The organism is Paraburkholderia sediminicola, assembly GCF_046026675.1.
Taxonomy (GTDB): domain Bacteria; phylum Pseudomonadota; class Gammaproteobacteria; order Burkholderiales; family Burkholderiaceae; genus Paraburkholderia; species Paraburkholderia sediminicola_F.
This window is the reverse complement of the sequence record NZ_JAQQEY010000001.1, coordinates 4,354,799-4,470,141: the sequence shown is the minus strand read 5'-3', so window position 1 is coordinate 4,470,141 and position 115,343 is coordinate 4,354,799. Positions and strand designations below refer to the sequence as shown.

General features: G+C 61.7%; 98 protein-coding genes (2 of these 98 running past the window's edge). 64 read left to right on the top strand and 34 right to left on the bottom strand.

All coding sequences use genetic code 11. From position 1 onward, the window contains the following. From PQQ86_RS19700 to PQQ86_RS19675, 6 genes are all read left to right on the top strand, one after another. Positions 1-116, top strand: partial view of a chemotaxis protein CheW gene (locus PQQ86_RS19700; RefSeq protein ID WP_408269960.1) — the 3' portion only. The gene continues 349 nt to the left of window position 1, outside the view; only the last 116 of its 465 coding nucleotides appear in the window; its start codon lies beyond the left edge, outside the window; the stop codon is at positions 114-116. After that, positions 113-1,504 carry a CheR family methyltransferase gene (locus tag PQQ86_RS19695; RefSeq protein WP_408269957.1) on the top strand — a complete coding sequence of 464 codons (1,392 nt, stop codon included), beginning with the start codon at positions 113-115 and terminating at the stop codon, positions 1,502-1,504. Before PQQ86_RS19700 ends, PQQ86_RS19695 begins: the two co-directional genes overlap by 4 nt. Before the next feature lie 10 nt (positions 1,505-1,514). Beyond that, on the top strand, positions 1,515-2,180 hold the full coding sequence (locus tag PQQ86_RS19690) for a chemotaxis protein CheW (protein ID WP_408269953.1): 666 nt from the start codon (positions 1,515-1,517) through the stop codon (positions 2,178-2,180). Further along, a complete protein-coding gene (locus PQQ86_RS19685; protein ID WP_408269948.1) occupies positions 2,177-4,723 on the top strand; it encodes a hybrid sensor histidine kinase/response regulator in 2,547 nt (848 codons plus the stop codon). The genes PQQ86_RS19690 and PQQ86_RS19685 overlap by 4 nt, the downstream gene beginning before the upstream one ends. Positions 4,724-4,740: 17 nt before the next feature. Continuing rightward, positions 4,741-5,757, top strand: a complete 1,017-nt coding sequence (locus tag PQQ86_RS19680; RefSeq protein ID WP_408269945.1) for a chemotaxis response regulator protein-glutamate methylesterase — start codon at positions 4,741-4,743, stop codon at positions 5,755-5,757. A gap of 71 nt (positions 5,758-5,828) precedes the next feature. Then, positions 5,829-6,938, top strand: coding sequence for a diguanylate cyclase (locus PQQ86_RS19675; RefSeq protein WP_408269942.1), 1,110 nt, complete (start codon positions 5,829-5,831; stop codon positions 6,936-6,938). Here the strand turns inward: PQQ86_RS19675 and mdeB are convergent, their stop codons facing one another. Next, on the bottom strand, positions 6,939-9,689 hold the full coding sequence (gene mdeB, locus PQQ86_RS19670; protein WP_408269939.1) for an alpha-ketoglutarate dehydrogenase: 2,751 nt from the start codon (positions 9,687-9,689) through the stop codon (positions 6,939-6,941). It lies immediately after the preceding gene. Positions 9,690-9,841: 152 nt separating this feature from the next. Here mdeB and PQQ86_RS19665 point away from each other — a divergent pair, with 152 nt between their 5' ends. Then, positions 9,842-10,369, top strand: a complete 528-nt coding sequence (locus PQQ86_RS19665) for an Lrp/AsnC family transcriptional regulator (RefSeq protein ID WP_097390812.1) — start codon at positions 9,842-9,844, stop codon at positions 10,367-10,369. Positions 10,370-10,399: 30 nt separating this feature from the next. On the opposite strand, the gene PQQ86_RS19660 is transcribed toward PQQ86_RS19665, so the two are convergent. Continuing rightward, positions 10,400-11,200 (bottom strand): SDR family NAD(P)-dependent oxidoreductase, encoded by an 801-nt coding sequence (locus tag PQQ86_RS19660; RefSeq protein WP_408269936.1) that lies wholly within the window; start codon positions 11,198-11,200, stop codon positions 10,400-10,402. A gap of 175 nt (positions 11,201-11,375) precedes the next feature. Here PQQ86_RS19660 and PQQ86_RS19655 point away from each other — a divergent pair, with 175 nt between their 5' ends. Together PQQ86_RS19655 and PQQ86_RS19650 are read left to right on the top strand one after the other, a co-directional pair. Further along, the gene (locus PQQ86_RS19655) at positions 11,376-12,311 is read left to right on the top strand and encodes a GlxA family transcriptional regulator (protein ID WP_408269934.1); all 936 of its coding nucleotides are present in this window, start codon (positions 11,376-11,378) and stop codon (positions 12,309-12,311) included. 80 nt (positions 12,312-12,391) lie between these two features. Next, on the top strand, positions 12,392-12,862 hold the full coding sequence (locus PQQ86_RS19650; protein WP_408269932.1) for an HIT family protein: 471 nt from the start codon (positions 12,392-12,394) through the stop codon (positions 12,860-12,862). 214 nt (positions 12,863-13,076) lie between these two features. On the opposite strand, the gene PQQ86_RS19645 is transcribed toward PQQ86_RS19650, so the two are convergent. Then, on the bottom strand, positions 13,077-13,256 hold the full coding sequence (locus PQQ86_RS19645) for a hypothetical protein (RefSeq protein ID WP_408269929.1): 180 nt from the start codon (positions 13,254-13,256) through the stop codon (positions 13,077-13,079). Positions 13,257-13,533: 277 nt separating this feature from the next. Here PQQ86_RS19645 and speG point away from each other — a divergent pair, with 277 nt between their 5' ends. Further along, positions 13,534-14,073 carry a spermidine N1-acetyltransferase gene (gene speG / locus PQQ86_RS19640; RefSeq protein ID WP_093634539.1) on the top strand — a complete coding sequence of 180 codons (540 nt, stop codon included), beginning with the start codon at positions 13,534-13,536 and terminating at the stop codon, positions 14,071-14,073. A gap of 449 nt (positions 14,074-14,522) precedes the next feature. Continuing rightward, entirely contained in the window at positions 14,523-14,861 is a 339-nt protein-coding gene (sap1, locus tag PQQ86_RS19635) for a surface attachment protein Sap1 (protein ID WP_408269926.1), read from the top strand. Positions 14,862-15,132: 271 nt separating this feature from the next. On the opposite strand, the gene PQQ86_RS19630 is transcribed toward sap1, so the two are convergent. From PQQ86_RS19630 to PQQ86_RS19610, 5 genes are all read right to left on the bottom strand, one after another. Continuing rightward, positions 15,133-16,866 (bottom strand): IlvD/Edd family dehydratase, encoded by a 1,734-nt coding sequence (locus PQQ86_RS19630; protein WP_408269923.1) that lies wholly within the window; start codon positions 16,864-16,866, stop codon positions 15,133-15,135. A gap of 59 nt (positions 16,867-16,925) precedes the next feature. Beyond that, positions 16,926-17,930, bottom strand: a complete 1,005-nt coding sequence (gene araH / locus PQQ86_RS19625) for an L-arabinose ABC transporter permease AraH (protein ID WP_408269920.1) — start codon at positions 17,928-17,930, stop codon at positions 16,926-16,928. A gap of 85 nt (positions 17,931-18,015) precedes the next feature. Beyond that, positions 18,016-19,575 carry an L-arabinose ABC transporter ATP-binding protein AraG gene (araG, locus tag PQQ86_RS19620; RefSeq protein ID WP_408269918.1) on the bottom strand — a complete coding sequence of 520 codons (1,560 nt, stop codon included), beginning with the start codon at positions 19,573-19,575 and terminating at the stop codon, positions 18,016-18,018. Between the two features lie 99 nt (positions 19,576-19,674). Continuing rightward, complete coding sequence (locus PQQ86_RS19615; protein ID WP_408269915.1) at positions 19,675-20,679, bottom strand: arabinose ABC transporter substrate-binding protein; 1,005 nt, start codon at positions 20,677-20,679, stop codon at positions 19,675-19,677. Between the two features lie 257 nt (positions 20,680-20,936). Further along, a complete protein-coding gene (locus PQQ86_RS19610) occupies positions 20,937-22,385 on the bottom strand; it encodes an aldehyde dehydrogenase family protein (RefSeq protein WP_408269913.1) in 1,449 nt (482 codons plus the stop codon). A gap of 177 nt (positions 22,386-22,562) precedes the next feature. On the opposite strand from PQQ86_RS19610, the gene PQQ86_RS19605 reads away from it, so the two are divergent. Together PQQ86_RS19605 and PQQ86_RS19600 are read left to right on the top strand one after the other, a co-directional pair. Then, the gene (locus tag PQQ86_RS19605; protein WP_408269911.1) at positions 22,563-23,540 is read left to right on the top strand and encodes a LysR family transcriptional regulator; all 978 of its coding nucleotides are present in this window, start codon (positions 22,563-22,565) and stop codon (positions 23,538-23,540) included. A gap of 149 nt (positions 23,541-23,689) precedes the next feature. After that, the gene (locus PQQ86_RS19600) at positions 23,690-24,247 is read left to right on the top strand and encodes a YaeQ family protein (protein ID WP_097393475.1); all 558 of its coding nucleotides are present in this window, start codon (positions 23,690-23,692) and stop codon (positions 24,245-24,247) included. Positions 24,248-24,281: 34 nt separating this feature from the next. Here the strand turns inward: PQQ86_RS19600 and PQQ86_RS19595 are convergent, their stop codons facing one another. Then, positions 24,282-24,707, bottom strand: coding sequence for a VOC family protein (locus PQQ86_RS19595; RefSeq protein ID WP_408269909.1), 426 nt, complete (start codon positions 24,705-24,707; stop codon positions 24,282-24,284). Between the two features lie 397 nt (positions 24,708-25,104). Here PQQ86_RS19595 and ada point away from each other — a divergent pair, with 397 nt between their 5' ends. The 4 genes from ada to PQQ86_RS19575 all read left to right on the top strand — a co-directional run bounded on the left by ada (position 25,105) and on the right by PQQ86_RS19575 (position 29,924). After that, positions 25,105-26,280, top strand: coding sequence for a bifunctional DNA-binding transcriptional regulator/O6-methylguanine-DNA methyltransferase Ada (gene ada, locus PQQ86_RS19590; RefSeq protein WP_408269906.1), 1,176 nt, complete (start codon positions 25,105-25,107; stop codon positions 26,278-26,280). After that, on the top strand, positions 26,277-27,194 hold the full coding sequence (locus tag PQQ86_RS19585; protein ID WP_408269903.1) for a DNA-3-methyladenine glycosylase family protein: 918 nt from the start codon (positions 26,277-26,279) through the stop codon (positions 27,192-27,194). Before ada ends, PQQ86_RS19585 begins: the two co-directional genes overlap by 4 nt. A gap of 334 nt (positions 27,195-27,528) precedes the next feature. Further along, entirely contained in the window at positions 27,529-29,145 is a 1,617-nt protein-coding gene (gene gshA, locus PQQ86_RS19580) for a glutamate--cysteine ligase (protein WP_408269900.1), read from the top strand. Positions 29,146-29,423: 278 nt separating this feature from the next. Continuing rightward, on the top strand, positions 29,424-29,924 hold the full coding sequence (locus PQQ86_RS19575; protein ID WP_408269898.1) for a hypothetical protein: 501 nt from the start codon (positions 29,424-29,426) through the stop codon (positions 29,922-29,924). Positions 29,925-30,402: 478 nt separating this feature from the next. Here PQQ86_RS19575 and PQQ86_RS19570 read toward each other — a convergent pair whose 3' ends face one another. Further along, positions 30,403-31,965: a DHA2 family efflux MFS transporter permease subunit gene (locus PQQ86_RS19570; RefSeq protein ID WP_408269895.1), complete on the bottom strand. Its 1,563-nt coding sequence runs from the start codon at positions 31,963-31,965 to the stop codon at positions 30,403-30,405. A gap of 135 nt (positions 31,966-32,100) precedes the next feature. Next, positions 32,101-32,643 carry a MarR family winged helix-turn-helix transcriptional regulator gene (locus tag PQQ86_RS19565; RefSeq protein ID WP_408269892.1) on the bottom strand — a complete coding sequence of 181 codons (543 nt, stop codon included), beginning with the start codon at positions 32,641-32,643 and terminating at the stop codon, positions 32,101-32,103. Between the two features lie 251 nt (positions 32,644-32,894). Here PQQ86_RS19565 and PQQ86_RS19560 point away from each other — a divergent pair, with 251 nt between their 5' ends. Both PQQ86_RS19560 and PQQ86_RS19555 read left to right on the top strand, forming a co-directional pair. After that, entirely contained in the window at positions 32,895-33,257 is a 363-nt protein-coding gene (locus PQQ86_RS19560; protein ID WP_408269890.1) for a hypothetical protein, read from the top strand. A gap of 245 nt (positions 33,258-33,502) precedes the next feature. Continuing rightward, positions 33,503-35,071 (top strand): efflux transporter outer membrane subunit, encoded by a 1,569-nt coding sequence (locus tag PQQ86_RS19555; protein ID WP_408269887.1) that lies wholly within the window; start codon positions 33,503-33,505, stop codon positions 35,069-35,071. 83 nt (positions 35,072-35,154) lie between these two features. On the opposite strand, the gene PQQ86_RS19550 is transcribed toward PQQ86_RS19555, so the two are convergent. From PQQ86_RS19550 to gspG, 8 genes are all read right to left on the bottom strand, one after another. Further along, on the bottom strand, positions 35,155-35,934 hold the full coding sequence (locus tag PQQ86_RS19550) for a type II secretion system protein N (RefSeq protein ID WP_408269884.1): 780 nt from the start codon (positions 35,932-35,934) through the stop codon (positions 35,155-35,157). A 22-nt stretch (positions 35,935-35,956) separates the two neighbouring features. Beyond that, on the bottom strand, positions 35,957-36,460 hold the full coding sequence (locus PQQ86_RS19545) for a type II secretion system protein M (protein WP_408269881.1): 504 nt from the start codon (positions 36,458-36,460) through the stop codon (positions 35,957-35,959). Further along, positions 36,457-37,878, bottom strand: a complete 1,422-nt coding sequence (gene gspL / locus PQQ86_RS19540; protein WP_408269878.1) for a type II secretion system protein GspL — start codon at positions 37,876-37,878, stop codon at positions 36,457-36,459. The genes PQQ86_RS19545 and gspL overlap by 4 nt, the downstream gene beginning before the upstream one ends. Before the next feature lie 28 nt (positions 37,879-37,906). After that, positions 37,907-39,265: a type II secretion system minor pseudopilin GspK gene (gspK, locus tag PQQ86_RS19535; RefSeq protein WP_408270370.1), complete on the bottom strand. Its 1,359-nt coding sequence runs from the start codon at positions 39,263-39,265 to the stop codon at positions 37,907-37,909. 578 nt (positions 39,266-39,843) lie between these two features. Then, positions 39,844-40,521, bottom strand: coding sequence for a PulJ/GspJ family protein (locus tag PQQ86_RS19530; protein WP_408269875.1), 678 nt, complete (start codon positions 40,519-40,521; stop codon positions 39,844-39,846). Continuing rightward, on the bottom strand, positions 40,499-40,915 hold the full coding sequence (gspI, locus tag PQQ86_RS19525; protein ID WP_171925283.1) for a type II secretion system minor pseudopilin GspI: 417 nt from the start codon (positions 40,913-40,915) through the stop codon (positions 40,499-40,501). The genes PQQ86_RS19530 and gspI overlap by 23 nt, the downstream gene beginning before the upstream one ends. 1 nt (position 40,916) lies before the next feature. Next, positions 40,917-41,486, bottom strand: coding sequence for a GspH/FimT family pseudopilin (locus tag PQQ86_RS19520; RefSeq protein ID WP_408269872.1), 570 nt, complete (start codon positions 41,484-41,486; stop codon positions 40,917-40,919). Positions 41,487-41,516: 30 nt separating this feature from the next. Further along, complete coding sequence (gspG, locus tag PQQ86_RS19515) at positions 41,517-41,981, bottom strand: type II secretion system major pseudopilin GspG (protein WP_408269870.1); 465 nt, start codon at positions 41,979-41,981, stop codon at positions 41,517-41,519. A 173-nt stretch (positions 41,982-42,154) separates the two neighbouring features. Here gspG and PQQ86_RS19510 point away from each other — a divergent pair, with 173 nt between their 5' ends. Then, positions 42,155-42,568: a type II secretion system protein N gene (locus tag PQQ86_RS19510; protein ID WP_200565611.1), complete on the top strand. Its 414-nt coding sequence runs from the start codon at positions 42,155-42,157 to the stop codon at positions 42,566-42,568. A 26-nt stretch (positions 42,569-42,594) separates the two neighbouring features. On the opposite strand, the gene gspF is transcribed toward PQQ86_RS19510, so the two are convergent. The 3 genes from gspF to gspD are packed head-to-tail and all read right to left on the bottom strand — an operon-like array spanning position 42,595 to position 47,700. After that, positions 42,595-43,812 (bottom strand): type II secretion system inner membrane protein GspF, encoded by a 1,218-nt coding sequence (gene gspF / locus PQQ86_RS19505; RefSeq protein ID WP_093634517.1) that lies wholly within the window; start codon positions 43,810-43,812, stop codon positions 42,595-42,597. Positions 43,813-43,816: 4 nt separating this feature from the next. Beyond that, positions 43,817-45,385 (bottom strand): type II secretion system ATPase GspE, encoded by a 1,569-nt coding sequence (gene gspE, locus PQQ86_RS19500; protein WP_408269867.1) that lies wholly within the window; start codon positions 45,383-45,385, stop codon positions 43,817-43,819. Next, positions 45,382-47,700, bottom strand: a complete 2,319-nt coding sequence (gene gspD, locus PQQ86_RS19495; protein ID WP_408269864.1) for a type II secretion system secretin GspD — start codon at positions 47,698-47,700, stop codon at positions 45,382-45,384. Before gspD ends, gspE begins: the two co-directional genes overlap by 4 nt. On the opposite strand from gspD, the gene PQQ86_RS19490 reads away from it, so the two are divergent. The 3 genes from PQQ86_RS19490 (at position 47,694) to PQQ86_RS19480 (ending at position 50,152) form a co-directional block, all read left to right on the top strand. After that, positions 47,694-47,870 (top strand): hypothetical protein, encoded by a 177-nt coding sequence (locus tag PQQ86_RS19490; RefSeq protein ID WP_408269861.1) that lies wholly within the window; start codon positions 47,694-47,696, stop codon positions 47,868-47,870. The genes gspD and PQQ86_RS19490 overlap by 7 nt on opposite strands. A 346-nt stretch (positions 47,871-48,216) precedes the next feature. Continuing rightward, on the top strand, positions 48,217-48,666 hold the full coding sequence (locus PQQ86_RS19485; RefSeq protein ID WP_408269858.1) for a lytic transglycosylase domain-containing protein: 450 nt from the start codon (positions 48,217-48,219) through the stop codon (positions 48,664-48,666). 157 nt (positions 48,667-48,823) lie between these two features. Beyond that, complete coding sequence (locus PQQ86_RS19480; protein WP_408269855.1) at positions 48,824-50,152, top strand: GTP-binding protein; 1,329 nt, start codon at positions 48,824-48,826, stop codon at positions 50,150-50,152. Positions 50,153-50,275: 123 nt separating this feature from the next. On the opposite strand, the gene PQQ86_RS19475 is transcribed toward PQQ86_RS19480, so the two are convergent. Further along, on the bottom strand, positions 50,276-50,554 hold the full coding sequence (locus PQQ86_RS19475) for an HU family DNA-binding protein (protein WP_006050811.1): 279 nt from the start codon (positions 50,552-50,554) through the stop codon (positions 50,276-50,278). A gap of 414 nt (positions 50,555-50,968) precedes the next feature. On the opposite strand from PQQ86_RS19475, the gene mnmC reads away from it, so the two are divergent. From mnmC to PQQ86_RS19440, 7 genes are all read left to right on the top strand, one after another. Then, a complete protein-coding gene (gene mnmC / locus PQQ86_RS19470) occupies positions 50,969-52,936 on the top strand; it encodes a bifunctional tRNA (5-methylaminomethyl-2-thiouridine)(34)-methyltransferase MnmC2/FAD-dependent 5-carboxymethylaminomethyl-2-thiouridine(34) oxidoreductase MnmC1 (protein ID WP_408269852.1) in 1,968 nt (655 codons plus the stop codon). Positions 52,937-53,788: 852 nt separating this feature from the next. Continuing rightward, complete coding sequence (locus PQQ86_RS19465; protein WP_408200400.1) at positions 53,789-54,994, top strand: cation:proton antiporter; 1,206 nt, start codon at positions 53,789-53,791, stop codon at positions 54,992-54,994. Positions 54,995-55,145: 151 nt separating this feature from the next. Next, on the top strand, positions 55,146-56,261 hold the full coding sequence (locus tag PQQ86_RS19460; protein ID WP_200651938.1) for a YbdK family carboxylate-amine ligase: 1,116 nt from the start codon (positions 55,146-55,148) through the stop codon (positions 56,259-56,261). Between the two features lie 535 nt (positions 56,262-56,796). Continuing rightward, on the top strand, positions 56,797-57,435 hold the full coding sequence (locus tag PQQ86_RS19455) for a MarR family winged helix-turn-helix transcriptional regulator (RefSeq protein WP_408269847.1): 639 nt from the start codon (positions 56,797-56,799) through the stop codon (positions 57,433-57,435). A 128-nt stretch (positions 57,436-57,563) separates the two neighbouring features. Further along, entirely contained in the window at positions 57,564-58,277 is a 714-nt protein-coding gene (locus PQQ86_RS19450) for a glutamine amidotransferase (RefSeq protein ID WP_408269844.1), read from the top strand. A 73-nt stretch (positions 58,278-58,350) separates the two neighbouring features. Next, positions 58,351-59,463, top strand: a complete 1,113-nt coding sequence (locus PQQ86_RS19445; protein WP_408269842.1) for an NADH:flavin oxidoreductase/NADH oxidase — start codon at positions 58,351-58,353, stop codon at positions 59,461-59,463. 220 nt (positions 59,464-59,683) lie between these two features. Further along, a complete protein-coding gene (locus PQQ86_RS19440) occupies positions 59,684-60,199 on the top strand; it encodes an SET domain-containing protein (RefSeq protein WP_408269839.1) in 516 nt (171 codons plus the stop codon). Between the two features lie 72 nt (positions 60,200-60,271). On the opposite strand, the gene PQQ86_RS19435 is transcribed toward PQQ86_RS19440, so the two are convergent. Both PQQ86_RS19435 and PQQ86_RS19430 read right to left on the bottom strand, forming a co-directional pair. Next, the gene (locus tag PQQ86_RS19435) at positions 60,272-61,774 is read right to left on the bottom strand and encodes a sensor histidine kinase (RefSeq protein WP_408269834.1); all 1,503 of its coding nucleotides are present in this window, start codon (positions 61,772-61,774) and stop codon (positions 60,272-60,274) included. Between the two features lie 143 nt (positions 61,775-61,917). Then, on the bottom strand, positions 61,918-62,604 hold the full coding sequence (locus PQQ86_RS19430; protein WP_028197606.1) for a response regulator transcription factor: 687 nt from the start codon (positions 62,602-62,604) through the stop codon (positions 61,918-61,920). A gap of 173 nt (positions 62,605-62,777) precedes the next feature. Here PQQ86_RS19430 and PQQ86_RS19425 point away from each other — a divergent pair, with 173 nt between their 5' ends. Continuing rightward, the gene (locus PQQ86_RS19425) at positions 62,778-63,002 is read left to right on the top strand and encodes a DUF3717 domain-containing protein (protein WP_054042765.1); all 225 of its coding nucleotides are present in this window, start codon (positions 62,778-62,780) and stop codon (positions 63,000-63,002) included. 95 nt (positions 63,003-63,097) lie between these two features. On the opposite strand, the gene PQQ86_RS19420 is transcribed toward PQQ86_RS19425, so the two are convergent. Further along, positions 63,098-63,442 carry a 4a-hydroxytetrahydrobiopterin dehydratase gene (locus tag PQQ86_RS19420; RefSeq protein WP_408270368.1) on the bottom strand — a complete coding sequence of 115 codons (345 nt, stop codon included), beginning with the start codon at positions 63,440-63,442 and terminating at the stop codon, positions 63,098-63,100. A gap of 51 nt (positions 63,443-63,493) precedes the next feature. After that, positions 63,494-64,384 (bottom strand): phenylalanine 4-monooxygenase, encoded by an 891-nt coding sequence (phhA, locus tag PQQ86_RS19415; protein ID WP_408269830.1) that lies wholly within the window; start codon positions 64,382-64,384, stop codon positions 63,494-63,496. Between the two features lie 148 nt (positions 64,385-64,532). Between phhA and PQQ86_RS19410 the strand changes: the two genes are divergently transcribed. Then, the gene (locus PQQ86_RS19410; protein WP_054042727.1) at positions 64,533-65,024 is read left to right on the top strand and encodes an Lrp/AsnC family transcriptional regulator; all 492 of its coding nucleotides are present in this window, start codon (positions 64,533-64,535) and stop codon (positions 65,022-65,024) included. A 92-nt stretch (positions 65,025-65,116) separates the two neighbouring features. Here the strand turns inward: PQQ86_RS19410 and PQQ86_RS19405 are convergent, their stop codons facing one another. Further along, entirely contained in the window at positions 65,117-65,653 is a 537-nt protein-coding gene (locus PQQ86_RS19405) for a class IV adenylate cyclase (protein WP_408269827.1), read from the bottom strand. 373 nt (positions 65,654-66,026) lie between these two features. Beyond that, positions 66,027-66,926, bottom strand: a complete 900-nt coding sequence (locus tag PQQ86_RS19400; RefSeq protein ID WP_054042721.1) for a LysR family transcriptional regulator — start codon at positions 66,924-66,926, stop codon at positions 66,027-66,029. A 133-nt stretch (positions 66,927-67,059) separates the two neighbouring features. Here PQQ86_RS19400 and PQQ86_RS19395 point away from each other — a divergent pair, with 133 nt between their 5' ends. From PQQ86_RS19395 to PQQ86_RS19270, 26 genes are all read left to right on the top strand, one after another. Then, on the top strand, positions 67,060-68,598 hold the full coding sequence (locus tag PQQ86_RS19395) for a CoA-acylating methylmalonate-semialdehyde dehydrogenase (protein ID WP_408269823.1): 1,539 nt from the start codon (positions 67,060-67,062) through the stop codon (positions 68,596-68,598). A 744-nt stretch (positions 68,599-69,342) separates the two neighbouring features. Beyond that, positions 69,343-71,058, top strand: a complete 1,716-nt coding sequence (locus PQQ86_RS19390) for a GMC family oxidoreductase (protein WP_408270365.1) — start codon at positions 69,343-69,345, stop codon at positions 71,056-71,058. 320 nt (positions 71,059-71,378) lie between these two features. Next, a complete protein-coding gene (locus PQQ86_RS19385; protein WP_054038612.1) occupies positions 71,379-72,158 on the top strand; it encodes an ABC transporter ATP-binding protein in 780 nt (259 codons plus the stop codon). Further along, positions 72,155-72,913 (top strand): ABC transporter ATP-binding protein, encoded by a 759-nt coding sequence (locus tag PQQ86_RS19380; protein ID WP_408269817.1) that lies wholly within the window; start codon positions 72,155-72,157, stop codon positions 72,911-72,913. Before PQQ86_RS19385 ends, PQQ86_RS19380 begins: the two co-directional genes overlap by 4 nt. A gap of 66 nt (positions 72,914-72,979) precedes the next feature. After that, positions 72,980-74,194 carry an ABC transporter substrate-binding protein gene (locus tag PQQ86_RS19375; RefSeq protein ID WP_408269813.1) on the top strand — a complete coding sequence of 405 codons (1,215 nt, stop codon included), beginning with the start codon at positions 72,980-72,982 and terminating at the stop codon, positions 74,192-74,194. A gap of 196 nt (positions 74,195-74,390) precedes the next feature. After that, on the top strand, positions 74,391-75,275 hold the full coding sequence (locus PQQ86_RS19370; RefSeq protein ID WP_408269810.1) for a branched-chain amino acid ABC transporter permease: 885 nt from the start codon (positions 74,391-74,393) through the stop codon (positions 75,273-75,275). Next, positions 75,275-76,246, top strand: a complete 972-nt coding sequence (locus PQQ86_RS19365) for a branched-chain amino acid ABC transporter permease (protein ID WP_408269807.1) — start codon at positions 75,275-75,277, stop codon at positions 76,244-76,246. The genes PQQ86_RS19370 and PQQ86_RS19365 overlap by 1 nt, the downstream gene beginning before the upstream one ends. Positions 76,247-76,764: 518 nt before the next feature. After that, positions 76,765-77,931, top strand: coding sequence for an ABC transporter substrate-binding protein (locus PQQ86_RS19360; protein WP_408269804.1), 1,167 nt, complete (start codon positions 76,765-76,767; stop codon positions 77,929-77,931). Between the two features lie 417 nt (positions 77,932-78,348). Then, complete coding sequence (locus tag PQQ86_RS19355) at positions 78,349-79,509, top strand: ABC transporter substrate-binding protein (RefSeq protein WP_408269800.1); 1,161 nt, start codon at positions 78,349-78,351, stop codon at positions 79,507-79,509. A 204-nt stretch (positions 79,510-79,713) separates the two neighbouring features. Beyond that, the gene (locus tag PQQ86_RS19350; RefSeq protein WP_408269797.1) at positions 79,714-80,769 is read left to right on the top strand and encodes a branched-chain amino acid ABC transporter permease; all 1,056 of its coding nucleotides are present in this window, start codon (positions 79,714-79,716) and stop codon (positions 80,767-80,769) included. Between the two features lie 4 nt (positions 80,770-80,773). Continuing rightward, positions 80,774-82,558 (top strand): branched-chain amino acid ABC transporter ATP-binding protein/permease, encoded by a 1,785-nt coding sequence (locus tag PQQ86_RS19345; RefSeq protein ID WP_408269794.1) that lies wholly within the window; start codon positions 80,774-80,776, stop codon positions 82,556-82,558. An 11-nt stretch (positions 82,559-82,569) separates the two neighbouring features. Continuing rightward, positions 82,570-83,322, top strand: a complete 753-nt coding sequence (locus PQQ86_RS19340; RefSeq protein WP_408269791.1) for an ABC transporter ATP-binding protein — start codon at positions 82,570-82,572, stop codon at positions 83,320-83,322. A 175-nt stretch (positions 83,323-83,497) separates the two neighbouring features. Further along, on the top strand, positions 83,498-85,456 hold the full coding sequence (mnmG, locus tag PQQ86_RS19335) for a tRNA uridine-5-carboxymethylaminomethyl(34) synthesis enzyme MnmG (RefSeq protein WP_408269788.1): 1,959 nt from the start codon (positions 83,498-83,500) through the stop codon (positions 85,454-85,456). Then, complete coding sequence (rsmG, locus tag PQQ86_RS19330) at positions 85,453-86,136, top strand: 16S rRNA (guanine(527)-N(7))-methyltransferase RsmG (RefSeq protein ID WP_408269785.1); 684 nt, start codon at positions 85,453-85,455, stop codon at positions 86,134-86,136. The genes mnmG and rsmG overlap by 4 nt, the downstream gene beginning before the upstream one ends. Positions 86,137-86,222: 86 nt before the next feature. Beyond that, a complete protein-coding gene (locus PQQ86_RS19325; protein WP_408269783.1) occupies positions 86,223-87,014 on the top strand; it encodes a ParA family protein in 792 nt (263 codons plus the stop codon). 18 nt (positions 87,015-87,032) lie between these two features. After that, the gene (locus PQQ86_RS19320) at positions 87,033-87,920 is read left to right on the top strand and encodes a ParB/RepB/Spo0J family partition protein (RefSeq protein ID WP_093634488.1); all 888 of its coding nucleotides are present in this window, start codon (positions 87,033-87,035) and stop codon (positions 87,918-87,920) included. 905 nt (positions 87,921-88,825) lie between these two features. Continuing rightward, positions 88,826-89,371 (top strand): ATP synthase subunit I, encoded by a 546-nt coding sequence (locus PQQ86_RS19315; protein ID WP_054038579.1) that lies wholly within the window; start codon positions 88,826-88,828, stop codon positions 89,369-89,371. A gap of 161 nt (positions 89,372-89,532) precedes the next feature. Beyond that, on the top strand, positions 89,533-90,384 hold the full coding sequence (atpB, locus tag PQQ86_RS19310; protein ID WP_054038577.1) for a F0F1 ATP synthase subunit A: 852 nt from the start codon (positions 89,533-89,535) through the stop codon (positions 90,382-90,384). A 92-nt stretch (positions 90,385-90,476) separates the two neighbouring features. Beyond that, on the top strand, positions 90,477-90,746 hold the full coding sequence (gene atpE / locus PQQ86_RS19305) for a F0F1 ATP synthase subunit C (RefSeq protein ID WP_007180033.1): 270 nt from the start codon (positions 90,477-90,479) through the stop codon (positions 90,744-90,746). 138 nt (positions 90,747-90,884) lie between these two features. Then, a complete protein-coding gene (locus PQQ86_RS19300; protein WP_054038575.1) occupies positions 90,885-91,355 on the top strand; it encodes a F0F1 ATP synthase subunit B in 471 nt (156 codons plus the stop codon). A gap of 2 nt (positions 91,356-91,357) precedes the next feature. After that, positions 91,358-91,897: a F0F1 ATP synthase subunit delta gene (locus PQQ86_RS19295; protein ID WP_408269778.1), complete on the top strand. Its 540-nt coding sequence runs from the start codon at positions 91,358-91,360 to the stop codon at positions 91,895-91,897. 58 nt (positions 91,898-91,955) lie between these two features. Beyond that, positions 91,956-93,497 (top strand): F0F1 ATP synthase subunit alpha, encoded by a 1,542-nt coding sequence (gene atpA, locus PQQ86_RS19290; RefSeq protein ID WP_097390757.1) that lies wholly within the window; start codon positions 91,956-91,958, stop codon positions 93,495-93,497. Positions 93,498-93,636: 139 nt separating this feature from the next. Then, positions 93,637-94,521 carry a F0F1 ATP synthase subunit gamma gene (gene atpG / locus PQQ86_RS19285; protein WP_054038570.1) on the top strand — a complete coding sequence of 295 codons (885 nt, stop codon included), beginning with the start codon at positions 93,637-93,639 and terminating at the stop codon, positions 94,519-94,521. Positions 94,522-94,622: 101 nt separating this feature from the next. Then, a complete protein-coding gene (gene atpD, locus PQQ86_RS19280) occupies positions 94,623-96,017 on the top strand; it encodes a F0F1 ATP synthase subunit beta (protein ID WP_054038568.1) in 1,395 nt (464 codons plus the stop codon). A 155-nt stretch (positions 96,018-96,172) separates the two neighbouring features. Continuing rightward, a complete protein-coding gene (locus PQQ86_RS19275; protein WP_012434800.1) occupies positions 96,173-96,598 on the top strand; it encodes a F0F1 ATP synthase subunit epsilon in 426 nt (141 codons plus the stop codon). Between the two features lie 231 nt (positions 96,599-96,829). Beyond that, on the top strand, positions 96,830-98,560 hold the full coding sequence (locus PQQ86_RS19270) for an AMP-binding protein (protein WP_408269773.1): 1,731 nt from the start codon (positions 96,830-96,832) through the stop codon (positions 98,558-98,560). 870 nt (positions 98,561-99,430) lie between these two features. On the opposite strand, the gene PQQ86_RS19265 is transcribed toward PQQ86_RS19270, so the two are convergent. Further along, positions 99,431-100,234 carry a transporter substrate-binding domain-containing protein gene (locus PQQ86_RS19265; protein WP_408269770.1) on the bottom strand — a complete coding sequence of 268 codons (804 nt, stop codon included), beginning with the start codon at positions 100,232-100,234 and terminating at the stop codon, positions 99,431-99,433. A 217-nt stretch (positions 100,235-100,451) separates the two neighbouring features. Here PQQ86_RS19265 and hemE point away from each other — a divergent pair, with 217 nt between their 5' ends. From hemE to PQQ86_RS19245, 4 genes are all read left to right on the top strand, one after another. Next, a complete protein-coding gene (gene hemE / locus PQQ86_RS19260; RefSeq protein WP_408269768.1) occupies positions 100,452-101,552 on the top strand; it encodes a uroporphyrinogen decarboxylase in 1,101 nt (366 codons plus the stop codon). A 464-nt stretch (positions 101,553-102,016) separates the two neighbouring features. Further along, positions 102,017-104,263 (top strand): primosomal protein N', encoded by a 2,247-nt coding sequence (locus PQQ86_RS19255; protein WP_408269765.1) that lies wholly within the window; start codon positions 102,017-102,019, stop codon positions 104,261-104,263. 181 nt (positions 104,264-104,444) lie between these two features. Further along, positions 104,445-105,875, top strand: a complete 1,431-nt coding sequence (locus PQQ86_RS19250; protein ID WP_408269761.1) for a YeiH family protein — start codon at positions 104,445-104,447, stop codon at positions 105,873-105,875. Then, complete coding sequence (locus PQQ86_RS19245) at positions 105,875-106,120, top strand: hypothetical protein (RefSeq protein ID WP_408269758.1); 246 nt, start codon at positions 105,875-105,877, stop codon at positions 106,118-106,120. Before PQQ86_RS19250 ends, PQQ86_RS19245 begins: the two co-directional genes overlap by 1 nt. A gap of 112 nt (positions 106,121-106,232) precedes the next feature. Here the strand turns inward: PQQ86_RS19245 and PQQ86_RS19240 are convergent, their stop codons facing one another. Next, entirely contained in the window at positions 106,233-106,403 is a 171-nt protein-coding gene (locus PQQ86_RS19240) for a hypothetical protein (protein WP_408269755.1), read from the bottom strand. Positions 106,404-106,716: 313 nt separating this feature from the next. Between PQQ86_RS19240 and putA the strand changes: the two genes are divergently transcribed. Continuing rightward, positions 106,717-110,646, top strand: coding sequence for a trifunctional transcriptional regulator/proline dehydrogenase/L-glutamate gamma-semialdehyde dehydrogenase (putA, locus tag PQQ86_RS19235; RefSeq protein ID WP_408269752.1), 3,930 nt, complete (start codon positions 106,717-106,719; stop codon positions 110,644-110,646). A 90-nt stretch (positions 110,647-110,736) separates the two neighbouring features. Then, positions 110,737-111,885: a branched-chain amino acid ABC transporter substrate-binding protein gene (locus tag PQQ86_RS19230; RefSeq protein WP_408199768.1), complete on the top strand. Its 1,149-nt coding sequence runs from the start codon at positions 110,737-110,739 to the stop codon at positions 111,883-111,885. Between the two features lie 84 nt (positions 111,886-111,969). Here PQQ86_RS19230 and PQQ86_RS19225 read toward each other — a convergent pair whose 3' ends face one another. From PQQ86_RS19225 to PQQ86_RS19215, 3 genes are all read right to left on the bottom strand, one after another. Further along, positions 111,970-112,236, bottom strand: coding sequence for a PepSY domain-containing protein (locus PQQ86_RS19225; RefSeq protein WP_408269748.1), 267 nt, complete (start codon positions 112,234-112,236; stop codon positions 111,970-111,972). Positions 112,237-112,386: 150 nt separating this feature from the next. Next, on the bottom strand, positions 112,387-114,102 hold the full coding sequence (locus PQQ86_RS19220) for a thiamine pyrophosphate-binding protein (RefSeq protein ID WP_408269745.1): 1,716 nt from the start codon (positions 114,100-114,102) through the stop codon (positions 112,387-112,389). Between the two features lie 60 nt (positions 114,103-114,162). Continuing rightward, positions 114,163-115,343 carry the 3' portion of an L-serine ammonia-lyase gene (locus PQQ86_RS19215; RefSeq protein WP_408269742.1) on the bottom strand. It continues 208 nt past the right edge of the window, so the window shows 1,181 of its 1,389 coding nt (coding positions 209-1,389); the start codon falls outside the window, past its right edge — the gene reads right to left on this strand; the stop codon is at positions 114,163-114,165.

Below are 115,343 nucleotides of genomic sequence, written 5' to 3'. Positions count from 1 at the left end.
CACGCTATCTGGGCCCGGTCGCGAGCGAAGCAGGCGGTCTGGTGCAATGGATTCGCGTCGAGCATCTGCTGCCCGACGACGTCAAAGCCCTGCTGTTTCCCGAGGCGCACGTATGAACGCGCATCACGACAACGCACCGCTCTATCGACGCTTCGCCGATCTGCTGCATCGAACCATCGGGCTCGATGCAGCGTCGCTTGGTCATCAGTCGATCGAGCGCGCGGTCGATCAGCGCGTCGCAGCCTGGTGCGCGGACGGTCACGCCGACGCCACGCTCGCCGACTACTGGGAAGCGACGTATGCGTCGCCTTCGATGGTGCAGGCGCTGGTCGAAACGGTGGTGGTACCGGAGACCTGGTTCTATCGCGACGCCGACGCGTTCAGGGCGCTCGCGCGTCTCGCGCACGAACGCCTCGACGAGCGCGGCACCGCGCTGCCGCTGCGGATTCTGAGCCTGCCATGCTCGACCGGCGAAGAGCCGTACACGATCGCGATGACGCTGCTCGACGCCGGCATCGACGCCGCGGACATGCGCATCGACGCAATGGATATCAGCGAGCGTTCACTGGCCCTCGCACAGCGCGCCGTGTACAGCCGCAACTCGTTTCGCGGCAATGCGTTCCCATTCCGCGACGCCCACTTCACGCGCACCGAAGACGGCTGGCGTCTCGCGCCGCGCATCGTCGACGCGGTCCGGTTTTCGCGCGCGAACCTGATGCAACTCGATGCGACCGCGCTCGGCGTCTACGACTTCGTGTTCTGCCGCAACGTGCTGATTTACTTCGACCGCGACGCACAGCAGACGGCTTTGCATTCGCTCAACGGCGTGCTGGCTGAAAATGGCACGCTGTTCGTCGGTCCGGCGGAGACTGGGCTGTTGATGCGTTACGGCATGCAGTCGGCGAAGATTCCTCTGGCGTTCGCGTTCTACCGCGCCACGCCCGCTGAAGCGCAGTTGAACAGCTGGCACACCGCGCCGCTCGCCACCGCCGCGGCACTCGCGATGACGCATTCGCCGGTGCCCGCGCTCGCGCCGCTGCAGGTGTTTTCAGCGGAGCCTTTCGCGTGGGCCGATCCGGTTGCACGCGAACCTTTAGGCGGTATTCCGCAACACACGCCGAAGCCGTCCAGCGCTGTGTCGCAGTCGCACGAGTTCATGTCACCGCACATCATCTCGCCGACCAACGCCGCACGCGACACGCTGCAAGCGGCGCACGCGCTGGCCGACGCGGGCCGTCTGACGGAAGCCGCGAACGCGATCAACGTCTATCTGGAGCAGCACGCCCCGCACGCCGATGCGTTCTACCTGCTCGGCGTACTGGCCGACGCCAGCGGCGATACGAACCTCGCCCGCGGCCAGTATCGCAAGGCGCTCTACCTCGACCCACAGCACGCCGAAGCGCTCGCGCATCTGGCAACGCTGCTCGAACTCGAGGGCGATCGCAATGGCGCCCGTCTGTTGATGGACCGCGCGTCGCGCGCACAGGGAGCGCAACGTGGTTGAGGAGCGCACGGTGACCTTCGACGATTGCTGGAACCGCATCGGCGTGCGCGGCGATTCGTCGTGCGAGCGACTGGTCGAATACGTGCGCTGTCTGAATTGCCCCGTGTTCGAAGCGGCCGCGGCCAAATTGCTGGAGCGTCCGATTCCGCTTGTGGATCTCTCGCAGCATGAGTCCCGCGTGCCGGCGCGTCCGCAACGACATGATCAGCAAGGCGCAACTGAATCGTTCCTAATCTTCCGTATCGGTGGCGAATGGCTCGCGCTGCCCACGCCGATCTTCAAGCGCATCGTGCAGACGCGGCCGATTCATACGTTGCCGCATCGGCAGCATCGCGCGGTGCTGGGCGTAGTGAACGTGCAGGGCGACTTGCTGGTGTGCCTGTCGCTCGCGCATCTGCTGGGTTTCGAAGCCGACACCACTTCAGGCGACGACAAAGCGCGTCACGATCTGCCGCGTTTGCTAGTGGTCTCGCGCGCCGAAGAGCAAGCGGTATTGCCCGTCGATCAGGTCGACGGTGTGCATCGGATCGCCGTCTCCACCTTTTGTCCGCCGCCCGCGACGCTCTCGCAAGCCGCCGCTGCGCATACGCGCGCCGTGGCCCCGTGGCGCGGCATGACGGTCGGCCTGCTCGACGCCGATGCATTGTTCGACACTTTGAACCGGAGTCTCGGATGACGGACGACCCGCGCCGCCCGTCGCTGATCGATCTCTTCCGCGAAGAAGCGCGGACCCAGGCACGGGTGCTCAACGACGGCCTGCTCACCCTCGACCGCGCTCCGCGCGATGCCGCGGCGCTCGAAGCCTGCATGCGTGCGGCGCATTCGCTGAAAGGTGCAGCGCGTATCGTCGGCGTGCAGGTGGGTGTCGAGCTCGCGCACGCGATGGAAGATTGTTTCGTCGCCGCGCAGGAAGGGCGCGCGTTGCTCGACGCTGCCTGGATTGACGAGTTGCTGCGCGGAGTCGATATCGTTGCGCGCATCGGCAATGATGAGGACGAGTCGGCGCGTGACGCGGTTAGCGTGTGTGTCGCGTCGCTGCAAGCGCGGATGGCGGGTGTGGTGCCGCATGGAGCGGCAATGCGGCGGGAAGCTGTGCCGCCTGCTGCCGCCACGCCTGCTGCGAATCCTGCTCGCGTCGACGGTTCTGCATCTGCACCCAGCGTAGCCACCAAACCGCAAACCGCATCAGCCGACGCTGACGCCGCATTCAATCTGCTAGCTAGCGCGCTGCGCGCCGAAGCGCCGCCCGCCTCTGCCATATCGGCCAACGCGACTGCAAATGCGTCCGCGCCTGCTTCAGGAACCCAGTCTGCTCCTGCAAGCGCCTCACCATCCGCCTCTGCGACCCCGTTCGCTTCTTCAAACGCCCCAGCTTCCGCCGCCGCAACCCCGGCCGCTCCTTCAGGCACCTCTGAGTCGTCGACCGCAAACGCGTCCACGACGAACGAAACTAGCGCCCCAGCAACAGACCCCAGCCGCATGCTGCGCGTACGCGCCGACAACCTCGACCGGCTGCTCGCCCTATCCGGCGAATCACTGGTCGAATCACGCTGGCTCAAACCCTTCGCGCAATCGATGCTGCGCGTCAAACGCGTCCAACGTGACGGCACACGCGCGCTGGACCAGCTACACGAAACGCTCGCCGACCTGAAGCTCGACCCGCGCGCGCACGCCGCGCTCGAAGAACTGCGCCGCCTCACAGCAGAGTCGCAGCATCTGCTCGCCGAGCGCCTGGCCGATCTGGAAAGCTTCGACCGCCGCTCGACCCATCTGTCGCAGCAGTTATACGACGCCGCACTGCAATGCCGCATGCGCCCTTTCGGCGACGGCACCAGCGGTCTCGCGCGCATGGTGCGCGACGTCGCGCGTTCGCTCGGCAAGAAGGTGCGCTGGCAACTGGTCGGTGAATCGACTCAAGTCGACCGCGACATTCTCGATCTGCTCGAAGCGCCGCTTGGTCATATGCTGCGCAACGCGATCGACCACGGCATTGAAGCGCCTGCGGACCGTCTCGCGCGCGGCAAGTCCGAAGAAGGCACGCTCACGCTCGACGCACGCCACACGGCCGGCGCCCTGCTCATCACTGTCTCCGACGACGGCGCCGGCATCGATCTCGACGCATTGCGCACGTCGATCGTTGGCAAGAAACTGGCGAGTGCGGAAACGGCCGCGCGTCTGTCCGAAACCGAGCTGCTTGAATTCCTCCTCCTGCCCGGCTTCTCGCTGCGCGATCAGGTCACCGAGGTGTCCGGTCGTGGCGTCGGACTCGACGCGGTGCACGACGTCGTCAAGCGCGTGCGTGGCGCGGTGCGCATCACACAGGAACCCGGCGTCGGCACACGCGTGCAGCTGCAGTTGCCGCTCACGCTCTCGGTGATTCGCAGCCTGCTTGTTGAAGTCGCCGGCGAGCCGTACGCCGTACCGCTCGCGCATGTGAACCGCACGCTGCACGTGAGCCGCGCGGATATCGAATTGCTCGAAGGCCATCAACACATTGCCTTCGACGGCCGCCGCATCGGCGTCGTCACCGCGCATCAGATTCTCGACACCGCGCCGCCCGCCAACGAAGGCGATACCGTCAGCCTGATCGTGATCGGCGACGGTGGCGAAACCTACGGCGTGGTGGTCGATCGCTTTCTCGGCGAGCGGATGCTGGTCGTGCAGCCGCTCGACCGACGCCTCGGCAAGATCAGGAACATCACCGCCGGCGCGTTGATGGAAAACGGCGACCCGGTGCTGATCGCCGATGTCGACGACTGGCTGCGCTCGGTCGAAAGGCTCGTCGCAGGCGGCGATCTGAAACACACACAGCACGGCGCTGCCCTCGCTGCCCGGCGCGTCACGCGACGCGTGCTGGTGGTTGACGATTCGCTCACCGTGCGCGAGCTCGAACGCAAGCTGCTGGCTACACGCGGCTACGACGTGACGATCGCCGTCGACGGCATGGACGGCTGGAACGCGGTACGTGGTGAGCACTTCGACCTCGTGATTACCGACATCGACATGCCGCGTATGGACGGCATCGAACTCGTCACGCTCATCAAGCGCGATCCGCAACTACAGTCGCTGCCGGTGATGATCGTCTCGTACAAGGATCGTGAAGAGGATCGCCGCGCCGGCCTGAACGCAGGCGCGGATTACTATCTGGCGAAAGGCAGTTTCCACGACGAAGCGCTGCTCGATGCAGTGCGTGATCTGATCGGCGAAGCTTACGGTTAAACCCACGGGTAAAACGGATGAAAATCGGAATCGTCAATGACCTGCCGCTCGCTGTCGAGGCACTGCGCCGCGCGCTTGCCGCGCGCCATGACTACGAGGTGCTATGGGTCGCGCAGGACGGCCAGCAGGCGGTCGACTTCTGCACCGCGCAGCGGCCCGACATCGTGCTGATGGATCTCGTGATGCCGAACGTCGACGGCATCGAAGCCACGCGCCGCATCATGGCGAAGGCGCCGTGCGCGATCCTGATCGTGACCGTCGACGTGGGCGCGAACGCGTGGCGCGTCTACGAAGCGATGGGCGCTGGCGCGCTCGATGCGGTGGATACACCCTCGTTGAGCGGTCCCGACGCGAACAAAAGCATCGCCACCCTGATCGCCAAGATCGATCGCATCGCCGCGCTGGTCACGGAACGCAATGCGCCTGGCGCAGCAGCTGCGGCGGCGCCCAGAACCGCGACGAACCGCGACACGCCGCTGGTTGCAATCGGCGCCTCGGCAGGCGGCCCGGCGGCACTCGCCACCCTGCTCGCCGGCTTGCCGAAGGACTTCCCGGCGGCAATCGTCATCGTCCAGCACGTCGACGCGGCCTTCGCCGCCGGCATGGCCGACTGGCTGAACCAGCAGTCGGCGCTGCCGGTGCGGATCGCCAATGAAGGCGACCGGCCGCAAGCAGGCGTCGTGCTGCTCGCCGCCACCGACGATCATTTGCACCTAAAGCTGCCCGACGTACTCGGTTACACGAACGTGCCGGCGGAAACACCCTACCGGCCTTCCGTCGACGTGTTTTTTCATAGTGTCGTCGCACGCTGGCCGGCGCGGGCGATCGGCGTGTTGCTGACCGGCATGGGCCGCGACGGCGCGATCGGACTCAAGGCGATGCGCACCAAGGGGTTTCACACGATCGCGCAGGACGAAGCGACCTGCGCCGTGTACGGCATGCCGAAGGCGGCCGCAGCGCTCGACGCCGCCGCCGCGATCCTGCCTTTGCCCCGTATTGCCGCTGCGCTCGCTGCCGCCGTCGGCACACGTTAAGGCCCGGTAGGCGCACACTGGCCGCACATTAGCCCGCTACGACTCATTGACATTCATTCTGGCTGACCAATATGGACACTCCTAAACCGCATCAGACCGCCACCGCGCCCGAGCTCGCAGAACAGGACGCGAACGCGCAGGCATACGCGGAGGACGCACCCAATAGCGCCATCGATGACGCGTTAGCGCGCATCCTCGGCAATCCGCCCGCGGCCGAGTGCCCGATCATGGTGTTGCTGGTCGACGATCAGGCGATCATCGCCGAGGCGGTCCGCCAGGCGCTGGCCGACGAACCAAGCGTCGACTTCCACTACTGCGCGTCGCCTGAAGAGGCGGTGCGCTGCGCCGAGGAAACCCGCGCGACGGTGATCCTGCAGGACCTCGTGATGCCCGGCACCGATGGCCTCACCCTCGTGCGGCAATACCGGCAGAAGCCGGCGACGCGCGATATTCCGATCATCGTGCTGTCGACCAAGGAAGAGCCGCTCGTGAAAAGCGCGGCCTTCGCTGCCGGCGCCAACGACTACCTCGTGAAGCTGCCGGATCGCATCGAGTTGATCGCACGGATTCGCTATCACTCGCGCTCGTATCTGAACCTGTTGCAGCGCGACGAGGCGTATCAGGCATTGCGCCAGTCACAACAGCAGTTGCTCGCGACCAATCTGGAATTGCAGCGGCTCACGCATTCGGATGGATTGACGGGTTTGTCGAATCGTCGTTACCTCGATCAATACCTGGCCGCCGAATGGCGCCGCGGTACGCGCGACAAGACGGCTCTCGGCTTTCTGATGATCGATGTGGATAACTTCAAGGCCTATAACGACACCTATGGGCACGTTGCCGGTGACGAAGTGCTCAAGCGCGTCGCGCACACCGTCGAGTCGTGTCTGGGACGCTCGCCCGATCTCGCGGCCCGGTTTGGCGGCGAAGAATTCGCGGTGGTGTTGCCGGGAACATCCTCGGGTGGCTTGCGCTTGCTTGCCGAGAAAATCCGCCTTGCGATCGAAGGACTCGCGATTCCGCACGCAGGATCGGCGGCGGGCGTCGTGACGATCAGCATCGGTGCGGCGAATATCGTGCCGTCTGCAACCGACCCGGTGACGACATTGATCGAAGCCGCCGACGTCGGGCTGTATCGGGCGAAACGCGATGGGAAGAATCAGGTATCGGTCAGCGGCTGATCAGCATTGCCACGAAGCAGTACCTACAGGCGCATCGCCGCGGTACTTGCTGCGCGCTTCGGCAGGCACGCTCGCATCGATAGCGCCTTCGTCCACCAGCGCCTTCAATGCCGCGACCACGATCGACTTGCGGTCCACTTCGAAGAACTCGCGCAACGCCTGGCGCGTGTCGCTGCGACCGAAGCCGTCCGTGCCGAGCGTCACATAGCGGCGCGGCACGTAGGCGCGGATCAATTCGGGCACCGCGCGGACATAGTCGGTCGCGGCAATGATCGGGCCGTGCGATGCTTCGAGCGCTTTCGTGACGTGCGGTGCCTCTGTCGGTTCACCAAGACGCGCGTTTCTCTCCGACGTCATCCCTTCACGCTGCAACTCGGTGAAGCTGGTCACGCTCCACACCGCGGCTTCAATTTGCCAGTCGTCCTTGAGCAGCTGCTGCGCCGCGATGACCTCACCGAGAATCGCGCCAGCGCCGAGCAACTGCACCTGCGCTGAAACTGCTGACGTTGCCGCCTGCGCATCCGCGCCAAGTGGATAGATGCCCTTAAGAATGCCCTCGCGCAGCGAATTCAGATCACCGCCCGGCACCGAAGGCTGCGCGTAGTTTTCGTTCGTCACCGTCACGTAATAGAACACGTCGCGCTGTTCTTCGACCATCTCGCGCATGCCTTCGTCGACGATCGCGGCAACCTCGTAAGCGAACGCCGGATCGAACGCGCGGCAATTCGGAATCGTCGATGCCGCCAGATGGCTCGTGCCGTCCTGATGCTGCAACCCCTCTCCACCGAGTGTCGTCTTGCCCGACGTCGCGCCGATCAGAAAACCTCTTGCGCGTTGATCCGCCGCCGCCCAGATCAGATCGCCGATGCGTTGAAAGCCGAACATCGAGTAGTAGATGTAGAACGGCAGCATTGGCAGGTTATGCACGCTGTACGACGTCGCCGCCGCAATCCACGACGACACCGCGCCCGCTTCCGAAATCCCCTCTTCGAGAATCTGCCCTTTGGTGTCCTCGCGGTAGTACAGCATCGAGCCGAGGTCTTCCGGCTCGTACAACTGCCCAAGCGGCGAATAGATGCCGACCTGACGGAACATGTTCGCCATGCCGAAGGTGCGTGCCTCATCGGCGACGATCGGCACCACGCGCGGGCCGACTTCGTTGTCCTTGAGCAGCGCGGTCAGCATGCGGACCAGCGCCATCGTCGTGGACATCTCGCGGCCGTTCGAGTCCAGCGCGAATTGCCCCCAGGAGGACATCGGCGGGACGATCAGCCCCTTCGATGCCACTCTCCGCCTTCTGGGCAGATAGCCTCCCAGGGCAGCCCGGCGAGCATGCAGGTATTGCATCTCCGGGCTGTCGTCCGCTGGCTTGTAAAACTTCACCTGTTCGACATCCTCATCGGTGAGCGGCAGACGAAAACGATCGCGAAACGCCTTGAGGTCGTCGAAGCCGAGTTTCTTCTGTTGATGCGTGGTCATGCGGCCCTGGCCCGAGGTGCCCATGCCGAAGCCCTTCATCGTCTTCGCGAGAATCACCGTCGGCTGGCCGCGATGCGCGAGCGCCTTCGCATACGCCGCGTGCAGCTTGCGCACGTCGTGGCCGCCGCGGCGCAGACGGTCGATGTCGTCGTCGCTCAACTGCGCGGCGAGTGCGGCAAGCTCCGGATTCTGGCCGAAGAAACGCTCGCGGTTGTACGCGCCGTCGTTGGCTGAGAAGGTCTGGAACTGGCCGTCGACGGTGTGTGCGAACGCCCGCAGCAACGCGCCGGTGCGGTCGCGTGAAAACAGCGCGTCCCAGTCCGAGCCCCACACCACCTTGATCACGTTCCAACCGGCGCCAATGAAGTGCGCTTCGAGCTCGTCGATGATGCGGCCGTTACTGCGCACCGGCCCGTCCAGGCGCTGCAGATTGCAGTTGATGACGAACACGAGGTTATCGAGCCCTTCGCGCGCCGCAATCGAGAGCGCGCCGGTCGATTCCGGCTCGTCCATTTCGCCATCGCCGAAAAAGCCCCACACCTTGCGGCCTTCCGTTTGCACGAGACCGCGATTGGCGAGATAGCGCATGAAGCGCGCCTGGTAAATCGCGTTGATCGGACCGATGCCCATCGAGCCGGTCGGGAACTGCCAGAAGTCCGGCATCAACCACGGATGCGGATACGAGCACAGGCCCGGCCCGCCGATCTCGCGACGGTAATGCTGCAGGTGTCCCTCAGAGAGAAAGCCTTCGAGATAAGCCCGCGCATACACACCCGGTGACGAATGCGGCTGGAAGTACACGAGGTCGTCCGTGCCCTCCTCTCCGCCCGGCGCCGCGGCACGAAAGAAGTGGTTGAAGCCCACCTCGAACAGATCCGCCGCCGACGCATAGCTCGCGATATGGCCGCCGAGTTCGCCGTACGCCTGATTCGCACGCACCACCATCGCCAGCGCATTCCAACGCAGCGCCCCGGCCAGACGTTCTTCGAGTTCGAGATTGCCCGGATAGCGCGGCTGCTGATCGAACGGAATCGTGTTCTGGTACGGCGTGACGTTGGTCCGCGCCGATTCCACACCGAGCGACAGCGCATGGCCCGCGAGCTTGTCGAACAGAAACTGCGCACGATCACGGCCGACATGAGCGACGACGGCATCGAGCGCTTCCAGCCATTCGGCGGTTTCCTGCGGATCAGCATCTTCCGGCTCCGCACGCTCCGCGCGCTGGAGATCCAAAGACCGCAACTGCTTGCTACCGCTGGACAAATCCGTCATGGCACCACTCCCGCATCAACGCGTTCGGCTCAAGATCAGGTGAGTCAATGGTAACCACGTGCTCACAAAATGAGCGTCTCATTTGCTTGTGATCCCGCACTGAGATAGGCTATTTATTCCGGATTTGGCCAACACTACAGAATATTTACTCTATGACCACGCCGCCCAGACGACTCGACCGCATCGACATCGGCATCCTGAGCCAGTTGCAGCAGAACGCGCGCATCACCAATGCGGATCTGGCCCGCGCGGTGAATCTGTCGCCCACGCCCTGCTTCAACCGCGTGCGCGCGCTCGAAAAACTCGGCCTGTTCAAGCAGCAGGTCACGCTGCTGAATCCGGAGCCGCTCGGGCTGCGCATCAACGTGTTCATTCAGGTGAGTCTGGAAAAGCAGGTGGAAGACGCGCTGACTCGCTTCGAGCAGGCGATTTCGGAGCGCCCCGAGGTGATGGAGTGCTATCTGATGACCGGTGACGCGGACTATCTGCTGCGCGTGGTGATGCCGGATATGCAGACGCTGGAGCGGTTCATCGTCGATCATCTGACGAAGATTCCAGGCATCTCCAACATTCGTTCGAGCTTTGCGCTCAAGCAGGTGCGTTACAAGACGGCCCTGCCGCTGCCGTCGTCGGGACTGACGCTGGTCGATCCCGACGACGTTTCAACCGACTGGCGCTAGAGGCTCGCGCGACGCGCACTAAGCCAGCGATTACCCGCGTGTGTAACGCGCAGCCGGCAGGCTGTGCGACAGGTTCGGCCCGAGATGCTGGCGTGCGGTGTTGAAGCGTTCCCAATCGGCCGCGTCTGGCAAGGACGGAATCGTCACGAGTTCATGCTGATCGAGACCCACGAGCGCAGCGTCCACCATGTCCTCGGCGGTCATCACGATCTGCGACGGCAGATGTTCGACCGCGAGACCGGCGCGGTCCCAGAACGCGGTGCTGGTGGCACCCGGCAGCACGGCCTGCAACTGCACGCCCTTGCCGCCCACTTCGTGATGCAGCGACTGCGTCAGGTTCAGCACATAGGCCTTAGTGCCGCTGTAGGTGCCGTTCAGCAACTCCGGCGAGAGTGCGACGACCGACGAAATATTGATCACGACGCCATTGCCCCGCTCCACGAAACCTGGCACGACCGCCGCGGTTAGGCGCGTCAGAGCGGTCACGTTCAACTCGATCATGCTGTCGAGGTCGTCGATATTCGAGTCGATCAGCGAAGCCGTCGCGCCGACGCCCGCGTTGTTGACCAGCATGGTGATGCCGCGGTCGGCGCGCAGACGCTCCTCGATACGCCGCTGGTCGCCCTTGACGGTCAGATCGGCGGCAATGGTCTCGATATGGCGGCCAGTTTCCGCGCTCAGACGCTCGGCTACGCCCGTCAGACGTTTGACGTCACGCGCCACCAGAATCAGGTCATAACCGCGCCGTGCGAGGCGGTCCGCATAAACCGCACCGATGCCCGACGATGCGCCCGTAATCAATGCCGTGCCCTTGTTTGCTTGCGTTGCCATGGTGAATCTCCTTGCGGGCTTAGCGCGTCATGCCTGAACCCTGATCGATGAATGGGGGAAACTGAAACCTCCGCCGCTGTGCCTTTTTTGTGGGCATCGCGGTGTTGACGAGTGAAGTCTAGGCGCGTAGCCTTTTGTCTCAAATATCGTATTTACCTCGTTTTAGGACATCGCAATGAGACGCGTCGGCGTGGTGGTTTTTCCCGGCTTCCAGATCCTCGATATGGTGGCGATCTCCGTGTTCGAGCTGGCCAATCTCGAGGCCGGTCAGCCGGAATATCAGGTGGAAGTCATCTCCGAATCGGGCGGGATGGTGCGCAGCTCGGCGGGCGTCGAAATTGCGACAAAGGCGTTCGGCGACCCGGCGTATGACACCGTGGTCGTCACGGGCGCGATGCAGATCGAGCCGTCATCGGCGGGATTGTTGGGGTTTTTGAACGACGCCCTCGCCGCCTCGCGCCGCACCACCAGCATCTGCACCGGTGCCTTCGTGCTGGCCGAAGCGGGCATCCTCGATGGCCGGCATGCCACCACCCACTGGTTCCACGCCCGCGACTTGCAGCAGCGCTTTCCCGATACGCGTATCGACGAAGACCGCATCTTTATCGTCGACGGCACCGTGTGGACCTCGGCCGGCATGACGGCCTGCATCGATCTGTGTCTGGCGCTGATCGAAAGCGATCTCGGCGTCGAGGTATCGCGCGCCATCGCCAAGAAGCTGGTGGTCTACCATCGGCGCACCGGCGGCCAGTCGCAGTTCTCGGCCATGCTCGACCTGGAACCGAAGTCCGACCGCATTCAGGACGCGCTGTCATACGCCAAGAACCATCTGCGCGAGCCGTTGACGGTCGAACAGTTGGCCGACGTCGCGCATCTGAGTCCGCGCCAGTTCAGCCGCGCCTTTCGCGGCGAAACGCGCCAATCGCCGGCCAAGGCCATCGAGGCGTTGCGTGTGGAAGCCGCCCGCGCCATGCTCGAAGCGGGCCGTCACTCGATGGAAGCTGTCGCAGCCGAAACCGGCTTTATCGATACCGAACGGATGCGACGCGCCTTTCTGCGCGCGTTCGGCCAGCCGCCGCAAGCGATCAAACGCGCAGCGCGCGCGGTATAGCAGCGTGTTGTAACAGAGGTGGTGGACAATATCGCCGGCAGGATCTCCACCTTGAACCGACGGCATTTAGAGGACGCGTGATGAACTACGACGACAGCAATCCCTTCGCGAAGATTCTGCGCGGCGAACTACCCTGCATCAAAGTGGCGGAAAGCGATGCCGCGCTGGCCTTCATGGACCTGATGCCGCAAGCCGATGGCCACATGCTGGTCGTGCCGAAGGAAGCGGCGGTTGAGATTTTCGAGTTGTCGGATGCCTCGACGGTGGCCTGCATGCGTATGACGCAGAAACTCGCCATCGCCGTGCGCGCGGCTTTGCGCCCCGACGGCGTTTTCATCGGACAGTTCAATGGCGCGGCGGCGGGACAAACGGTGCCGCACGTGCATTTTCACGTGATCCCGCGCTGGGAAGGACAGCCGCTGCGCATGCACGCACGCGACGTTGCCGATGCGGCCACGCTCGAAGCGCTCGCCACGCGCATTCGCAACCATTGGCGCGCCCCCGCTGACGGCGCGAACGCCGAGGACGACGCAACTGGTCACGCCCCGTAATATGTGTAATGGCCGGTGAAACCAGCCGCACGCGCTAGACGGCTAGACTGGCGTCTGCCTTGTACCCACAAGGCATTGAGTGTGGATCTCTTTTCAGCCTGCCCGAAACGGCAGGCTTTTTTATTTGCGGGTCTGATTCGCGGATCTCATTCGCGAACCGCCCTCGCCTCGCAGCGACGCTTGCGGCGCGATGATCCATGCATTCACTGAAAGGTCAAACCCGATGCCGCGAGCGGCGCAGTGGATGCCGCCAGTCGATACGACGCGGCTTCGTGGGTTCAAGGTGCAGGTCGTGCAGATGCCGATGCTCCTGCCACAATTCGTCGGAGAAAAGAAACGCGACGATGAGCAGCGGGATGACCAGAAAGGCGCCTAACATCAAGTGCTCGATCACGGTAGCCTCCATCGCAAGAGCATGATTTCATTGTAGAGCACCGCATGTTCCCGCACGGTGCCGAGCCCCTCACAAATTTGCGATAAGCGGCCTGCGACAACGCGACGCCCCTCCCTCGCCGAACCCGCGCGACGCCTCGCGCTTCGTAAGAACGCGCTGCGCGGGCGCGAGGCGTTGTAAGAACTCCCCGCGCTGAGGCCGGACTAACAGGAAACGCAAGCTTGAGTTTTCACGCTGAGCCTGCGGAATCAAACCAATAATTCTCAAGGGGAATCCAATGACTATCGAACGCAGCAGCGAACTGACCCTGCGCCCGCTCGAGCGCACCGACCTGCGCTTCGTCCACGAAGTGAACAACAACGCAAAGATCATGCGCTACTGGTTCGAAGAGCCTTATGAAACGTTCTCTGAACTGACCCAGCTCTACGACCAGCACGTACACGACCTGCGCGAGCGCCGCTTCGTGGCGATCGACAACGACGGCCAGACCGTCGGCGTCGTCGAGTTGATCGAGCTGGACTATATCCACCGTCGCGGCGAGTTTCAGATCATCATCGCGCCGCATGCGCAGGGCCGCGGCTACGCCACCGTCGCCACGCAGCTCGCGATCGACTACGCGTTTTCGGTGCTGAACCTGCGCAAGGTCTACCTGATCGTCGACAAGTCGAATACCGCTGCCATCCACGTCTACGAGAAGTGCGGTTTCCGGCACGAAGCCGAGTTGATCGAGGAGTTTTTCGGCAACGGCCGCTATCACAATGCATTGCGCATGTGCATGTTCCAGTCCGAGTTCTTCAAGACCAATCAGCACGGCTGAGTGACCTCAACCTGCGTCACCCAGGGACGCCATGCTGCGTCGCCTGGGGCACCTGGCATCGTTTATCTTCTGTATACACACCGTTATTTCGTGATTTTTGATTAGTCGGGCGAATGACTTTGTGTGCAACGCACCAAATGCCTGCATTAATTGTAGTAATTCACTTAATTGGTGCCTCTCGTTTACGCCAATACGCACCGCAAAGCTTTACTGGTTAAAGCGGCGCACCCTGTCCGTCTTTTAGTTATCCGTTTCAATCCGCCCTGTTTAAGCGACTGCTCAAGGCTTAAGCAGGTCCAACAGGTGGTGCGACAATTCGCCGCTGTTGCGACCGCACACAAGATGTGCTTGTCGTTCTTGCGCGTTCTCCTAAAGTGCAAGGTGCGGGTTCGACGTTAAAGTTAAATACATAGCTAACCTGAGTAATTCAACCCGCACCGGAGGAAAATATGAAAACGCGAATCGCCCTTGTTTTCGCCATTGCGGGATTGGCTGCCGCTTCTGTTCAGGCTCAAGACGCCATGGTCAAGCCGCAGCAAACAATCCAGTTCAAGGCCAACGCGTATGGCTGTCTGTCGAAGGATAAACTCGACGCCGCCGATGGCCACGCGCAAGCCGGCGAACAGCAAAAGATGCAGGAATTCTTCTCGGGATATCAGTGCGTTTCGACGCCGGAAAACTCGAGTTTCCGCGTTGTTCGCGTAGTCGGCCATGACGTCGAATTCGTGAATGCCGGCAATAGCGATACGCAAGGCCTCTGGGCAAACGATCGATTCATCAAACAATAAGCTAAACGCCAACACCCCGGGTAAACGCCGGGTTTGACGGGTTTTAATTTACGCTATGAACCCTCTGATAAAAAACTGAGGGGCTGCGAACCTGCGAGTTAAAAATCGGCTGGGCATTAAGTGCCGGCCGTTTTTTATTTCCGCGCGCGCTTTCCATGCGCGTTTTCCATAACGTGACGCCAATAAAAAAGCCGATGCGGGCTTTCGATCCGCATCGGCAATACGCCTTCTCGCAAAGCGCAGGGAGAAACGGCTAACCGTTAAAAGACAATCAATGCGAGTCGCGCGGCACGGGCGCGCCGCTCGAGCCGACCAGGAAGTCGAGATCCGCACCCTGGTCCGCTTGCAGCACGTGGTCGACGTAGAGCTTGTAGTAGCCCCGCGTAGGCGGCGCAGGCGGCTGCCAGGCAGCGCGGCGACGCGCGAGTTCTTCGTCGGTGACATCCAGATGCAGACGGCGGGCGTCGACGTCGAGTTCGATCATGTCACCGGTTTGCACGAACGCGAGCGGCCCGCCCGCGGCCGCTTCCGGCGATACGTGCAGAACCACCGAGCCGTATGCCGTGCCGCTCATGCGGCCGTCCGAAATGCGCACCATGTCCGTGATGCCTTTCTGCAGCACCTTCTTTGGCAGCGGCATGTTGCCGACTTCCGCGAAACCCGGGTATCCCTTCGGCCCCGCGCCCTTGAGCACCATGACGCAGTGCTCGTCGATATCGAGCGATTCGTCGTCGATCTTCGCGTGCAGCTCCTCGATGTTCTCGAACACCACCGCACGGCCGCGATGCTTCAGCAGATGCGGCGTTGCCGCCGACGGCTTGATCACCGCGCCGTTCGGCGCCAGGTTGCCCTTGAGCACCGCAATGCCGGCCTTCGGCTTGAATGGCTCGGCGAACGTCGTGATGACCTTCTCGTCGTGATTCGGCGCGTTGCGCACGTTGTCCCAGATCGTCTTGCCGTTCACCGTCAGCGCTTCGCGATGCAGCAGGCCTTGCTCGCCGAGCTGCTTGAGCACCGCGGGCAAACCACCCGCGTAGTAAAAGTCTTCCATCAGGTACTCGCCTGACGGTTGCAGATTCACGAGACACGGCACGTTCGAGCCGAGCTCCCAGTCCTCCAGCGAAAGCTCCACGCCGATGCGCTTGGCCAGCGCGATCAGATGCACGACCGCATTGGTCGACCCACCGATAGCCGCGTTGGTGCGGATCGCGTTTTCGAACGCCTCACGCGTGAGGATCTTGTCCATCGTCAGATCCTCGCGGACCATATCGACGATGCGCCGGCCGGCCAGATGCGCGAGCACTTGCCGGCGTGCATCGACCGCGGGAATCGCCGCGTTATGCGGCAAGCCCATGCCGAGCGATTCGACCATCGAAGCCATCGTCGACGCCGTGCCCATCGTCATGCAGTGGCCGCGCGACCGGTTCATGCACGACTCGGCTTCGGTGAATTCTTCCTGTGTCATCGTGCCGGCGCGCACTTCCTCGGACATCTGCCAGACGCCCGTTCCGGAGCCGATGTTCTTGCCGCGGAACCGTCCGTTGAGCATCGGTCCGCCCGACACGGCCAGTGCCGGCAGATTGCACGACGCTGCGCCCATTAGCAGCGCCGGCGTGGTCTTGTCACAACCCACCAGCAGAATCACACCGTCCATCGGATTGCCGCGAATCGACTCCTCGACATCCATCGAAGCCAGATTGCGAAACAGCATCGCGGTAGGCCGCAGATTGGTCTCGCCGAGCGACATCACCGGAAACTCGAGCGGCAAGCCGCCCGCTTCGTGCACACCTTTTTTCACGTACTCGGCGAGCTCGCGAAAATGCGCATTACAGGGCGTCAGCTCAGACCACGTATTGCAGATGCCGATCACCGGACGTCCGTCGAATTCGTCGTGTGGAATGCCCTGGTTTTTCATCCACGAGCGATGCAGAAAGCCGTCGCGATCTTTGAGGCCAAACCACGCCTGGCTGCGCAGCGGCTTTTTAGTCTGGTTGGAATCAGCCATGAAATCTCCTGTTGGCAAGCATATAGTGCGGGGCGCCTGGCCCGGGGCGTATGTCAGCGTCAGTGCACGCGCTTGCTGCGGCGGTACTGATCGAACAACACCGCGAGCAGCAGAATCCCGCCGCGAATCAGGTATTGGTAGAAGGTCGGCACATTCATCAAGCTCATTGCGTCCTGCACGGAACCCATGATCAGCACGCCAACCAGCACACCGGAAATCGTTGCGACGCCGCCCGTCAGCGAGACGCCGCCTAGCACGCATGCGGAGATCACGCCGAGTTCAAGACCGACCGACGTTTTCGGGTCGCCAAGGCTCATGCGTGACGCCAGCATCACGCCTGCAAAACCCGTTACGAGGCCCTGCAATACGAACACTGTGATCTTGATTCGGGTGACCGGCAAGCCCGCGAGCAAAGCGGCCTCGCTATTGCCGCCCACGGCCAGCACGTTTTTGCCGAACACGGTTTTCTTCAGCAGAAAACCGAACAACACAAAGCCGACGATGTTGCTCCAGATCGGATAGGAAATACCTAGGAACGCGCCACCGCCGAGGTCGAAGAAACGCTCTTCGGAAATCATCACCGCGTCACCGTTCGACGTAATGAAGGCGAGGCCGCGCACGACCTCCATCATCGCGAGCGTGACGATCAGCGAGTTGATCTTGTAGCGCGCGACGAGCACGCCGTTAACCAGTCCGACCGCGCCACCCGCAAGCACGCCGGCAGCGATGCCGAGCGTCACGCTATGCGTCGCGGTAATCAAGGTGGACGCAACCACGCCCGCGAACGCAACGATCGACGCCACCGACAAATCCACTTCGCCCAGCGCGAGCACGAACATCATCGTTACGGATATCGAACCAATTAGCGTGACGGAGAGCAGCAAGCCCTGGATGTTTCGCGAGCTCAAGAAATCCGGCACCGTGAACGACAAAGCCGCGAACAGGATGACGAACACCATCACGATGCCGGACTTGTTGATCAGATCCCAGGTGCGCGTGGCGCGCGCGCTCAGGCCCGAGGAAGCGATGACTGGCGTGGAGGAGTCGGTTGAGGGTGTTTGCATGATGTTTGTTCCGTTTTCGATGGCGCGACGCAGTTGCCGTCGGTTGCATTCAGTGGCCTTTGGTTGACTGGCGGGCGCGGCGTCCTCAGCGTGGCAGCGCAAGTTTGATCAGCGCATCCGGCGTGGCCTGCGCCTTTGGCAGATTGCCGACGATGCAGCCTTCCTTCATCACGATCACGCGATCCGCCACGCCGATCACTTCGGCCAGATCGCTCGACACGACGATGACCGTGCGGCCCGCTTCAGCGAGCCCATACAGCAAGCCGTAAATCTCGCTGCGCGCGCCGACGTCGATGCCACGCGTGGGTTCGTCCATGAGGAACACGTCGATGTCTTCAGCAAGCCAGCGCGACAGAATCACTTTCTGCTGATTGCCGCCGGAGAGGGTGCCGATCGGTGTCTCGCCATTACGCGTTTTGATCGAGAGCTTGCCGATGAACTCTTTGGCGGTCTGCGCCTCCTTGCGACCGTTGAGTACATTGAAGCGGCTGAAGTGACGGCGGCAACTGATATTGAGGTTGTCCGACACCGAAGCAATCGAGACAATGCCTTCCTGTTTGCGATCTTCGGGACACAGTGCGACGCCCGCACGCACGGCATCGCGCGGCGTGGCGAAACGCACGCGTTTTCCCTTGAGTGTGATCTCACCGGCGCTCGGTTTGACCGCGCCGTAAATCAGTTTCATCAGCTCCGAACGGCCTGCACCCACCAGACCGAAGAAGCCGACGATTTCACCTTTACGTGCGGTAAACGAGGCCGGTTCGCGCAAGCCACGTCCCATCAGGTCCTTGACTTCGAGTTGCAGGCCACCCAGTCCACGTGAGCGGTAGCCGTACACGTCGGCGATCGAGCGGCCCACCATGCAACTGATCAGGCGATCGCGATCGAGTCCGTCGCCGGCTTCGAACGTATCGATGCGGCGACCGTCGCGAAACACCGTCACGCGGTCGCACAGTTCGTAGACTTCGTCCATCCGATGCGTGACGTAGATGATCGCGCGGCCCTCGGCCTTCAACGCGCGAATGATCCTGAACAGCTGCGCGGTTTCGCGCGACGACAACGAACTCGTCGGTTCGTCGAACGCAATCACACGCGCATCGCGCATCAGCGCCTTGCCGATTTCGATCATCTGCCGCTGACCGATCGACAGATTCTTCACCTGCTGCGACGGGTCGATTTTTTCGCCGAGTCTTTCCAGCTCGCGCACCGCACGTGCAACCAGCGCCTTCTCATCGAGCACGCCGAAGCGGTTGGGCAGGGCGCCGAGCATCAGGTTTTCGGCAACGGTCAGTTCAGGCACCAGATGCAGTTCCTGATAGATGATCGCGACGCCCGCCGCGATGGCCGCCTTGGTGGTGACGAACTGTTGCTCGACACCGTCGAGCAACAAGGTGCCCGTAGCCGGCTGGTTCACGCCGGACAGCACTTTGAGCAGCGTCGATTTGCCGGCGCCGTTTTCGCCCATCAATCCGTGTACTTCGCCGCGCCGCACGTCGAGCGACACCTGGTCGAGCGCGAGCACGCCGGGAAAGCGCACGGTGATGCCGTCGAGTTGCAGATACGGATCAGTCGACGTAAGCGTAAGCGAGGGCGCTTGCGCGGGCCGCGCCGCTTGGCCCGTTTCGCCAGTGTGAGAAACCGTCATCGAAAGCCTCTAGCGGGTGGACAAGCTGTGCGGGCCGATCTCGCGTTGACGTCAGCGTGAACGTAAAAAAGGCCCGCAATGTGCAGACTCGAAGACCGCTTAAATGCCGAGCTCTTTACGCACGTCCTGCCAGTTGCCACGCACCATCAGCTTGCCGGTGGTTTGCGTGTCGGCCGGCGGCTGCTTGCCGTCCTTGATCCACTCGACGAGGTTCTCCGTGCTCTCCTTGCCGTGCATCGTCGAGCTCACGGCGATCGTGCCGTAGAAGCCCGTCGGTTCCTTCTTCTGGAACTCGGCAAACGCTTCGCCCGCACCGTTGATGCCGACGCCGATCACATCCGCCGACGGAATGTGAAGTTGCTCTGTCGCGCGAACGCCGCCCAGCACGCTTTCCTCGTTGAGCGCGAAGATCACCCACTTCTTGATGTTCGGATGCTGCGCGAGCACAGGCGACGATGCGTTGAAGCCGCCTTCGTCATCGGTGGTCTTTTGCGGCGCGTCGAAGATGTTTTCCTTCTTGAAGCCGCCGGCCAACAGCGATTCTGTTGCGCCGTCGGTGCGCAGTTTGGCGGTCGGCAGTTCGTAATTCGTGATGCGCAGCGCGCCGACTTCTTCCGGCTTCCAGCCGCGGCGCTTCATCTCGTCGGAGATCGCCGTGCCGACCTGATTGCCGATCTTGAACGCGGACATGCCCAGATGCGGCACGTTCGGCAGCGGCTTGCCGGTGGAGTCGACGAGTTGATCGTCGACGGTGACGAACTTCATGTTGTAGCGCTTCGCACGCGCCTGGATCGCCGGTCCGAGCCGCACGTCGGGCGCACAGATCACGAAACCTTTGGCACCTTGCGCGCCGAGGTTATCGATCGCGGCCAGCACTTTTTCACCGTCGGGCGTGCCGATGTTGACCACCGCGAAGCCGTCCTTCTGGCCTAGCGCGGTAGCGGCTTTCTGTTCGTTGATGAACCACGCCTGTTCCGGCATTTTCACGAGGAAGCCGACTTTCAGCGGCTGATCGGCATGCGCGGAGAACTGTGCGGCAAAGGGCGCGGCGAGGGCCGCGGCGGCGATCGCGGATAGCGTCAAACGGCGAAGCTTGCTGGTCATACTTGTCTCCTGAGGTTGAAAAGCTGCATTGGTTTCGTTTATTTGCAGCGGGGATGCACGGCGGCGTCAGCCGGGACGTGGATGGGCAATGGGGTGAGCCGTTTGAATCTCGGCAGCGTGCGTCGTGCAATGCGCTGCATGCTGGGCGGCGAAATTCGCGGCCGGGTGAACTGCGAGATATATGGAAGCTACGGCGCTGCAATGGGCAGCGGACTGAGCGGGGGGAGAAGTGGCGAAGTCAGCGAGTCTCATCGCCATCAATCCGCGACGTAGGCCGTTTTCACGGCCGTCCAGAACGCTGCATCGGTTGCGCCGTAGGCCGACGCCTTGCGACCGCCACCAGGCGCGTGATGCTCGACGGTGGTCGTCGGCAGGTTGATCGTGACGAGGCCGCATTGCGCATGGCGGCGGAAATGCCGCGCGCGGCTCAACGAGCGCGTGCAGATGCCGGCGCATAGACCGTAAGCGGTGTCGTTCGCGAGCTGCAGCGCGTGGTCGTAGTCGTCGGCTTGCAGCACGACAGCGAGCGGACCGAAGATCTCTTCTCGTGCGATACGGTGTTCGGGTTCGCCGATAAACAAAGCCGGTTCGAGAAAGTAGCCACGTGTCGCGCGTTCCATCTGCCGGCCGCCGTGCAGCAGTTGCGCGCCTTCCTCCTGACCAACACGTACGTAATCGAGATTGCGCTCCAACTGCGCGGCGTTGGCGACCGGGCCAATATCCGTGCCGTGCTTCAGCGCGTGGTCGACGCTGAGCCGGGCGAGCTTTGTCCGCAATGCGTCGACGAACGGCTCGAACACTGCACGTTCGACGATCAACCTCGACGCAGCCGTGCTGCATTGGCCGGTGGAACCATAGGCGCCGTTGAGGGCTGCATCGACGGCGCCGTCGAGGTCGGCATCGGCCAGCACCACGAAGGGATTCTTGCCGCCCATTTCCAGTTGCACGCGTGCTTGCCTTGCAGCGGCAACCTGCAGGACACGTGTGCCGGTTTCTGCCGACCCTGTGAAACTGATCGCCGCCACCAACGGATGTGCAGCGATACGCGCGCCGACCTGCCGGCCGCTGCCCATCACCAGATTGAATACGCCAGCCGGCAAACCGGCGCGGCTGACAACCGATGCCAGCGCCGCCGCGCAACCCGCTGCCGATTCGGCCGGTTTGAAGACCACACAATTACCGTGGGCGAGGGCGGCGCCGATCTTGGCGGCGGCAATCGCCAGCGGCGAACTCCAAGGCGCGATGATGCCGACGACGCCGAGCGGTTCACGCGTCACATCGATCTCGACGCCGGCGCGCGCGGACGCCACGGGCTCGGCAAACGCACGGAGCGCCTCGGCGGCGAAGAATTTGAAAAGCTGGCCGGCGCGCATGGCTTCGCTCAAGGCTTCCGGCAATGGCTTGCCGATCTCGCGCGCAAGCAACCGGCCGAGTTCGTCACGCCGCGCCAGCAGCTCGCTGCCGATTGCATCGAGCGCATCCGCGCGGCGCTGCGCCGAACCAAGGGACCATTCGCGGAACGCCGCACTGGCCGCTTCGATGGCCGTATCGGTTTGCCTTGCATCGGCACGCACGTAATCGCCGACCGGTTCATCGAGATCCGACGGATTGAGCGACACGCCGGTGGTCGCGCCCGTCTCCCATCCGCCATTGATGTAATGACGGAACGGACTGGCAACGAGCGGGACGAGCGGATCGCGATTCATCGACGGGAGGGCGCCACATGGGGAAGCTCAGAAAGTCCACGAATGGTATGAGCCGCCCCAATAACTTTCCAATCCCTTTTTAGGCCATCCCGATATCAATTTCGATATGGCATGATGGAGACTCAACGACGGCAAATCGTCCGATAGACGGCTTCAAGCCGCATAAGGAGACAGGCCATGACGCGTAGCTACTCGAACTGGTTCGTACGGGCGAGGCTTAAAACACGGCAGTTGCTGCTGCTCGCAGCGATGGAAGAGGAGGGCAACGTACGGCGTGCCGCCGACGTGCTCGGCATGACCCAGCCCGCCGCGTCGCGGCTTCTGAAAGAGCTGGAGGACATGCTGGAGGTGAGTCTGTTCGACCGGACGCCGCACGGCATGCACGCCACCCTGTACGGCGAAGTAATGATCCGTCACGCGCGCATGGTGCTCTCGAATCTCAGCCACGCGCACGATGAAATCTCGGCACTGCGCGCCGGTCTGGCCGGCCAGGTGCGAATCGGCGTGATCGCCGCGGCCGCCGCGACGATGGTGCCGCGCGCCATCGCCAGCGTGAAGGAACGCTATCCGCAGTTGCAAATCTGGGTGGAGGTGGAAACGTCGGACGTGATGCTGCCGAAGCTTGCCGAAGGCGAACTGGACATCATGATCGGCCGGGTACTGGAGCGGCAGAACCAGTTCAAGGCGGAAGTCCGCTACGAACCGCTCGCCGACGAGCCGCTGTGCGTGGTGGCGCGTCCCGGACATCCTCTCGAAAATGAAACAGGTTTGACACTACGCGGAATCGTCAACGCGAGTTGGGTTTTGCACCCGCCGGGCAGCGTTTTGCGCCATCGCTTTGATCTGATGTTTTCGCAGATCGGACTGAATCCGCCCCAAAACGTCGTCAATACCAATAATTTTTTGGCAATTTCGAGCTTATTACTTCAAAGCGACATGTTGGCGGTTTTACCTGACGAAGTGGCGCGTCAGTACCAACAGTACGGTGTTCTCAAACAGGTACCGATCGATTTACCGTGCAGAATGGATACATTCGGTATCATCACGCGCCAGTCGCATCTGCTTTCGCCAGCGGCCTCCGTCGTGCTCGAAGCCTTACGGGCAGCCGCTGCCGAGGTGTATGGCACCGCTTTCGAGTCGACAGTGGCGCGATAAATGCTTCTCCCGTTGCAATAGCGCAATTGCAGCCGACGTTAGGCTCGGGAGGAATAGCGATGTACAACAAACACGGAAAACGGCAACGCGCCGTCGACGATTCTTTTTCTGTTCGCTCCGGTGGAGCGAGCGCCTGGTTTAGTAACGGCATGGCTCTCAAATCGACGATTTACAAGGCGGAACTGCAGATCGCCAACATGGACCGGCACTATTACGCCGACCATTCCCTGACGATCGCCCGCCATCCCTCGGAAACCGACGAACGGATGATGGTCCGCGTCGCCGCATTCGCGTTGTTCGCGCAGGAACGCCTTGAATTCTGCAAAGGTTTGTCGGACGTCGACGAACCTGACCTGTGGCAGAAGGACCTCACCGGCGCGATCGAAACCTGGATCGAAGTCGGCCAGCCTGACGAACGGCGCATTGCCAAGGCGAGCGGCCGCTCGAACGAGGTGATCGTGATCGCTTATGGCGGCCGCACGTCGGACATCTGGTGGCAAGGCGTTCGCGGCAAGGTCGAACGCATGCGCAATGTGACGGTGTGGACGCTTGGTGAAGACATCGCCGCCGCGCTCGGCTCGCTGGCCGAACGGACCATGCGTCTGCAATGCACCGTGCAGGACGGCGAAGCATGGCTCGGCAGCGCCGATGCCGATGCGGTGAAGATCGAGTGGACGGTGTTGAAGGCGCCCGCCAACGCGTGGTAGCGTGATAACCTGGTAAAAGCCTTGGCAGCGCCCGTTACAGCGACGTCACACGCGCCGCTTCGGGTGGTCCTTTGAGTTCGACCATATTGTCTTCCGGGTCGAACAGATACAGCGACTGCCCAAACCCGTCCGCACCATAGCGCAAAGCCGCCTCGCCAGGCCGCGCGCCGTGTTCGGCCAGATGTGCCTTGAGCGCCTCGGCGTCGAACGGCTCAACCCGCAAACACAGGTGGTCCATATTCCGCCCCGCGCCCGGCACGCCGTTTTCCGGGTGATCGAGCTTGGCGCCGACCTTTAACAGGTCAATCAGCGAGCGCCCCGCGCGCAACTGCGTCAGCCCCAGATCGGGTTGCTCCTTCTCGACGCTGCAACCGAGCACCTCGCAGTAAAAGCGCGTCATCTCCGGAACGTTCGACGCCCGAATAACAATGTGATCGATCTCGCGAATGTGGATTTTCATATCGAACGCCCCTTGCGTGGCTCGCAGAACAGATGAACAGCCACCAGTGTAGGAGAAAGGACGGCGCTGCGAGAGCGGGCGATGAACGCGCCACGAGGGGCAGATCAGAGATGTTCAGACGAAAAAAAGCCCGCTCTATGTGGAGCGGGCTGAATCCATATCAGGAGGAGACATGGAGGAGACAAGTACTAATATACACATGGGGTTGATGCGACGCAATAACTTTTTAAGGGAAAACCCGATATCGGGCCAAATTGTCGCAGTTTGAGGCGAAACGGGCGCCCGGCGGGGCTTCCGGCCCTACGAGGAAGCGCAATGACAGAGCAAGAACCGGGGCGTAGTGTTTCGGCATGCGGCCTACATTGGTGAGCATCGACACCGATTTTCCGGGACCATCATGAACCGCATCGACACTACCGAGACCAGCAACGAAGACGCCGTCAGCACGCCGCGCTGGGCCACCGACGCCGAGCGTTGGGAGGCCGTCACCCGCCGCGAGCCGCAGGCCGACGGCGCGTTCTTCTACGCCGTCAAAACGACGGGCGTGTTCTGCCGCCCATCGTGCGCGTCGCGCCAACCGCGTCGCGAAAATGTCGCTTTCTTCACCGACGCAAACGCCGCGCGCGCCGCGGGCTATCGCGATTGCAAGCGTTGCCAGCCCGGCGGACTGCCGCGCGAGTTGGAGATCGTCAATCGCGCCTGCGCCGCGTTGGATGCCGATCCGCAGCAACGTCTCACGCTCGCGCAGTTGAGCGACGCGGTACACGTCAGCCCGTTCCACTTGCAGCGCCTGTTCAAGCGCGTGGTGGGTGTCTCGCCGCGTCAGTATCAGGCCGCGCAGCGCGGCGCCGCGTTGCGCGATGCGCTGCAGAGCGGGTCGGACGTGACGCGCGCTACGCTCGACGCCGGCTTCGGCTCGCCATCGCGGATGTACGACAGCGCGTCAGCCGAATTGGGCATGGCGCCATCCGCGTTTCGCCGCAAAGGCGCCGGGCTCACCGTGCGCTACGCCAGCGCGTCGACCTCGCTCGGCTTCGTGCTGATCGCGGCCACCGACAAAGGCATCTGCAAAATCGGTTTCGGCGACGATGCCGCGATACTCGTCGACGATCTGCGCGGCGAGTTCGCCAACGCCGAACTGGTCGAAGACGCAACGCGGCTCGCACCGTTCATCGCCCAGATCGACGCGTATCTGCGCGGCACCCGCCAGGACTTCGATCTTCCGTTGGATATCGCCGCCACCGCATTCCGGCAACGTGTATGGGACGCGCTGCGGCGTATTCCCTACGGCGAGACGCGCAGCTATTCGCAGATCGCGGAAGCGGTCGGCTCACCCCGGGCCGTGCGCGCGGTGGCAAGCGCATGCGCGACGAATCCGGTCGCGCTGGCGATTCCGTGTCACCGGGTCGTGCAGAAGGGCGGGGCGCTGGCGGGATACCGTTGGGGCCTGCCACGCAAGGCTGCACTGCTCGAGAACGAAGCCCAGCACGCAGGCGACGTTTCGCGTGACGAACCCAATCGCCGCGAGCACGCGGCCATCGCAACCACCATCAACCTGGACCATGCCGCGTGAGCACGCTTGACGACGTCGCAACACTCGAACTGCCCTTCAAACCACCCTTCGACTGGCCGCGCCTGCTGCGCTTTTTCGGCGGGCGCGCGACGCCCGGCGTCGAAGCCGTCGAAGACAGCGCCTATCGCCGCGCTATTGATTGGGCCGGCGACAGCGGCACGCTGACCGTACGCTTGCATCCGCGCAAGCGCTGCATCGTCGCGAACATCGACGGCCCCGCGAGCCGTCACGCCGAGGCGCTCGCCGCGCCGATCGCGAGGATGTTTGACCTGCACGCCGATCCGAAGAAGATCGGCAATGAACTGGCCGCCGACCCATGGCTCGCGCCGTTGATCGAAGCCGTGCCGGGCCTGCGCGTGCCGGGCGCGTGGTCGGGCTTCGAGCTGGTGGTGCGCGCGATCGTCGGGCAGCAGGTCAGCGTGAAGGCGGCGACCACGATCATCGGACGATTGGTGCAGCGTGCCGGCGAGCGCATCGAAGGTCATCTGCATGAGAACACCGCGTGGCGCTTTCCGACGCCCGCCGCGCTCGCGGCTGTGGATCTGGAAAAGATCGGCATGCCGGGTAAACGCGTAGCGGCGTTGCAAGGCTTCGCGCAGGCGGTCGCTTCAGGCGACGTGCCGCTCGACAGCAACGTCGCCGATGCCGACAGCCTACGCGCAGCGTTGCTCGCACTGCCTGGCATCGGGCCATGGACAGTCGAGTACGTGGCGATGCGTGCATGGCGTGATGCCGACGCCTGGCCCGCATGGGACCTCGTGCTGATGCAGTCGATCTGCGCGCGCGATCCGGCGCTCGTGCGGCCCACGCAGCAACGCACCCGCACCGACGCGTGGCGGCCGTGGCGGGCGTACGCGGCAATGCATCTGTGGAACGAGGTGGCGGATCGGGCCGGCGCCGCGCGCGGCGGCTGAGGTGGTGTGGCAGTCGGGGAGGAGAGCCACATGGAACTGGCGGACGGTGGGCAGGCGGCTAGCGCGTCGGCTGCACTCGGACGCTACGCGAATCGCGCGTCGGGCACGTGAAGGGTAGCGTAAGGCGCAGGGCAGCCCCTTTCGTGCTGAATCGCGCTGAAATCAGGCCTGGTTGTATTGTCGGAAGGCCGTCCGAAGCGGCCTCAAGCAGGTGTCGTGGCGAGATGTTAAAGTGCCCGCTACCCGAAAATTCCGCCGAACGTTGTCAACCGCGCAGTGCTGCACCTAAGCAGTGAAGCGGCACATGGCGGCCGACAACGCCCGACTCGCATCAATGCCAAACACGACACCTTCCCGCACGAACAACGCGTTTTCGCACCGCCTGTCCGTGCTCACCACAGGCCCGCAGCGCGACGCGCTGATACGCGGCCTGCGCGGCATCGAAAAGGAAAGCTTGCGCGTGACGCACGACGGCAAGCTCGCCATGACGCCGCATTCGCGCGCGCTCGGCTCGGCGCTCACGCATCCGTCGCTCACCACTGACTATTCCGAAGCGCTGCTCGAACTGATCACGCCGGCTGAACACGACGTCGCGATCACGCTCGAGAAGCTCGATACGCTGCATCGTTTCGTCTACGCTGAGCTCGGCGACGAGATCCTGTGGAACAATTCGATGCCGGGCCTGCTGCCCGAAACGGACGAAGGCATTCCGATCGCGCATTACGGCACATCGAATATCGGCAAACTGAAGTACGTGTACCGCATTGGCCTCGCGCTCCGTTACGGCCGCACGATGCAGTGCATTGCGGGCATCCACTACAACTATTCGCTGAACGAAGAAGTGTGGCGGGTGTTGCATGCCGACCAGCAATCCACGGCAAACGCCGTCGATTTCCAGTCCGACCGTTACCTCGCGCTGATCCGCAATTTCCGCCGCACCAACTGGCTGCTGATGTACCTGTTCGGCGCATCGCCGGCACTGGATCGCCGCTTCCTGCGCGATCGCCAACACACGCTCGAAACCTTCGACGCCGACACGCTGTATCGCCCGTATGCGACCAGTTTGCGCATGAGCGATCTCGGCTACTCGAACACCACGGCGCAAGCCGCGCTGCACGCCGACTACGACACACTGCCAGGCTACCTCGACGCGCTCGCGAAGGCCGTGAGCCAGCCGTACCCCGCGTATGAAGCGATCGGCACGCAGCGCGACGGCGAGTGGGTGCAGATCAACACGAACGTACTGCAAATCGAAAACGAGTTCTATTCGACGATCCGTCCCAAGCGCGTCACGCATCCCGGCGAGCGTCCGCTGCACGCGCTGGCTGCGCGCGGCGTGCAATACGTCGAAGTGCGCTGCATGGACATTGACCCATTTCAGCCGACCGGCATTTCACTGGAGACGTCGCGTTTTCTGGACGCCTACCTGCTGGTCTGCGCGCTCGACGACAGCGCAACGCTGCCGCCGGACGCGTACGCGGAGGCCAATCAGAACTTCGGCCGCGTAACGATGGAAGGCCGCAAACCGGGCCTCGAACTGACGCGAGACGGCAACCCCATCGCGATGACGGACTGGGCGAACGAACTGCTGGTCAAGATCGACGCAGCCGCGGCAACGCTCGACGCGCTGCATGGCGGCGACTCACACGCCCGCGCCGTGGCGGTTCAACGCGCGAAACTGGCGGATGCATCGTTGACACCGTCTGCACGCGTATTACAGACGATGCGCGACAAGCAGCAGAGCTTCCTCGCCTTTGGCCTCGAGCAAAGCGAAGCGCACGCCGCCTATTTCCGCGCGCGCCCGCTGGATGCCGCGCAGACGAAAGAATTCGCCGACCTCGCTAAGCAATCACTCGCAGAGCAGGCCAAACTTGAACGGGAAGAGGTCGGTTCATTCGATGCATTCGTCGCGGCCTACAGGGCGTACACGCTGAACCGGTTTAGCGTCTAAACGACGACGAACGTAGGCAACGCGCCGGAAAAAGCAGCCCGAGAACTAATGCCGTTCAGTCATCGCTGAACGGCATTTTCATTTGCGAAGCAGGAAGCGGCCTCGGCAGGCCGCTTCTTTATTGCGCATAGGTAACGTCTACGCAAAGCGATGCCGGCGGCCCAACCATATCGGCAAAATCTCCGTTCGTTTAGTCATTCGCAAATGCGTATGAAACACCGTGCCGGGGATGCGGTCCAACTTAGACGACACGCTCCAGAGAGGGAGGCTTCACCGCGATGAAAAAAGGTCTGTTAGCCGTAGTGTGCGTAGTGGCGGCGGGGTGTTCGACGCAGGGGCAGGTGAACCCTGACGTGATGCAGATCGCGACGACGCCGTTGACGTGTTCGAGCAAGGCCGAGTGTGATATCTGGTGGCAGCGAGCGCAGACATGGGTAGCGGGCCATTCGACGTACAAGATCGAGTCTGCGACTGACACGTTGATCCAGACATCCGGCCCGGACGGCGGCAAGCGTGCGCTGGCGTACCAGATCACGCGCACCCCGAACCCGGACGGCACAGCAACGATCGGTTTCGCGGCACATTGCGACGGCTCAATGGGTTGCAAACCAAACCCATGGGAGGCGGGCGCCGACTTCAAGCAATACGTACGAGGCAACACGGCGAGCGCGCCGCAGAGCGACGCAAAACCATCGCAACCTGCACCAACGGCGATGCACCCCGATGCCTCGCAGGGGCAATCAATCCCGGGAACAAGCGGAGAAGCGATAACGCAGTAGGAGAAAAAAAGCGGCAGCGCAATCAACGAAGAACGAGTTCGCGATCCTCTCGAGGATCGCTTCACCAGACACCGCGTGTAGAACGATCTGACCGGCCACAAAAAATCAGACCCTGCGACCCAACAACGCAAAAGCACGACGAGTGGTTTTAGGAAGTACTCTTCGGCGCGCGCAGCGCCGCCGGAAGAATGACACCCTTGTCACTAACGCCGAATGTGAGAGAACACAGATTCCAGATGTGCCACTACCCGCGGCAGACCACGGTGCCCACTTAGCATGAGCGGTTTGAGCTGCTTTCTTTTGCCTACTTTTCTTTGCAGCCGGCAAAGAAAAGTAGGTGCCGCCCCGCACAGGGGCAACGCTAATAGACCACTACCAAAACAAGGAAAGGCACCAAACCCAGAACCACAAACACAGAGCCCAACCACACCCAAAAAACCCAACAAAAAAACCACCACCGCCGAAGGCAAAAAAACAGTCAGTGCCCCATAGAAGCCCCAACCCCCTTCCTGGGCTTAGTAACCCAAACAAGCACAGCCAGCACAAGAAACGCCGCACAAGAAATACGGAAAAAATCATTAGTGGCCATCATATAAGCCTGCGCGGTAACGACCTGATTCAACTGAGCGGTAAGACTATCTCCAGAAAGCCCAAGACTCCCCAACGCGTTGGTATAGGCATTCGTATTAGCCGCATAAACGTTAACAGAATCAGTCAACATCGCATGATGATAGATGGTGTCATTCTCCCAGTACGTCGTACTAATAGCCGTCCCAATCGCCCCAGACAAAGTCCGAAAAAAGTTCGACAACCCGGAAGCACTAGCAAGCCGCTCATCCGACACGCTGGACAGCGTAATAGTAGTCATCGGCACAAAGAAACAGGCGACGCCAATACCCTGCACCAACCGCGGCCAGATCACATGATTGAACGGCACATCGAGCGTAAAAGTCGAGTTCCAGAACGACACGAACGCAAACACGATGAACGCAAAACTCGCCACCACACGCAGGTTCAACCGATGCATATTCTTGCCGATCATCGGCGACAAAAACAGCGCGAGAATGCCGACCGGCGCCGTCGCCAAACCGGCAAGCCCAGCGGTATACCCCATCACGGTCTGCAGCCAGAGCGGGAAAATCACCACTGACCCGAAGAACGCCATAAACCCGAATGAAATGATCACCACGCCGAGCGCGAAGTTACGATCCTTGAACAGCGAAAGATCGACGACGGGTTCCTTGTCCGTCATCTCCCACACCAGCAGGAACGCAATCGACACCACTGCAATAATCGCCAACGTGATGATGAACGTCGAGTTGAACCAGTCGCGATCCTTGCCGAGATCGAGCACCATCTGCAGGCACGACACGCCGATCACGAGCAACGCGAGGCCGACCGCATCAATACGCTGTTTGGTGACCTTGGTTTCGCGGCCACGCAACAGCAGGAACGCGCACACCGCCGAGAACAATCCGATCGGCACATTGATATAGAAGATCCAGGGCCACGTGTAGTTGTCGGTGATATAGCCGCCCATTACAGGCCCGAAAATCGGCGCGCAAATCACGGTCATGGCCCAAAGGCCGAGTGCGAGCCCCCGCTTTTCCGGTGGGTACGAGCGCATCAGAATCGTCTGCGAAAGCGGGACCATCGGCCCGGAGACCAGCCCTTGCAGGAGCCGGAATGCGATCAGCGACTCGAAGTTGTGCGCGAAGCCGCACAGGGCCGAGGCGATCGTGAAAAGCAGAACGGACAGCGTGAACAGCCGCACTTCGCCGACGCGCCGCGCCAGCCACCCGGTCAACGGCACTGCGATCGCCGAAGCCACGGAATACGACGAGATAACCCAGGTGCCCTGACTGGTCGCCACACCAAGGCTGCCGGAGATAGTCGGCACGGCGACGTTCGCGATCGATGTGTCGAGCACTTCCATGAACGTGCCGAGCGCGAGACCGACGGTGAGCAACGCCAGCGCCCCGCCTTTGAGCGGAGCGAGTTCAGCGGCGGGTAGGGCGTCGGCGGGAGCCGTGGCAGCCATGTGTGTTTCTCCTCAGCCGGGAAAGCTTGTCGCGGCAGCTTTATCGCACCCTTTAAGCGGCGTGCTTATATGCCGGATCACCCTCTGCCCAGACAGACATTTTCAAACGATGGCGCTTTCAAAAGCGCCTCTTGGTTACTGTCCGCCGAGACCTGGCGGAGATTCTTCGGGTGAGTCTTCCAGCGAGTCCGGCGATGGTCCGAGGCCGCAGCACGCGCTTGTTCCATCGTCGATCCCGTTTGCAATAAAACGGCCGAGCAGGTCGAGCAAGGTGGCGTGGTCCGCGGCGGAAAATCCGCGCAACTGCTCGTTCAGCACGGCGGCTCCCAGACTGGGCAATTGCCGCGCCGCTTCGTGGCCCTGCGGTGTCAATTCCAGCTTGACCATCCGGCGGTCGGCCTCGCTGCGCGTTCGCGCGATAAAGCCTTTCTTTTCAAGGCGATCGAGCAGACGCGTCATGGATCCGCTGTCGTATGACATGACGCGCGACAACTCGAACGGCGTGCTCGCGCGCTGCGCGGACAACACCAGAATCACGCCGATTTGCTGGGCGGTGAGTCCTAACGGTTTGACCGCACGGTCCATCCGCTCGACAAGCACGTTTCGCGCTTTCGTCAGGTAATAGCCGAGACTCGATTCGAGGTGAATCTCGTCCGCGTTGTAAGGGCCGTCGGGCATCGTGTATCCGGGAACATCATCAGCAGAACGGATTCTAGCTGCCTAAGCAGACAAGTCAAATTTCATTTCGCGTCGTGCGAACGGCGCAAAAAACAACACCACGGCTGCGCGCGAGCAAAGTATCTTGAAATTTAATTGCATAGTCAATATTATTATAGGCAACGAGTTACGCGCGACCCGCGCCGCCCGAGACCATGTTCTGACCGATTGTCTGCACGCCGCAATGGCGCCGTGCGAAAAGGATTTCCCCGATGCTGTACCTAAAAAACACCCTTGGCGGTTTGAGCCGCTCCCTGACCGATTCCGCGCTGAGCAGCTTTCAAGGTCCGCATCGCTGGTGGAAGCTCGCGTTGTTCGCCGTGCTGTTCGTGCTGCCCGGTGGATCGGTGGGAGTCGCGGTGTTGGCATGGGTGGAGCATCGGCGAGGGCAGAAGGGGACGAAGGCCGTCCCGGTGGAATCGATGGGGTCCGTCATTGTGGCGGGGAGTGTCGTCGCGACCGCCGCTGCGGCTGCAAGCCCGGTTGGCCCTTGCCAGGCACGCTCAGGCGCGCCGTGCCGGGCTGCTGCTGGCAAGCAGGCCCGGCAGCCCACGTCATCCGATTCGCGAGTTTGATTCTCTAGTCGTGGAATCGGCCTTAGTTGCCTGTGCGGCGTTCCTCCGCCGCCAAAGGCAACCAGGCCGGTAACAGCACGTAACCATCCCGACACGCTAAGTAACACACCTCCGCCTCCCCCCGCATTACCCTTTCAGTTTCCCGCGTCCAAGCGGTCCCATACGCTAACATTCCGGCAGAGCCATGATCTCGGCCGGCAGTGCCGCCATCGGCCGCACTGCGGCGTCCAGAAGGAATCCATTGCATGCAGTTTGAACGAATCTCGCGCGCGCGGACGCTTGCGCCCCGCGCCCTGACTATCGCAGTCGCCGCGGCCCTCGCCACCGTGCTGGCCGGCTGCGTGGTCGGCCCCGACTACAAGCGGCCCGCGGCCGAGATCCCCGCGTCCTACAAGGAAGCCGCGCCCGGCTGGAAAGTCGCCCAGCCGGCCGATCAGCACGACCGCGGCGACTGGTGGACCATCTATCAGGACCCGCAACTCAACGCGCTCGAAGAGCAGTTGAACGCGTCGAACCAGACCATCGCCCAATTTGCCGCCGCCTATCGCCAGGCACGTGCGCTGGTCGGCGAAGCGCGCGCGGCGTATTTCCCGACCATCGGTGCATCGGCAGGCGCCACGCGCTCCGGCAACGGTTCGTCGTCCAGTGGCAACTCGACCACTGCCTCAAGCCGCTCCGGCGTCAGCAACAGCTTCAACGTACAACTCGACGCAAGCTGGGAGCCGGACCTGTGGGGCTCGGTCACGCGTTCGGTCAATTCGCAGAAAGCCGGGCAGCAGGGCGCCGCCGCCGATCTGGCGAATGCGCGGCTGTCCGCCCAGGCCACGCTCGCGCAAACCTATTTCTCGCTGCGCGCGCTCGACTCCACCCAGAAGCTGCTCGACGACACCGTCGCGGCCTACCAGCGCTCGCTGCAACTCACGCAGAATCAGTACGCTGCCGGCGTCGCCGCACGCTCAGACGTGATCCAGGCGCAAACGCAGTTGCAATCGGCACAAGCGGCCGCGATCGACAACGGTGTGCAGCGTGCGCAGGACGAGCATGCGATCGCCGTACTCGTCGGCGAACCGGCCTCGACCTTCTCGATTCCGCCCATGCCGCTCACCGCGACGCCGCCCGCCGTGCCCGAGCAGATGCCGTCGGCGCTGCTCGAGCGGCGTCCGGACATCGCATCGGCTGAGCGCAAGGCCGCGGCCGCGAACGAACAGATCGGCGTCGCGATCGCGGCGTTCTTCCCGTCGCTGACGCTGTCGGCCACGGGTGGCTTCGAAAATTCGGTGTTCTCGCAATTGCTGACCGCGCCGTCGCGTTTCTGGACGCTCGGCCCGCAACTCGCCGCCACAATCTTCGACGCCGGCCTGCGTGAGGCAAAGACCGAAGCCGCGCGTGCTGCCTACGACCAGAACGTCGCGGCGTACCGTCAAACGATTCTGGCCGCGTTCCAGGACGTCGAGGACAATCTCGCCTCGCAGCGCATCCTCGAGCAGGAAATCGTCGTGCAGCAGCAAGCGGTGGATTCAGCGCGTCAGGCACTGGCTATCGTCACGAACGAATACAAGGCGGGTACGGTCGGCTACGTCAACGTGCTGACCGCGCAGACCACGGCCTTCCTGGCTGAGCAAAAGCTGGAGAGCATCGCCGGGCAGCGGATGGTGTCGTCGGTGGGTCTGGTGAAGGCGCTCGGCGGCGGCTGGGACGCGTCGCAAATGAACCGCGAAACGGGCGATATGGCGGCGCCCGCACCGCAGCCGGCAGCGTCGGCGACGCCCGTGGCGCAAAGCGGGGCCGCGCCGCAACGAGCGCAGAGCAACTAGGCAAGGGACTCGCCCGGGCAAAGCAAAGCAAAAGAGGCATGGCCGCGAAATGCGGCCATGCCTCTTTTTTTACGGCCCGCGCCTCAGTGCACGAACGTCAACGCGACCGTATCCGGTCCGCTTGGCCGGCCCAGCAGATTCAGCAGTCCCGCGAGGTTTTCGCGCGCTTCCGGGGCGGCGCTGGCCGTCCCACGAAACGATGTCGAGGCGGCGGACACCGTGCCATTGCCGGTCAGCATCAGTGGCCCCTTGAGGGTCGTCAGATCCAGCGTGGACGACGCACCCTGCGCCTGGAACAGCAACCGGTAAGAACCCAGCGGCTTGACCAGCGAAACGCGCGAACTGACGTCGTTCAGGGTCACAGTCAACTGGCCGAACGCTTCCTGATTGAAGCTGCGCCAATCGGACCATGCGAGGCGCACGTCACCTTGCAGATCGAGCGTATTGAAAGGCGCGCCGAGGCCGCTCAGCAATGAAGCCGGCACCGCCATCGCACCCGGCGTGATGGTCGCGCTGCGCGGGGTCGCATCGACGGTGATCGGGTCGGGCATCGCTTCGCTGTGCCGCATGGTCATCCGCACACGGCCGGTGAAGAGCGGCCAGAACGCCGTGCGCCATTCGATCCGCCCCGGCAGCAGAGTCGCCGCGCTCATGTCGGAACCGGCGGCGAGCATCAGCGTGGCCGAGCCGTGCCACAACGAACCGGACGGATTGACGAGATTGACGTGGCCACGGGTTTGTCTGGCGAACTGCGGCGTGATCCAGGCGGCCGGCAACAACGTGAGCATCACGACTGCGTTCGCCAGCAGCGCGACCGCCAGCCAGGGTAGCGCGACGCGCAGGCGCCGCATCCAGTAAGTCATGCGAAATCCTGTAACGGCGCGGTCATTTCGCGGTGGACGGCTGCATCGATGCCGTCAGATCGACCTGGCCGTCTTCCTTGAGCGCGGTCACGTGCGCCTCGGCGACCTGCACCTTGAACTGCTTGCGCGCATCGTCGACCCAGCTCGTCCACGCGGGGAAAGCCACGTTCTTCATCTGGATCTGCACCATGTTGCCGATCACCTGCACCTGGGTCGCGGCAAGGCCGTGATCGCCGAGCGAGGCGGTGAGCGCGTCCTTCAGCGCCGCGCCGGTCGGCGCGACACCTTGAGCCGCGGCAGAGAGCTGGCGCGCTTCGTTCGCCTGCGCAGTCATCTGCGCCAGCTGACGCTGCAAGGTGGGCAGCGATTCACGCAGATGCGCGCGGCCATCCTGCGCCGGCGCCCACAGCACCGACCACGCGATCACCACCGCCAGCACACCACCGCCCCACGCCAGCAGCGTTTTTTCGCGCTCGGAGCGTTGGTCCCAGAATCCAGCCCAGCTTTGAGCAAGTTCAGCTTTCATTGTCCGTTCCTGATGGTCCACTTGCCGGTATTGCTGTCGATCGCGCCGGTCAGGCCATTGCGCGCGAGACGTTTGGCGAAATCGGGATCGAGTTTCACCTCGGGCTTGAAGGTCACATCGAGCCGCCGGTCGTGATAGTCGAGCGCGGCGATACCGTTGACCGGCACTGGCGCCAACGAACGCGCCAGGCCATCGGCAAGTGACAGAAAATCGTCCGGTGACAACTCACCCGCAGCCACCCGCAACTGTTGCAACTGGCGCGACATCTGATCGGGCGCATCGAGCACGACCGTCGTCTTGGGGAAGGCATTGAGTAGCAGCTCGGTCATCTGCGTGTTGATCGCGTCGCGCTGACGCGCGAGCATCAACCACTGCACGTTCGCACCGATAATCGCGATCACCAGCGCGCCGACCGCCAGCGCGACCGGCAGCCGCAGACGCCGCAAGGTCGCGCGGTCGAGCCGCCACGGCTGCGAGGCGAACTCGAACTGACACAGGTCGAAGCGGCACTCCAGCGCACGGCGGGCGAGTTGCTCGAACGGCAGCGGGCTGGCCCCGTGGATATGGGCAGCAAGCTTCGCCGGGCTGGTCGCCGCGAGGCTCGGCTCGTTGCCCGGCACTTCCGTCAGCATGTACAGCGAAATCGGTGCCGCGCCGGCAAGCGCGCTAAGCGTCGCGTTCACAGAATTAGCCGGCACCGCCAGCCCTTCGCCTTGCACGCCGCGCGCGATAGCCAGTTCGACGCGCGGCGTACCACTGACCGGCGCGCTTTCGACCGCACTCCCAAGCAGCAATGCGGGCGCGGTCTGGACGACGGCGCCGAGCACGGCCGCCACCATCGGCACCACCGATGCGACGCCCGGCGCCATCACCGGCGCCACACCCGGCAGCGACGTTGCCACGCTAGCCGAGCCCGCCATGACCGGCTCGCCCGCGTTAACCATTTCCGCGACTTCGGCGGGCGTGTCGAGCGCGACCGCCTGCGGCAGACAGCGCGTAACCGGCACGGCGCGCACGCTGCGATGGCCAGCGGCGGCAAAGGCCTCGCAGATGAAGCGGAACCAGCCGCGGTCGATGATCGCGAGCAACTGCCGGCCGCCCGCGACCGGTTGCGGATCGACGGCGATGTGACAGGTTTGCGGGTCCTGGATCAGTTGATCCTCGACGACATTCGGCAACGCCTGACGCAACCTCGGGCCGCGCAAGGGCGGCAGCTTGGCGGGCATCATCAGCAGGTCGCGGGCGGCGACCATCAGCACCGTCGACGTAGCGCGCGGCAGCAGCGCGAGCGCCGAGCGGCCCGCGCGTTGGGTGCGGCCCGACTTGTCGAGCAGCACGAACGGCAACTCCGGCAGTTGCCATTCCTGCGATGGCACCGCCGGATCACGCGGCGGCAGTAGGACGATCAGTGTGCTCAAAGGCCACTCTCTCTGGGAAAGGCGTTATTCATAGTTGGTCTTGTACCCGCACGATACGCGTAGTGTGAGTCAATGCGTCGCGATAGACGAGAGTCGTGCGGTCCACTTCCGCGCGTTCGTGCTGCACGCGGCCGTGAATCAGAAAGTAGTTTGTGTTGACATCCATTTCATTCGGATCGATCGCAACCGACTGTACGCCAGCGCCGCGCAAGGCGAGTTGCACGTCGCTGACGTTATGGAAAAACACTGTCTGCCGGCGCGCGACGAAGGCTTGCGCGGAGGACAGGTTCATTCCTGGCACGATCGCCGCGATCACTTCGGCGGAGGCCGTATTCATGTTGACCGCCGACACCGTCGGCAGCACGGTGACGAAGGGCCGCAAGCGCGCGACCATTTCCGGCGTATAGCCCGGAATATCCAGCAGCGAATCGACACTGGTCATTTGTAGCGGCGCGACGGCCGCGTTGTCGTCGCCGTCTTCCATACCGGGTTTGTCGGTGAAGCTGCCGCTCGTGGCGCCACCACCCGTGGTAATCGGAGCCGCCGGTGCGCCGGTAGTGGACGTAACGGTCTGGAACCGTGTCGCCGATTGACCGAGACTCGCGCGCATCTGCACCGCGGTGTTCTTTGCCAGTTGGCTATTCACGCCGAGTGAAACCAGCAGGCGCTGATAGGCGCCGATCTGCTCCGTGTTGATCTGCATGACGCCCGGCGCGGGGCTCGAGACCAGATTACGGAGGTTGAATTTCGCCTGGGCGTCTTCGATCGAACCTGAGAGATAGGTTGCCTGGCCTTGTTCGGCTCTGACTTCGCCGATTTGCCCGAGGAAATCCGACAGGCGTGTTTTGGCGATGGGGACGCCCCAGAGGCCACCCAGGTAGGTGATCCCTGCTGAGGTGTCGCCCTCCGAGCGGAGGATCAGGCGCGTCCAGTCCAGCGCGCCGCGGGCGACCCATTGCGCCTGGGAGAGGAGACGTTGGTTTTCTATCCTTCGGATTTGGACTTGCTGGCGCCAGAGCATGCCCGATACTAATATCGCTGATAGCGCGACTACTAGTAGGGCGCTGATGATGGCTGCGCCGCGTTGGGTTGCCTGCGCGGCGTTTGGGTGTTTGCCTATGGCGTTGGGATTTGATTGGCTTTTTTGCCTGGTCGGCGCTTTTGTCTGTGCTTCTAGCTTTGGTGCCTTTCCTTGATTTGCTAGTGGTCTATTAGCGTTCCCCCTGTGCGGGGGGGCACCTACTTTTCTTTGCCGGCTGCAAAGAAAAGTAGGCAAAAGAAAGCAGCTCAAACCGCTAATGCTAAGCGGGAACCGTAGCTCAGAACGGCCAGTGGCTCCGTGGAATCCGTGTTCTCTCACATTCGGCGCTAGTGACAAGGGTGTCATTCTTCCGGCGGCGCTGCGCGCGCCGAAGAGTAGTTCTGAAAACCAGGGGGCTGGCTCCCGCAGCGCGGGAGCCGTCAGCTTCGCCTCGGCGATACGCCTGATTGGTTGGTCGCGCGTTGCACGCGCAACCGGAGTGAAAGGCAGCAATTGCGCGTGGGGCAGAACCAAGTGGACTACTGGTTTATTGAAGTGCTCTTCCGGCGAGCACACCGTGCGAGACGGGAAGTATGACGCCCTTGTCACTAGCGTATGCCTGTGCACGAACACAGATTCCAGATGCACCACTACCCGTTGCAGGCCACGGTGCCCGCTTAGCATTAGCGGTTTGAGCCGCTTTCTTTTGCCTACTTTTCTTTGCGGCGGCAAAGAAAAGTAGGTGCCCCCCCGCACAGGGGGAACGCTAATAAACGAATAGCAAATCAAGGAAAGGCCAACACCGTAAGCGTGCAGACAAAACCGCCAAGCAGGCAAAGACCAAAACGAAAGGCACCCCCACAAACGCCCAAACACAGAGCGTCGCGAAGACACAAAAAGCAAAACCCCAGAGCGTCGCGGAGACAATAAAGAGAACTTCATATTCATTCTCCGACGAGAAAAACCCGCGTCACAGGCCGCGCCAACGACTTACCCCCAACACTCACTTCCAGCCCAGTCACCGACCGCGGCAGCGGCGCATTCCCCAACTGGGGCACCTTCAAATTATTATCGTTCTCCGTAATCGCACTCTGCACGTCCTTCATCTGCGTGGTCCAGCCAACCTTCGGCACATACAGCCGAGCAGAAATAGCCCCGACGCCCCCCATCAAAGGCACCGCCGTCCAGCCATTCCCCTCGCCACCGCGCAGCGCGCTCCTTAACTCGCCCACGTTCCCCAGCGGCGGCGACGCATACCGCACCACGCGTCCCTCCGACACGCGATACCTCACCACCTGCAACCGCGGCGCCGTCCCCGGCAATACCATCTCCCGTACGATCTGCAGCACGCTGCCGCTGACCGATACGGCCGCCTGTCCGGACTCATCATCCGACGCGGCCTGCCGCACGTCGATTCGCATCTGGTCGAACAGCTGTGCAAAGACGCGCTCGTCTTCCATCGCATTAGTGATCGTCTGCCTGCCGCGAATGATCTGGTCCAGCCCGCGCCACGACAGCACGGCAATCACCGCCATGATCGCGATCGCGACCAGCAACTCGATCAGCGTGAAACCACGCGCGCCCGATCGGCCGCGGCGCTCAGAGCGAACGGTTGTTTTCATTCGCGACCACCGTGACCATCTGGGCGAGATTGCCGGAACGCCCCGGCGTCGTCACCGTCACTTCCACCCGACGAAACACCGGATTCGGCGTCGCCGTCACATGCTCGGTACAGATCAACTCCAGATTGCCCTGCGAGCAGTCAAAACTGGTCGAGCCGACGTTCGGCCAGCCATGCGTCAAATGCAGTTGCGCCAACGTATTGTCGGCGCTCCATCCCGCCAGCAGCCGCCGATGCAGATCGGCTTCGCCGCTCGCCAGACTCCCCACCGCGCGCAACGACGCCGCCAACGCAATCGCGATGATCGCCAGCGCCACCAGCACTTCGATCATCGTAAAACCGCGCTGCGCGCCGTGGACCATCTCGCGAGCGCCCCTGTCCCTGCAACGACGCATCTCAGTGCACCTCATAGCGGCCATTGCCGGTGCCGATGATCGTCGCGCGCCCCGCCGCAGAAAACAGCGTGATCTGCACGGGCACGTCGATCGCTTCCGTACCGAACACGACACGGCTCGGGTGCGAGTCCGACCCGGGGTAATCGATCGTGACGCCGGTCACACCACCTTCCCAGTTGCGCGGCCCAAGCAGATCGTCACGCAACGGCCGCCAGCCGTCTTCGGTACGCAGATCGAAACGGAAGCCGCCATCGAGCGGCTGCCAGGCGATCGGCCGTGCGCGCACCTGGGCCTCGTCGCCGGCCGATTCGAACAGCAGCGCGAGACGCTGCGCTTCTTCGTTCAGATCGGTGCGCGGGTTGCGCGTCATGGTCAGCGCGGTCAGCGATACCAGAATGCCCGCGATGACCAGCACCACCATCATTTCCAGCAGCGTGAAACCCGCCGCACGCTTCGGGCCGCCTGCGCTGAAATCACGTGCGCCGCGCCCGCGCGCGCCGGCGCACGCCGTACCCGGCAGCGACGCCGTACACGGAGTGTCCACACGGGACTTGCAAGCGGACAGTCGCATAGTGCCGGCCACGAACGATCAACTACTCGACTACTGCCACGACCCTACGTCGGCGTCGTTGCCTTCGCCGCCCGCTTTACCGTCGGCGCCATAGCTGAACACGTCGATCTCGCCATGCACGCCGGGATTCAAATACTGGTAGCTATTGCCCCACGGATCGTTCGGCAGACGTTCGAGGTAGCCGCCGTCCTTCCAGTTGTTCGGCGCCGGCTCCGTGCTCGGCTTTTCGATCAGCGCGCGCAGGCCTTGTTCCTGAGTCGGATAACGGCCGTTGTCGAGACGGTAAAGTTTCAGTGCCTGCATCACGGTGCCGATGTCCTGCTTGGCGGCGACACGCCGCGCTTCATCCGGACGGCTCATGATCTTCGGCACGATCAAGGCGGCCAGAATACCCAGAATCGCGATCACCACCATGATTTCAATCAGCGTGAAACCGCGTTGACGACGGCTGCGCGGACCCGCGATTTCATGACGGCGAAGGGTCGACAGTTGCATAACTTGCTACCTCTTTTCAGGTGAAATTTCGATCGGGCGGGATTCGCGCATCAGGCAATCAAGGTGCCATTGAACACGCCCGGCCGGTCATTTTAATGTCATGTTCTTGAAGGGTTGCGGGAAACCTCCGGGCGCCCCAACGCAATTTTCACAATAGTCCGTACAATATGCGCATGAACGCTATCCAAATCCGCCTTCTGTCGCTCGCACTGTTCGCCGTGTTCTGCGCGACGCTGACCTACTGGGTCATCACGATCTCCACGACGTCCGGCGCGCCGTTGCCCGCTGCCGCCGCGCATACGCAGGTCTCGACCGATCAGGCTGCCACGCTGTTCGGCGGCCAGCTCACCCGCAGCGCCAACCAGGACGTGCATCTGTTCGGCATCCTCGCTTTGCGGGAAGGCGCCGCGGCCATCGTCAGCGTCGGCGGTGAACCACCGCATGCGGTATCGCTCGGCAGCGCGCTCATGCAAGGCGCCAAACTCTCCGAAGTCCGCGCCCGCTCGATCATCATCGATCGCAATGGCGCGCATTCCGAAGTGTTCCTGCCGGCCAATCCGGCAGGTCCTACGATCTACGTGCGCTGACCCAGGCGTTCTGCCTGGCTTCAGCCTTACTGCACCAGGTTGTTCAACTCGATGATCGGCAGCATCACCGCCAGCACGATCACCAGCACCACACCCCCCATCGCCAGAATCAGCAACGGCTCGAGCAGGCTCGTCAGGAACATCGTGCGACGCTCCAGCTCACGTGCTTCGCCGTCGGCCGCACGATCGAGCATGGTCGTCACGTCGCCGGTCGCTTCACCCGAACGGATCAGGTGAACCAGCACCGGCGGAAATGTCTTGGTATTGCCGAGCGCGCGCGATAAGGACGTGCCTTCGCGCACGCGCACGATCGCATCGTCGATGTTCTCCCGCATCGCGACGTTGCTGAGCGTTTCGGCTGCGGCTTGCAGCGCGCGCAGGATCGGCACACCCGCCGCCGTCAGAATGCCAAGCGTGCTGGCAAAGCGCACGGTGTTGTAGCCGCGCACGAGTTTGCCGAGCAGCGGGGCGGTCAACAGCCACCGGTCGAAAGCGAGGCGCGGGCCGGGCTGCTTCAGGATTGAGCGCACCAGATACACCAGCACGACCACGCCGATCAGCATCGCCCACCACCAGTGCCGCACGAAACCGGATAGCGCCATCATCATGATGGTGAGGATCGGCAGTTGCTGTTTGGTGCTGGCGAACACGTTCACCACTTGCGGCACCACGTAGCTCAACAGAAACGTGACGATGCCGAAGGCGATGAGGGTCACGATCGCCGGGTACGTGAACGCGAGCACGATCTTCTGCTTGAGCGCGTTGCGTTGCTCGATGTAGTCGGCCAGACGCGAGAGGACGAGACCGAGCTTGCCGGTATGTTCACCGGCGGCCACCAACGCCCGATAGATCTCGGGGAAGTCTTTGGGATGCTGCGTCAGCGCGTTCGCGAGCGAATGGCCGCCGAGCACTTCGGCACGAATCGACGCCATCAGCTCGCGGATGTAGTCGCGCTCTGATTGCTCGGTCAGCACCGACAACGCTTCATCGAGCGGCAAACCGGCAATCAGCAGGCTGGCCAGTTGCCGCGTGAGAATCGCCTGCTCGCGCTGCGATAAACGCCGTCCCAGCGACAAACGTTGATTGCGCTCACCACGCGTGCGCGTCGCAGCCGGTTCGACGACGAGTGGCGTCAGTCCCTGCGATCGCAGATTGGTCCGCGCGCCGCGCGCGCTGTCCGCGTCGAGCACGCCTTTTTGCGCTTTGCCCGCTGCATCGATCGCTTCGAAACGAAATGCCGGCATGCGCTTACGCTCCGCCCGTCACGCGGATCACTTCTTCGAGCGACGTCAGCCCGGAGGCGAGCCAGCGGTCGGCGTCTTCGCGCAATGTGCGCATACCTTGTGCGCGGCCCGAAGCAAGAATTTCCGCATCGGACGCATTGCGGTGAACCAGCGCGCGGATTTCGTCGTCGATCAGCAGCAGTTCGTAGACGCCGCGCCGGCCCGCATAGCCGGACTGGCCGCACCTGTCGCAACCGACCGGATGCCAGCGCACGCTGCCATCCTCTTCGATACGCTCTTCGCGGCATACCGGGCACAGGCGCCGCACCAGCCGCTGCGCCAGCACGCCGAGCAGCGACGACGCCAGCAGATACGGCTCGACGCCCATGTCGGTCAAACGGGTCACTGCGGATGCCGCATCGTTCGTGTGCAACGTCGCTAGAACCAGGTGACCCGTCAGCGAGGCCTGTACCGCGATCTGCGCGGTTTCCAGATCGCGAATTTCACCGATCATGATGACGTCCGGGTCCTGCCGCAGAATCGAGCGCAGCGCCCGCGCGAAGGTCATGCCGATCCGCTCGTTGACCTGCGTCTGGCCGATGCCGGAGAGGTCGTATTCGATCGGGTCTTCGACCGTCATGATGTTGGTCGTCGCGGTCTCAAGCCGCGACATTGACGCGTACAGCGTGGTCGTCTTGCCCGAACCGGTCGGGCCGGTCACCAGCACGATGCCGTGCGGTTTGCCGATCAGCTTGTCGAACTTGACGAGCGTGTCGGGCGCCATGCCGAGCGCTTCGAGATTCAGGCGCGACGCGTCCTTTTCCAGCAGACGCAGCACCGCGCGTTCGCCGTGGCCGGTAGGCAGCGTCGAGACACGCACGTCGACCGGACGTCCGCCGACACGCAGCGTGATCCGGCCGTCCTGCGGCAGACGCTTCTCGGCAATGTCGAGCTGCGCCATGATCTTGATCCGCGAGATCAGCGCGCCATGCAGCGCTTTTTTCGGCCGCACGACATCGCGCAATGTGCCGTCGACACGGAAGCGCACCACAGACGAAGTCTCGAACGGTTCGATGTGAATATCCGAGGCCTGTTCGCGTGCGGCCTGCGTGAGCAGCGCGTTGATCATGCGGATGATCGGCGCGTCGTCTTCCGACTCCAGCAGATCCTCGATCTCGGGAATGTCCTGCATCAAACGCGACAGATCGACTTCGCCTTCCACTTCGCCGACCACCTGCGCCGCGCTACCGTCCTGGCGTGCGTAAGCCTGGTTGATCGCCTGGGCCAGTTCGTCGGCCGGCACGCGCACCACGGACAACGCGCCGAAGTTGCGCGCGACTTCTGCAAGCGCCGCATCGCTGGTGCGTTCGCTGATCCAGACTTCGAGACTATCGGCGTGCTGATGCGCGACCAGAATCTGGCCACTGCGGGCGAAGCCGTAGGGCACGAGGCGCGCAGCGACCGCCGACGGTGCGATACGTTCGGCATGCTCCGCCACGACTGCGGGCGAAATCGCCGCGGCTTGCGTCGACGCTGCGACGCGCGCCGCTGCGGGCGATCCCGAAGCTGACGGCGGCGTGGACGGCGTGCTCACGGCTGCACTCCAGGCGACGCCGTGGACGGCGCCGAGGGTACCGGATTCGTCTGTACAGCGCCGCCATTCGTGACCGGCGCCGGAGCGGAAACTGGCGGCGGCGCCATCTGCTGACGACGCATCTGGTCGAGATTAAACAGGTTCATCGCGGGCGAGCCACCCTGGCTCGGGCCGATCGGCATCGGCGGAACCACCGGATCGTCCTTGTCCTTGATCAGGTTGTTGTCCGACTTGTACGCGCCCGTCACGCCCTGGACGTAGTCGTAGCGGTTCGCCGTCACGGCCTGTGCGGTATCGCGATCAGTGATGATCACGGGCCGTAGGAACACCATCAGGTTGGTCTTCTGGCGAGTCTTCTGTTCCGAGCGGAACAACTGCCCGAGCCACGGGATATCGCCTAGCAGCGGCACCTTGCTGTTGCTGACCTGGTAGTTGTCCTGCATCAGCCCGCCCAGTACGATAATCTCGCCGTTATCGGCGAGGACCGTCGACTGGATCGAACGCTTGGTGAACTCCGGGCCCGCCGGGTTGGTCGCCGCGTTGGTCGTGCCGTTCACGATCGCCGAGTCTTCGGTGTAGAGCTGCAGCTTGAGAATCCCGCCGTCGGTGATCTGCGGCTTGATGTGCAGCGTCAGACCGACATCGACGCGATCGAACGTATTGAATGCATTGCTGGTGGTGCCGCTCGTGAGGTTCGAATACGAACCCGTCTGGATCGGCACGTTCGTGCCGACGACGATCTTGGCTTCCTCATTGTCGAGCGTAATGAGGTTAGGCGTCGACAGCACGTTCGCGTCGGCAGTCTGCGACAGCGCCTGCAGCAGCGCGCCGAGTCCCTGCACACCGAAAATATTGTGAATCCAGCCGACGTTGAGCCCCTGCTGGATACCCCCGCCGCTCGCGAGCGCCCCGGCGAGCCCGCCGGTAGCGCCCGTCGCCGCGGCCGCCGCCGTCAGATTGACGATGCTGTTGCCGGTGCCGGTCGCCAGGTTGGTGCCGGCAAAGATCGAATTGTTCGCGACCTGCCACTGAATGCCGAGATTGGCGTTCGTGTTCGAGTTCAGCTCGACGATCAGCGCCTCGATATAGACCTGCGCACGCCGCGCGTCGAGTTGGTCGATCACCGCTCGCAGATTGCGGTACACCGGCTCAGCCGCCGTGATGATCAGCGAGTTGGTAGCCGAGTCCGCCTGGATCATGCCGCCCGGCTGATTGTCGTCGCTCTTGTCCTTGTCGCCGCCGAGCAGGCCGGCTGAACCCGAACCACCGCTCGACCCATATCCGCCACCGCTACCGCCCAATGGTGACGCCCCCGAGCTGCCGTTGAGTCCGCCCGACGGCAGCGGCGGCGTACCCGACGTGCCCGTCGAATTGCCGCCCAGGCCACCTCCACCGCCACCGTTCTGGTTGAACGAATTCGCTTCGTTCGAGCCACCTGATGAGCCGGTGTCGCCGCCCTTACCGAGCATCCCGCGCAAGGTCTTCGCGAGCTTGGTTGCGTCAGCGTTACGCAGCGCCACGACGTGCATGTTGCCGGGCATGGTGGTCGGCGAGTCGAGTTCCTTCGCCAGTTGCTTGGCAGCCGCGAGCCGGCCGCCGTTCGACGCGCGAATCAGCAGCGAGTTGGTGCGCGGGTCCGCGGTGATCGACACCTTCAGCGTTGCGTCGGTGCTGCCGATCGCGCCGGGGTCGAGCATCTTGGTCAACTGCGTGGCGATGTCGATCGCGTTGGCGTTCCTCAATTGCACCACCGCTACCGACTGGCCCGCCGCCGTATCGACACCCGCGATGATCTGCGCGATACGCCGTACGTTGTCGGCGTAATCGGTCACGACAATCGAGTTGTTGGCCGGATAGGCCGCCACGGTGTTGTTCGGCGAGATCAGCGGACGCAACACCGGCAACAGGTTATTGGCCGATTCGTTCTTCAGCACGAACACCTGCGTGACCACCTGGTCGCCTCGCGCCACCGGCGTATTGCCGACGTAGGTCGGCACGCCTTGCAGCTTGGCATCGGCCTCGGGTACGACCTTCAGCACGCCGTGGTCCTGAACCAGCGCGAAGCCCTGCATCCGCAAAGCGGATTGCAAGGTCTTGAGCGCCTGATCTTCAGGCACTGCATTCTCCGACACAAGGTTCAGCTGACCCTTCACGCGTGGGTCGACGATGATCGTTTTGCCGGTCGCCGCGCCGATCGCCTTGGCCACCTGGTCGATATCGGCGTTCACGAAGTTGAGTGTCACCTGTGCCTGTGCTGTCTGCGCGGTGATCAATCCAGCCACCAGCAGCGCCGTTGCGACGCGACGCAATGCCATACGATTTCTTCTCATGGAATGTGGGATCGATGCCGACGGCCACAGCCGCCAACGGTCATGCAGTGCGAACATTGGAGCAGGCCGCCGCCCTGTCGGTCTGCCAGCCGGCTTCACAGGCGATCAACGCCCTGAACGCCTTACATCCAATGCCCGAAAAAAAGGAACAGTAACAGTTTTTCATGTCGGATTTGTCACAAAACGAACGGCTCCGTGCGATTACTCTAAAGACCGTGGCAGACTGTCAAACAATTGAAAGCAAACAAGCTTGTGTGCGCCGAACCGCAGAAGCGCTTCGTTTTACGCGTGATTATGTCGGTTAGCCAACTTGACGCATATAAGTCTGCCGGTATGATACGAGCCGTTCGAGGTACTGGTTGTGACTTGGCAACGCGGGTTTTCCCCGATGGCCGACGAAGGCCCGGCCAGTACGGCTCACCGGCTTCCAGCGGCTGAAGTATGGCCGATGTATTGCCTTACCAGACCTTACCCTAGGGATTTGCTTAGTCGTCTTGACTGATGAAACGAACCTTCGTCACCGTCGCCGCAGGACTTGCCGTGCTGATCGCAGCAGGGCAGGCACGCGCCGATTGCTTTGACGAAGCGGCGAAGTATCAGAAGGTCAACCCCTTGATTCTGCGCGCAATTGCGTGGCAAGAGTCACACAATCGGCCGGACGCGCAGCATAAGAACGCCAACGGCTCGACCGACTACGGCGTGATGCAGATCAATTCGATCCATCTGCCCGTACTCGCGCAGTACGGCATCTCGCAAGGCACGCTCATGGAGCCTTGCAAGAACGTCTATATAGCGGCATGGCATCTGCGCCGCCAGATGAACAAGTACGGCAATACCTGGCAGGCGGTCGGCGCGTATCACTCCGAGACGCCGGCACTGCGTGATAAGTATGCGATGCAGATCGCCGCGATCCTGCGCAAGTGGAATCTGATGCCGGCTGCTGCACACTGACTCACCCGCGTCCCGATCCGGCCCGTCACGCGGCCGCTCCCCGTTTGATGCACAATGCGGCTTCGTGCTGCCGTCGGTGTTCGGCCGTCTTCCGGCCCCGGAGTCATGCGACCCCAACCCGGCACGCCTTCCAATCCTCTTGTTTTTCCGTACTGCGATGAACCAGCCGCTATTGCCCGTCACCGTGCTCTCCGGTTTTCTGGGCGCCGGCAAGACCACGCTCCTGAACCACATTCTCGCGAATCGCGCCGGTTTGCGCGTCGCCGTGATCGTCAACGATCTGGCCGCCGTCAATATCGACGCAACGCTGGTGCGCGACGCCGCCGCGCTCTCGCATGTCGAAGAGCAGCTCGTCGAACTGTCGAACGGCTGCATCTGCTGCACGTTGCGTGATGACTTGCTGGTCGAGATCAAAAGGCTTGCGGGTGAAAAGCGCTTCGATGCGATTCTGATCGAGTCGACCGGCGTGGCCGAGCCGATGCCGATCGCTGAAACCTTCACCTTCGTCGACGATGACGGCGCGTCGCTATCCGATGTCGCGCAGCTCGATACGATGGTGACGGTGGTCGATGCGTTCAACTTCCTGCGCGACTACGGTTCAGCCGACGCACTCTCCGAGCGGGGCATCGCAGCGACCGAAGAGGATGATCGGACGCTGGTCGAATTGCTGATCGAGCAGATTGAATTCTGCGACGTGCTGGTGGTGAACAAGGCCGATCTGGTGAGCGCGGACGAACTCACGCGTTTGCAACGCATCCTTGCCCGCATCAATCCGCGTGCCGTGCAGGTGGTGAGCCGTTTCGGCGAGGTACCGCTGGCCGAAGTGCTGAACACCGGGCGCTTCGATTTCGACGAGGCGTCGAGCGCGCCGGGATGGCTGGCGTCGCTCAATCACGAGCACGACCATGAATCCGGACATGCCCATCACGGTGAAGCGGACGAATTCGGCATCGGCAATTTCATTTATCGCGCACGGCGGCCGTTTCACCCGGAGCGCCTGTGGGCACTGCTGCATCAGGAGTGGAAGGGCGTCTTGCGCAGCAAGGGCTTCTTCTGGCTGGCAACGCGTAACGACATTGCCGGTTCGCTGTCGCAGGCTGGCGGTGCTTGCCGGCATGGTCCGGCGGGGATGTGGTGGGCCGCTCAGGATCGCAGCGAATGGCCGGACGGCGATGACGAGCTGGCCGCCGAAATTGCTGCCGACTGGTACGGCGATCCGGACGATCTGAGCATTGGCGATCGCCGCCAGGAACTGGTGATGATCGGCGTTGGCATCGACCCGGCTGTCTGGCAAGCGAAGTTCGACGCGTGCCTCGTGACCGATGAGGAATACGCGGCGGGACCGCAAGCGTGGCAACAATTCGCCGATCCGTTCCCGGCATGGGACTTCGACGAAGACGACCATGATCACCATGATCACCATGATCACCATGATCACGATCACGACGGTCATGGCCACGGCGAAATCGTGCATCGTCACGATTAAGCTCGAGCGGCCTTTCCGTCGGGTGGCGATTGTTTAGCCGCGACGCCCGTCGCGGCTAGACAGAAATCGCAGACGAAAAAAAACCCGCCGTTGGCGGGTGTCAACTGCCAGGCAGTAATCTGCTTAGCGCTTGTTGACTGCGTCCTTGAACGCCTTACCAGCCGTGAACTTGACGGTCTTGGCGGCCGGGATCTTGATAGTTTCGCCGGTCTTGGGGTTACGACCCGTACGTGCTGCGCGCTTGCCCGAACCGAAGCTACCGAAGCCGATCAACTGGACCGCGTCACCCTTCGACACGGACTTCTTGATCACTTCAAGCAACGTGTCCAGCGTCTCACCGGTTTGAGCCTTGCTGGCGCCGGTCTGTCCTGCGACGGCGTCGATCAGTTCCTGTTTGTTCATTAAGGTTCCTTTCTGAGTTTAGGTTGACACGAACAGCGCGAACGCGCCGATTATACGTGCGCGGACCGCGCCGTCGAGCAGCTGCGGCTCCGGATCCCCTCCGGACAGTTAGCGCCGAGCAATGACTGCCCGTCGGCCGTGCTGCCGCTCCCTTCGCGGCGCTTGCTATGATAGCGCAGCGCAAACCCAATCAGGATAAGGGTTTCGAAGATTTAAACGGTTCTGGGGCAGATATCGAGGGGAAACCCTTCCTTTTCCTCTTCGCAGGACCCAATTGAAGGCTGAAACCCAGTATGGACGGGGCTTAGCGTTGGTTTTTGCCAACGTTGCAGCACGTCTTTTTCGCCGCCCGGCGAGCTGCGCGCGCTGGCGGTAACGTCTGATTCGCTCTTTCGAGCGTCATTTCCGCCACGCATGACCGATCCGCTGATCCCCGCCGTCCTCGCATTTCGCGACAACGGCATGCCTTTTTCGCCGCTCTACGGCGACATCTATCACAGCGCTGTTGGCAGCCTCGAACAGGCTGAATACGTCTTTCTCCGCGGCAATGGACTGCCGCAACGATGGCAGGGCCGCCGCATCTTCACCGTGCTCGAAACTGGCTTCGGCATGGGGATCAACTTCCTGATGACCTGGGCCGCCTGGCGTGCCGATCCGGCGCGCTGCGAACGCTTGCACTTCGTCTCGACCGAGAAGCATCCGTTTACTCAAACCGATTTGCGCAGCGTCTATGCGAAGACGATTTCAGATCCGGAGATCGCCGCGCTCGCTGAAACGCTCGCCGCTGAATGGCCGATGCTCGTTCCCGGCACGCACCGGCTCGAATTCGAGGACGGGCAAATCACGTTGACGCTGGTGTTCGCCGACGCCGCAGAGAGCCTGCCAGCATTGAGGTTACGCGCCGATGCGTTCTATCTCGACGGCTTTGCGCCGGCGAGGAACCCCGAAATGTGGACGCCCGCGATCTTCAAGGCGCTCGCCCGAATGGCCGGCGAGAACGCCACCTTCGCGACCTATAGCAGTGCCGGCGACATCAAACGTGCGCTGACGCAAAACGGCTTTGTGTACCAAAAAGTCGACGGCTTCGGCTGGAAACGCGCGATGCTGGTCGGCCATTTCGCGCCACGCTGGCGCGTGCGTCGCTATGAACCGCCCGCGCCACTTGAAGTCGACGAGCGGCATGCGATCGTGATCGGCGCCGGACTCGCGGGTTGCGCGGCGATCGAGCGTCTGGCCGCACGTGGCTGGCGCGTCACGTCGCTGGAGCGGCACGCGTCGGTGGCGCAGGACGCCTCGGGCAATCCGGCCGGCGTGTTCCACCCCATGATCTCGCGCGACGACAGCGTCGCTTCACGCGTCACGCGTGCGGGCTTTCTCTACACGCTCAGACGCTGGGCCGCGCTCGAACGGCTTGGTTACCGTCCATTACGCGGCGCGCCAGGGCTGTTGCAGATCGCCACGGACGACGAAGAAGCACGCTCGATGAGCGAGGCAATCGCCGCGTTCGGTTACCCGGCGGAATATGTGACGCCCGTTTCACTGAGCGAAGCGCAAAGGCTTGCAGGCATGCCGCTCGCGCAAAGCGGCTGGCTCTTTCCCCAAGGCGGCTGGATCGACCCAGCGTCGCTTTGCGCCGCGCAGTGCGCAGCCGCGGGCGACTTGCTCGAACGCCGCTTCGGAGTAGATGCGGCGCGCCTCGAACGGTCAGGCAATCAATGGACCGTCTTCGACGCAGCGGGGCAGGCCATCGCGCGCGCGCCGGTGGTCATTGTCGCGAGCGCGCACGACGCCGCGCGGCTCGCCGGCTTGCAGCACGCACCGACTCGCAGCATCCGCGGCCAGCTGACTTTGCTGCCTCCGGGCACCGTGCCCGCACTCGAGATGCCAGTTATAGGCGAAGGCTACGCCGTCCCACTCGCCGACGGCGTCACGCTGACCGGCGCTACTTACGAACTCGACGACCCTGACACCACGTTGCGACCGGATGGCCATCTGGAAAACCTCGAGCGTGTCGCGCAGATGCTGCCGGCCTTTGACGGCGTCGTCGATTCGGCTCAAGCGGCAGCGCTCGATGGGCGCGTCGCGTTTCGCTGCGTCACGAGCGACCGGATGCCGATGATCGGCAACTTCGCCGATGAAGCCGCCTCGGCGCGCGACGCCCAGCGCCTGCGTGGCGCATGGCCACTCGATCTGCCGCGCGTCGACGGCTTGTACGGCGCATTCGCTTACGGATCTCGCGGTCTGGTATGGGCGGCACTGGGGGCGGAGCTGATCGCCTCGCAGATCGAAGGTGAGCCGTGGCCGCTCGAACGGGATTTGGCCGAAGACATCGATCCAGCCCGCTTCCTCTTGCGTGCGTTGCGCCAGGGTACGGTGAGTTAACCCGTAGTTAACCGCACGCACCGGACATCGTCACCAAGAAAAGTTATCCACCGAAACTTGTGGATAACCGCGCCGTTTACCGGCGCAAGTCATGTGGAACCGTTGTGGACGTAAACGGGGTAACTTTGCCGCGGCCGAAAATCGCGAAAAGTTACCCTTGTATACCCGCCGCTGCCGCACACGCTGTGCATCCTGTTATGCGAGCGGCAAGCCGATGAATCGATTCGGTAAACCGGGGTTATCCACAGAAAACGAGTCACCTTGTTAACTGTTACTACGTATACATACGGTAAACCTGTAAACAGAAAGGCCGTGCCGAGATCGAGCGCAATCGTTGAGCCCGAAGCGTCGAAAGTTGGAGGAAAACACCTCCGGCCGTGTCCCAGGAAACACATCTGCAACGTCAGATCTGTACGCTATGAGAGCCCGATCCATTTTCAAACGGTCGCTTTTTCCTCATCTCGCGAAGATAACGTACGTTTTTACCGTTTTGCCGGCATGTTCCTGTCTTTTCGGTCGAGTCTGAAAAAGCTATGGCACAATCGCCGTTCTTTTCCGCGTCGTGCCTCGCCGCTGGCCGCACACGCTGCAATGGAACGGTGCCGCGCAATCAGAATCTGATTCAAAGTCGACGGCGTTCTTTCACCGTGCCGGGCCGGTAGCTACGGCCGCCCCCAGAATGCGCTGCGCCCCCTGCGGCAGCGGCACATTCAGATCATCCGATCGTTGAAAACTCGCAACGCGCGTCACGCGAAGCGATCGCGACAGTGAACGCCTCATGCGTTCATGCGCTCGCCGGTGTTTGCGCCGGTTCGTGTTGTCTGCCGTTGCTGCCAAGGAGAACCCATCACGATGAAGTCGGCGTTTTCATTTTTTCCAGCCTGGCCACTCACACCCGACGCCATTTTTTGGGCTGGTCTTGCATTGCTCGCCGCGGGTCTGTGCGGTGAACTGTGCTATCGCGCATGGCGTTTGCCGCGCATTTCCGGGTATGCGGTCATTGGTCTGGTAGCCGGCGCAGCCGGTTTCGGTGTGATCGACGCCGATTCCGCGAGCGCCGCGCGGCCATTGCTCGACGTGGCGCTGGGTTTGTTGTTATTCGAACTGGGTAGCCGGCTCGATCTGCGCTGGATTCGCCGCAATCCCTGGCTGATTCTGTCGAGCGTCGCGGAAGCAACATTGACGTTCGCGCTCGTTTTGCCGGTTTTGTTGTTCCTGAACGTGCCGCTGATGGTGGCAACTGTGCTCGCTGCAATTGCCATGGCGACTTCGCCGGCGATGGTGATCCAGCTCAAAACCGAGCTGCGCGCGGAAGGCCAGGTCACGCAACGTTTGTTGACCCTTACCGCGCTGAACAGCATGTATGCGGTGGTGATCGAAAAACTCGTCTCGAGCTGGTTGCATCAGGAGGTGTACGGCAACGTCTACGCCACGATTCTGCAGCCGCTGTATCTGCTGGTCGGCTCGCTCGTGCTGGCTTATCTGCTGGCGCGCACCTGCACGTTTTTTTATCGTCGTCTGAACATGCAGGACGAACATTCGTTCGTCGCGTTGTTCGGCCTCGTGCTGCTCGCCATTGCGGTGGCGCATGTGTTCAAGCTTTCCACCATTCTCGCGTTGCTGGCCGCGGGCATCATCGTGAAGAATCTCGAAGCGCGTCCGCAATTGTGGCCGGAACATTTCGGCACGGCCGGCTGGCTGTTGACCGTGATTCTGTTCGTGTTGACGCTGACTTCGTTCGAATGGAAAGACATCGCGCTTGGCGGTGTCGCGGCGCTGGGTCTGATTGTTGCGCGTCTGGTTGCGAAACTGGTAGGCGTGATGGCCTTCGCCAAGCCAAGCGGCTTGAACTGGAAGCAGGGCATGGCGCTCGGTTTGTCGTTATCGCCCATGTCGGCGCTCGCGTACCTGCTTGTCGACGATACCTACAACCTCTATCCGAATTTCGATCCGCAACTGCGCGCGATCGTGATGTGTTCGATTTTCGTGTTGCAGATTCTCGGACCGTGGCTCGTGTATCGCAGCCTGGCGCTGGTGGCTGAACGGCGCGAAGAGTAAGCGCACGGAAGGGCACGCCGCTGTCCGATGCGCTGTCCAATGCTTTATGCGCCTGATTTGCGCGCTTTATCCAACTTATTCGATTCAAAAACGGCCGGGCGTGTGACACAGACATGTGACACACATCGGTCGACCTGACTCAGGGGACGCTATGTCACTCGAACCCTTCATCGATTCGAAACCGTTCACTTTCGGTGTCGAACTCGAGATGCAGATCGTCAATACACACGACTATGATCTGACCAAAGCCGGCTCGGATCTGATGCGCCTCATCAAGGACGAAAAGATTCCCGGCAACATCACGCCGGAAATCACCGAAAGCATGATCGAGCTGTCGACCGGTATCTGCACGACGCATGAACAGGCCGTCACCGATTTGCGCACGATCCGCGACACGCTGGTGTCCGCGGCCGATCGGCTGAACGTCGGTTTATGCGGCGGCGGTACGCACGCATTCCAGCAATGGAGTGAAAGGCAAATCGTCGATACGCCACGCTTTCAGTATCTTTCCGAGTTGTACGGTTATCTTGCCAAGCAGTTCACGGTGTTCGGCCAGCACGTGCACATCGGCTGTCCGGATCCGAACAGCGCGCTGTATCTGCTGCATTCGATGTCGCGCTTCATCCCGCATTTCATCGCGTTGTCCGCTTCGTCGCCGTTCGTGCAAGGTGTCGACACCGGTTTTCATTCGGCACGACTGAATTCCGTGTTCGCATTCCCGCTGTCCGGTCGTGCGCCGTTCGTGTTGACGTGGGACAGCTTCGAGGAATATTTCTCGAAGATGGTCCACACGGGTGTGGTCAACAGCATGAAGGATTTTTACTGGGACATCCGGCCGAAGCCCGGTTTCGGCACGATCGAAGTACGCGTGATGGATACGCCGTTTTCAGTGGATCGCGCCGCGGCGATTGCCTGCTACATCCAGACGCTTGCCCGGCATCTGCTGCTCGACAAGCCGATTGTGCCGAAGGAAGACGATTACCTCGTCTACACGTTCAACCGCTTCGAAGCATGCCGCTTCGGTCTGGCCGGCAACTGCATCAATCCGCAAACGAGCGAACGCAAGACGATTTCCGAAGACATCCTCGAAACACTGGATCTGATTGCACCGCACGCCGAAGCATTGGGTTCGGGCAACGCGCTCGCCGAAATCGGCGCGATTGCGCGCGGTCAGGTGAATGACGCGACGTGGCTGCGAGGCGTTTTCGATCAGGAAAAGTCCTTGCATGAAGCTGTCAGACAGCAGTGTCTGCAGTGGCGAGCCTAGCCAGATAGAGGATTGCTTACGTTAAACCGTAAGGAAGACCCGCCTCGTGCGGGTTTTTTTCGTAAATAAATTTCCAGCTCGTGGGCCTTCAGGTTTTTCTAAAGTTTACGTATACAAACGTAGTAGTAGTTAACAAGCATTGCATCTGCCTGTGGACAACTGAATAATTCCCTGAAAAGTCAAAGTGCTACGTAAACCATAACTAGGCTGATCCGGGGCGCATCGATGCCGGTAAACGAGGACAACTTTAGTAAGGAAAGAGGGGGCAAGTTGCTTATCAAGAATCGACACACACGCCATCCCCTGTGTTTTCCCATGGTTATCCACAGCTTGCGTTGGATAACTTAGCTGTACGATTGGCCGGTCTCGCATAGAATGTCGTTTCATCTGCCTTTGGCTTGCAAGGCGGTAAATTTTTGAGATAGTAGAAACCGTCTCGTCTGCTTTAGGGCGAGGCTACCCCACACAGGCTACGGGCGTGTTCGGCAGCGGTTTGCCGGCATCGTTCGCAAGCTTAATAAACCAAACGAAGATTATGAGCGAAGGCGTATACGGAGAACAGGCAACCGGGCGAGTGACCCACAGCCTATTGCGATTGAGCACGGCCATGCGGAGCCAGGCTTGGGAATGGGCGGAAGGCGCAGGCCTTACGCCGACCCAGGGCGAAATCCTGGTCTTGCTGATGCAACGCAAGGGCCCGATGCGTCTTGGTGAAATTGCCCGCGAAACGGCCCTGACCGCCGCGACCACCAGCGATGCCGTGAGCACGCTCGAGACCAAAGGCCTGGTCGAAAAGCGCCGCGCCCTTGACGACGGCCGCGCCCTCGCGGTCCGTCTGACGGCGCGTGGCCGCACGGCCGCGAAGCGCGCTGCGCAATGGCCGGATTTCCTCGCCAAAGCGGTCGGCACGCTGCGCGACGAAGAGCAGACGCTGTTTTATCGCACGCTGCTCAAGACCATCCATCAGCTGGAAGCGCAAGGCACGATTCCGCCGCACCGCATGTGCCTGAGCTGCTCGCACTTTGAGCCGAGCAAGAATCCGAAGAAGACGCCGCACCACTGCGCGCTGCTCGACATGAAGATGTCGGATACGGATCTGCGTCTCGATTGCTCGGTGTACGAAATGGCCGACGTCGCTACCCAAAAGAAGACCTGGAAGATCTTCGCCCAATAAGGCGGTTTCTCCTGGGACAATCCGTTACACTGCGAAGCCGTGTGCCGGCGGGCGGCGATTGCCGTCCGCCGGCCGGTTCGCGCCTTGTAACGGCAAGTCTTTAGGCAACCTGAAGGTGGAACAGGCTGATGAATCGCGAAGTTCTGGCCATTCGCCACGTGCACTTCGAGGATCTGGGCAGTCTTGAGCTGGAACTCGGCGAACGGGGGCGCCCCGTGCGCTATCTCGACGTCGGCGTTGCCCGTATCGAAGCGCCGGACCCGTTTGCCGCATCGCTCATGGTCGTGCTCGGCGGCCCGATCAGTGCAACTGACGACGCGCTTTACCCGACGCTTGTCCCGTTGCTGTCCATGATCGAAAAGCGCATCGCCGCCGGTCTGCCGACGCTCGGCATCTGCCTCGGCGCGCAATTGATCGCGCGTGCGCTCGGTGCGCGCGTCTACCCCGCAGGCCATACCGAACTCGGCTGGACTCCGCTTACGCTCACCGATGCGGGCCGTGCTTCGCCGGTACGTCATCTGGACGGCGCTCACACATCGATGCTGCACTGGCACGGCGACACCTTCGACCTGCCCGACAACGCCACACGTCTCGCCTCGACGCGTGCCTGCGAAAACCAGGCGTTCGCCTGGGGCGGTCACGTGCTGGGTCTGCAATGTCATCCGGAGATTCGGGCTGACCGGTTCGAACCCTGGCTGATCGGTAACGCCGGTGAGATTGCCGGGCACGGCATCGACGCGCGGCAGTTGCGGGCCGAGACCGCACAGTTCGGTCCCCCGCTGGAAGCCGCCGCGCGCCGGATGTTCGGCGAGTGGCTCGATCAGGTCGAGCCGAAACCCTGATCCGCGCACGCCTGCAGACAATCATCCGCGGTGCTATGCTCGATCGCTCTCGGGTTTCTACTGGGCGTAATCCATGAGCGCGCTTTTTTCCCCGCTCACGCTGCGTAGCGTGACGCTTCCCAATCGTATCGTCGTGTCCCCGATGTGCCAGTATTCCGCCGAACGTGGCGAAGCGACGGCATGGCACATGATCCATCTCGGCGGTCTCGCGTTATCCGGCGCCGGCATGTTGTGCATCGAGGCGACCTCCGTCGAACCGGATGGCCGCATCACGCCGGGCGATCTCGGACTGTGGGACGACGCTACCGAAGCCGCCCTGAAGCCGGTCCTGGCCGCGATCCGCAAGCATTCACCGATTCGCGTCGCCATGCAGTTGTCGCATGCGGGGCGCAAGGCGTCGAGCCATGTACCCTGGGAAGGCGGGCAACTGATTCCGGTGTCGCAAGGCGGCTGGCTGCCGCATGCGCCGTCGGCGTTGCCGCACAAGGCGGGTGAAGAGCCGCCGCTCGCCCTCGACACGCCCGCACTGAACCGGATTCGCGAAGCATTCGCGGCCTCAGCGCGTCGCGCCGCGCGTCTCGGCATCGATGCACTGGAAGTTCACGCGGCACATGGCTATCTGCTGCACCAGTTCCTGTCGCCGATTGCCAATCAACGCAGCGACGACTACGGCGGTTCGCTCGAAAACCGGATGCGTTTTCCGCTGGAAATCTTCGACATCGTGCGCGCCGCGTTTCCCGCCGACAAACCGGTTGGCGTGCGTGTCTCGGCAACCGACTGGGTTGAAGGCGGCTGGACGCTCGAGGACACGATCGCGTTCGCGCAGGAATTGAAAAAGCGCGGCTGCGACTGGATCGACGTGTCGTCCGGCGGTGTTTCGCCATTGCAGAAGATCCCGCTTGAGCCGGGCTATCAGATTCCTTTCGCGAGGGCCGTCAAACAGGCAACTGGCCTGACGACCATCGGCGTGGGCCTGATTACCGATCCGTTGCATGCCGAACAACTCATCGAAGAAGGCGATGCCGATCTGATCGCGCTGGCCCGCGCGTTGCTCTACAACCCGCGTTGGCCGTGGCATGCCGCGGCGCAACTCGGCGCAACGGTCGAAGCGCCGCCGCAGTACTGGCGTTCGCAACCGCGCGAGCAAAAAGCCCTGTTCGGCGATATTTCGTTCGGACAACGGTGAACCTGCCAACGCGCCTTGCGTGTGCACGTCTTATTGACGGTTGAACGAAGCCGTCTTGAGCGTGTAGGATGCCGGATGTGGCGCATGAGCGTCGCAGGTCGACGCGGCGCTCGCAAGGCGCCGCGTTTGCTATCCGCGTCGGAAAAAGCAGCGCGGTAGACGCGGGCATTTCTGACGGCTGCCGGATCTTCACCCCTAGTTCTTCACAAGGATTCATTCAATGAGTTCACGCAGGATCGCCGTGCGCCGTTCGGGTGTGCACGGCAAAGGCGTGTTTGCCATCGAGCCGATTGTGGCCGGCGAACGGCTGATCGAATACAAGGGTGAGCGGATCTCCTGGAAAGAAGCGTTGCGCCGTCATCCGCACAATCCGGACGAACCGAATCACACGTTCTACTTCGCGCTCGACAGTGGCAAGGTGATCGACGGCAAAGTGGACGGCAACAGCGCGCGCTGGATCAACCATTCCTGCGCGCCGAACTGCGAAGCCGAAGAGATCGACGGTCACGTGTACGTGCACGCGCTGCGCGACATTGCCGAGGGTGAAGAAGTCTTTTACGACTACGGCCTCGTCATCGACGCGCGCCAGACCAAGAAGCTCAAGAAGGAATACGAATGCCGTTGCGGCGCGCGGAAGTGCCGAGGCACGATGCTGGCGCCGGCGGAGAAAGAGAAGAGCGCTTCCAAATCCGACAAGACGGTGAAGAAGTCCGCGAAAAAAGCGAAGAAGAAATGAAACGCGGGCTGCCAGAGTTGAACGTAAGTGAACTCAAGGCAGCCCGTGGCAGTACATTAACCGACTAAAAAGTCATATATCGATCGGCGCCGAGTGCGCCGATTTTTTTGCCGGACGCCGCACCTCGGAATCGACTTCGTGCTGCACGCTGATCGGTATCAGCGGAATACGCACAATAAAGCGCGCACCGCCTTCCGGCGCATCTTCGTAATGCACGCTGCCGTGATGCAGCACCATGATGTCGTGAACGATAGCGAGACCGAGGCCGGCCCCGCTATCCACACCGGCGTCGCTCTGACCGTCGCCGCGGAAGAACCGTTTGAACAGATCGGCTTGCTGCGTGAGCGGTACGCCCGGCCCGTTGTCTTCGACGACGATCTCGGCCATGCGCAGATCGTTGATCACGGTTTGCGACACCGTCACGGTGATGCGGCCTCCATCGAAACGCGAAGGCGGCACGTACTTGAGCGCGTTATCCAGCAGATTGGCGATCACTTCGTGCAGCAGCACGGGATTGCCGTGCGCCATCAGCGGATGATCGTTACCCGGATCGTCGAGGCGCTGGAAGCCGAGGTCGACGTGGAACGTCAACGCACGCGGCACCCATTCCGCACCCGTATCGAACGCGAGCGCGGCCATATCCACGGTGACGAAACGTGCCGCCTGTTCGCCCGGCTCCGCGCGCGCCAGCGAAAGCAACTGGTTCGACAGCCGCACGGCGCGGTCGGCTGCCGCGCGCAGTTCACGGACCGCGGCGAGCGTTTGCTGCGGGTCACGCGCGACCGCCGCCTGTTCCGCATGCAGCTTGACGGCAGTGAGCGGCGTGCGCAGCTGATGCGCGGCGTCGGCAATAAATTTGCGCTGACCGTCGAGAGCAGTTTTCAGACGATCGAGCAGCGCGTTCAACGCGCCGGTGAGCGGCCGGATCTCAACCGGAACATAGGTCTCGTCCACCGGCTCGAGCGACGTGTGGGTCTGTCGGTTCAGTGAGTCAGCGAGATCGGTCAGCGGATTGAGCTGTTGATTGACGACCCGCCACACGATCACCCAACCCGCCAGCAGCAGCAACAGCAGCGGCATCATGATCGCGACCAGAAACTCGGCGGCGATCTGGAACCGGTGATGCACCGGCTGACCTACTTCGACGACAATCGGATTGCCGGTGGGCTGATCGACGCGTACCTGGGCCACGCGCACCGTCACACCCTGGTGCTGCGTTTCGAATACGTACGCGTAATGCATGCGCCGCACACTGGTGCCTTGCAGCGGCAGGTTGTGGTCGCCGGCGATTTCGGTTTCACCGTTGCTGATCCGATAGACGAGTTGCTCGACCGGATCGGAGAACATGGCCTGCGCGAGCGGCGGCACTGTCACTTTGGCATCAGGGCCGGCAATCTGGATCTGTTTGGAGATCGCGGTGGCGAGATCGGCGAGTGAGCGGTCGACCACGTGCTGCGTGTACTGCCATGCCAGCCAGTAAGCGATCAGGCCGCTCATCAGGGCGAGCAGCGAAAGGGGAGCAGCGAGGCGCCGCAGCAGCGTGCGGCGCAGACTATTGGCGGCCGGCTGAGGCATTATCGAACGCGCGGGAAAGGAGCAACGGCGTAAAGCACCGTAGCACCGTGAAAATTCGCCGGATGCCGGCGAATTGCGCACCGAGTGCGCGGCGCCGGCCCGGCGCTGTCAGGCCGCAATTCAGATTGCGGCCCTTGCAACGATTATGCGGCCTGGCGGATTTCCTGCAACAGGTAACCGAAGCCACGCACCGTGACGATTTCGACACGGCAGTTTTCGAGCTTTTTGCGCACCCGGTGCACATAGACTTCGATCGCGGTATCGCCGAGATCGCCGCCGAAGTGCGTCAGATGGTCTTGCAACTGGGCCTTGCTGACCACGCGGCCGTGGCGCAGCAGCAGCATTTCGAGCACCGCAAATTCGCGCGGCGACAGCTCGAGCGGCTTGTCGTCGTTGAAAATGCGGCGATCGACGCCCGACAGACGCACACCGCCCAACGACACTTCCGGACGCGGCATGTCTCCATGCGGGCCGCTGCGGCGCATCACGGCGCGGATGCGCGCTTCGAGTTCGGTGGGTTCGAACGGCTTCAGCATGTAGTCGTCCGCGCCGGAATTCAGGCCTTGCACGCGGTCGTTCAACTCGTCGCGCGCGGTGAGGATGATCACCGGCGTGTGACGATTGCTCTGACGAAAGCGCGCGAGCAACGTCATGCCGTCGATACCGGGCAGGCCCAGATCGAGAATCACCAGTTCGTGACGGTTTTGGGTGAGGGCCTGTTCGGCGAAAATACCGTCATGGACCATGTCGACTGTGAAGCCGGCTTGTTCGAGACTACTTTGGATGCCGCGTGCGATGGGGCGGTCATCTTCGATCAGAAGGAGTCGCATGGATTTCGCTCAAGTACAATGGTTTTAGGCGTTTGGGCAAGCGGTTCGCCGGGGCGCCTGCTGCACAGGCAGCGTGCCGCGTGGCCGTGCCGAACTGGCACCAGGCAGCCACGAAACAGCTATCGAGCAGCCATGAAGTAGCCATCAAGCAGCCACTGAGCGACCACGAAGTCATGTCCGAGATAACGATCCACGAACTGGAAGCCGCAATCAACTTCTGGCGCGCCCGCTCACCTTCGAGCGGCGACGAACTCGTTCTGTGCAAGGAGGCAAGCGCGCTCTCCAAGCCGTATGCGCTGATGATTGTACAGCGTCAGCAGACGCTATCACCGGATCGTTTAGACGGGTTTGCGAGGCAAGCATGGGATTCTTACGTGCGCCTTAATAATAGCCTGTAGAACTGAAGGTTTCGGCGCCAGATTGCCTGCAATGCCCTTTCATTACCGTCAAATCGTTCCGATGCAGGGTGCATCGAGGCATCTGATCGCTTGTATTACGCAGTAATACTGTCGATAAATCGGGCCAATTTGATGTCCCGCTCGGTCAAGCCATTGGCCTCGTGTGTCGACAGGGTGATTTCCACCTTGTTGTACACGTTGAACCATTCCGGATGGTGATCCATTTCCTGCGCCTTGATGGCCACGCGCGTCATGAAGCCGAATGCTTCGTTGAAGTCGGCGAATTTGAAGTGGCGCTGGATCGCGTCGCGGCCCGCCACGGCTTGCCAGCCGTGCAGTTCCGCCACTTGCGTGGCGCGTTCTTCGGAAGTCAGTTTGCTAATCATGGTGCTACCTCGTTGATCTGAACAGGCACGCCGGCAGGCGTGCGTATTCGCTATTTTTTCACGGATGCCATCAGCCTGCTGTCGGCCTGCTCAGGCTGTGTTTTGTCAGATATCGCCGTCGGCTTGCCAGCCTTCCTGCGAGCCGCGCGTGATCACGCGATCTTGCTCGAGCACGTCGCCTGCTGCGAACGCCGGTTCTGTGGCCAGCTTGGCCAGTAGCGGCGCGAAGTTGGTCTGCGCGACGCCGAACAATTGCGCGAAGTCATCGATCACGAAGTAGGTTTTCTGGAACGTGTCGATGCGATAGCGCGTACGCATGACGCGTTCGAGGTCGAAGCCGAGCCGGTTCGGCGCCGCGCTTTGCTGGCTGTAGAGCGTCTCGCCTTTGCTCGACACGATCCCCGCGCCGTAGATCTTCACGCCGTTCGGACTTGCCGCGTCGCGGATCAGGCCGAACTCGACGGTGTACCAATAGAGCCGGGCGAGCAGCGGCAGGGCGCCGGCATCATTGGCGGCAAGCGCCGCGCGGCCGTACGCGTGCATGTAGTCCGCGAACACCGGATTGATCAGCAGCGGTACGTGGCCGAACAGATCGTGAAAACAGTCCGGTTCCTGCAGATAATCGAGTTGATCGGGGCGGCGCATCCACCAGGTCACGGGAAAACGGCGGTTCGCCAGATGCTCGAAGAACACCTGGTCGGGCACGAGTCCGGGCACGGCGACGATTTGCCAGCCCGTCGCTGGCGTCAGCTTGGCGTTGATTTCGTCGAACGAGGGCACGCGGTCGTGAGGCATGCCGATACGGTCGACGCCTGCCAGAAACTCATCGCACACACGGCCCTTGAGCAACGCTGTCTGGCGTGCATAAAGCTGCTGCCATACAGCGTGGTCGACTGCGCCGTATCGTTCGGTTGGTTGGTCGATGGTGAAGTCGGCGCGGGTTTCGAGGCCGGCGTCGAATTGCTCTTTGAGTTTGGCGGTGTTGGCGGTGGACATGATGCTGCGCGCTCTGCGGTGTCTGCGGGTTGAAACGGTGATGCAAGTCTACAGCGGTGAGCATGCTGAAAGGGCGCAATAATGGCGTTATGGCGTGCCAATATGCAATAATTGTGCATAAATTGATGATTCAATGCGGATATAAATCATGTTAGAACTCGATCACTTCGATCTCGCGCTGCTGGACGTGCTTCAGCGCTTCGGCCGGGCTACGCATCAGCAATTGGCTGAGCAGGTACCGCTGTCACCATCGCAAATTGGGCGGCGCTTGCAGCGCCTGGAGCAGGTGGGGGTGGTGGACGGTTATCGCGTCGTGCTGCGCCCGGAAAAACTCGGACTCGGCGTGACGGCGTTTACGAGTCTGAAGTTGAAGCATCACGGCGACTCGATCATCGAGCAATTCCAGCAACAGATCGAGGTGCTGCCGGAAGTATTGGAATGTCACGCGGTGGTCGGCGATGCGGATTATCTGCTGCGCATTGTCGCGCCTGATCTGAACTATCTGTCGACGTTCGTGATGAAGAAGTTGATGCGTGTGCCCGGCGTCGACAGCGTGCGCTCCAATATTGTGTTGACCACGTTCAAGCGCAATGGGCCGCTACCGCTTGGCCATCTGTCGCCGGGCGCCGCCGCCGCTTGATGCAAGGGCCGCCCGGCGTTTCTCGTGTTTTTGGGGTTATGAACGGGCGCGGTTCAAGGACTGATTTCACCGCGATCCTCGATGCTTAAGTTTTACGCAGCCTGTTTCGGCTCGGCGTCCGGACTCAACAAATCCACATAGGCCACTGCCACCAGATCCGATTCCGGTACGCCGAGGGTCTGGAACATCGCGTGCGCTTCAGCGTGGCCGCCGTCTTCGTCGTCGTCCTGAGCCAGCAGCACTTCGAGTTCGACGAAGTCGCCGAGGCCATCGACCCGGTCCAGATGGATCCGCGTACGTCCGGTCAGATAGACGTGACGTTCCTTCGTGACGATGCCACGCGTGGTCAGCGCCGTGGCGAGCAGCGCGTGCATCGCCTCAGGGTTGGTCACCGGGCTGCGCGTGTAATACGACGCCTTCGGGCCGTCGCGGTCGTCGCGCTGGTAGAAGATCAGTTCGGCCGGCGTGCCGTCGTCGAACTGGCGCAGCTTCAGGCGGCCACGCGGCACGTCGTAGAAAAAGTCCTGCTGGCGGAAGATCAGTGGCGCGTCCGGCGCAAGCTTCGCGGCGCGTTCGCGCAGTTGTTCGAAATGCTGGGCGCGGGCTTTGATTTCAATGTTGCGTGCCATGTCAGGCTCCTGTCGAAGGATGGCGTGGTCGGCAGCTTCCGGTGTTGCCGGGGCGAAGCTGCCGGGAAGGACGAAGTCAGACGGAACAGAAACGATGCGGGGCCGGCGCGTGAGCGCGAACCCTCAATCTAACAAAAAGTGCGTGACGGTGTGGTTTCAGATGACGGGGCCAGCAAACGCGGGCTTCGAGGCCAACCTCGAATGACCGCCCACGAGGTTGCTCTGCTTGCGCCACCAGCCGAAAGCGGCCAGCGAGGACACGCAACGAGATGACAATCGGTCGCATGGTGCGCGGCTGTCATGAGAACAGCTCATATCGCCCTTGCGGTTGTGGTGCCCTCAAACTGGCTCCACGCCGGTCTTCATGCCGTCCTCAAGTCGCCCATTGCTGCTCGATCAGCTTCAACGCCGCTGCAATCGCTGGTTCGTCCTTCCGCTCGGCGAGGGTAATGAAGCTGAGCTGGGTCGGCACGGTGACGCCTTCGACGATGGTCAACGCGTGTGCATGCGCTTCGGCGATCGCGGTGGCATCGCGTGCGAGCGTCAGACCGACGCCTGATTTGACCAGATCGAGCATCGACGGCTCCTGATCCACTTCTGCCACCTTAACCGGTTTGACGCCGGCCTCACCAAAGCAGCGCGACAACAACCTGTTGTGCGCGGACGCGGGCGGCGTCCAGATCCACGGCAGTGCGGCGAGCGAACGCCAGTCGCGCGCGCCCTTCACGCGATCTTTCCAGCCCGCCGGCGCGAGTACGCGGTACTGGAAGTGCGTGAGCGTGACGGCATGAAAGGTGGCGCCGTCGCGGGCATCGTCATCGGATGGAAGGCCGATGTAGTAACCCACATCCAGTTCACCCGCACGAACCTGTTCGAGCACCCAGCCCGACATCCCGTGGCGTAAGGCCGTCTCGATGCGCGGCCAGGTTTCCACCAGTTGCTTGAGAAAGCCGCCGAGGCGCAGAAAAGCAGGATCGAGAATCGTGCCGATCCGCAAACGGCCGCGCACTTCGTGACGCAGCGACGCCGCCGCGCGCTGCACGTCGCTCGCGGCACCCAGCGCGCGTTCTGCATGGGGCAACAGGGCCTGACCGTCGCGTGTCAGCGAAAGCCCGTGCGAGGTCCGCGTGAATAGCGTCACGCCGAGCGTCTCCTGCAAATGCTTGATTTGCAGGCTGACGGCAGGTTGGGTCAGGTGAAGCTGCACCGCGGCACGCGTGAGGTTGCCCTCGCGTGCCACGGTGACGAACGCCCGTAGCAGAGTCAGATCCATATCCTGATATTAGCTCGCCTTATAGCGCAGTTGAGCATTACTCATTGGATTTGTCGCCCCGAAGCGCCGTACGCTTGCGTTTATCACGCCGTTCGCGGTGGGCGGAAGACCTTCATAGGAAGAGGACAAGAAGATGAGCGAGACATATCAGGACGAGACCGTCCGGAGCGAGACGAGCGCACGCGCGCTGACCCATTTCATTAATGGCAAGACGGTTGACGGTACGAGCGGCCGCTTCGGCGATGTCTTCAATCCCGCGCTTGGCAGCGTGAGCGCACGCGTGCCGCTGGCGAGCGTCGCTGAAGTGGACGCGGCGGTCGCTGCCGCCAGTGCTGCGTTTCCTGCGTGGAGCGAAACCGCGCCGATCAAGCGGGCGCGCGTGCTGTTCAAGTTCAAGGAATTGCTCGACCGTCACCATGACGAACTGGCGGAGTTGATCACGCGTGAGCACGGCAAGGTTTTTTCCGATGCGAAGGGCGAGGTGATGCGCGGCATCGAGATCGTCGAGTTTGCGTGCGGCATTCCGAATCTGCTGAAGACCGACTTCACCGACCAGATCGGCGGCGGCATCGACAACTGGAATCTGCGTCAGCCGCTGGGCGTGGTCGCCGGCATTACGCCGTTCAATTTCCCGATGATGGTGCCGTGCTGGATGTTCCCGGTGGCGATCGCATGCGGCAACACGTTTGTGCTGAAGCCGTCGGAGCGTGATCCGTCGGCATCCAACCGCCTCGCTGAATTGTTTAAGGAAGCCGGTTTGCCGGACGGTGTGTTCAATGTCGTGCATGGCGACAAGGTGGCCGTGGATGCGCTGCTTGTACATCCCGAGGTGAGCGCGTTGTCGTTTGTCGGTTCGACGCCGATTGCCGAATACATCTATACGGAAGGCACGAAGCACGGCAAGCGCGTGCAGGCTTTGGGCGGTGCGAAGAATCACCTCGTGGTGATGCCGGACGCGGATCTCGATCAGGCGGTCGATGCGTTGATTGGCGCTGCGTATGGTTCCGCTGGCGAGCGGTGCATGGCGATTTCGGTGGCGGTCGCGGTCGGGCATATCGCCGATGAACTGATTGAGCGACTGACACCGCGAGTGAAGAGCCTGAAGATTCTGAACGGCATGGAATCGGAAGCCGAGATGGGGCCGTTGGTGACTGCGGCGCATCGAGAGAAGGTGGCGGGTTATATCGATGCCGGCGTTGCGGCTGGTGCGAAGCTGGTGGTCGATGGGCGAGGCCATCAGGTGGCCGGACATGAGAAGGGGTTCTTTCTCGGCGGCACGTTGTTCGATGATGTCTCGACCGATATGAAGATTTATCGCGAGGAGATTTTCGGCCCGGTGTTGTGCGTTGTGCGGGTGCCGGATTTTGCTTCTGCTGTTGAGCTGATTAACGCTAATGAGTTTGCTAATGGCGTGTCGTTGTTTACCTCCGATGGGGGAGTGGCTCGGGCGTTTTCGCGGCAGATTCAGATTGGGATGGTGGGGATTAATGTGCCGATTCCTGTGCCGATGGCGTGGCATTCTTTTGGTGGGTGGAAGAAGTCCCTCTTCGGGGATCACCATGCCTACGGCGAAGAGGGTGTTCGGTTTTATACGCGGTACAAGAGCATCATGCAGAGGTGGCCCGATAGCATCGGGAAGGGGGCTGAGTTCACTATGCCAGTGGCGAAATAGGTTTGGTTTTTTGCCTGCGCGGCGCTTTTGTCAGTGATCTTAGGGCGTTGGCCTTTCCTTGAATTGTTAGTGGTCTATTAGCGTTCCCCCTGTGCGGGGGGACACCTACTTCTCTTTGCCGGCTGCAAAGAGAAGTAGGCAAGAGAAAGCAGCTCAAACCGCCAATGCTAAGTGGGCACCGTAGCTTGCAACGGGTAGTGGTGCATCTGGAATCCGTGTTCTCGCCCATTCAGCGCTAGTGGCAAAGGACTCATCAGCTCCCACTCCGCACTACGTGCGTCGCGGACGGGTCTGCATGGGAAACCACGGGCTTCGGTTGAGGTTTGTGGGGACTGTCGGCTTCGCCTCGGCGAGGCGCCTGGTGGTTAGTGGCGAGTTGCAGAGGGCTCGATGTGAAGGCAGCAATTGCGAACGGGGTGACTGAGCGAACCGATGGTTTTATGAAGTGCTCTTCGGCGCGCGCAGCGCCGCCGGAAGTATGACGCCCTTGTCACTGGCGCATGCAGGGGCACGAACCCAGATTCCAGATGCACCACCACCCGTGGCAGACCACGGTGCCCACTTAGCAGTAGCGGTTTGAGCTGCTTTCTTTTGCCTACTTTTCTTTGCAGCCGGCAAAGAAAAGTAGGTGCCGCCCCGCACAGGGGCAACGCTAATAGACCACTACCAAAACAAGGAAAGGCCAACGCCCTAAGATCACTGACAAAAGCGCCGCACAGGCAAAAAAGCTTAGGAGACGAAATGATGAACAACCCAGAAAACACACCAACAAAAACCCGCCGCCTGGAAGGCGAATTCGACTACATCATAGTCGGCGCCGGCACAGCAGGCTGCGTCCTTGCCAACCGCCTATCGGAAGATCCAGAAATACAGGTCCTCCTGCTAGAAGCCGGCGGCAAAGACGACTACCACTGGATCCACGTGCCGGTAGGCTACCTCTATTGCATTGGCAATCCCCGCACGGATTGGCTCTATAAAACCCAATCAGAACCCGGCCTGAACGGCCGCTCGCTCTCGTACCCTCGGGGCAGAGTATTAGGCGGCAGCTCATCCATCAACGGCATGATCTACATGCGCGGCCAACGCGAGGACTACGATGAATGGGCCCGCGTGACCAACGACGCCTCCTGGTCCTGGAATGCCGTCCTTCCCATCTTCAAACGCAGCGAAGACCACCACGCCGGTACCTCCGAATCGCATGGAGCCGGCGGCCCATGGCGCGTCGAAAAGCAACGCCTGAAATGGAAGATCCTCGAAGAGTTTTCACAAGCCGCGCAACAAACCGGCATACCCTCCACCGACGACTTCAATCGCGGCGACAACACCGGCGTGGGCTACTTCGACGTCAATCAGAAACGCGGCATCCGCTGGAATGCGTCGAAAGCGTTCCTGCGTCCGGCGCTTAAGCGTCCCAATCTCACCGTTATCACCGGTGCCCATACCCAGCGCGTCGTGGTCGAAGGACGTCGCTGTATCGGTGTCGAATATCGCGGCGACAACACCGACTATCTCGCCAAAGCCCGTTGTGAAGTGATCCTCAGTTCCGGTGCGGTCAACTCGCCGCAATTGCTCGAACTCTCCGGTATCGGGAATGGCGCGCGTCTCCAGAATCTCGGCATCGAGGTCGTGAAGGATCTGCGCGGCGTCGGCGAAAATCTGCAGGACCATCTGCAATTGCGTATGGCCTACGAAGTCGACGGCGTGCGCACGCTCAATACCGCTTCCGCGCATTGGTGGGGCAAGCTGATGATCGGCATGCAGTACGCACTCTTTCAAAGCGGCCCCATGTCGATGTCGCCATCGCAACTCGGTGCGTTCGCTAAATCCGATCCGGACGACCGCTCGCTCACCCGTCCCGATCTCGAGTATCACGTGCAGCCGCTCTCGCTCGATCGCTTCGGCGAACCGTTGCATCGCTTCAATGCATTCACCGCGTCGGTGTGCCAACTGCGGCCAACCTCGCGTGGCAGCATTCACATCGGATCGCCCGATGCGTCGGCGCCGCCGTCGATCGCACCCAACTATCTGTCCACCGAGTACGACCGACACGTCGCTGCCAATGCATTGCGTCTCACGCGCCGCATTGCCGCGGCGCCTGCGCTCGCGCCCTATCGGCCGCAGGAGATTCTGCCCGGTATCCAGTACCAGACCGAAGAAGAGCTTCAGCAGGCCGCAGGCGCCGTCGGCACCACCATCTTTCATCCGGTCGGCACCTGCCGGATGGGCACCGCCGACGATCCCGGCGCGGTCGTCGACAATCGCCTACGTGTTATCGGGGTTGACGGTTTGCGGGTGGTCGACGCATCAATCATGCCGTCCATCACCTCGGGCAACACCAACTCGCCGACGCTGATGATCGCCGAACGCGCCAGCGACATGATCCGTGAAGACCGTCGCGCGCGTGTGGGCGGCAACGTCCTGCTTCAGCCGAGCACTGCGCCGTCCATGTCCGTCGTGTGACACGCTGTGTGACAGCAGGATCCGAGGCCGCTGCGCGCGCCTCGGACTTTCCCTGGCATGCCACAAGCAAGATTGACGCAGCGCTTGAACACGCCTCGACCTTGCTTCAAACAGTCGTCATCCACTAAGTGCAAATCCCAATGAATGCGCTGCATCATTGGCGCGACAATGGCAGCCATGCTGCGTGCCGCCCATGGATTACCGTCCGGATTGGTGCAGTACGCCAACGAGCGGCACGGGGTGCCGCCGTCACATAAAAGTCGCGCAGCCGTTCGCGCGGAAGATCGTAATGCTTCGCCTTACTCCGTATGGAAGGGAACATGATTCTCGGCGATACGATTCTCGAAACGCGCGGCCTCACCCGCGAGTTCAAAGGCTTCATCGCCGTGAACGGGGTGAACCTGCGCGTGCGCCGTGGCTCGATCCATGCGCTGATCGGCCCTAATGGGGCAGGTAAGACCACCTGCTTCAATCTGCTTACCAAATTCCTCGAACCGACCGCGGGCCAGATCGTCTTCAACGGAATCGACATCACCAGTGAACGCCCGGCGCAAATCGCCCGGCGCGGCATCATCCGATCGTTTCAAATCTCTGCTGTATTTCCGCATCTGACAGCATTGCAGAATGTGCGCATCGGGTTGCAGCGCGTGCTCGGCACGGCGTTTCACTTCTGGAAGAGCGAGCGCACGCTGCGTCAGCTCGACGATCGCGCGATGGATTTGCTCACCCAGGTCGGATTGACCGATTTCGCCGACGTGCTCACGGTAGAACTGTCCTACGGCCGCAAGCGCGCGCTCGAAATCGCCACCACGCTCGCGATGGAGCCCGAGTTGATGCTGCTCGACGAACCGACGCAAGGCATGGGCCATGAAGACGTCGATCGCGTCACAGCCTTGATCAAGAAAGTATCGAGTGGCCGCACCATCCTGATGGTCGAGCACAACATGAACGTGATCGCCGGCATCTCCGACACCATCACCGTGCTGCAACGGGGCGAAGTGCTCGCGGAAGGCAGCTATGCCGAAGTGTCGAAGAATCCGCTCGTGATGCAAGCCTATATGGGCAGCGCCGACGCGGCGCTCGCCGGAGCCCACGCATGAATACGATTGCCGAGCGCGAAAGTCTCGAAGTGAGCGACACGGCTGGCGGTGCCCCCGCGCTGGAGATCACGGGTTTGCAGGCATGGTACGGGGAGTCCCATATCCTGCATGGCGTCGATTTGACGGTGAATCGCGGCGAGGTCGTCACGCTGCTGGGCCGTAACGGCGCGGGGCGCACCACCACGCTGCGCGCGATCATGGGGCTGACCGGCCGGCGCACCGGCTCGATCCGCATCGGCGGCCGCGAAACCATCAATCTGCCCACGCATCGTATCGCTCACTGCGGCATCGGTTACTGCCCGGAAGAGCGTGGGATTTTTTCGAGCCTCTCGTGCGAGGAAAACCTGCTGTTGCCGCCACCCGTCGGTGACAAGGCGCACATGATGTCGCTCGAAGAAATCTATTCGATGTTCCCGAATCTGCAGGAACGCCGCATGAGCCAGGGCACCCGGCTCTCGGGTGGCGAGCAGCAGATGCTGGCGGTCGCGCGCATTCTGCGCACCGGCGCGAGTTTGCTGCTGCTCGACGAAATCTCGGAAGGCCTTGCACCGGTCATCGTGCAGGCGCTGGCCCGCATGATCATGACGCTCAAGGCGCGCGGCTACACGGTTGTGATGGTCGAACAGAATTTCCGTTTTGCCGCGCCACTCGCCGATCGCTTCTATGTGATGGAGCATGGTGCGATCGTCGAACACTTCGAGGCCGGCGAGCTTGAAAGCAAGATGCCGGTGCTGCACGACCTACTGGGCGTATAGACAGGAAGTAACGAGAAACGTCCGATTGCCTCTGATAACCACAAGCGAAGAAACCAGGAGACAGAAATGAAAAAGAACCCACTCGCGCGGCTTGCCACACTATGTTTCGCGGTTGCCGCCGGCGCCGCGTTGACGATGGGCAGCGCGCAGGCCGCTGACGATGCCGTGAAGATCGGCTTCATCACCGACATGTCGGGTCTGTATGCGGATATTGATGGCCAGGGCGGTCTCGAAGCGATCCGCATGGCCGTGGCCGACTTCGGTGGCAAGGTCAATGGCAAGCCGATCTCCGTGGTCTATGCCGATCACCAGAACAAGGCCGACATCGCGGCGTCGCGGGCGCGCGAATGGTTCGATCGGGACGGCGTCGATCTGCTGATCGGCGGCACGAATTCGGCAACCGGGCTGTCGATGAACACCGTGGCCGGTGAGAAGCACAAGGTCTATATCAGCATCGGCGCGGGCGCCGACACCCTGACCAACGAGCAGTGCACACCGTATACGATCCACTACGCGTACGACACGACGGCGCTCGCCAAGGGCACGGGCTCGGCGGTGACGAAGCAGGGTGGCAAGACGTGGTACTTCCTGACCGCTGACTACGCGTTCGGCAAGGCGCTCGAAAAGAATACGTCGGACGTGGTGAAGGCTAACGGCGGCCAGGTACTGGGTGCCGTGCGTCATCCGCTTTCGGCATCGGATTTTTCGTCGTTCCTGTTGCAGGCGCAAGCGTCGAAGGCGCAGATCCTCGGCCTCGCCAACGCCGGCGGCGACACGATCAACTCGATCAAGGCCGCCAAGGAATTCGGTATCACGAAGACGATGAAGCTGGCCGCACTGCTGATGTTTATCGACGACGTCCACAGTCTGGGTCTGGAAACGACCCAAGGCCTGGTGCTGACGGACAGCTGGTACTGGAACAAGGACGCCACCACGCGCGCGTGGGCGCGGCGCTACTTCGACAAGATGAAGAAGATGCCGTCGAGCCTGCAGGCTGCTGACTACTCCGCAACCATGACTTACCTGAAGGCCGTGCAGACGGTCGGCTCGACCGACTCTGACAAGGTGATGGCGCAACTGAAGAAGGCCAAGATCGACGACTTCTACGCGAAGGGCTACATCCGTCAGGACGGCAGCATGATCCACGATATGTACCTGATGCAGGTGAAGACGCCGGCCGAATCCAAAGAGCCGTGGGACTACTACAAGATCACTGCGACGATTCCCGGCGAGCAGGCGTTCACGACCAAGGCTGAAACGCGCTGCGCGACGTGGAAATGAGCGCTGACTGATAACCAGCTGACCGTCTGTCTGCATTGCCTGGCGGGAAATACATAGCGCCGTTTGGGTACACAGACTGGCGGCCGGCTGCTTCATATGCCGCGCGCGATCGGGCGGATGACTCGCTGGTCGCACGCCGGCGGGATCATACGTAACCGATCTCACCCTGATGATGGCTTAAGGGATTAAGGCTTCAATGGAAATCTTTGGCGTTCCGCTACCGGCGATGCTGAGCCAGCTGCTGCTGGGGCTCGTGAACGGCTCGTTCTATGCGATTCTCAGCCTGGGTCTGGCGGTGATCTTCGGCTTGCTTAACGTGATCAATTTCGCGCACGGCGCGTTGTTCATGCTCGGCGCGATGCTCGCGTGGATGGGCCTGTCGTATTTCGGCCTGCCGTACTGGGTGATGCTGGTGCTCGCGCCGCTGATCGTGGGCGTTTTCGGCATGGTGATCGAACGCTCGATGCTGCGCTGGCTGTACAAGCTCGATCATCTGTATGGGCTGCTGCTCACTTTCGGGCTCACGCTGGTTGTCGAAGGCGTGTTCCGGTCGATTTATGGTTCGTCCGGCCAGCCGTACGACGTGCCCTCTGCGCTCTCCGGCGCGACCGATCTCGGCTTCATGTTCCTGCCGAACTATCGCGCGTGGGTGGTGGTGGCGTCGCTCGTGGTCTGCTTTGCCACGTGGTTCGTCATCGAGAAGACGCGCCTCGGCGCCTATCTGCGCGCGGGTACCGAGAATCCGAAACTGGTCGAGGCGTTCGGTGTCAACGTGCCGTTGATGATCACGCTCACCTATGGCTTCGGCGTCGCGCTGGCGGCATTCGCCGGCGTGCTTGCCGCGCCAGTGATTCAGGTCTCGCCGTTGATGGGCCAGCCGATGATCATCACCGTGTTCGCGGTGGTCGTGATCGGCGGCATGGGTTCGATCATGGGCTCGATCCTGACCGGCCTGCTGCTTGGCGTGATCGAAGGGCTGACGCGTGTGTTTTACCCGGAAGCGTCGGCGACCGTCGTGTTCGTGATCATGGCGCTCGTGTTGCTGGTGCGCCCGGCGGGTCTCTTCGGCAAGGAAAAATAATGCAGAGAAAAGTGCTCTACGGTCTGCTGCTGATCGTGCTTCTCGCGGTGCCCGTGCTCGGCATCTATCCGCTCTTCGTCATGAAGGTGCTGTGCTTCGCGTTGTTCGCCGCGGCCTTCAATCTGCTGATTGGCTACACGGGGCTGCTCTCGTTCGGTCACGCAATGTTTCTCGCCTCGGCCGGTTACGTCACCGGTTATGCGATGCAGACGCTTGGCTTCTCTCCGGAGCTCGGCGTGGTGGCGGGCACGGCCACGGCAACGTTGCTTGGGCTGGTGGTCGGCCTGTTCGCGATCCGCCGGCAGGGCATCTACTTTGCGATGGTGACGCTGGCGCTCGCGCAGATGGTCTACTTCGTGTTCCTGCAAGCGCCGTTCACGCACGGCGAGGACGGCCTGCAGGGCGTGCCGCGCGGCAAGCTGTTCGGCTTGCTGGATCTGTCGTCGGACGTGACGCTGTACTTTGTCGTGCTGGCCGTGATGGTGCTGGCATTCCTGCTGATCGTGCGGATCGTGCACTCGCCTTTCGGGCAGGTGCTGGTGGCGATCAAGGAAAACGAGCCGCGCGCCGTGTCGCTCGGTTACGACACCGATCGCTTCAAGCTGCTGGCGTTCATTCTGTCCGCGGGGATCGCCGGTCTGGCGGGTTCGCTCAAGGTACTGGTGCAGGGCTTCGAAACGCTGAGCGACGCGTACTGGACCATGTCGGGTCTCGTGATCCTGATGACGCTCGTTGGTGGCATGGGGACGCTGTTCGGGCCGCTGCTCGGCGCGGCGCTGATCGTTGCGCTCGAAGACCGGCTCGGCGATATCGGTACGGCACTGGCTTCGTCGACGGGCGTCGAATGGTTCCGCTCGCTGGGCGAATCCGTGACCATCGTAACGGGCATGATTTTCATTGCCTGCGTGCTGGCGTTCCGGCGCGGGATTGTCGGTGAGATCATCGCGAGAGTGCGGCCATTGCGGGCCTGAAGCGGCACTGAATTTTAAATTGCTTTGGCATCCGATATAATTCGGCGCTCGTGAAGTCGGCCAGGCTGGATTTTGCGTTGCGCGCGGGTCAGGCTCGCGCTAAATCGGCACAGAACGTGCCCCACATTTGTGCCGCAGTGCACCACTAGGGTAATTGCTAGTTGTAAGGGGGAGGGTGCTCGTTTAATCTTCATGCAGTTCTGATGCACCACGAATTTTGCAGGTGGAGAACGAGGAGACAATGAGGCACTCAGTGCCCAGACGAAAGCGCTGTTGGATTGATATCCAACAGCGCTTTTTATTTGTGCTTTTCATTATTCGCCATTCAATTTGCCCGCTAATTCGGTGCCCCTTTTTTATTCACCGAGCCACCCCCAATTTCATCTGCCGTTACCCTGCAAAATGCTTGCAGCGCGGGGCTTTCGTCCGCTAAACTTGCCATTCGCCGACCGAGCGGTCGGTGATTCGAATCTGCGGATTTGAATTCAAACGAATAACGGGGTAGACAGAGGAGCGGGATGAAGTCGGCATTGCGTTGGATGAGCGCGGCATTGGTCGCCACCGGGGTATCCGCGGCATGGAGCGGCCACGCATTCGCGGATGTAAAAATCGGCGTCACGGTGTCGGCAACGGGGCCGGCTGCGTCGCTTGGTATTCCGGAAAAGAACACGATCGCGCTGCTGCCGAAAGAAGTGGCAGGGCAGAAAATCGACTACATCGTACTCGACGATGCGACGGATTCGACCCAGGCCGTTAAGAACGCACGCAAGCTCACCAGCGAAGATCATGTGGATGCGCTGATCGGCTCGACCGTCGTGCCGAACTCGCTGGCCATGATCGACGTGGCTGCCGAAAGCACCACACCGATGATCTCCATGGCCGCCGCGGCGAGCATCGTCGAACCGATGGATGCGAAGCGCGCGTGGGTTTTCAAGACGCCGCAAAACGACATTCTGATGGCCACCGCGATCGCGCAGCATATGGCGAATCACGGTGTGAAGACGGTTGGGTTCATCGGCTTTGCCGACGCCTATGGCGAGAGCTGGTTCAAGGAATTCGGCAAGGCCGCCGATCTCGCGAAGATCAAGATCGTCGCGAACGAACGCTTCGCACGCAACGATGCTTCAGTGACCGGCCAGGTGCTGAAGATCATGTCGCAAAATCCAGATGCGGTGCTGATCGCCGGCGCGGGCACACCGGCCGCGTTGCCGCAGAAAACGCTCAAGGAACGCGGCTATAAGGGCAAGTACTATCAGACGCACGGCATCGCCAATAACGACTTCCTGCGCGTGTGCGGCAAGGATTGCGAAGGCACCTATCTGCCGGCCGGTCCGCTGCTGGTCGCTGACCAGTTGCCCGATTCGAACCCGGTGAAGAAGACCGCGCTCGCATACAAGCATGCATATGAAGCTGCGTACGGCGCCGGTTCGGTCTCGACATTCGGCGGTCACGCATGGGATGCAGGCTTGCTGTTGCAACGCGCGATCCCGCTTGCGTTGAAGAAAGGTCAGCCGGGCACGCCTGCGTTCCGCGAAGCGCTACGTGCGGCACTCGAAAACACGAAAGACATGCCCGCTTCCCACGGCATCTTCAACATGAGCATGAACGACCACGCTGGTCTCGACCAGCGGGCGCGTGTGATGGTTGAGATCGCCGGCGGCAAGTGGAAGCTGTCCGGCGACTGAGCGAAGGCGAAACGATACGGAACCCACTCAAAAAAGACGCGTGCAGTTGCCGCGTCTTTTTTATTGCCCGCATTTGATGAGTGGCGACGCTTGAAGCGTGTTGGATAAGCGAAAGATCGGAGATGAAAACGCGGTCAAAGCGCGGCCTAAGCGGCCCGTTTCAGGACAAACCCGCATTCGGGCGACAGTCTATTGACCGTGAATGATGCAGAACGCAATACTACTAACATGTTAGTGTTTCGAGCATTAGAAATCGCAGTAGTGGTTCGCAGCAGGGGAGTTGCACCAGAACGGCGACGGCGTTGATGCTGAGCAGGGAAAACCATGCTTGGCATGCCTGAACCCTATAACTAGATTCAGACACCCGGCCCGTGCGCCGGATTACAGATACGCGCTTCAAAGCGTTTGGAGACTTGCATGAAAAAGACAAAGCAATGGGTACGCACCGGTATCGCGATGGCGTTGATGTGCGGCGCGGGTGCCGCCTTCGCACAGGTGAAAATCGGCGTCACGCTGTCCACCACGGGGCCGGCTGCATCGCTCGGGATTCCTGAAAAGAACACGATCGCGCTTCTGCCGAAAGAGATCGGTGGCAAGACCGTGCAATACATCATCCTCGACGATGGATCGGACACCGGTAAGGCCGTGCAGAACACGCGCAAGCTGATCGACGAAGACCACGTCGACGCCATCGTCGGTTCGACCGTCACGCCGAATTCGCTGGCGATGCTCGACGCAGCGTCCGAAGGCAAGACGCCGATGATCTCGCTGGCGGCATCGGCCGCGATTATTTCGCCGATGGACGCCAAGCGCGCATGGGCCTTCAAGCCACCGCAAAACGACAGTCTGATGGCTGACGCGATCGCCGACTACATGGAGCGTCACGGCGTGAAGACGGTCGGCTTCATCGGCTTTGCGGATGCGTACGGAGACGGCTGGAACAACGTCTTCACTGTGGCCGCCGCGGCACACCATCTGAAGATCGTCTCCAATGAACGCTTTAACCGCACCGATGCCTCAGTGACCGGCCAGGTGTTGAAGACGATGGGCGCGAACCCGGATGCGGTGCTGATCGCGGGCGCGGGCACGCCGTCGGCGCTGCCGGCCAAGACGCTCAAGGAGCGCGGCTACAAGGGCAAGGTCTACCAGACGCACGGCGTCGCCAACAACGACTTCCTGCGCGTGTGCGGCAAGGATTGCGAAGGCGAACTCCTGCCGGCCGGTCCGATCCTCGTGGCCGATCAACTGCCGGATTCGAATCCGGTGAAGAAGTCGTCGGAAGCCTACAAGGATGCGTATGAGAAAGCGTATGGCGCGGGCTCGGTGGCGACCTTCGGCGGTCACGCATGGGACGCCGGCCAGATGCTGCAGGCCGCGATTCCGGTCGCGCTGAAGACCGCTCGACCGGGCAGCGAAGCGTTCCGCGTGGCACTGCGCAGCGCGCTTGAAAACATCAAGGAGCTGCCGGTTTCGCACGGCATCATGAACACCACGACGACTGACCACAACGGCCTCGACAAGCGCGCACGCGTGATCGTGCAGATCGTCAACGGCAAGTGGAAGCTGCTGAACGACTAACAACAAAAACGGTACGCGCCTCTCGCGCAGCATGCAGCGCATGACGCCGCATTGCCATTCTGTTCGATGACAATGGCAACGACCGCTGCGCCGTATTCCGGCGCGGCGGTCGCTTTTTCAGGCATCGCTGGTTAGTGGCCGGCCGCGGGTTCTGCCGCCACGACTGTTCCCGGTTTTGACTTCGACGCTTCAGGACGAGGAAGTATGGATCTATCAATTGCGGCGATCCTCGCGCAGGACGGCATCACCACCGGCGCGATCTACGCGCTGCTCGCGCTTGCGCTAGTGCTGGTGTTCTCCGTGACGCGGGTGATCTTCATCCCGCAGGGCGAGTTTGTTTCGTACGGCGCGTTGACGCTCGCTGCACTGCAGACACAAAAATTTCCGGCCACGTGCTGGTTGTTGATGGCGATGGGCGCGGCATGCTTTGTCGTCGAGATAGCGGGGCTGGTGCGGCATCCCGAAAGACGCCGGCATGCGGCGCGCACGCTGGTGATGCTGGTCGGCAAATATCTGCTGTTTCCGACTGCCGTATACGCGCTCACGCAGGGTGTTTTCCTGCATCCGCTGCCGATGATCGCGCAGATCGCGCTGACGCTGCTGATCGTGATTCCGATGGGGCCATTCGTCTACCGGCTCGCGTACGAGCCCATCGCGGAGGCGACCACGCTGCTGCTGTTGATCGTCGCCGTGGCGGTGCACTTTGCGATGGTCGGCCTCGGGCTCGTGATGTTCGGTGCGGAAGGCTCGCGTACTACGGCGTTCTCCGATGCGACCTTCAACCTCGGCACGCTGTCGATTTCCGGACAAAGCCTGTGGGTGGTCGGCACGGCGGTTGTACTGATCGGCGCGCTGTATCTGTACTTCGATCGCTCGATCTCCGGCAAGGCTTTGCGCGCGACATCGGTGAACCGACTCGGCGCGCGGCTCGTCGGCATCGGCACGACGCAAGCAGGGCGCCTCGCGTTCACGCTCGCGGCGGGCCTCGGTGCGCTGTGCGGCATCCTTGTCGCACCCTTGACCACCATCTACTACGACTCGGGCTTCCTGATCGGTTTGAAGGGCTTTGTGGGAGCGATTATCGGCGGCCTGGTCAGCTATCCGCTGGCAGCCGCGGGTTCGATCCTCGTCGGTCTTCTGGAGTCGTATTCGTCGTTCTGGGCGAGCGCCTATAAGGAAGTGATCGTGTTCACGCTGATCATCCCGGTGCTGTTGTGGCGGAGTCTGGCCAGCCCGCACTCGGAAGAGGAAGAGGAGTGACACGATGAAACGGATCATGCAAAACAAGTTCTTCTGGTTGTTCCTCGTGGTGCTGTTCGCGTTGCCGGTGCTGCCGCATCCGATTCATGTGCCCGAGTACTGGGTGACGCTGCTCAACTACATCGGCCTGTATTCGATCGTCGCGATCGGTCTCGTGCTGCTGACGGGTATCGGCGGGATGACGAGCTTCGGGCAGGCGGCGTTCGTCGGCATCGGCGCGTATGCGACCGCGTATCTGACGACCGCGTACGGCGTGTCGCCATGGCTCGCTCTGATCGCGGGCGTGGTGGTGACGGCGTTGATCGCGCTGATGCTGGGGCTCGTGACGATGCGGCTATCGGGTCACTTTCTGCCGCTCGGCACGATCGCGTGGGGGCTCGCGCTGTTCTATCTGTTCGGCAATCTGGAGATGCTCGGCAAGTACGACGGCATCAATGGGATTCCGGTGTTGAATGTTTTTGGTATCAACCTGGAGTCCGGCCGCCATATCTATTACCTGATCTGGGTGGTGGTGCTCGGCGCGGTGATTTCTGTTCAAAATCTGCTTAATAGCCGGCCAGGGCGGGCGATCCGCGCATTGCGCGGCGGCGGCATGATGGCCGAAGCGATGGGCGTCAACACGGGCTGGATGCGTGTGGTGATCTTCGTCTATGCCGCGGTGTTGGCGTCGATTTCGGGCTTCCTGTATGCGCACCTGCAACGCGCGGTGAATCCGACGCCCTTTGGTCTGAACCACGGCATCGAGTTTCTGTTCATGGCGGTGGTGGGGGGCGTGTCGCATGTATGGGGCGCGGTGCTCGGTGCAGCGATCCTGACCGTATTGCAGGATTATCTGCAAACGCTGTTGCCGAAGCTGCTCGGCGAGAACGGCAACTTCGAAGTGATCGTATTCGGCATCCTGATGGTGCTGTTGCTGCAATACGCTCGCCAAGGCGTCTGGCCGTTTGTCGCGCGGTTCTTCCCGAAGGGGCCGCGTGCGCATCTGTCGGATCATGCGGAGCCATTGCCGCAGCGCAGCAAGCCGGCGGCGGGCGAAAACCTGTTGACGGTGAATAAGGCGCGCAAGCAGTTCGGCGGGCTGGTCGCGGTGAACGACGTCAGCTTCGAGGTGAAAGCAGGGCAGATCATCGGTTTGATCGGGCCGAACGGCGCGGGCAAGTCGACCACCTTCAATCTGGTCACGGGTGTGCTGCAAGCGACGAGCGGCGAAATCACCTTTCGCGGCGAGCGCATCGATTCGCTGAGCTCACGTGAAATCGTCAAGCGCGGCATTGGTCGAACGTTCCAGCACGTCAAGCTGCTGCCGGGGATGACGGTGCTGGAGAACGTTGCGATCGGCGCGCATCTGCGCGGCCAGGCTGGCGTTTGGCGCAGCGTTGCGCGCCTGAACGGTGCGGAAGAAGCGCGCTTGATGGCCGAAGCGGCTCGCCAGATTCGCCGCGTCGGACTCGAACAGCATATGTACGATGAGGCCGGTAGCCTGGCGCTAGGGCAACAGCGGATTCTCGAAATTGCTCGCGCGCTGTGCTGTGACCCGACTCTGCTACTGCTCGACGAACCTGCCGCCGGTCTGCGGTATCAGGAAAAACTGCAATTGGCGGACTTGCTGCGCCGCCTCAAAGCCGAAGGCATGAGCGTGTTGCTGGTCGAACACGATATGGATTTCGTGATGAATCTCACCGATCGACTGGTGGTCATGGAGTTCGGCACGCGTATCGCGGAAGGCTTGCCGCAGGATGTCCAGCAGGACCCGGCTGTGCTCGAAGCCTATCTGGGCGGGGTGGAGTGATGGAGAACACGATGAATGATGCTGCGCCGATTCTCGACGTGAACGGTTTGTCGGTCCGCTATGGCAAGGTCGAAGCGCTGCACGGCGCGGCAATCAAGGTGCGGCCTGGTCAGATTGTCTCGGTGATTGGTCCGAACGGCGCGGGCAAGTCCACGTTGCTGAACGCGATCATGGGCGCACTGCCGACGACGGGGCATGCGAAGGGCTCGGTCCTCTATCAGGGTGAAGACGTCAGCGCTGTGCCGGTTGAAAAGCGGGTCGCGCGCGGCATGTGCCTGGTGCCGGAAAAGCGCGAGCTGTTTGCGTCGATGACTGTTGAAGACAATCTGGTCCTCGGCGCGTATCGGCGCAAGCGGGCAGGGGAGCGCAACTTTCTCGATCAGCTCGAGCCGGTCTTTACGCTTTTTCCTCGCTTGAAAGAGCGACGGAAGCAGGCAGCTGGGACTTTGTCCGGTGGCGAGCGACAGATGCTCGCAGTCGGCCGTGCGTTGATGGGCAAGCCCGATCTGTTGATGCTCGACGAGCCGAGCCTGGGTCTCGCGCCGCTGATCGTGAAGGAAATTTTCCACATTATTAGTGCGCTGCGGCAGACGGGTGTGGCCACGCTGCTGATCGAGCAGAATGCGCGTGCCGCGCTCCAGATCTCCGACTACGGCTATGTGCTTGAAACTGGAGAGTTGGCGCTGGAAGGGCTGGCTGCGGATCTGGCGCAGAATCCACGCGTGATCGAGACGTATCTTGGGTTGGCCAAGAAAGTGGCTTAATTCTCCATTTTCGTTCAGGTCGCTGCGGTTCAAAGCGGTGTGTTTCACGTGAAACACACCGCTTTTTTCTTGTCTGGCCATTCGGCCGAAGTTCGGGCCTAAACCGAACCCGTTATAATTCGCCCATACATTTTCCTTTGAAAGGCTCACGCGACGAGCTGGCGTGAGATCCGCGATGCTTTTTCCCACAGAATTTGACGTAATCGTCGTCGGCGGCGGTCACGCGGGCACTGAGGCCGCCTTGGCCTCGGCACGCATGGGCAATACGACGCTCCTGCTGACGCACAACATCGAAACGCTCGGTCAGATGAGCTGCAATCCGTCCATCGGCGGGATTGGTAAAGGCCATCTAGTGAAGGAAGTCGATGCGCTGGGCGGTGCGATGGCGGCTGCGACGGACGAGGGCGGGATCCAGTTCCGCATCCTCAATTCGTCGAAGGGGCCTGCCGTTCGCGCGACGCGCGCGCAGGCGGACCGTCTGCTGTACAAGCAGGCGATCCGGCATCGGCTGGAAAATCAGCCGAACCTGTGGCTGTTCCAGCAAGCGGTCGACGATCTGATGGTGGAAGGCGACCGGGTGGTCGGCGCGGTGACGCAGGTGGGGATTCGTTTCCGCTCGCGCGCAGTCGTGCTGACGGCCGGGACGTTCCTCGACGGCAAGATTCACGTGGGTTTGAACAACTACACCGGTGGCCGTGCTGGCGATCCGGCAGCGGTGTCGCTGTCTGGCCGACTCAAAGAGCTGAAGCTGCCGCAAGGCCGCCTTAAGACCGGGACGCCGCCGCGTATCGACGGTCGGACAATCGACTTTTCGAAGCTAGAAGAACAGCCGGGCGATCTGGACCCGGTGCCGGTTTTCTCGTTTCTGGGGCGCGTCGAGCAGCATCCGCGTCAAGTGCCGTGCTGGGTTACGCATACGAATGAGCGCACGCACGACATCATCCGTGGTGGTCTCGACCGCTCACCGATGTACACGGGCGTGATCGAAGGAGTGGGGCCGCGGTACTGCCCGTCGATCGAAGACAAGATTCACCGTTTCGCGTCAAAGGAATCGCATCAGATCTTCCTCGAACCGGAAGGACTGACGACAAACGAGTTCTATCCCAATGGGATTTCCACCAGCCTGCCGTTCGACGTGCAACTGGAACTCGTGCGTTCGATGCGTGGTCTGGAGCATGCGCATATTCTGCGGCCGGGCTATGCCATCGAGTACGACTACTTCGATCCGCGTGGGTTGAAGGCATCGCTGGAAACCAAGGTGATCAACGGGCTGTTCTTTGCGGGCCAGATCAATGGCACGACCGGCTACGAGGAAGCGGCTGCACAAGGTTTGCTGGCGGGGATCAACGCCGGCTTGCACGTGCAGGGCAAGGACGCATGGTGCCCACGCCGCGATCAGGCCTACTTGGGCGTTCTGGTCGACGACCTGGTGACGCAAGGGGTGTCCGAGCCGTATCGCATGTTCACGAGCCGCGCCGAATACCGTCTGAGCCTGCGCGAAGACAACGCCGATATACGTCTGACGGAGGTTGGCCGTCAGCTCGGAGCGGTCGATGACGCCCGGTGGGACGCATTCAGCCGCAAACGCGATGCTGTTTCACGTGAAACAGAGCGCCTTCGCACGACGTGGGTCAACCCCAAGACGCTGCCGGCCGAAGAAGCGACGGCATTGCTCGGCAAGCCGATCGACCACGAATACAGTTTGGCGGATCTGTTGCGTCGTCCGGGCGTGACGTATGACGGCGTCTGCGGTTTGCGCGCGGGTGCATGTGCTGCGCCTGAGACGCTGGCCGAAGACGACGTTCTGCTCGCCCAGATCAAGGAGCAGATCGAGATCGGCACCAAGTATCAAGGCTATATCGACCGCCAGGCCGATGAGATCGAGCGGAATGAATCGCACGAAAGTACGCGGTTGCCTGAGGGATTGGACTACGCCGAAGTAAGAGGGCTGTCGTTTGAAGCGCGTCAGAAGCTGACGCAATTCCGCCCTGAAACCATCGGCCAGGCGTCGCGTATCTCCGGCATTACACCGGCGGCGATCTCCTTGCTGATGGTTCACCTGAAGCGTGGCTTGGGACGCCGTTCGACGAAACCCGCCGAACCCGGCGCCGATAGCACGCCGGTGGTGCAATGACGGTGGGTCAGAAGGGAAGCAGTAGTGAGGCTTTGGCGCCGCTGCTAGCGGACGGCGTCCGCGAGCTCGGCCTCGATCTCAGCGAGGCGCAACTCGGCAAACTGCTCGACTACGTTTCGCTGCTGTCCAAATGGAATGCCGTCTATAACCTGACGGCGATTCGCGACCCTCGGCAGATGCTCATCCAGCACATCCTGGATTCGCTTTCGATCGTGCCTCATCTGGCTACGCGCGGCGCGTCTTCGGTGCTGGACGTGGGCTCCGGTGGCGGCTTGCCTGGTATCGTGCTGGCCATCGTCCTGCCTGAATGGACCGTCACCGTGAACGACATCGTGCACAAGAAGACGGCTTTTCAGGCCCAGGCCAAAGCGGAACTCGGTCTTGCGAATCTGTCGGTCGTCACGGGCCGCGTCGAGACCTTGCGGTCGGGCGCCGAAGTAGCGGCAAAGTTCGACGTAATCGTGTCGCGTGCATTCGCAGAGCTCGCGGATTTCGTTACACTGGCCCGTCATCTCGTTGCGGAGCAGGGTGCGATCTGGGCGATGAAGGGTGTGCGTCCGGATGGTGAGATCGAGCGCCTGCCAGCGGGTGCCCACGTGGAACAGATTATCCGGCTGAATGTGCCGTCGCTCGACGCGGAGCGGCATCTGATCAAGGTGCGGGTGGACGAGGGCAGCTGAGGGCTGCCATCAGTAGGTGCCAGGCGCGCACCGCATACCACGAGCGCTTTCTACTTTATTCAAGCAGCAAAAGGGACACACCAACGATGGCAAAAATCTTCTGCGTTGCGAACCAGAAGGGCGGCGTCGGCAAGACGACGACGGCAGTCAATCTGGCCGCGAGCCTGGCAGCGCAGGGACAGCGAGTCCTTCTCATCGATCTGGACCCGCAGGGCAACGCCACGATGGGTAGCGGTGTCGACAAGGCTGCGTGTACGAACACCGTCTACGAAGTGCTTGTGGATGGCGTAGCCGTGGCGGATGCGCGAGTGCGTCCGGAAGCCGTCGGCTACGACGTGCTGCCAGCGAACCGCGAACTGGCGGGTGCCGAAGTCGAACTGGTCAGCGTGCAGCATCGCGAGCGTCAACTGAAAGTCGCCTTGGCGGAGGTCGAAAGCGAATATGACTTCGTGCTGATCGACTGCCCGCCGGCTCTGTCACTGCTGACGCTCAATGGTCTGTGCGCCGCCCATGGCGTAGTGATCCCGATGCAATGCGAGTACTTCGCGCTTGAGGGACTGTCCGACCTGGTCAACACGATCAAGCAGGTGCACGCGAACCTGAATCGCGACCTGAAGGTGATCGGCCTGCTGCGCGTGATGTTCGATCCGCGCATCACCTTGCAACAACAAGTCTCGGATCAATTGAAAGAGCACTTTGGCGACAAGGTGTTCGATGTGGTGATCCCGCGCAACGTACGTCTTGCCGAAGCGCCTAGCTACGGGTTGCCGGGCGTTGTGTTCGATAAGGCCTCGCGCGGCGCGCAGGCGTATGTGCAGTTCGGTGCAGAGATGATTGAGCGGGTGCGCACATTGAATGACGCGCCCCAGGCGTCCTAAGCGGATCAAGGAAGCACGATGAACGCAGTAGCAAGAAAGAAAGGGTTGGGCCGCGGTCTGGAAGCATTGCTGGGTGGCAGTGCGGATATTACCGAGGCCGTCGTGATTGAGGGTGCACCGAACGTGCTGCCACTCAGTAAGCTGCAGGCCGGCAAGTACCAGCCGCGTACGCGCATGGACGAGGGCGCGTTGCAGGAATTGGCCGCCAGTATCCGTGCTCAGGGGCTCATGCAGCCTATCCTTGTGCGGCCGGTATCGGCGGATAAGTACGAGATCATCGCCGGCGAGCGGCGCTTCCGTGCGGCACGCATCGCCGGTCTCAATGAGGTGCCGGTGCTGGTGAGGGACGTGCCGGACCAGGCCGCCGCTGCGATGGCGCTGATTGAGAATATTCAGCGCGAAGATCTGAATCCGCTGGAAGAAGCGCAGGGTATTCAACGCCTGCTCGACGAGTTCAATTTCACGCACGAACAGGCGGCCGAATCGGTTGGCCGTTCGCGCAGCGCTGTATCGAACTTGCTGCGTTTGCTGAATCTGGCGTCGCCGGTGCAGACGATGCTGCTGGCCGGCGATCTCGACATGGGGCATGCACGCGCGCTACTGGCCGTCGACGCCGCGACGCAGATCACGTTGGCCAACCAGGTCGTCAACAAGCGCATGTCGGTACGCGAAACCGAAAAGCTGGTGACGACGACGACCAAGGTTGCGCCTGCGGTGAAGGCGCGAGCGAATCAGGACGGCGGCCGTGACACGCGACGGCTTGAGGAAGAATTGTCCGATCTGCTCGCCGCAACGGTAAAGATCAAGCTCGGCCGGCGCGGCCGTGGCCAGGTGCTGGTGGACTTCGGCGATCTGGACGCGTTAGAGGGGATTCTTGTGCGGTTGCGTGGTAACGCTACGGCCTGATCGTGGCGCGTTGAATGTGAAGGATGTTGAACGTGCTTGCGGCCTGACTGGGTCTGGTTTCCGGCTCTCGCTCGCAAGCTGTTTGGCGTGCCTGGTGTGTTTTTCGGCGGTAGCGGTGGGTCAGCGGTCGTATCGGCCGCAAACGTTGCTAGTTTGATGGTCTCCCTGCTCGATCGATAACCCATGTGAATATCAGTTGGATACCTAACTATATGCCGTGTTTAATAATAAGGATTGCGATGTATCAGTTTGCGCGGATATTTTCGTGGCGATGCAGACGTGGCCGGATTGTGCGGTGAGTTGAATTGGCCGCGCAGGCTTGGCCTCGCTGCCGCGACGCTGCAACGGGTTTTGCATACTCCGTCCTTTCACGGACTGGGATCTGGCAGCGGGCGTTGGATGCCAACGTGCGGATTGGCGGGGTGTGAGGGCAGGGTAGGATCGGCATGAGGTGGCAGGCACCTGACTGCACGTTGCGTCGACCGTCAGGACGGAGGGCAGCCTCCGGTGATGTTTGGTCGCCATGGGAGGGATAGTGACCTGCAATCATCGTCGCGCTGTTACCCGGCGCCGTCCCTCATGTCTACCAAAGGTGGCAAAAAACATCGTCTGTTGCATTTTTGAGACGTCCGTAGCAGCGTCGAAACGACGCATCCGCGCACTTCAAGCGACCTGATTCATCGCGCATGTTTTGGCATCCCCCGGCCGCCTTACATTTGCCGTGTACGCACCGCCCCAGATCGCGTTCCCGCATCGTGGCGGCCGTTTTCATGCTGGTTATTGAACGGCCTAAAGTCTTGAATTGCCTGCAACTATCGCTTACAATCGCCCGGATTTAATTGCACGGCAACCCCGTAAGCGCAGCGTAAGCTCGCGGGCTGGAACAAGACTTTCGGAACACTGCGATGGCGGTTAAAACGTCGAATCAAGCGCCGAAGAATGGGCGTGACGACCACCGCGCTGAACGCACCGTTTCCGTTGCGTCCACCGGTCAGCACGTTACAACTGACGATGCGTGGGATGTCGAGCAACAAGATAACAATATCGTTCCGCTTACGCGGGCTGAGGCTGAAAAGCTGTTTGGTCCGAATGTGAGTCGTCCATCGCGCGTCACGCCTTTCAAGGTCGTGGTGGCGCAAATGGTTTTGTCCCTGGGTGCTACGCTGGTGTGGTGGCTGTTCTACAAGCCGCCGGGCGCTGCTGCGCTGTCCGCGTTCCTGGGGGGAGCGATCTGCTGGGTGCCGGGCGCGCTGTTCGCGGCACGACTTAGAACGCTGAGCGGCGCCGAAACAGTGATGAGCTGGATGATCGGCGAAGCGCTCAAGATGGGGACAACGATCGCGATGTTTGTAGCCATCGCTTTCTGGTATCACGACGTACGCTGGGTGCCGCTGCTCGTGACTTACCTCATCGCGCTCAAGACTTACTGGATCGCCCTCGCGTGGCGCTAAGGTAGTAGCAAGAGTAAGCAACACAAAATTCAGGCTGGCGCGCAGCGCTGGCGTAAGGAGTGCGGATATGACACGATCCGCACCCGGCGTGTTCCCGCAATACAGAATTGCGGCGGGAACGGCCTAAGACGATTTTCGACAATTTGGGTGGCATTAACGATATGGCAGCTAGCGAAGGCACGCGCGCTCTGGATCCGTCCGAGTACATCGCGCACCACTTGCAGAACTTTTCCACCGCGCACCAGACGTCGATTTTCGACATTCACGTGTGGAATCTGGACACCCTTTTCTGGTCGATCGTTTGCGGTCTGGCCACGATCGCCATCCTGCATCTGGCGGCTCGCAAGGCAACGTCCGGCGTGCCGGGTCGTTTCCAGTGCGCGATCGAAATGCTGGTCGAGATGGTCGAAGATCAATCGAAGTCGATGATCCACGGCTCGCGCACCTTCATCGCGCCGCTGGCACTGACCGTGTTCGTCTGGGTCGCGCTGATGAACTCGCTCGACTTCATCCCCGTCGACCTGCCGGGCCGCGTGATCGGCTGGCTGGGCCTGTCGGAAGCCATCCCCCATCATCGCATTGTGCCGACGGCCGACCTGAACGGTACGCTCGGTATTGCACTCGGCGTGTTCGCGCTGATGATTTACTACAACTTCAAGATCAAGGGCGCAGGCGGCTTCGTGCATGAACTGCTGTCGGCTCCGTTCGGCGCGCATCCGCTGCTGTGGATCCCGAACCTTGCATTGAACATCATCGAGTTCGTCGCAAAGACGGTTTCGCTCGGCATGCGGCTGTTCGGCAACATGTACGCGGGCGAGCTGTTGTTCCTGCTGATTGCTCTCCTCGGCAGCATGTGGGGTTTCGGCGCGGACGCGTCAGTGCTCGGCTTTATCGGCCACGTCATTGCAGGCACGGTCTGGGCGATCTTCCACATCCTGATCGTTCTGCTGCAAGCGTTCATTTTCATGATGCTGACGCTGGTGTACATCGGACAGGCACACGACAGCCACTAATCACGGCGTGTCGAACGACGAATTGTTTTAGTTTTGTTTTATTAAATCCCAGTTCCAACCAGTTCTAAAAGACTTTTCACAAAGGAGTGATCATGCAAGCTTTCATCGCCAACATCCAGGGTCTGACCGCCATCGGTATCGGCATCATCATCGGCCTGGGTGCAATCGGCGCCTGTATCGGTATCGGCCTGATGGGTGGCAAGTACATCGAAGCATGTGCTCGTCAACCGGAACTGATGAACCCGCTGCAAACCAAGATGTTCCTGCTGGCTGGTCTGATCGATGCTGCGTTCCTGATTGGCGTTGGTGTGGCAATGCTGTTCGCGTTCGCGAACCCGCTGCTGTCGAAGCTGGCAGGCTGAGGTTCCTCGGAAGTTTGCGCCTGAGCTATAACTGGTAAAGGCGCAGGGCGGAACGGGCACTTGGGCGCTGATCGAATACAGAATCGATGAGCGCCTTGCCGTTTCACTTTCCGAACTAGCAACGTTTAAGGAAACACCGTGAATCTCAACGCAACCCTGTTTGCGCAAATGGTCGTGTTCCTGATCCTCGCGTGGTTCACGATGAAGTTCGTGTGGCCGCCGTTGATCAACGCCCTCGACGAGCGCTCAAAGAAGATTGCTGACGGTTTGTCTGCCGCTGAAAAGGGCAAGGCTGAACTCGAAGCCGCCCACAAGCGCGTCGACCAGGAACTGGCTCAGGCACGCAACGACGGTCAACAACGTATTGCTGACGCAGAAAAGCGCGCAGTGACAGTCGCCGACGAAATCAAGGCCCAGGCACAAGCCGAAGCCGCTCGCATCATCGCGCAAGCGAAGGCGGACGCGGAACAGCAAGTCGTGAAGGCCCGCGAAACGCTGCGCGGCGAAGTTGCTGCACTCGCAGTGAAGGGCGCTGAACAGATCCTGAAGCGCGAAGTCGACCAGGCAGCCCACGCTGACCTGCTGAATCAACTGAAAGCCGAGCTCTGATCATGGCCGAACTTGCAACCATCGCCCGTCCGTACGCAGAAGCGCTGTTTGGCGTGGCCGAAGCTGGTGACATCGCCGCCTGGTCCACGCTCGTGCAGGAGCTGGCACAGGTTGCGCGTCTGCCCGAAGTGCTGTCGATCGCCTCGAGCCCGAAAGTGAGCCGCGCACAGGTCAGCGATCTGCTGCTGTCCGCGGTCAAGTCGCCGCTCAAGGACAATGTGCAAGCGAAGAATCTGGTGCAAATGCTGGTCGATAACCATCGCCTGCAATTGCTGCCGGAAATCGCCACGCAGTTCGAAGAGTTGAAGAACGCCCGCGAAGGGGCGGCAGATGTGCTGATCGTCAGCGCATTCCCGCTCGAAGGCGCGCAGTTGAACGAACTCGTCGCAGGTCTCGAACGCAAATTCAAGCGCAAGCTGAAGCCGACGGTCGAAGTCGACTCGTCGCTCATCGGCGGCGTGCGCGTGACGGTTGGCGACGAAGTGCTCGATACCTCGGTCCGCGCGCGGCTTGCCAGCATGCAGACGGCTCTGGCGGCCTGAAGCGCCGAAAGCGCTGAAGCGGCTGGCACGCAACAGAATTGACTATCAGGAGCGAATAATGCAACTCAATCCCTCTGAGATCAGTGAGCTGATCAAGAGCCGGATCCAGGGCCTTGAAGCGAGCGCAGACGTTCGCAACCAGGGCACCGTGATCTCCGTGACCGACGGTATCGTGCGTATTCACGGCCTGTCGGAAGTGATGCAGGGCGAAATGCTCGAATTCCCGGGCAACACCTTCGGTCTCGCACTGAACCTCGAGCGCGACTCGGTCGGCGCCGTGATTCTGGGTGAGTACGAACACATTTCGGAAGGCGACATCGTCAAGACGACGGGTCGCATTCTCGAAGTGCCGGTGGGTCCGGAACTGCTCGGCCGCGTGGTCGATGCACTCGGCAACCCGATCGACGGCAAGGGCCCGGTCAACGCGAAGAAAACCGACGCAATCGAAAAGATTGCTCCGGGCGTGATCTGGCGTAAGTCGGTTTCGGAACCGGTTCAAACCGGTCTGAAGTCGATCGACGCGATGGTGCCGGTTGGCCGTGGCCAGCGTGAGCTGATCATCGGCGACCGCCAGTGCGGCAAGACCGCAGTCGCCGTCGACGCGATCATCAACCAGAAGGGCAAGAACCTCTTCTGTATCTACGTCGCGATCGGCCAGAAAGCTTCGTCGATCATGAACGTGGTCCGCAAGCTGGAAGAAACCGGCGCGCTGGAATACACGATCGTCGTGGCCGCTTCGGCTTCGGAATCGGCTGCGATGCAGTACCTCGCACCGTACGCCGGCTGCACGATGGGCGAATACTTCCGCGACCGCGGTCAAGACGCCCTGATCGTTTATGACGACTTGACCAAGCAAGCTTGGGCATACCGTCAGATCTCGCTGCTGCTGCGCCGCCCGCCGGGTCGCGAAGCTTACCCGGGCGACGTGTTCTATCTGCACTCGCGTCTGCTGGAGCGTGCTGCTCGCGTCTCGGAAGAGTACGTCGAGAAGTTCACGAACGGCGAAGTGAAGGGCAAGAGCGGTTCGCTGACGGCACTGCCGGTCATTGAAACGCAAGCAGGCGACGTGACCGCATTCGTTCCGACGAACGTGATCTCGATTACCGACGGCCAGATCTTCCTGGAAACCGACCTTTTCAACGCAGGTATCCGCCCGGCAATTAACGCCGGTGTGTCGGTCTCGCGTGTGGGTGGTGCGGCTCAAACCAAGGTCGTGAAGAAGCTGTCGGGCGGTATCCGTACCGACCTGGCGCAGTACCGCGAACTCGCAGCGTTTGCGCAGTTCGCATCGGACCTCGACGAAGCGACCCGCAAGCAACTAGAGCGCGGCCGCCGCGTGACAGAACTGCTGAAGCAGCCGCAGTATCAGCCGCTGCAAGTGTGGGAACTGGCTGTCGCGCTGTTCGCTGCGAACAACGGTTACCTGGACGACCTCGAAGTCGCGCAAGTGCTGCCGTTCGAAAAGGGCCTGCGTGATTACCTGAAGTCGAAGCACGCTGACCTGATCAAGCGCATCGAAGATACCAAGGAACTCTCGAAGGACGACGAAGCCCTGCTGCATACGGCTCTCAAAGACTTCAAGAAGTCCGGCGCTTATTGATCCGCGAGTGACCCGCAAGGCATAAACGGACCTTGAAGCGGCGCGGGCCGCAGGCAACTGAACCCGCGCTGCTTCGATCGCTTTGCATGGGACCCGAGTAAGCGCTGAAGCGCATACTCGGGCCGACAAGGAGCAAGCAATGGCTGGAATGAAGGAAATTCGCGGCAAGATCAAGAGCGTGCAAAACACGCGCAAGATCACGAAAGCGATGGAGATGGTGGCCGCATCGAAGATGCGCCGCGCTCAGGAGCGCATGCGCGCTGCTCGCCCGTATGCCGACAAGGTCCGCGATATCGCTGCGCACATGAGCCGTGCGAACCCGGAGTATCGTCACCCGTTCATGGTGTCGAACGAAGGCGCGAAAGCGGCCGGCATCATCCTCGTCACGACCGATAAAGGTCTGTGCGGCGGGATGAACACCAACGTGCTGCGCGCGTCGCTGCAGAAGTTCAAGGAACTGGAAGGCCAGGGCAAGACGATCGAAGCAACTGCGATCGGCACCAAGGGTCTGGGTTTCCTGAATCGTCTGCGCGCCAAGGTGGTGTCGAATGTGGTGCATCTGGGCGACACGCCGCATCTGGAAAAGCTGATCGGCGCGGTGAAGGTGCAGCTCGACCTGTACTCGGAAGGCAAGGTTTCGGCGGTGTACCTCGCGTACACGCGCTTCGTCAACACGATGAAGCAGGAGCCGGTGATCGAGCAACTGCTGCCGCTGTCGGCAGATCAGTTCGAGCGCAAGGACGAAGACGGCACGACGCCGAGCACGCAGTGGGACTACATCTACGAGCCGGATGCACAGGCAGTGGTGGACGAACTGCTGGTGCGTTATGTCGAAGCGCTGGTCTATCAGGCCGTCGCGGAAAACATGGCATCGGAGCAGTCGGCACGGATGGTCGCAATGAAGGCCGCTTCGGACAATGCGAAGACGGTCATCAACGAACTGCAGCTCGTGTACAACAAGAGCCGTCAGGCCGCGATCACGAAAGAACTGTCGGAAATCGTCGGTGGCGCAGCGGCAGTCTGACCCTAACGGTCAGGTACGCCGCTTCGTGTGCGCCTTCGTGGCGCACCCACCGAAACTGCGCCTTTGCGCGAGTGAAGAATTGAGTATCTAAAGGAAAAGCGATGAGTACTACTGCTTTGGTAGAAGGCAAGATCGTACAGTGCATCGGCGCGGTGATCGACGTGGAATTCCCGCGTGACCACATGCCGAAGATTTACGACGCGCTCATTCTCGACGGTTCGGAACTGACCCTCGAAGTCCAGCAACAGCTGGGCGACGGCGTCGTCCGTACCATCTGTCTGGGTGCATCGGACGGTCTGCGCCGCGGTACGACGGTGAAGAACACCGGCAAGCCGATCAGCGTGCCGGTTGGCAAGCCGACCCTCGGCCGGATCATGGACGTGCTGGGTCGCCCGATCGACGAAGCCGGCCCGATCAACTCGGACGTGGTTCGCGGTATTCACCAGAAGGCTCCGGCGTTCGACGAACTGTCGCCGTCGACGGAACTGCTCGAAACCGGCATCAAGGTTATCGACCTGATCTGCCCGTTCGCCAAGGGCGGTAAGGTTGGCCTGTTCGGTGGCGCGGGTGTAGGCAAGACCGTGAACATGATGGAACTGATCAACAACATCGCTAAGGAACACGGTGGTTACTCCGTGTTCGCCGGTGTTGGCGAGCGTACCCGTGAAGGGAACGACTTCTATCACGAAATGAAGGACTCGAACGTTCTCGACAAGGTCGCGCTGGTGTACGGCCAGATGAACGAGCCGCCGGGCAACCGTCTGCGCGTTGCGCTGACAGGTCTGACGATGGCTGAGCACTTCCGTGACGAAGGTCTCGACGTGCTGTTCTTCGTCGACAACATCTACCGTTTCACGCTGGCAGGCACGGAAGTGTCGGCACTGCTCGGCCGTATGCCGTCGGCAGTGGGCTATCAGCCTACTCTCGCTGAAGAAATGGGTAAGCTGCAAGAGCGTATTACGTCGACCAAGACCGGCTCGATCACGTCGGTGCAGGCCGTGTACGTCCCTGCGGATGACTTGACCGACCCGTCGCCGGCTACGACCTTCGGCCACCTGGACGCAACCGTCGTGTTGTCGCGTGACATCGCTTCGCTGGGTATCTACCCGGCAGTGGACCCGCTCGATTCGACCTCGCGTCAGATCGACCCGAACGTGATTGGCGAAGAGCACTACGCAATCACGCGCGGCGTGCAGCAAACGCTGCAGCGCTACAAGGAATTGCGCGACATTATCGCGATTCTGGGCATGGACGAACTGGCACCGGAAGACAAGCTCGCCGTGGCGCGCGCTCGTAAGATCCAGCGTTTCCTGTCGCAGCCGTTCCACGTCGCTGAAGTGTTCACGGGCTCGCCGGGCAAGTACGTGCCGCTGAAGGAAACGATTCGTGGCTTCAAGATGATCGTTGAAGGCGAGTGCGACCACCTGCCGGAACAAGCGTTCTACATGGTCGGCACGATCGACGAAGCCTTCGAAAAGGCCAAGAAGATCCAGTAAAGGTCGGGTGTAACGAAGCGGGCGCCGCTCGCATTGAAATACTACCCGCGGGGTAGTATTTCGCGAAAACGGCGCCTCTTACTACACTCAATCCAGCCTTGCATGGGGCCAGAGTAAGCGCTAAAGCGCCAACTCTGGTCGCCACAGGAGTCGATATGGCAACCATTAAAGTAGACGTCGTCAGCGCGGAAGAGCAGATCTTCTCGGGCCAGGCGAAGTTCGTCGCGCTGCCGGGTGAAGCAGGTGAACTCGGCATTCTGCCGGGACACACGCCGCTCATCACGCGGATTCGTCCGGGTGCGGTGCGCATCGAAGCTGAAAACGGCGAAGAAGAATTTGTGTTCGTCGCCGGCGGTATCCTCGAAATCCAGCCTGGTGCTGTGACGGTTCTCGCCGACACGGCGATCCGCGGCAAGGATCTCGACGAAGCCAAGGCCGAAGATGCACGCAAGCGCGCAGAAGAAGCGCTGCAGAACACGGGTTCGAACCTCGAATACGCCACCGCGCAAGCGGAACTGGCGTACGCGACGGCTCAGCTCGCTGCGATCCAGCGTCTGCGCAAGCTGCGCGGTCAGAACTAAGCATCACGTATCAGAGAAAAAGCAGCCTTCGCGGCTGCTTTTTTTTGACCTTAACTTGACGTTTACGGAAAGGTCAGCAAAATCGTGCATTCGGACCGAGCGATCAGCAGTCGGAGCGAGATGTGTAGCCGCCAATGCGCTGCGGGTAAGACTTGATGCCGTACGGACACGCGCCGGTGGCACAATTGATTTCAATAGACTGGGCGAGCTTCCGCTCACGGAGACAACACCATGGCAACCCACATGTCAGGCGAAGGCGCACTCATCGAACCCAAAGACAACCTGTCATACGTGCGCGGGTCGACCGAGATTCCGTTGAGCGAAGCCCCGGTAGGCCAGTTTCTGCGCGACACTGCGGCGCGTTTCCCTGAGCGCCCAGCCGTGGTGTTTCGTGAGCAGGGAATCAGCTGGACATGGAAGGAGTTCGCCGAGGAAATCGACGTGCTGGCGTCTGGGCTCCTTACACTCGGCATCGTGAAGGGCGACCGCGTCGGAATCTGGTCGCCGAACCGGGTGGAATGGCTGCTTACCCAGTTCGCGACGGCACGCATCGGCGCCGTACTCGTCAACATTAACCCGGCTTACCGGCTCGCCGAACTCGAATACGCGTTGAACAAGGTGGGCTGCAAGGCGATCGTTGCCGCAGAGCGTTTCAAGACGTCGATGTACCTCGAGATGCTGCAGGAGCTCGCGCCGGAGTTGGCGATCCAGGCGCCGGGCGAGCTGCGCGCCGCGCGCCTGCCCGATCTGCGCTACGTGATCCGTATGTGCGACACGGAAACGCCCGGCATGCTGACCTTCTCCGACGTGATCGAGCAGGGTCGCGCAACACTCGACATCGCCAGGCTCGACGCCATCGGCGCGACGCTCTCCTCGCACGACCCGATCAACATTCAGTTCACCAGCGGCACGACAGGCAATCCGAAGGGCGCGACGCTGACCCACCGAAACGTCGTCAACAACGCGCGCTATATCGCGATGGCGATGCGTCTAACGGAGCAGGACGGCCTGTGCATTCCCGTCCCGCTTTATCACTGCTTCGGCATGGTGCTGGCGGTGCTGGCATGCGTATCGGTCGGCGCGAATATGGTGTTCCCGGGTGAGGGCTTCGATCCAGCCGCCACGCTGGCGGCCGTCGCCGAAGAGCGGTGCACCGCTCTGCACGGGGTGCCGACCATGTTCATCGCCGAACTCGATCATCCGAACTTCGCCAATTACGACTTCTCGCGCCTGCGCACTGGAATCATGGCCGGTTCGCCATGCCCGATCGAGACGATGAAGAAGGTTGTCTCGAAGATGCATCTGAACGAGATCACGATCGCATACGGCATGACGGAGACCAGCCCGGTGTCCTTTCAGAGTTCGACCACCGATCCGCTCGACAAACGCACCACGACAGTCGGTCGGATCCAGCCGCATCTGGAGGTGAAGATCGTCGATCCGCTCGGCGCGATCGTGCCGGTCGGCGAGACGGGCGAACTGTGCACCAAGGGTTATTCGGTGATGCAGGGCTATTGGGGGGACGAAGCGAAGACGCGGGAAAGCATTGTCGACGGCTGGATGCATACCGGCGATCTGGCGACGCTCGATGCCGAAGGCTATTGCAACATCGTCGGCCGCCTGAAGGACATGCTGATTCGCGGCGGCGAAAACATTTACCCGCGCGAGATCGAAGAGTTTTTGTTCCGCCACCCGAAAATCCAGAGCGTGCAGGTCTTCGGTGTGCCCGACGCGAAGTACGGCGAGGAAGTCTGTGCGTGGATCGTATTGCGCTCAGGGGAGCAGGCCACAGCGGAGGAAATCCAGCAGTTCTGCCAGGGCCAGATCGCGCACTACAAGGTGCCGAAGTACATCCGCTTTGTCGACGAATTGCCAATGACGGTGACCGGCAAGGTGCAGAAATTCGTCATGCGCGAACGGATGATCAGCGAATTGAAGGTGCAGGAAAACAAGACGACCTGATGGCTAACCGGGTTCGGCACCGTGCGAATTTCCGCGCGGTGCCGACCGACATATTGGGGAAAACCGTGTGCTATGGAATGAGCCCGGAGGAACTGCACGGTCGAAGGAAAAGCCGAAAATCGACCCGCCGGCAAGCTCGCAAACGTTTGACCAGATGAAAAAAAAGCGGGCCTGGAGCCCGCTAAAAACCACACGCTACGGGGTTAGCGCGAGGAGACCAAAGATGGAACCAACTGAGACGACGACCCTGCGTCGACTACGGCCCCAGCAGGGATGCCCCTTCACAGGGCTTCGGCATACGCCGACCGGCAAGTGCATCGTATCCGCTCACACCACGCACCCAGCCACATCCGTGTTGAAACCGTTGAGGGCATTGTGGGCGAATTAACCTACGAGCGCGGTAACAAAGTGTTTCAGGTTGTAACGCCCGCCAGATAAGGCATTGCGGGACTTATTTCCAATCCGAAACGTTTTAAACGTAATTTTTTCCGATGACTGCTGCGCAATTTCATACGCTCGATTGATGCTATTCGTGACGCATATTGCGGCGTAATCCGTTCAGTCGATTCCGCATGAAATGGTTGCATGCTCATCTTTTTTGGGGCGGATCGGCTGTATTACAGGCGCTTTTCCAGCGTTACGAAGTTCCTGGATTCCCGGCTGAACGCGTGCGCTGCTTTGCAGCACCCCGCGCATGGGAGATAGGCGTGCAAGCGGCCGGTTTGTTGGACCCTTGTTCAACCGTATTGTTCGAGTTTTGCGTAGCGCCTTGGGGTCCGGTTACACGATTGTGCCGGCCATGCGGACCTATTAATCAATCGAACTGCTTTGCTTTTCCGATTGAGCGGAGCGCAGGCCGGACTGTGCAACTTACTTCAGCCACTTATCCGAGATCGCCTGATACTCGCCGGTCGCTCGCGCAAGGTGCAACCACTGATCGACGTATTGCTGGAGCGCCACATCGCCCCGCGGCAGCAGCCAGGCCTTCTCGCCATACTGGAAAGGCTTGTCCGGATGCACCGAGCAAAGACCCGGATTCAGCTTTTGCTGCAGCAAGGTCTCCGACGCATCGGTCACCATCACGTCGGCCTTGCCGGCGAGGATCTGTTTGAAGATCGTCACGTTGTCCGGATAGACGGTCAGGTTCGCATGCGGGAAATACTGCTTGGCGAAACGCTCGTTGGTGCCGCCCGGATTGACGATCACGCGGGTTGCCGACTGATCGATCTGCGCCACCGTTTGATACTTGTTGACGTCGTCACACCGAACGATCGGCGTCTTGCCGTCGACCATGTACGCCTGCGTAAAAAACGCGCGCTTCTGGCGCTCGAGCGTCGGCGAAACACCGCCTACGCCGACGTCGCATTTCGCCACGAAGTCGTTCATCAGGTTGGACCACGATGTCTTGACGAATTCCGCCTTCACGCCGAGCGATTTGGCGAGCGACTCGGTCATGTCGATATCAATACCTTCGAACTGGCCGTCCGCCTTGTAAAACGAGTACGGCTTGTAATCGCCGGTCGTACAGGCGCGCAACGTGCCGCGCGCGAGGATTTCGTCAAGCCGTGAGGGCGCCGTGGCGGGGGCGGTGGTGGCGGTCTGCGCCTGGGCCACGCCTGCGTGCATCAAAACACCGGCCAGAACGCCGAGCAGTGCGAGTGCTGCCTTGTTCATCGAGTCTCCTTGGTTGCGCGTAATTGTTTGGTAAGGCCGTCGGATGATAGCCCGGCAATTCACGCTTGAACATTGGCCGTTCAGCTGAGTCATGGCGCCGCACCGGGCAGCAAAAAAGCGGCCGCAAGCAAGACGCGCCACAGTTATTGCCCGCATCAAGCGCGATGCGGCCAGCCGGGTCCGGTAAAATGCTCCTTTGCCTTCAGTCGTACGCAACGTGGCCCATAAACTCCTGAACGACACTTTCCTGCGCGCGCTGCTGCGCCAGCCGACCGACTACACGCCAATCTGGCTGATGCGGCAGGCTGGCCGCTACCTGCCGGAATACAACGCCACGCGGGGTCGCGCGGGCAGCTTCCTCGGTCTGGCGAAGAACCCGGCGTACGCAACGGAAGTCACGCTGCAGCCGCTCGAGCGCTATCCGCTCGACGCCGCGATTCTGTTCTCCGATATCCTCACCGTGCCTGACGCCATGGGCCTCGGTCTCGAGTTCGTCGCCGGCGAGGGTCCGAAATTCGCTCGCCCGGTGCGCACGGAAGACGATGTAGCGCGCCTGGCCGTCCCCGATATCGACGCCACGCTGCGCTACGTGACCGACGCGGTGCGCGAAATCCGCACCGCGCTGACCGACGCGCAAGGCCGCCAGCGCGTGCCGCTGATCGGCTTTTCGGGCAGCCCGTGGACACTGGCGTGTTACATGGTGGAAGGTGGCGGTTCAGCGGACTTCCGCACGGTTAAATCGATGCTGTACGCTCGTCCGGACCTGATGCACCGAATTCTCGACGTCAACGCGAAGTCGGTTGCGGCGTACCTGAATGCCCAGATCGAAGCCGGCGCGCAAGCCGTAATGATCTTCGACACATGGGGCGGGGCGCTCGCGGACGGTATCTACCAACGCTTCTCGTTGCAGTACATCCAGCAGGTCGTGAGCGAACTGAAGCGCGATCACGACGGAGAAAAAGTGCCGGTGATCACGTTCACGAAGGGCGGCGGGTTGTGGCTCGACGAGATCGCCGATATCGGCGTGGATGCGGTGGGTCTCGACTGGACCGTGAACCTGAGCAAGGCGCGCGAGCGCGTGGGTACCAAGGTTGCACTGCAAGGCAATATCGATCCTTCGGTGCTGTTTGCGCCACCGGCGTCGATCCGGATGGAAGCGCGCGCCGTGCTCGACAGCTTCGGCAATCATCCTGGCCACGTTTTCAATCTCGGGCACGGCATTTCGCAGTTCACGCCGCCGGAGAATGTTGCTGAACTCGTGGATGAAGTTCATCGTCATAGCCGCGCGATTCGAAGCGGCGCGCATGCACCAAGCTGACGCCGAAAACGTTGCCATTTTTGCTGCAAAGCAGCAAACTGGGCTCTCGCTCTAAGGGAATATTTGTAGTCGGCAGGCCGTCAGATGGCGGTCTTGCGAAAGTCAAGACTTGACTTATGCACATTGATCACGCTGCGGCGCGGTAGAAGCTTTCGTCGTGCCTTAGCCCTTGCACATTGCAGGCGCATTTGATCTAAGCCTTGTCTGGCAAGGGTTTCAAGGGTTCACGACAAAATGTGCGGAAACCCACAGAAGGCCGCTGCAGCGCGGTTCCCGGCCCATCTGAACGAAGTTCTCAACAAAGTTATCCACAGGCAAGCGGACCGATTGCAATTGTTCAGCCGAATCCAAAACTTAGCGCCGAAATTGAAGTTTTACTTTAACTTCGATGGGTTCGCCGTTTGCTCAATGTGCACCGTGACGCGGCGTCATGCCGCATCCATTCATCTGATCCCCACCGCCGCGTGAGTGAAGTGTTCGTCCGCGTCGCGCTGGATCATCCGCTGCCGACTTTGTTCGACTACCGCTACGACACGCCCGAAAGCGTTGCGCCGGGCATGATGGTGAGCGTGCCGTTCGGCAAGCGTCACGTGGTGGGTCTCGTCTGCGAAGTGACCACTCACAGTGACGTACCCGCTGACCGCCTGCGAGCAGTCACCCATGTCTGTACCGCCTGCCCGCCCGTGTCGACCGAATGGCTGCGGCTCGCAGCCTTCGCCGCCGACTACTATCAACGCGGCCTCGGGGAAGTGGCCCTGCCCGCTTTGCCGCAAGCCCTGCGTGACGCCGCGCGCTGGTCGCGCCTGTTCGCACCCGAGGAACGCTACAGCCTGACCGTCGAGGGTCGCGCCGCGTTGCCGGAAACATTGCCGGCGCGTGCAAGCGCATTGCGCAAGCTTGCCCAAGCCCTGGCGAAGGCCGAATTTCTGAGCGCCGCCGACGCTCGCGCGCTCCACCCCAAAGCCATTGCAACCTTGGACGCATGGCAAGCCGAAGGCTGGGTCGCGCTTGAGGTGATCGAAGCCGCCGAGGTGCTCGCTGGCCCTGCGTCGCCGGATACGCCCGCACCCATCCTACCCACCCTCACCGACGAACAGGCGACTGCGGTCGAAGCGATCCGCGACGCGACCGGCTTCGCGCCCTTCCTGCTGCACGGCGTGACGGGCAGTGGCAAGACCGAGGTGTATCTGCGCGCGCTCGCCGAGATTCTGGCGGCGAAGCCCGACGCGCAGGCCCTCGTCCTCGTCCCTGAAATCAATCTGACGCCGCAGTTCGAGTCGGCCTTCCGTGCGCGCTTTGCCGCGCTCGAAGGCACCTCGATCGTCACGCTGCACAGCGGCCTCGCGGAAGGCGAACGCGCCCGCAACTGGTTCGCCGCGCATACCGGGCGCGCTCGCATCGTGCTCGGCACGCGACTGGCGGTGCTTGCCTCGCTGCCGAAACTCGCGATCATCGTCGTCGACGAGGAACACGATCCCGCCTACAAGCAACAGGAAGGCTTGCGCTATTCGGCACGCGATCTGGCGATCTATCGCGGTAAGCAACTCGGTTTGCCGGTTGTGCTCGGCTCGGCTACGCCGTCGCTGGAAAGCTGGTGGCAGGCGGATCAGGGACGCTATAAGCGTCTCACGCTGTCGCGCCGTGCAGTTGCCGAGGCCGTCCTGCCGACAGTCAGGCTGATCGATCTGGAAGAAGAGCGGCGGCGCGGACGGGCCTCGGTGGAGGGTTTGTCCGGGCCGTTGATCGCGGCGTTGAAGGCGCGGCTCGAGCGCGGCGAGCAAAGTCTCGTGTTCCTGAACCGACGCGGTTATGCGCCGCAACTCGCCTGCGACGCCTGCGGCTGGGTGGCCGGTTGCCCGCGTTGCAGCGCCTACGTCGTGTTGCATAAACCCGAGCGCGCACTGCGCTGCCACCACTGCGGCTGGGAATCGCGCATTCCGCGCTCGTGCCCGGAGTGCGGCAATGTCGACATCGCGCCGATGGGACGCGGCACGCAACGCGTCGAAGAAACGCTGGCGAGCGCGGTGCCTGGCGCCCGCGTGCTGCGCATCGACGCCGACAGCACACGCCGCAAAGGCAGCGCGCAGGCGCTGTTTTCCGACGTCCACGCCGGCGAGGTCGACATCCTTGTCGGCACGCAGATGATTGCAAAGGGCCACGACTTCCAGCGGGTCTCGCTGGTCGGCGTCCTGAACGCCGACACCGCCCTGTTTTCGCACGACTTCCGCGCGAGCGAACGCCTTTTCGCGCAATTGATGCAAGTGAGCGGCCGCGCGGGCCGCGGCGGTTTGCCGGGCGAAGTGCTGGTGCAGACGCGCTATCCGCGCCATGCGCTGTATCACGCGCTGGGGCGGCATGACTACGTCGGCTTTGCCAATTCGACGCTGGCCGAGCGGCGTGACGCTCATCTGCCGCCGTTCGCCTATCAGGCTTTGCTGCGCGCCGAAGGCCGCACGCTCGAAGCCGCGCTCGCTTTCCTACAGCAGGCCGCCGCTGCGCTGACGGAGATCCCGGCCGCCGCGCGCGTGACGGTCTATGACGCCGTGCCGCTCACCATCGTCAAGGTGATGCACGTACATCGGGCGCAATTGCTGATCGAGAGCACGTCGCGGGCCGCGTTGCAGGCCACGTTGCGCGCATGGCAACCGATGCTACGCGGCCTGAAAGGCGTGCTGCGCTGGAATCTCGAAGTCGATCCCCTCGACATCTGACGGCCGTTGCAGTCCGCTTTACGACAACTTCGCGGCATTACTCCTTTAAGTCATATTCATAGAGCGAATGGTCGTTTCGTTTTGCGTCGCCGCTCGCCTATATTTCGCCGAATCGGCGCACCTTCAGGCAAAACTCAAAAATCCCGCGCCGATGCACCTCAACTTCCTCGGGGCATTTGCGATGAGCGATACCAACCAGACGTTGCCAACCGGCGCCGCGCCCAGCAAACCGCGCAGTGACCATAGCGCACACGGCGGCGGGCTCTTTTCAACTGAAGACTGGTGGGCCGTCTGGATTGGCCTGCTGGTGATCGTGATTGCCTGGGCGTTGTTCGCCTCGGGCAGCAGCATCAAGTGGCTGGCGGTGGCGCCGGCCAAATGGGCGAGCGTGGGACAGGCCGCGCAGGACATCGGCAAGCATCTGCCGAACTATGTCGCGCTGTTCGTCGTGTTCGCCACGCTGTTCGGCGTGAGCCTTGCCACGTTGAAGCAGCGGGTCGGCATTTTCCTGGGCTCGTTCCTGATCCTGTTCATCGCGTCGGCGCTGATTTTCACGCTGGGCGCGTGGGTGAATGCGTCGAAGTACAACCTTGAGCCGCCATTGGTTGCGCTGGCGCTTGGCCTTCTGATTTCCAATGTGTTCACGTTGCCCGAGTGGTTTTCAGCGGGCTTGCGCGTGGAGTTTTATATCAAGGTCGGCATCGTGTTGCTCGGCGCGACGCTGCCGTTCACCTTGCTGGTGTGGGCGGGGCCGGTCGCGGTCGGACAGGCGACCATCGTCTCGCTCGTGACGTTCTTCGTGATCTTCCTTGTCGCCAAGGCGCTTGGTCTCGACCGGCGTTTTGCGGCCGTGCTGGGCGTGGGCGGCGCGGTGTGCGGCGTGTCGGCGGCGATCGCGATTGCGGGTGCGGTACGCGCCAAACGCGAACAGGCGTCGGTGGCGATTACGCTGGTGGTCTTGTGGGCGATCGTGATGATTTTCGTGCTGCCCTTTGCGTCGCGTTCGCTGGGACTTTCTACAGCAGTGGCGGGCGCATGGATCGGCACGTCCGAATTCGCCGACGCCGCGGGTATTGCCGCCGCCCAAGCTTACGGCGACTTCGCGAAGCACGCGGGCGGTGCGATTGCGGGCGCCCCCGAGGCATCGCTGCAGGCGTTCACGCTGATGAAGGTGGTCGGCCGCGATATCTGGATCGGTATCTGGGCGTTCGTGCTCGCCATTGTCGCGACCACGCGCTGGGAGTCGCAGGACAGCGGCGTCAAAGCGAAAGCGAACGCCGGTGAAATCTGGGCGCGTTTTCCGAAGTTCGTGATCGGCTTCGTGATCGCATCGGCGCTGGTGACGTGGATCGCCAGCCACTACTCGCTGGCCGACTACCGCAAGGTCGTCACGCCCGAATTCGTCGCGCCGATCACCGCGCTACGCACATGGGCGTTCACTTTCTGTTTCCTGAGCATCGGGTTGACCACGCGCCTGCGCGCGCTTTCGGCCACCGGCCTGAAGCCGTTCCTGGCCTTTACGGCGGGCGTGGTAGTCAATATCGCCATCGGCTACGCGCTGTCCGCGCACGTGTTCGCACCGTACTGGAGTAGCTTGGGGCAGGGCTCGTGATGAGCGAGGCGGTCCGCATCGCCGGCACGGCCCACGCACGCTTCGATGCGTGCGCGCCGCGCTGTGCAAACTGCCGGTATCGCGCCGAGGATCGGCATTCACTGGAGCAGAGCATTCCGGGTCTCGCCGTATTCAGTTCTGGGTTTGGCGCGAGCGTGGCGGACAGCCGGCTTTGCCGTCTGCACGACCAGCTCGTTTCGCCCGACGACACCTGCGCGCAGTACGACCCCCTTCCACGGCATTGACGCGTGCGTCTGCATCGCCGCCTGGTGTGAGCCGTGCGGCGAGTACTTGCTTTGCGGTGTCAGTCGAGAAACGGCGTCTTGATGTCCATCGTTAACCGTCGGGCTTAGCCCCTCAATCGTTCCAAGCTGCCCGCGCATCGCCAGCCGATGCGCGCGATGCCGGACGCGCCCGCATTTCTTCCGCCTCACGTTTGCCCGGGCCGCGCGTCGCGCCGCGGATGAACAGCACGCCGCACGTCGCGCACATCGCCCAGATGCCCAATATCACTAACCACTTTTCCATTTCGCCAGTCCTCTAAAACCCCGTACCGTTTTTATGTGCGTGCCCTGCGGCCGCGACCACCCATATTCCGTATAACGGCGCGCCGAGCGATCTGATAAGGGTAAAAGCGAAAAGAATCACGCCAGGGAAAGTACTGATCGCAACCGCTGTCGCCACGCGCAGCGCCATTCGGCGCAAACCCCCGCCGTACGGGGCTTTTAAAAAGGTGCAACCATGCGTTAAGCATGGTTGCACCTTTTTATTTGGAGGCGTACGATTCGCCCAACTTTTAGTCTTTCCCCAGCGAATTCGTTTGGTATCCGAAGAAGGAAACATGGCTAGCACCACCCTTGGCGTCAAGGTCGACGACCTCCTGCGTTCCCGGCTGAAAGATGCCGCCACCCGGCTCGAACGCACTCCGCACTGGCTGATCAAGCAGGCGATCTTCGCGTACCTTGAAAAGATCGAACACGGCCAATTGCCGCCGGAATTGTCGGGCCACACCGGCTCGGCCGATCTGGCTGACGGCGCCGCGGTGGAGCACGAGGAAGACGGTGCGTCGCATCCGTTCCTCGAATTCGCGCAGAACGTGCAACCGCAATCGGTGCTGCGCGCGGCGATCACCGCCGCGTATCGCCGTCCCGAGCCGGAATGCGTGCCGTTCCTGCTCGGCCAGGCGCGTCTGCCGGCCAATCTCGCGGGCGACGTGCAGGCAATGGCCGGCAAGCTGGTCGAAACGCTGCGCACCAAGAGCAAGGGCGGTGGCGTCGAAGGGCTGATCCACGAATTCTCGCTGTCGAGCCAGGAAGGTGTGGCGCTGATGTGCCTCGCCGAAGCGCTGCTGCGCATCCCGGATCGCGCTACGCGTGACGCGCTGATCCGCGACAAGATCAGCAAGGGCGACTGGAAGTCGCACGTCGGCCAGGCGCCGTCGCTGTTCGTCAACGCCGCGACGTGGGGCCTGATGATCACCGGCAAGCTGGTGACGACCAATAGTGAAACGGGTCTGTCGTCGGCGCTTACGCGCCTGATCGGCAAGGGCGGCGAGCCGCTGATCCGTAAGGGCGTCGATATGGCGATGCGCCTGATGGGCGAGCAATTCGTCACCGGCGAGAACATTTCCGAAGCGCTCGCCAACAGCCGCAAGTACGAAGCACGCGGCTTCCGTTACTCGTACGACATGCTCGGCGAAGCGGCGACCACCGAAGCGGACGCGCAACGCTATTACGCCTCGTACGAACAGGCGATCCACGCGATTGGCAAGGCAGCCGGCGGCCGCGGCATTTACGAAGGCCCGGGCATCTCGATCAAGCTCTCTGCGCTTCACGCACGCTACTCGCGTTCGCAGCAGGAACGCACGATGAGCGAACTGCTGCCGCGCGTACGCTCGTTGGCGATTCTCGCGCGCCGCTACGACATCGGCCTGAACATCGACGCTGAAGAAGCCGACCGCCTCGAAATCTCGCTCGACCTGCTGGAAGCGCTGTGCTTCGATCCGGAACTGGCCGGCTGGAACGGCATCGGTTTCGTGGTGCAGGCGTATCAGAAGCGCTGCCCGTTCGTGATCGACTACCTGATCGATCTGGCGCGCCGCAGTCGTCACCGCATCATGGTCCGCCTCGTGAAGGGCGCGTACTGGGATACCGAAATCAAGCGTGCGCAAGTGGACGGCCTCGAAGGCTATCCGGTCTACACGCGCAAGATCTACACGGATGTGTCCTACGTTGCCTGCGCGAAGAAGCTGCTCGCCGCGCCGGACGCGGTTTATCCGCAGTTCGCCACGCACAACGCACACACGCTCTCGGCGATCTATCACCTCGCGGGCAATAACTACTACCCTGGCCAGTACGAGTTCCAATGCCTGCACGGCATGGGTGAACCGCTGTATGAAGAAGTCACCGGCCGCGACAAGCTGAACCGTCCGTGCCGCGTGTATGCGCCGGTCGGCACGCATGAAACGCTGCTCGCGTACCTCGTGCGCCGCCTGCTGGAAAACGGCGCGAACACGTCGTTCGTGAACCGCATCGCCGATGAAAACGTCGCGATCAAGGACCTGATCGCCGACCCGGTCGACGAAGCGTCGAAGATCGCCCCGCTCGGTGCGCCGCACGCGAAAATTCCGCTGCCGCGCAATCTGTTCGGCGCCGAGCGTCTCAATTCGATGGGCCTCGATCTGTCGAATGAACATCGTCTGGCCTCGCTGTCGTCGGCGTTGCTGGCGAGCGCGCATCATCCGTGGCGCGCCGCGCCGATGCTCGAAGACAACGAGATCGCCGTGGGCGTTGCGCGTGATGTGCGGAACCCGGCCGATCACCGCGACCTCGTCGGTACTGTTGTGGAAGCGACCTCGGAACATGTGAGCGCCGCAATGGCCCATGCAGTTGCCGCCGCACCGATCTGGCAAGCGACGCCGGTCGATGCGCGCGCCGATTGCCTCGCGCGTGCCGCCGATCTGCTCGAAGCCCAGATGCACACGCTGATGGGTCTGGTGGTGCGTGAAGCCGGCAAGTCGCTGGCGAACGCGGTCGCGGAAATCCGCGAAGCGATCGACTTCCTGCGCTACTACTCGACGCAGATCCGCAACGAATTCTCCAACGACACGCACCGCCCGCTTGGCCCGGTGGTCTGTATCAGCCCGTGGAATTTCCCGCTGGCGATTTTCATGGGCCAGGTGGCTGCAGCTTTGGCGGCTGGTAACACCGTGCTCGCCAAGCCGGCCGAACAAACGCCACTGATCGCCGCGCAAGCCGTGCGTATCCTGCGCGAAGCCGGCGTGCCGGCGGGCGCGGTGCAACTGCTGCCGGGCAATGGCGAAACGGTTGGCGCCGCGCTGGTCGCCGATCCGCGCACCCGTGCGGTGATGTTCACCGGTTCGACCGAAGTCGCGCGTCTGATCAACAAGACGTTGTCGAACCGTCTCGACCCGGAAGGCAAGCCGATTCCGCTGATCGCCGAAACCGGCGGCCAGAACGCGATGATCGTCGATTCCTCGGCGCTTGCTGAACAGGTGGTGGCGGACGTGCTGCAGTCGTCGTTCGACTCCGCCGGTCAACGGTGTTCCGCGTTGCGCGTTCTTTGTCTACAAGAGGATGTTGCGGACCGCACGCTCGAAATGCTGACGGGCGCGATGCGCGAACTGTCGGTGGGCAATCCGGACCGCCTGTCGATCGACGTTGGCCCGGTAATCGACCTCGACGCGAAGCGCGGTATCGACGCGCACGTCGCGGCGATGCGCGAGAAAGGCCGCAAGGTCGAGCAGTTGCCTATGCCGGAAGGTGGGGGACAAGGTACGTTTGTTCCGCCGACGCTGATCGAACTCGACAGCATCGACGAATTGAAGCGTGAAGTGTTCGGCCCGGTGCTGCATGTGGTGCGTTACCGCCGCAGCCAGCTGGACAAGCTGCTCGAACAGATCCGCACGACCGGCTACGGCCTGACGCTTGGCATTCACACGCGGATCGACGAAACGATCGCTCACGTGATCAGCCGCGCGCATGTCGGCAACATCTACGTGAACCGCAATGTGATCGGCGCGGTGGTGGGTGTTCAGCCGTTCGGTGGCGAAGGTTTGTCGGGCACGGGTCCGAAAGCAGGTGGCGCGCTTTATCTGCAGCGTCTGCTGGCTACGCGTCCGGCAGGGTTGCCGAAGTCGCTGGCCGATGCACTGATCGTTGAGGTGCCGCAAGCGGGCGTGAACGGGGATAATCCGTCCGCTGCCTTGACTGCGCTGCGCGACTGGCTGATCAGCGAACAGCAGCCGGTCCTGGCCGCACGCTGCGACGGTTATCTGTCGCATGTACCGGCGGGCGCAACTGCGGTATTGTCGGGGCCGACCGGCGAGCGCAACACGTACACGCTGGGCGCGCGCGGCACGGTGCTGTGCGTCGCGTCGACGGCGAGCGGTGCACGCGTGCAGTTTGCCGCGGCGCTGGCTACGGGAAATCGCGCCTTGTTCGAAGGCGCGGCTGGTGAACAATTGGTGTCGCTGCTGCCCGCCGCGTTGAAGTCCTACGCAAGCGTGAAGAAGAGCGCCGATACGCCGTTCGACGCCGTGCTGTTCGAAGGCGACAGCGACGAGCTGCTGGCGCTGGTGAAGGAAGTTGCGAAACGTGCGGGGCCGATCGTCTCGGTGCAGGGCGTCGCGGCTCGCGCGCTGGAAAGCGGCGATGAGGACTACGCGCTCGAGCGTCTATTGACGGAACGCTCGGTCAGCGTGAATACGGCAGCAGCAGGCGGTAATGCAAATTTGATGACGATCGGTTGAGCGAACCTCATTGATCTTTTCAAAAAAGACGGAAGCGGTACGGCGACCCCGAAAAACCGCTCCATCCACACCTGGTACCAAGGAGAAGCTATGCAACACAAAATGAAACAGCTGGCAGGCGCAGCGCTGGTTGCAGCAATGTCGCTGGCGGGGACGGCCAACGCTCAATCGACCGAAGATGTGAAGATCGGTTTTGCCGGTCCGATGACGGGCGCACAGGCCCACTACGGTAAGGACTTCCAGAACGGCATCACGCTGGCTGTGGAAGACATGAACGCCACCAAGCCGATGATCGGCGGCAAGCAGGTTCGCTTCGTGCTGGATTCGGCCGACGACCAGGCTGACCCGCGCACCGGCACGACCGTTGCACAAAAGCTGGTGGATGACGGCATCAAGGGCATGCTCGGCCACTTCAACTCGGGCACCACGATTCCGGCTTCGCGCATTTATGCGAACGCGGGCATCCCCGAAATCGCAATGGCGACGGCGCCTGAGTACACGCAACAAGGCTTCAAGACCACGTTCCGCATGATGACGTCCGACACGCAGCAAGGTTCGGTCGCCGGCACGTTCGCGGTGAAGACCCTGGGCATGAAGAAGATCGTGATCGTCGACGACCGCACGGCCTATGGCCAAGGTCTGGCTGATCAGTTCGAAAAGGCAGCGAAGGCAGCAGGCGGCCAGATCGTCGATCGTGAATACACGAACGATAAGGCAGTGGACTTCAAGTCGATCCTGACCAAGCTGAAGTCGGTCAACCCGGACATGGTCTACTACGGCGGCGCGGATTCGCAAGCGGCGCCGATGGTCAAGCAGATGAAGCAACTGGGCATCAAGGCACCGCTGATGGGTGGCGAAATGGTCCACACGCCGACGTTCATCCAGCTCGCGGGTGACGCAGCGAACGGCACGGTGGCATCGCTCGCCGGCCTGCCGCTCGAAGAAATGCCGGGTGGCAAGGACTACGTTGCGAAGTACAAGAAGCGCTTCAACGAGGACGTGCAAACGTACTCGCCGTACGCGTACGACGGTGCAATGGCCATGTTCGACGCAATGAAGAAGGCTAACTCGACCGATCCGGCCAAGTATCTGCCGCTGCTCGCGAAGACCTCGATGCCGGCAGTGACGGCAGCGAACCTCGCGTACGACGGCAAGGGCGACCTGAAGAACGGCGGCATCACGCTGTACAAGGTTGTCGATGGCAAGTGGACGACGCTGCAAAGCGTGGGCGGGAAATAAGCGGTTTTTCGCTGCTCGCCTCAACGTCAGGAACCCCGCTTCGGCGGGGTTTTTTTATGAAGCTACTTGCGCGAGACGATGGCGTCAGTCCATCTTCTGCCGGATGACTGCAAGCGTCTTGGTGTCGTAGTTCAATTCCACCTTTCTGCCATCCTGGTTGTAGGCCTCGACCTCATAGCAATTGTCGTCGATCTCGAACTTCGCGATCTTGTAGCCTTGCGCTTCGATCTGCGCACGGGCGTCACTCTCCTTCAGCCATTCTGCCGTGGGATGAACTGGACAGGACACGTCCATTGCAAACACAGCGCTCGACAGTCCCAGCGCACCTGCAAATACCGCAGCTTTAAGCATATCCACTCCCTGAATCGTTCAGACGAATGGCAACCCTAGCCGATTCGTCAAACGATGCACAAGGTGATCGCATGGTAAGTCTGCTATACGTCAAAAATTCGACTTAAGACGCGGCGGCGCGGAGGGACGTTGCCCACAAGCCTTTTCACGCTAAGCAGTTTCGCCTCGCAGCTTCCTTCCCTGCTCGCGAATCTGCTCCAACGTTGCGCCCGGCGTACTTGCCTCCTGCGGCATGCGAATCTCGATCACTGCCGCGCGCTTCGCTTCCAAAGAACGCTGCAACGCGGGCAGAAAATCTTCAGTCCGCTCCACCGTCTCTCCGTGGGCGCCGAACGACTTTGCGAATGCCGCGAAATCCGGATTCGTGAGACCGGTGCCATGCACGCGATTCGGATAGTGCCGTTCCTGATGCATCCGGATCGTGCCGAAGTGGCTGTTGTTCACGACGATGAAAATCACATGCAGGTCGTACTGCATTGCCGTCGCGAGTTCTTGCGCGGACATCATGAAGCACCCGTCGCCGGCTAATGCGACCACTGCGCGTTGCGGATACATCGACTTCGCCGCAATCGCCGCTGGGACACCGTAGCCCATCGCGCCGCTGGTCGGCGCGAGTTGCGAGCGGAAATGCCGATATGAAAAATGCCGATGCAGCCACGTTGCGTAGTTGCCCGCGCCGTTTGTGAGGATCGCGTCTTCCGGTAGATGCGCGCGCAATTGTTGGATGACTTCGCCCATTTGCACGTCGCCGGGAATCGGGCGTGGCTTGCGCCAGTCGAGATACGCGCGATGCGCCTCCTCTGCCGCGCCGGTCCATGCGAGCTTGTCGGAAGACGGCCTCAACTCGGCAAGCAGCGCTGCCAGTTCCGGCATGCCCGAGACGATCGGCAGATCTGCCGCGTAGACCCGCCCGAGCTCTTCCGCACCTTGATGCACATGCACCAGCGTTTGTTTGGTCTTCGGAATATCGAGCAGCGTATAGCCGTTGGTCGTCGCTTCGCCCAACCGTGGACCGAGCGTGAGGAGCAGGTCCGCATCGCGGATACGCTGAGCCAACGCCGGATTGATACCGAGGCCGACATCACCCGCATAGTTCGGATGCTCGTTGTCGAGCGTGTCCTGAAAGCGGAACGCGAGTCCGATCGGCAATTGCCAATTCTCGACGAAGCGTTGTAGGTCGGCACATGCCGCAGGTGTCCAACCGCTGCCGCCGGCAATCACCATTGCCCGTTGCGCGCCTTCCAGTAATCTTCGCAATTCTTCCATCTGAGCCGCAGACGGCGACGCCGCCACACGCTTGTATGCGGGCGCGCCGGCAACAAGGTCACACGCATCGCTCAACACATCTTCCGGTAACGACAACACGACTGGCCCCGGACGTCCCGACGTCGCCGTGTGAAACGCATGGCTCAGATATTCGGGAATGCGTTTCGGATCATCGATTTGCGCGACCCATTTGGCCATCTGACCGAACATGCGCCGATAGTCGATTTCCTGGAATGCCTCGCGATCGAGATGCTCACGCGCGCATTGGCCAATCAGCAGGATCATCGGCGTGGAGTCCTGAAATGCGGTGTGCACGCCGATCGATGCATGCGTCGCGCCGGGTCCGCGCGTGACGATGGCGACGCCCGGACGCCCGGTCAATTTGCCGACGGCCTCGGCCATGTTCGCGGCTGCCGCTTCGTGCCGGCAGACGACGGTTTGGATGCGGTCTGTTTCGTCGTGCAGCGAATCGAGCACGGCGAGAAAGCTTTCGCCGGGAACACAGAAAACACGTTCGACGCCGTGCGTCAGCAAAGCGTCGACGACAAGACGCGCGCCGGTAGTTTGGGCGGTGGAAGAAGATTCAGAAGCAAGCGGCATTGCGATGAAGCCTCCAGACGTTGCGTTGGGTGCGATCGGTGCGGTCGGGTCGTTGTGTTCTCAACACTCCACAATATTCACAGCCAACCCACCGCGCGAGGTTTCCTTGTACTTGGTCTTCATATCCGCGCCGGTCTGCATCATCGTCTTGATCACAGAGTCCAGCGATACATAATGTGTGCCGTCACCGCGTAACGCCATTCGCGCCGCATTCACGGCTTTCACCGAGCCCATCGCATTGCGCTCGATACACGGAATCTGCACCATCCCGCCGACCGGATCGCACGTCAGCCCGAGGTTATGCTCCATGCCGATCTCGGCAGCATTCTCGACCTGCTCAGGCGTGCCGCCCATCACCGCCGCGAGTCCACCCGCGGCCATCGAGCAGGCCACGCCCACTTCACCCTGGCACCCTACTTCCGCGCCTGAAATCGACGCATTCAGCTTGTACAGAATGCCGATTGCCGCCGCCGTCATCAGGAAGTCGATCACGCCCTGCTCGTTCGAGCCCGGCATGAAGCGCGTGTAGTAATGCAGCACCGCGGGAATGATGCCGGCCGCGCCATTGGTCGGCGCAGTGACCACGCGCCCGCCCGCAGCGTTTTCTTCATTCACGGCGATCGCGTAGAGATTGATCCAGTCGACCATCGATAGCGGATCGCGCAGCGCCAGTTCAGGATTGCCCGACAGCGCGCGATACAACTGCGGCGCTCGGCGCTTCACCTGGAACGGACCAGGCAAGTGACCGTCGGCATCCGGATTGTTGATGCCGCAACCGCGCGACACACACGACTGCATCACGTTCCAGATCTTCAGCAAGCCCGCACGCGTCTCTTCTTCCGTGTGCCAGACGCGTTCGTTTTCCCACATCAATTGCGCGATGCTCTTGCCGGTCGATTTGCACAGCGCGAGCAATTCGTTGCCGCTGCGGAACGAATGCGGTAATTGTTCGACGGCGCTCAGCACCTTCGTGTTCGGCGCGCCCGCCGTCACCACGAAACCGCCACCGACCGACAGATAGGTCGACTCACGCAGCGTCTCGCCTTCTGCATCGAACGCACGCAACTTCAGGCCGTTCGGATGCTCGGACAGCGCCTGGCGATAAAACGAAATGTGATCTTTCTGGACAAACGGCACGTCGTGCGTGCCGAGCAAAGCGAGCTTGCGCGACGCCTTCACCACTTCGAGCCGCTGCGCGATCGTGTCAGGATCGACGGTGTCAGGCGCATCGCCCATCAGGC

Coding starts and splice junctions, on each gene's coding strand:
- gspK (WP_408270370.1), bottom strand. CDS start 39,265: ATGACACCCTTGTCACTAGCGCCGAATGTGAGAGAACACGGATTCCAC.
- PQQ86_RS19660 (WP_408269936.1), bottom strand. CDS start 11,200: ATGGCAACGCAAGCAAACAAGGGCACGGCATTGATTACGGGCGCATCG.
- PQQ86_RS19510 (WP_200565611.1), top strand. CDS start 42,155: ATGAACGCTATCCAAATCCGCCTTCTGTCGCTCGCACTGTTCGCCGTG.
- PQQ86_RS19665 (WP_097390812.1), top strand. CDS start 9,842: ATGACCACGCCGCCCAGACGACTCGACCGCATCGACATCGGCATCCTG.
- gspG (WP_408269870.1), bottom strand. CDS start 41,981: ATGCAACTGTCGACCCTTCGCCGTCATGAAATCGCGGGTCCGCGCAGC.
- atpB (WP_054038577.1), top strand. CDS start 89,533: ATGGCAGCTAGCGAAGGCACGCGCGCTCTGGATCCGTCCGAGTACATC.
- PQQ86_RS19595 (WP_408269909.1), bottom strand. CDS start 24,707: ATGAAAATCCACATTCGCGAGATCGATCACATTGTTATTCGGGCGTCG.
- PQQ86_RS19615 (WP_408269915.1), bottom strand. CDS start 20,679: ATGACCAGCAAGCTTCGCCGTTTGACGCTATCCGCGATCGCCGCCGCG.
- PQQ86_RS19555 (WP_408269887.1), top strand. CDS start 33,503: ATGCAGTTTGAACGAATCTCGCGCGCGCGGACGCTTGCGCCCCGCGCC.
- atpG (WP_054038570.1), top strand. CDS start 93,637: ATGGCTGGAATGAAGGAAATTCGCGGCAAGATCAAGAGCGTGCAAAAC.
- PQQ86_RS19680 (WP_408269945.1), top strand. CDS start 4,741: ATGAAAATCGGAATCGTCAATGACCTGCCGCTCGCTGTCGAGGCACTG.
- PQQ86_RS19455 (WP_408269847.1), top strand. CDS start 56,797: ATGAGCGAAGGCGTATACGGAGAACAGGCAACCGGGCGAGTGACCCAC.
- PQQ86_RS19530 (WP_408269875.1), bottom strand. CDS start 40,521: ATGAAAACAACCGTTCGCTCTGAGCGCCGCGGCCGATCGGGCGCGCGT.
- PQQ86_RS19370 (WP_408269810.1), top strand. CDS start 74,391: ATGGAAATCTTTGGCGTTCCGCTACCGGCGATGCTGAGCCAGCTGCTG.
- PQQ86_RS19435 (WP_408269834.1), bottom strand. CDS start 61,774: ATGCCTCAGCCGGCCGCCAATAGTCTGCGCCGCACGCTGCTGCGGCGC.
- PQQ86_RS19225 (WP_408269748.1), bottom strand. CDS start 112,236: ATGCTTAAAGCTGCGGTATTTGCAGGTGCGCTGGGACTGTCGAGCGCT.
- PQQ86_RS19345 (WP_408269794.1), top strand. CDS start 80,774: ATGAAACGGATCATGCAAAACAAGTTCTTCTGGTTGTTCCTCGTGGTG.
- PQQ86_RS19265 (WP_408269770.1), bottom strand. CDS start 100,234: ATGAACAAGGCAGCACTCGCACTGCTCGGCGTTCTGGCCGGTGTTTTG.
- PQQ86_RS19445 (WP_408269842.1), top strand. CDS start 58,351: ATGAGCGCGCTTTTTTCCCCGCTCACGCTGCGTAGCGTGACGCTTCCC.
- PQQ86_RS19460 (WP_200651938.1), top strand. CDS start 55,146: ATGTCACTCGAACCCTTCATCGATTCGAAACCGTTCACTTTCGGTGTC.
- PQQ86_RS19630 (WP_408269923.1), bottom strand. CDS start 16,866: ATGGCTGATTCCAACCAGACTAAAAAGCCGCTGCGCAGCCAGGCGTGG.
- PQQ86_RS19250 (WP_408269761.1), top strand. CDS start 104,445: ATGAGCGATACCAACCAGACGTTGCCAACCGGCGCCGCGCCCAGCAAA.
- mnmG (WP_408269788.1), top strand. CDS start 83,498: ATGCTTTTTCCCACAGAATTTGACGTAATCGTCGTCGGCGGCGGTCAC.
- PQQ86_RS19440 (WP_408269839.1), top strand. CDS start 59,684: ATGAGTTCACGCAGGATCGCCGTGCGCCGTTCGGGTGTGCACGGCAAA.
- gshA (WP_408269900.1), top strand. CDS start 27,529: ATGCCAAACACGACACCTTCCCGCACGAACAACGCGTTTTCGCACCGC.
- PQQ86_RS19245 (WP_408269758.1), top strand. CDS start 105,875: ATGAGCGAGGCGGTCCGCATCGCCGGCACGGCCCACGCACGCTTCGAT.
- PQQ86_RS19610 (WP_408269913.1), bottom strand. CDS start 22,385: ATGAATCGCGATCCGCTCGTCCCGCTCGTTGCCAGTCCGTTCCGTCAT.
- PQQ86_RS19485 (WP_408269858.1), top strand. CDS start 48,217: ATGAAACGAACCTTCGTCACCGTCGCCGCAGGACTTGCCGTGCTGATC.
- PQQ86_RS19270 (WP_408269773.1), top strand. CDS start 96,830: ATGGCAACCCACATGTCAGGCGAAGGCGCACTCATCGAACCCAAAGAC.
- PQQ86_RS19385 (WP_054038612.1), top strand. CDS start 71,379: ATGATTCTCGGCGATACGATTCTCGAAACGCGCGGCCTCACCCGCGAG.
- PQQ86_RS19275 (WP_012434800.1), top strand. CDS start 96,173: ATGGCAACCATTAAAGTAGACGTCGTCAGCGCGGAAGAGCAGATCTTC.
- sap1 (WP_408269926.1), top strand. CDS start 14,523: ATGAAAACGCGAATCGCCCTTGTTTTCGCCATTGCGGGATTGGCTGCC.
- mnmC (WP_408269852.1), top strand. CDS start 50,969: ATGACCGATCCGCTGATCCCCGCCGTCCTCGCATTTCGCGACAACGGC.
- PQQ86_RS19355 (WP_408269800.1), top strand. CDS start 78,349: ATGAAAAAGACAAAGCAATGGGTACGCACCGGTATCGCGATGGCGTTG.
- PQQ86_RS19350 (WP_408269797.1), top strand. CDS start 79,714: ATGGATCTATCAATTGCGGCGATCCTCGCGCAGGACGGCATCACCACC.
- PQQ86_RS19400 (WP_054042721.1), bottom strand. CDS start 66,926: ATGGATCTGACTCTGCTACGGGCGTTCGTCACCGTGGCACGCGAGGGC.
- gspF (WP_093634517.1), bottom strand. CDS start 43,812: ATGCCGGCATTTCGTTTCGAAGCGATCGATGCAGCGGGCAAAGCGCAA.
- putA (WP_408269752.1), top strand. CDS start 106,717: ATGGCTAGCACCACCCTTGGCGTCAAGGTCGACGACCTCCTGCGTTCC.
- mdeB (WP_408269939.1), bottom strand. CDS start 9,689: ATGACGGATTTGTCCAGCGGTAGCAAGCAGTTGCGGTCTTTGGATCTC.
- araG (WP_408269918.1), bottom strand. CDS start 19,575: ATGACGGTTTCTCACACTGGCGAAACGGGCCAAGCGGCGCGGCCCGCG.
- PQQ86_RS19450 (WP_408269844.1), top strand. CDS start 57,564: ATGAATCGCGAAGTTCTGGCCATTCGCCACGTGCACTTCGAGGATCTG.
- PQQ86_RS19325 (WP_408269783.1), top strand. CDS start 86,223: ATGGCAAAAATCTTCTGCGTTGCGAACCAGAAGGGCGGCGTCGGCAAG.
- PQQ86_RS19655 (WP_408269934.1), top strand. CDS start 11,376: ATGAGACGCGTCGGCGTGGTGGTTTTTCCCGGCTTCCAGATCCTCGAT.
- PQQ86_RS19230 (WP_408199768.1), top strand. CDS start 110,737: ATGCAACACAAAATGAAACAGCTGGCAGGCGCAGCGCTGGTTGCAGCA.
- rsmG (WP_408269785.1), top strand. CDS start 85,453: ATGACGGTGGGTCAGAAGGGAAGCAGTAGTGAGGCTTTGGCGCCGCTG.
- PQQ86_RS19565 (WP_408269892.1), bottom strand. CDS start 32,643: ATGCCCGACGGCCCTTACAACGCGGACGAGATTCACCTCGAATCGAGT.
- PQQ86_RS19410 (WP_054042727.1), top strand. CDS start 64,533: ATGTTAGAACTCGATCACTTCGATCTCGCGCTGCTGGACGTGCTTCAG.
- gspD (WP_408269864.1), bottom strand. CDS start 47,700: ATGGCATTGCGTCGCGTCGCAACGGCGCTGCTGGTGGCTGGATTGATC.
- PQQ86_RS19395 (WP_408269823.1), top strand. CDS start 67,060: ATGAGCGAGACATATCAGGACGAGACCGTCCGGAGCGAGACGAGCGCA.
- speG (WP_093634539.1), top strand. CDS start 13,534: ATGACTATCGAACGCAGCAGCGAACTGACCCTGCGCCCGCTCGAGCGC.
- PQQ86_RS19390 (WP_408270365.1), top strand. CDS start 69,343: ATGAACAACCCAGAAAACACACCAACAAAAACCCGCCGCCTGGAAGGC.
- PQQ86_RS19220 (WP_408269745.1), bottom strand. CDS start 114,102: ATGCCGCTTGCTTCTGAATCTTCTTCCACCGCCCAAACTACCGGCGCG.
- PQQ86_RS19600 (WP_097393475.1), top strand. CDS start 23,690: ATGGCTCTCAAATCGACGATTTACAAGGCGGAACTGCAGATCGCCAAC.
- PQQ86_RS19430 (WP_028197606.1), bottom strand. CDS start 62,604: ATGCGACTCCTTCTGATCGAAGATGACCGCCCCATCGCACGCGGCATC.
- PQQ86_RS19360 (WP_408269804.1), top strand. CDS start 76,765: ATGAAGTCGGCATTGCGTTGGATGAGCGCGGCATTGGTCGCCACCGGG.
- PQQ86_RS19570 (WP_408269895.1), bottom strand. CDS start 31,965: ATGGCTGCCACGGCTCCCGCCGACGCCCTACCCGCCGCTGAACTCGCT.
- PQQ86_RS19490 (WP_408269861.1), top strand. CDS start 47,694: ATGCCATACGATTTCTTCTCATGGAATGTGGGATCGATGCCGACGGCC.
- PQQ86_RS19650 (WP_408269932.1), top strand. CDS start 12,392: ATGAACTACGACGACAGCAATCCCTTCGCGAAGATTCTGCGCGGCGAA.
- phhA (WP_408269830.1), bottom strand. CDS start 64,384: ATGTCCACCGCCAACACCGCCAAACTCAAAGAGCAATTCGACGCCGGC.
- araH (WP_408269920.1), bottom strand. CDS start 17,930: ATGCAAACACCCTCAACCGACTCCTCCACGCCAGTCATCGCTTCCTCG.
- PQQ86_RS19695 (WP_408269957.1), top strand. CDS start 113: ATGAACGCGCATCACGACAACGCACCGCTCTATCGACGCTTCGCCGAT.
- PQQ86_RS19405 (WP_408269827.1), bottom strand. CDS start 65,653: ATGGCACGCAACATTGAAATCAAAGCCCGCGCCCAGCATTTCGAACAA.
- PQQ86_RS19295 (WP_408269778.1), top strand. CDS start 91,358: ATGGCCGAACTTGCAACCATCGCCCGTCCGTACGCAGAAGCGCTGTTT.
- PQQ86_RS19675 (WP_408269942.1), top strand. CDS start 5,829: ATGGACACTCCTAAACCGCATCAGACCGCCACCGCGCCCGAGCTCGCA.
- gspI (WP_171925283.1), bottom strand. CDS start 40,915: ATGCGTCGTTGCAGGGACAGGGGCGCTCGCGAGATGGTCCACGGCGCG.
- PQQ86_RS19605 (WP_408269911.1), top strand. CDS start 22,563: ATGACGCGTAGCTACTCGAACTGGTTCGTACGGGCGAGGCTTAAAACA.
- atpA (WP_097390757.1), top strand. CDS start 91,956: ATGCAACTCAATCCCTCTGAGATCAGTGAGCTGATCAAGAGCCGGATC.
- PQQ86_RS19240 (WP_408269755.1), bottom strand. CDS start 106,403: ATGGAAAAGTGGTTAGTGATATTGGGCATCTGGGCGATGTGCGCGACG.
- PQQ86_RS19365 (WP_408269807.1), top strand. CDS start 75,275: ATGCAGAGAAAAGTGCTCTACGGTCTGCTGCTGATCGTGCTTCTCGCG.
- atpE (WP_007180033.1), top strand. CDS start 90,477: ATGCAAGCTTTCATCGCCAACATCCAGGGTCTGACCGCCATCGGTATC.
- PQQ86_RS19550 (WP_408269884.1), bottom strand. CDS start 35,934: ATGACTTACTGGATGCGGCGCCTGCGCGTCGCGCTACCCTGGCTGGCG.
- PQQ86_RS19475 (WP_006050811.1), bottom strand. CDS start 50,554: ATGAACAAACAGGAACTGATCGACGCCGTCGCAGGACAGACCGGCGCC.
- PQQ86_RS19380 (WP_408269817.1), top strand. CDS start 72,155: ATGAATACGATTGCCGAGCGCGAAAGTCTCGAAGTGAGCGACACGGCT.
- PQQ86_RS19425 (WP_054042765.1), top strand. CDS start 62,778: ATGTCCGAGATAACGATCCACGAACTGGAAGCCGCAATCAACTTCTGG.
- PQQ86_RS19320 (WP_093634488.1), top strand. CDS start 87,033: ATGAACGCAGTAGCAAGAAAGAAAGGGTTGGGCCGCGGTCTGGAAGCA.
- PQQ86_RS19560 (WP_408269890.1), top strand. CDS start 32,895: ATGCTGTACCTAAAAAACACCCTTGGCGGTTTGAGCCGCTCCCTGACC.
- PQQ86_RS19685 (WP_408269948.1), top strand. CDS start 2,177: ATGACGGACGACCCGCGCCGCCCGTCGCTGATCGATCTCTTCCGCGAA.
- PQQ86_RS19375 (WP_408269813.1), top strand. CDS start 72,980: ATGAAAAAGAACCCACTCGCGCGGCTTGCCACACTATGTTTCGCGGTT.
- atpD (WP_054038568.1), top strand. CDS start 94,623: ATGAGTACTACTGCTTTGGTAGAAGGCAAGATCGTACAGTGCATCGGC.
- PQQ86_RS19520 (WP_408269872.1), bottom strand. CDS start 41,486: ATGCGACTGTCCGCTTGCAAGTCCCGTGTGGACACTCCGTGTACGGCG.
- PQQ86_RS19465 (WP_408200400.1), top strand. CDS start 53,789: ATGAAGTCGGCGTTTTCATTTTTTCCAGCCTGGCCACTCACACCCGAC.
- PQQ86_RS19545 (WP_408269881.1), bottom strand. CDS start 36,460: ATGAAAGCTGAACTTGCTCAAAGCTGGGCTGGATTCTGGGACCAACGC.
- PQQ86_RS19480 (WP_408269855.1), top strand. CDS start 48,824: ATGAACCAGCCGCTATTGCCCGTCACCGTGCTCTCCGGTTTTCTGGGC.
- PQQ86_RS19340 (WP_408269791.1), top strand. CDS start 82,570: ATGAATGATGCTGCGCCGATTCTCGACGTGAACGGTTTGTCGGTCCGC.
- ada (WP_408269906.1), top strand. CDS start 25,105: ATGAACCGCATCGACACTACCGAGACCAGCAACGAAGACGCCGTCAGC.
- PQQ86_RS19315 (WP_054038579.1), top strand. CDS start 88,826: ATGGCGGTTAAAACGTCGAATCAAGCGCCGAAGAATGGGCGTGACGAC.
- PQQ86_RS19575 (WP_408269898.1), top strand. CDS start 29,424: ATGAAAAAAGGTCTGTTAGCCGTAGTGTGCGTAGTGGCGGCGGGGTGT.